99 protein-coding genes, 2 tRNA genes, 1 pseudogene and 1 riboswitch (2 of these 103 running past the window's edge) are annotated in these 115,343 nt (G+C 61.4%); of the genes and pseudogenes, 34 read left to right on the top strand and 68 right to left on the bottom strand.

The annotated features are described in order from the left end of the window. Positions 1-525, bottom strand: partial view of a dermonecrotic toxin domain-containing protein gene (locus HX839_RS02355; RefSeq protein ID WP_177066691.1) — the 5' portion only. The gene continues 4,620 nt to the left of window position 1, outside the view; the window shows 525 of its 5,145 coding nt (coding positions 1-525); it begins with the start codon at positions 523-525; the stop codon falls past the left edge of the window. A 284-nt stretch (positions 526-809) separates the two neighbouring features. Here HX839_RS02355 and HX839_RS02360 point away from each other — a divergent pair, with 284 nt between their 5' ends. After that, positions 810-6,725: an NEL-type E3 ubiquitin ligase domain-containing protein gene (locus HX839_RS02360; RefSeq protein WP_177066692.1), complete on the top strand. Its 5,916-nt coding sequence runs from the start codon at positions 810-812 to the stop codon at positions 6,723-6,725. A gap of 5 nt (positions 6,726-6,730) precedes the next feature. Here HX839_RS02360 and HX839_RS02365 read toward each other — a convergent pair whose 3' ends face one another. Together HX839_RS02365 and HX839_RS02370 are read right to left on the bottom strand one after the other, a co-directional pair. After that, positions 6,731-7,039: a chaperone modulator CbpM gene (locus tag HX839_RS02365; protein ID WP_003217397.1), complete on the bottom strand. Its 309-nt coding sequence runs from the start codon at positions 7,037-7,039 to the stop codon at positions 6,731-6,733. A 2-nt stretch (positions 7,040-7,041) separates the two neighbouring features. Next, positions 7,042-7,989: a DnaJ C-terminal domain-containing protein gene (locus tag HX839_RS02370; protein ID WP_003217399.1), complete on the bottom strand. Its 948-nt coding sequence runs from the start codon at positions 7,987-7,989 to the stop codon at positions 7,042-7,044. Between the two features lie 288 nt (positions 7,990-8,277). On the opposite strand from HX839_RS02370, the gene HX839_RS02375 reads away from it, so the two are divergent. Next, a complete protein-coding gene (locus HX839_RS02375) occupies positions 8,278-9,546 on the top strand; it encodes an Hsp70 family protein (protein ID WP_087693124.1) in 1,269 nt (422 codons plus the stop codon). Positions 9,547-9,680: 134 nt separating this feature from the next. Here HX839_RS02375 and HX839_RS02380 read toward each other — a convergent pair whose 3' ends face one another. The 3 genes from HX839_RS02380 to HX839_RS02390 all read right to left on the bottom strand — a co-directional run bounded on the left by HX839_RS02380 (position 9,681) and on the right by HX839_RS02390 (position 12,053). Next, a complete protein-coding gene (locus HX839_RS02380) occupies positions 9,681-10,694 on the bottom strand; it encodes an AI-2E family transporter (RefSeq protein ID WP_003217402.1) in 1,014 nt (337 codons plus the stop codon). Positions 10,695-10,880: 186 nt separating this feature from the next. Beyond that, entirely contained in the window at positions 10,881-11,195 is a 315-nt protein-coding gene (locus tag HX839_RS02385; protein WP_003217404.1) for a PsiF family protein, read from the bottom strand. Positions 11,196-11,258: 63 nt separating this feature from the next. Beyond that, positions 11,259-12,053 (bottom strand): helix-turn-helix transcriptional regulator, encoded by a 795-nt coding sequence (locus tag HX839_RS02390; RefSeq protein ID WP_003217407.1) that lies wholly within the window; start codon positions 12,051-12,053, stop codon positions 11,259-11,261. Between the two features lie 97 nt (positions 12,054-12,150). Here HX839_RS02390 and HX839_RS02395 point away from each other — a divergent pair, with 97 nt between their 5' ends. Further along, positions 12,151-13,047: a DMT family transporter gene (locus tag HX839_RS02395; protein ID WP_087693122.1), complete on the top strand. Its 897-nt coding sequence runs from the start codon at positions 12,151-12,153 to the stop codon at positions 13,045-13,047. Here HX839_RS02395 and HX839_RS02400 read toward each other — a convergent pair. Together HX839_RS02400 and HX839_RS02405 are read right to left on the bottom strand one after the other, a co-directional pair. Beyond that, a complete protein-coding gene (locus HX839_RS02400) occupies positions 13,040-13,345 on the bottom strand; it encodes a multidrug efflux SMR transporter (RefSeq protein WP_003217412.1) in 306 nt (101 codons plus the stop codon). The two genes, HX839_RS02395 and HX839_RS02400, sit on opposite strands and share 8 nt — an antisense overlap. A 1-nt stretch (position 13,346) precedes the next feature. Further along, positions 13,347-13,988, bottom strand: coding sequence for an FMN-dependent NADH-azoreductase (locus HX839_RS02405; RefSeq protein ID WP_087693121.1), 642 nt, complete (start codon positions 13,986-13,988; stop codon positions 13,347-13,349). A gap of 124 nt (positions 13,989-14,112) precedes the next feature. Between HX839_RS02405 and HX839_RS02410 the strand changes: the two genes are divergently transcribed. Together HX839_RS02410 and HX839_RS02415 are read left to right on the top strand one after the other, a co-directional pair. Continuing rightward, positions 14,113-15,024, top strand: a complete 912-nt coding sequence (locus HX839_RS02410) for a LysR substrate-binding domain-containing protein (protein WP_085984661.1) — start codon at positions 14,113-14,115, stop codon at positions 15,022-15,024. A gap of 98 nt (positions 15,025-15,122) precedes the next feature. After that, positions 15,123-15,653, top strand: coding sequence for a bacterioferritin (locus HX839_RS02415; RefSeq protein WP_003217418.1), 531 nt, complete (start codon positions 15,123-15,125; stop codon positions 15,651-15,653). Between the two features lie 137 nt (positions 15,654-15,790). On the opposite strand, the gene HX839_RS02420 is transcribed toward HX839_RS02415, so the two are convergent. Further along, the gene (locus tag HX839_RS02420) at positions 15,791-17,860 is read right to left on the bottom strand and encodes an AsmA family protein (protein WP_003217419.1); all 2,070 of its coding nucleotides are present in this window, start codon (positions 17,858-17,860) and stop codon (positions 15,791-15,793) included. 368 nt (positions 17,861-18,228) lie between these two features. Between HX839_RS02420 and HX839_RS02425 the strand changes: the two genes are divergently transcribed. Together HX839_RS02425 and HX839_RS02430 are read left to right on the top strand one after the other, a co-directional pair. Beyond that, entirely contained in the window at positions 18,229-18,678 is a 450-nt protein-coding gene (locus HX839_RS02425) for a hypothetical protein (protein ID WP_003217421.1), read from the top strand. Between the two features lie 151 nt (positions 18,679-18,829). Continuing rightward, positions 18,830-19,462: a TetR family transcriptional regulator gene (locus HX839_RS02430; RefSeq protein ID WP_003217423.1), complete on the top strand. Its 633-nt coding sequence runs from the start codon at positions 18,830-18,832 to the stop codon at positions 19,460-19,462. Between the two features lies 1 nt (position 19,463). On the opposite strand, the gene HX839_RS02435 is transcribed toward HX839_RS02430, so the two are convergent. Then, positions 19,464-19,952 carry a C40 family peptidase gene (locus HX839_RS02435; RefSeq protein ID WP_177066693.1) on the bottom strand — a complete coding sequence of 163 codons (489 nt, stop codon included), beginning with the start codon at positions 19,950-19,952 and terminating at the stop codon, positions 19,464-19,466. Positions 19,953-20,289: 337 nt separating this feature from the next. Here HX839_RS02435 and ureE point away from each other — a divergent pair, with 337 nt between their 5' ends. From ureE to HX839_RS02460, 5 genes are all read left to right on the top strand, one after another. Beyond that, positions 20,290-20,790, top strand: a complete 501-nt coding sequence (gene ureE / locus HX839_RS02440; protein WP_008439076.1) for an urease accessory protein UreE — start codon at positions 20,290-20,292, stop codon at positions 20,788-20,790. Then, the gene (locus HX839_RS02445) at positions 20,787-21,461 is read left to right on the top strand and encodes an urease accessory protein UreF (protein ID WP_003217429.1); all 675 of its coding nucleotides are present in this window, start codon (positions 20,787-20,789) and stop codon (positions 21,459-21,461) included. Before ureE ends, HX839_RS02445 begins: the two co-directional genes overlap by 4 nt. Positions 21,462-21,484: 23 nt before the next feature. Continuing rightward, positions 21,485-22,099, top strand: coding sequence for an urease accessory protein UreG (ureG, locus tag HX839_RS02450; protein ID WP_003217431.1), 615 nt, complete (start codon positions 21,485-21,487; stop codon positions 22,097-22,099). Positions 22,100-22,123: 24 nt separating this feature from the next. Then, positions 22,124-22,696, top strand: a complete 573-nt coding sequence (locus tag HX839_RS02455; protein WP_177066694.1) for a HupE/UreJ family protein — start codon at positions 22,124-22,126, stop codon at positions 22,694-22,696. A 182-nt stretch (positions 22,697-22,878) separates the two neighbouring features. Then, positions 22,879-24,009, top strand: a complete 1,131-nt coding sequence (locus HX839_RS02460; RefSeq protein WP_008439078.1) for an AGE family epimerase/isomerase — start codon at positions 22,879-22,881, stop codon at positions 24,007-24,009. On the opposite strand, the gene HX839_RS02465 is transcribed toward HX839_RS02460, so the two are convergent. From HX839_RS02465 to HX839_RS02505, 9 genes are all read right to left on the bottom strand, one after another. Beyond that, positions 23,981-24,886, bottom strand: a complete 906-nt coding sequence (locus HX839_RS02465) for a cation diffusion facilitator family transporter (RefSeq protein WP_102367988.1) — start codon at positions 24,884-24,886, stop codon at positions 23,981-23,983. The two genes, HX839_RS02460 and HX839_RS02465, sit on opposite strands and share 29 nt — an antisense overlap. A gap of 159 nt (positions 24,887-25,045) precedes the next feature. Next, the gene (locus HX839_RS02470; RefSeq protein WP_003217437.1) at positions 25,046-25,813 is read right to left on the bottom strand and encodes an SDR family oxidoreductase; all 768 of its coding nucleotides are present in this window, start codon (positions 25,811-25,813) and stop codon (positions 25,046-25,048) included. A gap of 805 nt (positions 25,814-26,618) precedes the next feature. Beyond that, positions 26,619-27,335, bottom strand: coding sequence for an ABC transporter ATP-binding protein (locus tag HX839_RS02475; protein WP_003217439.1), 717 nt, complete (start codon positions 27,333-27,335; stop codon positions 26,619-26,621). After that, the gene (locus HX839_RS02480; protein WP_003217442.1) at positions 27,332-28,207 is read right to left on the bottom strand and encodes an ABC transporter ATP-binding protein; all 876 of its coding nucleotides are present in this window, start codon (positions 28,205-28,207) and stop codon (positions 27,332-27,334) included. Before HX839_RS02480 ends, HX839_RS02475 begins: the two co-directional genes overlap by 4 nt. Beyond that, a complete protein-coding gene (gene livM / locus HX839_RS02485) occupies positions 28,204-29,481 on the bottom strand; it encodes a high-affinity branched-chain amino acid ABC transporter permease LivM (protein ID WP_003217445.1) in 1,278 nt (425 codons plus the stop codon). The genes HX839_RS02480 and livM overlap by 4 nt, the downstream gene beginning before the upstream one ends. A gap of 2 nt (positions 29,482-29,483) precedes the next feature. Next, positions 29,484-30,398, bottom strand: a complete 915-nt coding sequence (locus HX839_RS02490; protein ID WP_003217447.1) for a branched-chain amino acid ABC transporter permease — start codon at positions 30,396-30,398, stop codon at positions 29,484-29,486. Positions 30,399-30,651: 253 nt separating this feature from the next. Next, a complete protein-coding gene (locus tag HX839_RS02495; protein ID WP_003217449.1) occupies positions 30,652-31,788 on the bottom strand; it encodes a branched-chain amino acid ABC transporter substrate-binding protein in 1,137 nt (378 codons plus the stop codon). A gap of 376 nt (positions 31,789-32,164) precedes the next feature. Further along, positions 32,165-33,448: an FAD-binding oxidoreductase gene (locus HX839_RS02500; RefSeq protein WP_087692468.1), complete on the bottom strand. Its 1,284-nt coding sequence runs from the start codon at positions 33,446-33,448 to the stop codon at positions 32,165-32,167. 170 nt (positions 33,449-33,618) lie between these two features. Continuing rightward, positions 33,619-35,109: an aldehyde dehydrogenase family protein gene (locus HX839_RS02505; RefSeq protein ID WP_008439082.1), complete on the bottom strand. Its 1,491-nt coding sequence runs from the start codon at positions 35,107-35,109 to the stop codon at positions 33,619-33,621. Positions 35,110-35,263: 154 nt separating this feature from the next. On the opposite strand from HX839_RS02505, the gene HX839_RS02510 reads away from it, so the two are divergent. The 3 genes from HX839_RS02510 to nadE all read left to right on the top strand — a co-directional run bounded on the left by HX839_RS02510 (position 35,264) and on the right by nadE (position 38,431). Continuing rightward, the gene (locus HX839_RS02510) at positions 35,264-36,160 is read left to right on the top strand and encodes a LysR family transcriptional regulator (RefSeq protein ID WP_003217454.1); all 897 of its coding nucleotides are present in this window, start codon (positions 35,264-35,266) and stop codon (positions 36,158-36,160) included. A 225-nt stretch (positions 36,161-36,385) separates the two neighbouring features. Then, a complete protein-coding gene (pncB, locus tag HX839_RS02515) occupies positions 36,386-37,600 on the top strand; it encodes a nicotinate phosphoribosyltransferase (RefSeq protein ID WP_003217456.1) in 1,215 nt (404 codons plus the stop codon). 3 nt (positions 37,601-37,603) lie between these two features. Next, positions 37,604-38,431 (top strand): ammonia-dependent NAD(+) synthetase, encoded by an 828-nt coding sequence (gene nadE, locus HX839_RS02520; protein WP_003217462.1) that lies wholly within the window; start codon positions 37,604-37,606, stop codon positions 38,429-38,431. Between the two features lie 288 nt (positions 38,432-38,719). Here the strand turns inward: nadE and azu are convergent, their stop codons facing one another. Beyond that, positions 38,720-39,166, bottom strand: a complete 447-nt coding sequence (gene azu, locus HX839_RS02525; protein ID WP_008439083.1) for an azurin — start codon at positions 39,164-39,166, stop codon at positions 38,720-38,722. Positions 39,167-39,503: 337 nt separating this feature from the next. On the opposite strand from azu, the gene HX839_RS02530 reads away from it, so the two are divergent. Both HX839_RS02530 and HX839_RS02535 read left to right on the top strand, forming a co-directional pair. Further along, on the top strand, positions 39,504-40,091 hold the full coding sequence (locus HX839_RS02530; RefSeq protein WP_003217468.1) for a TIGR00730 family Rossman fold protein: 588 nt from the start codon (positions 39,504-39,506) through the stop codon (positions 40,089-40,091). Between the two features lie 68 nt (positions 40,092-40,159). Next, positions 40,160-40,339 carry a hypothetical protein gene (locus tag HX839_RS02535; protein WP_003217470.1) on the top strand — a complete coding sequence of 60 codons (180 nt, stop codon included), beginning with the start codon at positions 40,160-40,162 and terminating at the stop codon, positions 40,337-40,339. Positions 40,340-40,409: 70 nt separating this feature from the next. Here the strand turns inward: HX839_RS02535 and HX839_RS02540 are convergent, their stop codons facing one another. From HX839_RS02540 to rnr, 13 genes are all read right to left on the bottom strand, one after another. Continuing rightward, entirely contained in the window at positions 40,410-41,300 is an 891-nt protein-coding gene (locus HX839_RS02540; RefSeq protein WP_003217471.1) for a transglutaminase family protein, read from the bottom strand. Continuing rightward, positions 41,300-43,786 (bottom strand): circularly permuted type 2 ATP-grasp protein, encoded by a 2,487-nt coding sequence (locus tag HX839_RS02545; RefSeq protein ID WP_177036427.1) that lies wholly within the window; start codon positions 43,784-43,786, stop codon positions 41,300-41,302. Before HX839_RS02545 ends, HX839_RS02540 begins: the two co-directional genes overlap by 1 nt. A 175-nt stretch (positions 43,787-43,961) precedes the next feature. Then, complete coding sequence (locus HX839_RS02550) at positions 43,962-47,252, bottom strand: DUF2126 domain-containing protein (RefSeq protein WP_003217475.1); 3,291 nt, start codon at positions 47,250-47,252, stop codon at positions 43,962-43,964. A 187-nt stretch (positions 47,253-47,439) separates the two neighbouring features. Next, entirely contained in the window at positions 47,440-47,889 is a 450-nt protein-coding gene (locus HX839_RS02555; RefSeq protein ID WP_134325642.1) for a hypothetical protein, read from the bottom strand. Then, positions 47,886-48,806, bottom strand: coding sequence for an NAD synthetase (locus HX839_RS02560; protein ID WP_177066695.1), 921 nt, complete (start codon positions 48,804-48,806; stop codon positions 47,886-47,888). The genes HX839_RS02555 and HX839_RS02560 overlap by 4 nt, the downstream gene beginning before the upstream one ends. A 222-nt stretch (positions 48,807-49,028) precedes the next feature. After that, the gene (locus HX839_RS02565) at positions 49,029-51,332 is read right to left on the bottom strand and encodes a YgiQ family radical SAM protein (RefSeq protein ID WP_008439091.1); all 2,304 of its coding nucleotides are present in this window, start codon (positions 51,330-51,332) and stop codon (positions 49,029-49,031) included. 99 nt (positions 51,333-51,431) lie between these two features. After that, complete coding sequence (gene dnaB, locus HX839_RS02570; RefSeq protein ID WP_003217484.1) at positions 51,432-52,826, bottom strand: replicative DNA helicase; 1,395 nt, start codon at positions 52,824-52,826, stop codon at positions 51,432-51,434. Positions 52,827-52,946: 120 nt separating this feature from the next. After that, positions 52,947-53,393 carry a 50S ribosomal protein L9 gene (rplI, locus tag HX839_RS02575; protein WP_003171376.1) on the bottom strand — a complete coding sequence of 149 codons (447 nt, stop codon included), beginning with the start codon at positions 53,391-53,393 and terminating at the stop codon, positions 52,947-52,949. 18 nt (positions 53,394-53,411) lie between these two features. After that, entirely contained in the window at positions 53,412-54,299 is an 888-nt protein-coding gene (locus HX839_RS02580; protein WP_003217488.1) for a hypothetical protein, read from the bottom strand. A 36-nt stretch (positions 54,300-54,335) separates the two neighbouring features. After that, on the bottom strand, positions 54,336-54,566 hold the full coding sequence (gene rpsR, locus HX839_RS02585) for a 30S ribosomal protein S18 (RefSeq protein ID WP_002551829.1): 231 nt from the start codon (positions 54,564-54,566) through the stop codon (positions 54,336-54,338). A 28-nt stretch (positions 54,567-54,594) separates the two neighbouring features. Further along, positions 54,595-55,017 carry a 30S ribosomal protein S6 gene (rpsF, locus tag HX839_RS02590; protein ID WP_003217491.1) on the bottom strand — a complete coding sequence of 141 codons (423 nt, stop codon included), beginning with the start codon at positions 55,015-55,017 and terminating at the stop codon, positions 54,595-54,597. 307 nt (positions 55,018-55,324) lie between these two features. Further along, positions 55,325-56,080 (bottom strand): 23S rRNA (guanosine(2251)-2'-O)-methyltransferase RlmB, encoded by a 756-nt coding sequence (rlmB, locus tag HX839_RS02595; protein ID WP_003217493.1) that lies wholly within the window; start codon positions 56,078-56,080, stop codon positions 55,325-55,327. Beyond that, positions 56,077-58,710 carry a ribonuclease R gene (rnr, locus tag HX839_RS02600; RefSeq protein WP_008439093.1) on the bottom strand — a complete coding sequence of 878 codons (2,634 nt, stop codon included), beginning with the start codon at positions 58,708-58,710 and terminating at the stop codon, positions 56,077-56,079. Before rnr ends, rlmB begins: the two co-directional genes overlap by 4 nt. A gap of 224 nt (positions 58,711-58,934) precedes the next feature. On the opposite strand from rnr, the gene HX839_RS02605 reads away from it, so the two are divergent. From HX839_RS02605 to HX839_RS02620, 4 genes are all read left to right on the top strand, one after another. Next, positions 58,935-59,021 (top strand) — tRNA-Leu (locus HX839_RS02605). A gap of 173 nt (positions 59,022-59,194) precedes the next feature. After that, positions 59,195-59,281: transfer RNA gene (locus HX839_RS02610), tRNA-Leu, on the top strand. A gap of 145 nt (positions 59,282-59,426) precedes the next feature. Beyond that, positions 59,427-60,452 carry an extracellular solute-binding protein gene (locus HX839_RS02615; RefSeq protein ID WP_008439094.1) on the top strand — a complete coding sequence of 342 codons (1,026 nt, stop codon included), beginning with the start codon at positions 59,427-59,429 and terminating at the stop codon, positions 60,450-60,452. Next, positions 60,452-62,017, top strand: a complete 1,566-nt coding sequence (locus tag HX839_RS02620; RefSeq protein WP_003217500.1) for an iron ABC transporter permease — start codon at positions 60,452-60,454, stop codon at positions 62,015-62,017. The genes HX839_RS02615 and HX839_RS02620 overlap by 1 nt, the downstream gene beginning before the upstream one ends. A gap of 108 nt (positions 62,018-62,125) precedes the next feature. Here HX839_RS02620 and HX839_RS02625 read toward each other — a convergent pair whose 3' ends face one another. The 12 genes from HX839_RS02625 to HX839_RS02680 form a co-directional block, all read right to left on the bottom strand. Then, positions 62,126-64,060, bottom strand: coding sequence for a methyl-accepting chemotaxis protein (locus tag HX839_RS02625; protein WP_008439098.1), 1,935 nt, complete (start codon positions 64,058-64,060; stop codon positions 62,126-62,128). Positions 64,061-64,199: 139 nt separating this feature from the next. Next, complete coding sequence (locus HX839_RS02630) at positions 64,200-65,489, bottom strand: adenylosuccinate synthase (protein WP_003217505.1); 1,290 nt, start codon at positions 65,487-65,489, stop codon at positions 64,200-64,202. 54 nt (positions 65,490-65,543) lie between these two features. After that, positions 65,544-66,731, bottom strand: a complete 1,188-nt coding sequence (locus HX839_RS02635; protein ID WP_003217507.1) for an ATP phosphoribosyltransferase regulatory subunit — start codon at positions 66,729-66,731, stop codon at positions 65,544-65,546. A gap of 301 nt (positions 66,732-67,032) precedes the next feature. Beyond that, positions 67,033-67,899, bottom strand: coding sequence for a protease modulator HflC (gene hflC, locus HX839_RS02640; RefSeq protein ID WP_003217510.1), 867 nt, complete (start codon positions 67,897-67,899; stop codon positions 67,033-67,035). Further along, positions 67,899-69,074, bottom strand: a complete 1,176-nt coding sequence (hflK, locus tag HX839_RS02645; RefSeq protein WP_087692480.1) for an FtsH protease activity modulator HflK — start codon at positions 69,072-69,074, stop codon at positions 67,899-67,901. The genes hflC and hflK overlap by 1 nt, the downstream gene beginning before the upstream one ends. A 96-nt stretch (positions 69,075-69,170) precedes the next feature. Continuing rightward, positions 69,171-70,472 (bottom strand): ribosome rescue GTPase HflX, encoded by a 1,302-nt coding sequence (gene hflX / locus HX839_RS02650; RefSeq protein WP_003217514.1) that lies wholly within the window; start codon positions 70,470-70,472, stop codon positions 69,171-69,173. A gap of 12 nt (positions 70,473-70,484) precedes the next feature. Beyond that, positions 70,485-70,748 (bottom strand): RNA chaperone Hfq, encoded by a 264-nt coding sequence (hfq, locus tag HX839_RS02655; RefSeq protein ID WP_003217515.1) that lies wholly within the window; start codon positions 70,746-70,748, stop codon positions 70,485-70,487. A 93-nt stretch (positions 70,749-70,841) separates the two neighbouring features. After that, on the bottom strand, positions 70,842-71,813 hold the full coding sequence (gene miaA, locus HX839_RS02660; protein WP_003217518.1) for a tRNA (adenosine(37)-N6)-dimethylallyltransferase MiaA: 972 nt from the start codon (positions 71,811-71,813) through the stop codon (positions 70,842-70,844). After that, a complete protein-coding gene (gene mutL / locus HX839_RS02665; protein WP_177066727.1) occupies positions 71,813-73,711 on the bottom strand; it encodes a DNA mismatch repair endonuclease MutL in 1,899 nt (632 codons plus the stop codon). The genes miaA and mutL overlap by 1 nt, the downstream gene beginning before the upstream one ends. Positions 73,712-73,725: 14 nt before the next feature. Continuing rightward, the gene (locus HX839_RS02670; RefSeq protein WP_202948682.1) at positions 73,726-75,159 is read right to left on the bottom strand and encodes an N-acetylmuramoyl-L-alanine amidase; all 1,434 of its coding nucleotides are present in this window, start codon (positions 75,157-75,159) and stop codon (positions 73,726-73,728) included. A gap of 3 nt (positions 75,160-75,162) precedes the next feature. Beyond that, complete coding sequence (gene tsaE / locus HX839_RS02675; protein ID WP_177066696.1) at positions 75,163-75,633, bottom strand: tRNA (adenosine(37)-N6)-threonylcarbamoyltransferase complex ATPase subunit type 1 TsaE; 471 nt, start codon at positions 75,631-75,633, stop codon at positions 75,163-75,165. Beyond that, positions 75,621-76,481, bottom strand: coding sequence for an NAD(P)H-hydrate dehydratase (locus tag HX839_RS02680; protein WP_177066697.1), 861 nt, complete (start codon positions 76,479-76,481; stop codon positions 75,621-75,623). Before HX839_RS02680 ends, tsaE begins: the two co-directional genes overlap by 13 nt. A gap of 62 nt (positions 76,482-76,543) precedes the next feature. Here HX839_RS02680 and queG point away from each other — a divergent pair, with 62 nt between their 5' ends. Continuing rightward, positions 76,544-77,626: a tRNA epoxyqueuosine(34) reductase QueG gene (gene queG / locus HX839_RS02685; protein WP_003217527.1), complete on the top strand. Its 1,083-nt coding sequence runs from the start codon at positions 76,544-76,546 to the stop codon at positions 77,624-77,626. Here the strand turns inward: queG and HX839_RS02690 are convergent. Next, positions 77,605-78,222 (bottom strand): trimeric intracellular cation channel family protein, encoded by a 618-nt coding sequence (locus tag HX839_RS02690; RefSeq protein ID WP_172834585.1) that lies wholly within the window; start codon positions 78,220-78,222, stop codon positions 77,605-77,607. The two genes, queG and HX839_RS02690, sit on opposite strands and share 22 nt — an antisense overlap. A gap of 198 nt (positions 78,223-78,420) precedes the next feature. Then, entirely contained in the window at positions 78,421-78,963 is a 543-nt protein-coding gene (gene orn, locus HX839_RS02695) for an oligoribonuclease (RefSeq protein ID WP_003217529.1), read from the bottom strand. Positions 78,964-79,069: 106 nt separating this feature from the next. Between orn and rsgA the strand changes: the two genes are divergently transcribed. After that, positions 79,070-80,101 (top strand): small ribosomal subunit biogenesis GTPase RsgA, encoded by a 1,032-nt coding sequence (rsgA, locus tag HX839_RS02700; protein WP_003217530.1) that lies wholly within the window; start codon positions 79,070-79,072, stop codon positions 80,099-80,101. A gap of 2 nt (positions 80,102-80,103) precedes the next feature. Here the strand turns inward: rsgA and HX839_RS31790 are convergent. The 3 genes and pseudogenes from HX839_RS31790 to motA all read right to left on the bottom strand — a co-directional run. Beyond that, a pseudogene (locus tag HX839_RS31790) lies at positions 80,104-80,235 on the bottom strand (outer membrane lipoprotein carrier protein LolA); the annotation flags it as partial. 20 nt (positions 80,236-80,255) lie between these two features. After that, positions 80,256-81,278, bottom strand: coding sequence for a flagellar motor protein MotB (gene motB, locus HX839_RS02705; protein ID WP_087692483.1), 1,023 nt, complete (start codon positions 81,276-81,278; stop codon positions 80,256-80,258). A 3-nt stretch (positions 81,279-81,281) separates the two neighbouring features. Then, on the bottom strand, positions 81,282-82,133 hold the full coding sequence (gene motA / locus HX839_RS02710; protein ID WP_003217532.1) for a flagellar motor stator protein MotA: 852 nt from the start codon (positions 82,131-82,133) through the stop codon (positions 81,282-81,284). Positions 82,134-82,299: 166 nt separating this feature from the next. Between motA and HX839_RS02715 the strand changes: the two genes are divergently transcribed. From HX839_RS02715 to asd, 3 genes are read left to right on the top strand one after another with little or no spacing between them, the layout of a single operon-like run. Continuing rightward, positions 82,300-83,835: an HDOD domain-containing protein gene (locus HX839_RS02715; RefSeq protein WP_003217533.1), complete on the top strand. Its 1,536-nt coding sequence runs from the start codon at positions 82,300-82,302 to the stop codon at positions 83,833-83,835. Positions 83,836-83,893: 58 nt separating this feature from the next. Continuing rightward, positions 83,894-84,709 carry a rhodanese-like domain-containing protein gene (locus HX839_RS02720; protein ID WP_102367974.1) on the top strand — a complete coding sequence of 272 codons (816 nt, stop codon included), beginning with the start codon at positions 83,894-83,896 and terminating at the stop codon, positions 84,707-84,709. A 16-nt stretch (positions 84,710-84,725) separates the two neighbouring features. Continuing rightward, entirely contained in the window at positions 84,726-85,586 is an 861-nt protein-coding gene (gene asd / locus HX839_RS02725; RefSeq protein WP_003217535.1) for an archaetidylserine decarboxylase, read from the top strand. Between the two features lie 120 nt (positions 85,587-85,706). Here the strand turns inward: asd and serB are convergent, their stop codons facing one another. Further along, positions 85,707-86,921: a phosphoserine phosphatase SerB gene (gene serB, locus HX839_RS02730; protein ID WP_003217536.1), complete on the bottom strand. Its 1,215-nt coding sequence runs from the start codon at positions 86,919-86,921 to the stop codon at positions 85,707-85,709. A gap of 134 nt (positions 86,922-87,055) precedes the next feature. On the opposite strand from serB, the gene HX839_RS02735 reads away from it, so the two are divergent. Continuing rightward, positions 87,056-88,588 carry an AhpA/YtjB family protein gene (locus tag HX839_RS02735; RefSeq protein WP_008439111.1) on the top strand — a complete coding sequence of 511 codons (1,533 nt, stop codon included), beginning with the start codon at positions 87,056-87,058 and terminating at the stop codon, positions 88,586-88,588. A gap of 187 nt (positions 88,589-88,775) precedes the next feature. On the opposite strand, the gene HX839_RS02740 is transcribed toward HX839_RS02735, so the two are convergent. From HX839_RS02740 to HX839_RS02790, 11 genes are all read right to left on the bottom strand, one after another. After that, complete coding sequence (locus tag HX839_RS02740) at positions 88,776-89,483, bottom strand: membrane integrity-associated transporter subunit PqiC (RefSeq protein WP_003217538.1); 708 nt, start codon at positions 89,481-89,483, stop codon at positions 88,776-88,778. A 177-nt stretch (positions 89,484-89,660) separates the two neighbouring features. Further along, positions 89,661-91,925: a DNA topoisomerase IV subunit A gene (gene parC / locus HX839_RS02745; RefSeq protein WP_003217539.1), complete on the bottom strand. Its 2,265-nt coding sequence runs from the start codon at positions 91,923-91,925 to the stop codon at positions 89,661-89,663. 10 nt (positions 91,926-91,935) lie between these two features. After that, a complete protein-coding gene (locus HX839_RS02750) occupies positions 91,936-92,457 on the bottom strand; it encodes a TIGR02281 family clan AA aspartic protease (protein WP_008439113.1) in 522 nt (173 codons plus the stop codon). Beyond that, entirely contained in the window at positions 92,454-93,458 is a 1,005-nt protein-coding gene (locus HX839_RS02755) for an esterase-like activity of phytase family protein (RefSeq protein WP_177066698.1), read from the bottom strand. The genes HX839_RS02750 and HX839_RS02755 overlap by 4 nt, the downstream gene beginning before the upstream one ends. Next, a complete protein-coding gene (parE, locus tag HX839_RS02760; protein ID WP_003209518.1) occupies positions 93,458-95,362 on the bottom strand; it encodes a DNA topoisomerase IV subunit B in 1,905 nt (634 codons plus the stop codon). Before parE ends, HX839_RS02755 begins: the two co-directional genes overlap by 1 nt. A 44-nt stretch (positions 95,363-95,406) precedes the next feature. Continuing rightward, entirely contained in the window at positions 95,407-96,015 is a 609-nt protein-coding gene (locus HX839_RS02765; protein WP_003209516.1) for a YqiA/YcfP family alpha/beta fold hydrolase, read from the bottom strand. 95 nt (positions 96,016-96,110) lie between these two features. After that, positions 96,111-96,515, bottom strand: coding sequence for a hypothetical protein (locus HX839_RS02770; protein ID WP_003209514.1), 405 nt, complete (start codon positions 96,513-96,515; stop codon positions 96,111-96,113). A gap of 15 nt (positions 96,516-96,530) precedes the next feature. Next, the gene (locus tag HX839_RS02775) at positions 96,531-97,007 is read right to left on the bottom strand and encodes an ImmA/IrrE family metallo-endopeptidase (RefSeq protein ID WP_023659359.1); all 477 of its coding nucleotides are present in this window, start codon (positions 97,005-97,007) and stop codon (positions 96,531-96,533) included. Between the two features lie 164 nt (positions 97,008-97,171). After that, the gene (cpdA, locus tag HX839_RS02780; protein WP_177066728.1) at positions 97,172-97,987 is read right to left on the bottom strand and encodes a 3',5'-cyclic-AMP phosphodiesterase; all 816 of its coding nucleotides are present in this window, start codon (positions 97,985-97,987) and stop codon (positions 97,172-97,174) included. Positions 97,988-98,086: 99 nt separating this feature from the next. Further along, complete coding sequence (locus HX839_RS02785) at positions 98,087-98,536, bottom strand: DUF1249 domain-containing protein (protein ID WP_003209507.1); 450 nt, start codon at positions 98,534-98,536, stop codon at positions 98,087-98,089. Then, positions 98,527-99,144 carry an NUDIX domain-containing protein gene (locus HX839_RS02790; protein WP_003209505.1) on the bottom strand — a complete coding sequence of 206 codons (618 nt, stop codon included), beginning with the start codon at positions 99,142-99,144 and terminating at the stop codon, positions 98,527-98,529. The genes HX839_RS02785 and HX839_RS02790 overlap by 10 nt, the downstream gene beginning before the upstream one ends. Before the next feature lie 211 nt (positions 99,145-99,355). Here HX839_RS02790 and HX839_RS02795 point away from each other — a divergent pair, with 211 nt between their 5' ends. Beyond that, positions 99,356-100,102, top strand: coding sequence for an RsiV family protein (locus HX839_RS02795; protein WP_003209503.1), 747 nt, complete (start codon positions 99,356-99,358; stop codon positions 100,100-100,102). Here HX839_RS02795 and cytX read toward each other — a convergent pair. Both cytX and thiC read right to left on the bottom strand, forming a co-directional pair. After that, on the bottom strand, positions 100,071-101,360 hold the full coding sequence (gene cytX, locus HX839_RS02800) for a putative hydroxymethylpyrimidine transporter CytX (RefSeq protein ID WP_087692489.1): 1,290 nt from the start codon (positions 101,358-101,360) through the stop codon (positions 100,071-100,073). The two genes, HX839_RS02795 and cytX, sit on opposite strands and share 32 nt — an antisense overlap. Positions 101,361-101,549: 189 nt before the next feature. Next, positions 101,550-103,454, bottom strand: coding sequence for a phosphomethylpyrimidine synthase ThiC (gene thiC / locus HX839_RS02805; protein WP_008439122.1), 1,905 nt, complete (start codon positions 103,452-103,454; stop codon positions 101,550-101,552). Positions 103,455-103,599: 145 nt separating this feature from the next. Further along, positions 103,600-103,705, bottom strand: a riboswitch (TPP riboswitch). A gap of 196 nt (positions 103,706-103,901) precedes the next feature. On the opposite strand from thiC, the gene HX839_RS02810 reads away from it, so the two are divergent. Further along, complete coding sequence (locus HX839_RS02810) at positions 103,902-105,341, top strand: TolC family outer membrane protein (protein WP_008439123.1); 1,440 nt, start codon at positions 103,902-103,904, stop codon at positions 105,339-105,341. Positions 105,342-105,463: 122 nt separating this feature from the next. Here HX839_RS02810 and waaA read toward each other — a convergent pair whose 3' ends face one another. Both waaA and HX839_RS02820 read right to left on the bottom strand, forming a co-directional pair. Further along, positions 105,464-106,741 carry a lipid IV(A) 3-deoxy-D-manno-octulosonic acid transferase gene (waaA, locus tag HX839_RS02815; RefSeq protein WP_102367970.1) on the bottom strand — a complete coding sequence of 426 codons (1,278 nt, stop codon included), beginning with the start codon at positions 106,739-106,741 and terminating at the stop codon, positions 105,464-105,466. Between the two features lie 23 nt (positions 106,742-106,764). After that, on the bottom strand, positions 106,765-107,655 hold the full coding sequence (locus HX839_RS02820; RefSeq protein WP_008439125.1) for a LysR family transcriptional regulator: 891 nt from the start codon (positions 107,653-107,655) through the stop codon (positions 106,765-106,767). Positions 107,656-107,758: 103 nt separating this feature from the next. On the opposite strand from HX839_RS02820, the gene HX839_RS02825 reads away from it, so the two are divergent. From HX839_RS02825 to HX839_RS02840, 4 genes are all read left to right on the top strand, one after another. Next, positions 107,759-108,094, top strand: coding sequence for a multidrug efflux SMR transporter (locus HX839_RS02825; RefSeq protein ID WP_003209492.1), 336 nt, complete (start codon positions 107,759-107,761; stop codon positions 108,092-108,094). A 153-nt stretch (positions 108,095-108,247) separates the two neighbouring features. After that, entirely contained in the window at positions 108,248-109,423 is a 1,176-nt protein-coding gene (locus tag HX839_RS02830; protein ID WP_008439128.1) for an FAD-binding oxidoreductase, read from the top strand. Continuing rightward, on the top strand, positions 109,420-110,232 hold the full coding sequence (locus tag HX839_RS02835) for an aldo/keto reductase (RefSeq protein WP_003209490.1): 813 nt from the start codon (positions 109,420-109,422) through the stop codon (positions 110,230-110,232). Before HX839_RS02830 ends, HX839_RS02835 begins: the two co-directional genes overlap by 4 nt. Positions 110,233-110,273: 41 nt before the next feature. Beyond that, the gene (locus HX839_RS02840; RefSeq protein WP_003209488.1) at positions 110,274-111,242 is read left to right on the top strand and encodes a hypothetical protein; all 969 of its coding nucleotides are present in this window, start codon (positions 110,274-110,276) and stop codon (positions 111,240-111,242) included. Positions 111,243-111,375: 133 nt separating this feature from the next. On the opposite strand, the gene hldE is transcribed toward HX839_RS02840, so the two are convergent. Both hldE and msbA read right to left on the bottom strand, forming a co-directional pair. Further along, positions 111,376-112,797: a bifunctional D-glycero-beta-D-manno-heptose-7-phosphate kinase/D-glycero-beta-D-manno-heptose 1-phosphate adenylyltransferase HldE gene (hldE, locus tag HX839_RS02845; protein ID WP_003209486.1), complete on the bottom strand. Its 1,422-nt coding sequence runs from the start codon at positions 112,795-112,797 to the stop codon at positions 111,376-111,378. A 154-nt stretch (positions 112,798-112,951) separates the two neighbouring features. Beyond that, positions 112,952-114,757 carry a lipid A export permease/ATP-binding protein MsbA gene (gene msbA / locus HX839_RS02850; protein WP_003209481.1) on the bottom strand — a complete coding sequence of 602 codons (1,806 nt, stop codon included), beginning with the start codon at positions 114,755-114,757 and terminating at the stop codon, positions 112,952-112,954. Positions 114,758-114,916: 159 nt separating this feature from the next. Between msbA and HX839_RS02855 the strand changes: the two genes are divergently transcribed. After that, positions 114,917-115,343 carry the 5' portion of an O-antigen ligase family protein gene (locus tag HX839_RS02855; RefSeq protein ID WP_177020759.1) on the top strand. It continues 1,451 nt past the right edge of the window, so only the first 427 of its 1,878 coding nucleotides appear in the window; the start codon lies at positions 114,917-114,919; its stop codon lies off the right edge, out of view.

Below are 115,343 nucleotides of genomic sequence, written 5' to 3' on the forward strand. Positions count from 1 at the left end.
CGTCAGGGTCGTGGTATGGCGCTCGAAACGGCCATCGGCGCCGGGAGCGGTGATAAAGCCTGAAGCACTGTCGAAGAACCCGGCGCGGGTCTCGCGCGCTTCAAAATTGTTCAAGGCCGCTTGCAACAGGGACAAAGTCTTGGTCCGGTAGCCTGTCGCTAGTCCTTCGACCGGTACATAGAGGCGCAGATGCACCTGGTTGACGTCCAGCTCAAACCCGGCGGCCTTCAACGCGGCTTCAAGCAATGGCCGGGCGAAGGCGTTGACCTCTTGCACCTTGCCGGTCGCTTGCTCCAGTGCAGTGTGAGACTTGATGCTCGCCTCCAACAGGTTTTGCAGCGCAGCCTTCTGTGCCGGGGTGGTGGCCGCATACCAGGCGGGGATCTCTGGCTTGGCCTGCGTGATGGCTGCACGCAGGGCAGGAGATGCGCTGACCAGGCTTTCGGGGATGGCGGCTTTGATCTGTGCATAGTGACGCCCTTCGCCGCCCGGCAGGAGCGAGGTGGAGGCTTGAGGTGCTGGCATAAACGAGTACCGATAGGGAAATTAAGGCAATGACCTTAATCAGTCGCCCCCGGCACTCGGCGGTAGCTATTTGAACGGATTGCCCCCCATGGACGAACACTCAAAAAGCGCTGGCAGGCTTGATGCACACGGGGGGATTTCCATGGGGTAATTAAGTCGTCGATCCATAGGTAATCCGGGGCCGATGCGTTAACTATTGCGTGCTATCCAGCGGCTTTTCGACTTATTAATCCACAGCGGTTTTCAGTAGCCTTTTTCCTTTGCTTACCCAAAGGAATGCCCCCATGCAGGATGCCCCCTCCGTTACTCCCCTCTCATCTTCCGACGACAACAGTGCGTTCATTCGCCAGGCCATTCCGGACTGGCTGGTACAGGCGCCGGCCCACCGCATAGAAGCGTTGAAACAGGCCAGGCTCGAACAGGCGCAGTGGATGGACAGCTTGTCGCCGCTGCAGCGAAGAACCTTGAAGGCGTTCAATGAAACCAGTTTCAAATCCCAACACGCGGTGGATAAACACCTGGCCAACGTCCAGGCACTCAAGCCCTTCGCCATAGGCCTGCTCAACGGCGCGCTGAAAGAACAATTCAACCTCACCGTGGATGTCGAAGGCACCTCTCTTCGTTTGTATGAGCCGCTGAGGCTCGGCACCCTGGGGATCAAGGCCGGCGAATACAAAGTACTGGAGGTGTCGCTGGTGCAGGCTGCCCTGCATAACTTTGAAGCCAGTGAAGGTGAAGACGGCGCATTCGATCCTGCCTCCGGGTTCACCCAATACCCGGACCGGGAAGGCGCCTCTCCCAGGATCAGCCCGGCGCTGACCGTACCCGCCTTTATCAGGCTGTGCCGTACGCTGGACGTGGGTGCCCGCTACCAGGCGCACCTCAAGGAAACATTACTGCCCACCGACGAGACGGCCGCCACCCGGTTGCGCGACGCCGTGATCACCAGCCAGAAGGATGCCCTCAGGGCTGCGGCGTACCTGGCGCTGCTCAAGCAGGACATTCTCCCGGATGACTTCACCATGGTGCTCAAGGTGGTCGACGGCGAACGCAACCCGACGCTGGGCGGCAAGCCGGTGTGGTTCAGTTGCCTGAGCGTGATGGACCGCGCGCTCATGGGGAGCGTGGTGTTTACACCGGTGGAAAAATATCGCTATGCCACCGACTTCATCGTCTACCTGCCCCACGATCCGGAGCACCCGCTCAAGCGCTACAACAGCCTTGATGCGCTGAAAACCGAACTGAACCGCCAGTGGGTGGCGCGCGATAAAGCGCCAAGCGAATCCGGCAATAACAACCGCCCGACGCCCACGAGCTACCAGCATTTTTTCAGCCAGTTTCTCAATGAGCATGACAAGCCGGCGTTCTTCAACCGGTTTACCGAACCCGCTGCGGACTCCACCGCCGCCGTCGACGCAGTAGCGCGTTCGCCGGTGACCCAGACAATGCTGCAACTGGCCTTCCCGGTATTGACTACGACGGTCATGCCCCAGTCGCTTCCGCCCCCGAAAGCCGGCTGCAGGGTGGTGAAGACGGGCGCTCCCGACCTGTACCTGATGGTGGTCTCAAGACAGGGCCTGTGGGCTGACAACGTCGACCTGTGGGCCAACCTGTTTGAGCATGGCCGCGACAAGGCCCTCGGCGATGCGCGCGACCAGGCAGTGCCCACCGCCGATGTCGACGCCCGGGTGCGCGGGCAAAAAATCGCCCGTTGGCTGGAGGCCGGCGCTACCGTGCTCGGCCTGGGACTGGCGTTCGTCCCGGTGCTCGGCGAAATCATGCTGGCCGCCATGGCGGGCCAATTGCTCTACGAAACCTTCGAAGGTGTGATCGACTGGGGCGAAGGCGACCGGGACACGGCCAAGGCTCACTGGTTCGACGTCGCGCAAAACCTGGCCGCCATGGCGCTGCTGGCCGGCGCGGGGAAAGGCCTGCAAAAACTCGCGGCACCGCCTACACCCGCGTTGGTACAAGGGCTCAAGCCGGTGCGTTTGCCAGGTGGCGAGCTACGGCTGTGGAAGCCGGACCTTACGCCTTATCGCAGCCCCGTCGTATTGCCCAAGGACGCCACGTTTGATGACCTGGGCTTGCACAGCCACGACCAGCAGCCGCTGCTGCCCCTCGACGATCACCTGTATGCCGTCAAACCCGAGCCCGACGGCGACACCTATCGCATACAACACCCCACACGCTCCGACGCTTATGCCCCGCAGGTGGCGCATAACGGCGCAGGTGCCTGGCTGCATGAAGGCGAAGAACCGCTGACCTGGGACGGCCCGGCGCTGATGCGCCGCCTGGGTTATCGCACACGGGGCTTGAGCGACGCACAACTGGAACAGGCACGCATGGCCAGTGGCACTCGCGCCGATCAACTGCGCCAACTGCATGTGGACCTGCAACCGCCGCCCGCCCTGTTGAGTGACAGCCTGGCGCGCTTTGGCATCCATCAGCGGATCGAGACCTTTATCGAGAAGATGGGCAGTGACGACCCGCTGGATTATGCGCTGGCCGACCCGGCGATCACCGAGCGCGTGGTGGCGCACCGAGGCTTGACCTATCCGGCGGTCCTCGACCCGACTCCCCGGGTGCTGGACGAACAGACGATGCTGTGGCGCCGGGAAGTTGCCCAGGCCGCCCGGGACAGTCGGACCTCGCTGTTCGACGCGGATTATCGCGCCCATAACCTGACCCGCTCGCCCCCGGTACAGCAGCTCATGGACAGGTTTTCCGGCCTGCCGGCGGAGGTTGCCAGGCAGTTGCTGGAAACCGCCACGGACGCGGATTTAACCACGCTGAGTGGCCATCAGCAGTTGTCACCAAGGCTCACCGCCCTGGCGCGCGAAAGCCAGCAGCAAGTGCGCATGGCACGGGCCTATGAAGGCTTGTTCCTCGACACCCTGCAGAGCCCGGACAGCCTGCGCTTGGCCCTGCATACCCTGCCCAGCTTGCCGGGTTGGGACCCGAGCCTGCGGGTGGAAATCCGCTTGGGCAGCGAACAGGGGCCACTGATCGACGCCGTCGGTCCAGAGGCCGACGCACCGCCGCTGATGCTGGCGATGGGTGAAGACGGAGCGTTCGGCGCCACCGACCTGTATGGCGCCGTTCTGGCACGCCTTGAACAGGGCCAGCGTCGAGCACTAGGCGAAGCCGCACGGGACGCCGGCACCCTGAAGCAGCGGGTGCGACAAACGCCATTGGCCCGGGACGAGCTGCGCTCGGTACTGCTGGAATACCCGATGCTGCGCAAACCCTTGGCAGGAGACCTGCGCCTGCGGGGCGGCTCCCCGCTGCACAAACTCACTCAATTGCGCAGCACCCATACGCGGGTGCGCAAGCTGTATCCGGGGTTCAGCGACGAGCAGGCCACAGCCTTCATCGAGACCCTCGGGAGCGATGCGCGCACTGAGTTGACGCGCCGGGAAGACCAATACGCCGCCCTCAAACGCGCACTCAAGGACTGGGTGAAACGCAGTGCCCGAGAAGATACGAGCCGGCGTCCATTTGAGGTAAACCCGGGACGCCGGGAGCAGTCAGTGGCCGATGCGTTGAGAGACTGCTGGCGCCGACAGACCGTGGACCGTGCCGGGGCCTACACCGGGCGCCGACTGGAAATCAGCGCCCAGGTGAACCTGCCCAAACTCAACGCCGATTTTGCCCATGTCGAGGAGTTGGTTCTCGACTACGTGAGCTTCAGCGACGGCCCCGGGCAGTTCCTTGGCAACTTCCCCAATCTGAAACGTTTGACCCTCAAACAAGTCGGCGGTATCGGACGCCATACGCTGACCGAACTGCCCGAAGCAATCACGGCCATAAAGGCGCTGACGCACCTGGACCTGTCGAAAAATGCCATCCGCCTGAGCGAAATCAGCGCCGGCCAACTGGCCGGCCTGAGCCGCCTGGAAGAACTGTGCCTGAACGATAACCCCTTGGGCACCCTGCCGGATTTCAGCCCGCTGCTACGACTGCGCAAGCTGGAGCTGCGTGACACCCGGATCAATCAGTGGCCCACAGGCCTGCTGGAACTGCCGGAGCTGAGAGAAGTCGACCTGTCCGGCAATCACCTGAGCGCGGTGCCCGACAGCCTGCTCAACCCAGCCCCCGAAAACGTGGAAGCCAGCATCCGTCTCAACCGCATGACCCGCCTGCGTGACAACCCATTCACCCCGCAAGCCAATCAGCAGATGCGGGCGTACATCGCTCGCCTGGCACAAACTCGCCCGGGCTGGCGCAACGGCGGCCAGCCTGGCGCCTTCGAAGTACCCTTGAGCCACACCGACGAAATGCGGCGGATAAGGGACCTGTTTCCCGGCTACAGCGAGGAGGAAAACGAGCAATTCGTATTGCACGCAGGCGACGGGGCGCCGGCCGAACTGACGCGCCTGGAAGGCGAGTGGCAAACCTTGAGCACCCAACTGAACGCCTGGGCCACACAACGGTTCCTGGTGGCTGCCGACAGCGAAAACCTGCGTGCAGGGGATGCAAACCATCGCCAGCAATTCGCTCGAGACCTCAAGGCGTGCTGGCGGCGCATGACTCCCAAAGTGCTGGCCCAAGATGGTTCTCCCGCCGGCTACACCCTTGAAGCACTCGGCTTGAGAGTCGGCGACTTGCCTGCGCTGGAAGCAGATTTCAGCCACGTTGGGTCAATCAAGCTTCAGGACATGCAATCCGTATACGGCCTGGATGAGTTTCTCGGCCACTTCAGTCACACCCGTTGGCTCGACCTGTCGTACGGAGAGTTGCGTTCAATCCCGCCCAGCGTTGCCCGGATGACTCGGCTTACCCGCCTGGACCTCAGGAGCAACCAACTTTCCCTGAGCGAGGCCGACGTGGATCTGCTGGAGGGGCTCACTTCACTCAAGATCATCAATCTGAGCCGCAACGCCCTGGCGCGTACCCCCAACTTCGCAACCCTGCCGAACCTGCGTAGGGTGAATTTGAAAAACACCGGGATCACCGAGTGGCCGCAGGGCTTGGGGCCACATCAGGCGTTGGACATCGTTAACCTGGCGCAGAACCGCATCACGCAGTTGCCCGAGTCCCTGGTCAACCCGCTGCCCGAGGAGGCCGAGGCATTCATCTACGTCAACAACGTCACCTTTATCGACGGCAACCCGCTGAGCACCGAAGCCCGCAGGCAGTTGGTCGAGTATTGGAGCAATGCAACCTTGCTCCACCGCGAGGCAGCAGCGGGCCGGCAGCCCGGCGCGATGCGTTATCGGGCGCCACAGCCCGCTACAGTCGAGGTTCACGCGCCTCAAGAACAGATCGCGGACGACACACCGGAGCCGGCATACCAGCATTGGATGGATGGTCTGTCACCCGAGGAAATCGACGTACGACGCAGCCTGTGGGAGTCGATTGCCGAGAAACCCGGTTCGCAGATCTTCCTCGACATCCTCGACAACCTCAAAGAATCGGCGGAGTACCGCAGCCGCTATACCGACCTGCAATCGCGCCTGTGGCAATTGCTCTATGCGGCCCGGGACGATGGCTTGCGTGAAGAGCTGTTCAACCTGGCGGGTGACCCGCGCTGCGGCGATCGGTCGGCCCTGGTGTTCAGTGACATGGAGACCAAGGTGCTGACGTGGCAAGCCACGCGCTATGCCGCCGATGGCGAGGCGGGACCGGCACTCTACACGTTGGCCAAAGGTCTTTTTCGCCTGGACGAGGTGGAAAAATTAGCCAGCGCAGACATTCGGGTTCGAGAAGGCATGATTCGCACGTCGACCATGACCCCTGAACAAAAAGTCGCCGCCCTGGAAAAACTGGAAGATATTGAAATTCGCCTGGCCTATCGCATGGGCCTGGCCCGCCGCCTCGGCCTGCCCGGTCAGCCCAACGATGCCCGCTACCTCGCAACGGGACAGGTAGCGCCGGATATCCTGAATAATGCCGCCATCACAATCGAAAAACTGGACAACTCCAAGAAGCTCGTACAGTCGCTGTTAGGCCGCGAATTCTGGCAGGCCTTTATTCGCAACCATTATGACGATGAGTTCAGCGTCCTGAGGGAGCCCCATGACGTGCGCTTGAATGCGTTATCCGAGGAACACGATGCGGGCGCCCTCAGTGATGAGGCATACGCAACCCAGGCTGAAAATGTGCAACTGCAACTGGCCGTGGACGAGGGGCAGCTGGTTCGCTCGCTGACCCTGCGCGACTGGGTGCCGTGCAAGGCGCGCTGCAGCATCACCTGATGGATTCAGGGCGTTTGTACCAACCGCCCCAGCCGTTGCTTGAGCATCTGGTTCTCGGCTCGCAGTTGCTGGACTTCCTCCAGCAGGTCGAGCGCCAGGGCGACGCCTTCCCATTCCAGCTCCAGGTCCTTTTGCAGCGCCGAGGCGCGCTTGGCCAAGGCCAGTTCGTAATCGGTGAAGCGCCAGGACTCGGGACTGGTCCCCACCGGTTCAACGATGCCGTGCTCGACGATTTCGATCACGTAGGCCACCGACAGGTCGGTGGCCTCACAGAATTCTGCCATGTTCACTTGAACCAAACGGGGACTGCTCATCGTTAGCTACTCCATGATTCTCTTGGATCGAAGGCGGCTTTTTGTGCCAGTTCCTGCCACAACGCCTTGACCTCGTCGTCGGTGTTTTTCGGCATCACCGCCTTGAGTTGCACAAACAGATAACCGCGCTGCCCGGCCTTGTTCAACAAGCCATGGCCCTTGGCGCGCATGCGCTGGCCGTTCTGGCTGCCGGCCGGCACCTTGAGGTTGATTTTGCCGGTGAGGGTCGGCACCGCCACTTCCGTGCCCAGCGCCAGCTCCCACGGGGCCAGTGGCAGGGTGATGATCAGGTTCTCACCTTCCACATCGAATTTAGGGTGTGGCGCGAACTTGATGATCAAGTACAGATCACCATTGGCACCACCGCCAATCCCCGGCGCGCCCTGGCCCTTGAGGCGGATGCGCTCGCCGTCGGCCACACCGGCCGGGATCTTCACGTTCAGGCTCTTGGTGGTGTTGCTGACGTGCTGGCCGGCCGCGTTGTATTGCGGCACCTGGAAGTTGACCTGCTTGGACTCGTTGGACAGGGTCTCTTCGAGGAAGACCGGCAGTTCCATTTCCACATCTTGCCCTCGACGCCCGGCACTGCGGCCCTGGGCACCACCAAAACCATTGCCGCGCGAACCGAAGATCGAGCTGAAGAAGTCCGAGAAGTCGCCGGTGTCCTGGCCACCGCCGCCATAGCCACCACGGCTCTGCCAACCTGGCGGGCCCTGGAACGGCTGGCCATGCTGGCCGTATTTGCGCAGATCGTCGTATTCGGCGCGTTTGTCGGCGCTTTTCAGCGCTTCATAGGCTTCGGACGCGTCCTTGAACTTGGCTTCGGCGTCCTTTTCCTTGCTCACGTCCGGGTGATATTTGCGCGCCAGCTTGCGATAGGCGGCCTTGATCGTTTTGTCGTCGGCAGTCGGCTCGACGCCGAGAATCTTGTAATAGTCTTTGAAGTCCATCGGGAGTATCACCGTCCGTTATCGATATCGCACTGCCAGCGTCACAGCATGCGCCTGTTTGCGGCGTCTGGATTGACCGATCTCAATCTTGTGACCGAAGGGTGCGTCAGAAGTTTATCGGCGCTGCGGGCAGAATCCTGCAGCCACCAACCGTATGGGGAGGATTTGGGGGCAAACACCGGGCTTTCAAGGTAACAAGTGCGTTGTATTTAGCGGATAGTCGGCCTACGCATCTGCACGCGGGTGGCATACACTGCGCGGCCGTTTTTCAACCGGAACCCGATTGACATGAAAAACCCATCCCCAGCCCGTGCCTGCGGTATCGACTTCGGCACGTCCAACTCCACCGTCGGCTGGATTCGTCCCGGCATGGAAACGCTTATCGCGCTGGAGGACGACAAGATCACGCTGCCGTCGGTGGTGTTCTTCAACTTCGAAGAGCGCCGCCCGGTGTACGGTCGCCTGGCCCTGCACGAGTACCTGGAAAACTACGAAGGCCGGCTGATGCGCTCGCTCAAGAGCCTGCTGGGTTCCAAGCTGATCAAGCACGACACCAGTGTATTGGGCACGGCCATGCCGTTCACCGACCTGCTGGCGCTGTTTATCGGCCAACTCAAGAGCCGCGCCGAGACCACCGCCGGGCGTGAGTTCGAAGAAGTGGTGCTGGGCCGTCCGGTATTTTTCGTCGACGACGACCCGATGGCCGACCAGGAAGCCGAGAACACCCTGGTGGACGTGGCCCGCAAGATCGGCTTCAAGGACATCTCGTTCCAGTACGAACCGATTGCCGCGGCCTTCGACTACGAGTCCACCATCGAGAAAGAAGAGCTGGTGCTGATTGTCGACATCGGCGGGGGTACCTCCGACTTCTCCCTGGTGCGCCTGTCGCCCGAGCGCCGCCAGATCGACAACCGCCACGACGACATCCTCGCCACCGGCGGTGTGCACATCGGCGGTACCGACTTCGACAAGCAGCTCTCGCTGGCCGGCATGATGCCGCTGTTCGGCTACGGCAGCCGCATGAAGAGCGGCGCCTATATGCCCACCAGCCATCACATGAACCTGGCGACCTGGCACACCATCAACTCGGTGTACTCGCAGAAATCCAAGCTGGCGCTGGGCAGCATGCGCTACGACATCGAGGACACGGGTGGCATCGACCGCCTGTTCAACCTGATCGAGCAGCGCGCCGGGCACTGGTTGGCGATGGAAGTGGAAGAAACCAAGATCCAGTTGACCCGGCAGGACAGCCGCCATGTGTTGCTGGACCGGGTCGAGCCGGGGTTGAGCGTGGAATTGAGCCGGGCGCTGTTCGAGTCGGCCATCGATGGCTTGCTGGAGCGGGTGCGCAATGCGGTGACGCAACTGCTCAACGACGCCTCGGTGGACGTGGCCCAGGTGGACACGGTGTTCTTTACCGGGGGTTCCAGCGGGATTCCGGCGCTGCGCCACAGCATCTCGGCGATGCTGCCGAATGCGCAGCATGTGGAAGGGAACATCTTTGGCAGTATTGGCAGTGGTCTGGCGATTGAGGCCAGCAAGCGCTACGGCTACTGAGTTTTAGCTGAAACCGTGGCGCGCCCTTCGCGAGCAAGCCCGCTCCCACATTCGGCTGCATTCCAAAGTTGGAACTCGGTCAAATGTGGGAGCGGGCTTGCTCGCGAAGGGGCCAGTCCAGGCAACATCAATGCCTAAACCATCCCCGCCAGCTTCAACTCACTCTTCAAGTACGCATAATAAATCGGCCCCGCCACCACCCCCGGCAGGCCGAAGGCGGCTTCGAACACCAGCATCGCCAACAACAATTCCCACGACTTGGCACTGATCTGCCCACCGACAATCCGCGCGTTGAGGAAGTACTCGACCTTGTGGATCACGATCAGGTAGCCCAACGCCGCCACCGCCACCCAGATCGACAGCGACAAGGCCACGATGGTGATCAGGGTGTTGGACATCAGGTTGCCGATCACCGGCAGCAGGCCCAGCAGGAACGTCAGCACGATCAGGGTCTTGGTCAACGGCAGGTGGATCCCGCACAGCGGCAGCACCACCGCGAGGAAGATCGCGGTGAACGCGGTGTTCAGCGCGGCGATCTTGATCTGCGCGAAAACGATGTTGCGAAAGGCCTGGACCAGCAGGTGCAGGCGATCAAACAGCGCGGCCGCCAGGGGTTTGCGCTTGGTCAGGTCCGGCACCCGTTGCAGGGCGATGATCGCCCCCAGCACCATGCCGATCAACAAGGTCACGAACATGTGCGCGGCGTCTTTGCCCACCAGTTGCAGTTCGCTGAGGTGTTTGCTCAGCCATTCGCCGATGGCCACGCGGAACTCGGCGGCGCTGGCCGGCAGGTAGGCGTCGAGGAACGGCGGCAACTGGCCGCGGGCACGGTCGACCACGCCCATGAACTTATCGAGGGAAGCCCCGGGGTTTTCCGCTTCGTGCAGCAGGAAGCTGATGGCCCCGGCAAAGATCAGGGTCAGGATGCTGACGATCAAGGTCCCCAGCAAGGCTACCGCCAACCAGCGCGCACGCCGGCCTTCGATCAACCGCTGCAACTGCGGGGTGAGCATGTTGACCAGCTCGTACACCAGCAGCCCGGCCAGCAGGCTCGGCAGCAACTTCAATGGCAAAACCAGCAGCAGCCCGCCAAAAATCAGCACGCAACTGACCAACAACAACACGTGACGCTGAGAAAACGTTGGCATACAGCCTCAAAACGAACGGCGTTAAAGGATGGGCAGTCTGCCAGCGTTGGGTGAATCAAGCGAGAAGTCTAAACGCGGTCCAATGTGGGAGCTGGCTTGCCTGCGATGGCGGTGGGTCAGCCAACAAAGGCATCGACTGCCAGGTCGCAATCTTAGGCAAGCCAGCGCCCACAGAGTTCTGCATCATTATTTCTTCAGGCAGGTGCTCATAAAGGTTTTACGCGCATCGCCGGTCAGCGCCTGGGTTTTCGCGGTGGCGTTGCAATCTTTCATCTTCTGTTGCTGTGGGGTCAGGGTCTTGGCGTCGTTGGCCGCCGGGGCCGCCTTGAGGCAGTTGCTCATGAACGCCTTGCGATCATCACCGGTCTTGCCACTGGTCTTGGCTTCGGCGTTGCAGGTGGTCATTTTTTGTTGCTGAGCCGTCTGTGCGGCAGTCGCGGCAAAGCCTTGGGAACACAGCAGCAGGCCCATCATCAACAGCGGAATACGCAGCATCTTCATGGAGTTTTCTCCCTGTTACCGTGCCGAGGGGCACGGCCTCCCCAGCAGTGTAGTCAAACCCTGTTACACCTTCCTGCCGCGTATATGGGTCCGGCGATACTGCTCCGGCGTGCAGCCGGCCTGGCGCTGGAACATCGCGATAAACGCCGAGGCCGTGCTGTAGCCCAGGTCAAACGCAACTTCCTGGACGCTGCGCGCGCTGTCCAGCGCTTCGATCGACGCCAGGAACCGCAGGCGTTGGCGCCATTCGCCGAAGCTCATCCCCAGCTCACGCACAAATTGCCGCGCCAGGGTGCGCTCACTGACATGCACCTGCTGCGCCCACTGGGCCAGCGCGCGGTTATCGCCAGGGTCGGCCTGCATGCCCTCCAGCACACTGAGCAACCCGGGATGGCTGGCATACGGCAGGAAACAATCGTGCACCGGCGCCTGCCTGAGCTGGTCTACCAGCACCTGGGCCAGGCGCACGTCGGCTTCGTTCTCGGGAATGTTGACATCACGCTCGGCGAAATCACTGAGGATCGCCTTGAGGATATCGCTGATGGTCAGGGTGCACGGCTGCGCCGGCAATTGCTCGCACAAGGCGGGCGCCAGATATACGGAGCGGTAGACGATCGCCTGGGCGTTGTAGGAACTGTGCTGGGTGTTGGGTGGGATCCATACCGCATATTGCGGCGGCGACATAAAGCGACTGCCGGCCACTTCAAAGCGCATCACGCCACGGGCCGAGTAGTCCAGGGAACCCCAGGCATGCTGGTGCGCACTGGCATGGGTGTCAGCCTCGAATTCCGAATAACGGAAATACACCGGGGCCGGCAACTGGTCAAAATCGGGAAGGTTGATGTACTTCTTGAGCATGTTGTCTGGATACAAAGGTCGGATGGCTGGATCGAAGTATAGGCTTCGATCCAGACAAAGGATAATCACCGCTCATAGACGCAACTGGTTCTTTTCGATGCAATACGCTTATCCGTTACTGGCCATTTTTATCTGGGCCGGCAATACCGTGGTCAACAAACTCGCGGTGGGGACGATTTTCCCTGCCGAGATCGGTTTTTACCGCTGGCTGCTGGCCGGCCTGCTGTTTACCCCGTTCATGCTCAAACCCGTCATCGCCAACTGGCCGCTGATTCGTCCCAACCTGGGCAAGATCTTCATCCTCGGCGTGCTGGGCATGGCGGTGTACCAGAGCCTGGCGTATTACGCCGCGAACCTGACCTCGGCCACCAACATGGGCATTATCCTCTCGCTGATGCCACTGATGGCTCTCACCGCCGCAATCATCAGCCTTGGCCAGCGCCTGACCTTCGGCGCCCTGACCGGTGCCGTGCTGTCGTTTGCCGGCGTGGTAGTGGTGGTTTCCGCCGGTAGTCTCAGCGCCCTGCTGCAACACGGGCTGAATATGGGTGACGCGATGATGCTGGTGGCCACCCTCGCCTACGCGGTCTACAGCACCCTGCTGAAAAAATGGCAGCTGCGCTTGCCGCCACTGGTGTTGCTGTACCTGCAGGTGCTGGTGGCGGTGGTGGTGTTGTTTCCGCTGTTCCTGCTCTCCGACAAGGCCGGCCTTGGCTGGTCGAATATCCCGCTGGTGCTGTACGCCTGCCTGCTGGCCTCGATGCTCGCGCCGCTGGCCTGGATGCATTCGGTGAAGACCCTCGGCCCAAGCCGCACCACGCTGTTTTTCAACCTGCTGCCGCTGATCACCGCGTTGATTGCCGCAGTGGTGTTGAAAGAGCAGCTGGCGATGTATCACCTGGTGGGCGGCTTGCTGACCCTGGGCGGGGTGATTTTGTCGGAGCGCTGGACGACGCCGGTTCGCAGCAATGTCAGCGCGCAGGAAGCTACTTGAGCCCCACCACTCCGGCGACGATCAAGCCCACCGACACCAGCTTGATCAGCGTCAGGCTCTCCCCCAGCAACGCGAACCCGAGAAACACAGTGCCCAGTGAGCCAATGGCGGTCCAGATCGGGTAGGCCACGCTCACCGGCAACTCACGCATGGCCAGGGTCAGGAAGTAGATCCCGCCCACGGCCGCGACGACGGTGACCAGCGACGGCCACAGCCGGGTGAAGCCGTCGGCGTACTTCATGCCCATGGCGAAGGTCACCTCAAAGCCGGCGGCGATCAGCAGGAACAGCCACGACACTTCAGAAGCTCCCGGCCAGGTCGCGCAGTTGCCCCTCGACTGCATCGCAGGAACGGCGGAAAACGCTCGGATCGGACTCTTCGCCTTCTGCGGCGATCACCGTGACGTCTTCAATGCCGATGAACCCCAACGCGGTCCGCAGGTGCGGATCGGCGTGGTTCATCGCCTCGTTTTCCCCGCCCGGGCCAAAGCCGCTGCCGCCGCGACTGGTGATGATCAAGGCCTTTTTGCCCAACAATAACGGCTGGTACTGGGCGATGCCCTGGCTGTCCTGGGTGATGTCCACGGTATGGCCCATGCGCACGATCTGGTCGATCCAGGCCTTGAGGCCGCTGGGAATCCCGAAGTTGTACATCGGTACGGAAATCACCAGCAGTTCGTGCTCGACGAGCTCGGCTACCAGCTCATTGCTCAGTTGCAAATCGGCGTGCATGGACAACGGCATCGCCTGCGGCTCCGGGTGGAAGCTGGCGGCAATGAACGCTTCGCTGACGTGGGGGATAGACGCCCGGCCCACTTCGCGGCGGGTCAGCTGCGCGTCGGGATTGGCGGTGTGCCAGGCGGCCAGGAACACCTCGGCAAGGCGCCGGGAGTGGGAACGTTCGCCGCGGGGGCTGGAATGGATCGCAAGCATTTTTTTCATCTGTAGGCCTTCACACGCTAGACTCAGGCAACCTGAATGGCTGCCCCTGTTGCGCATAAATCTAGAGCCGAGCGGCCACCCTCACAAATGAGCAATAGTTGTTTTGGATGAACTGAATTCATCCATGGAGCCACACATGTTTGCTTCGCTGCCCCTGACCGCCCTGCGCGCCTTTGAATCGGCCTCGCGCCTGTTGAGCTTCAAGGCCGCCGCCCAGGAGTTGTCGGTAACGCCGACGGCGGTGTCCCATCAGATTCGCTCCCTGGAAACCTGGCTCGGCGTACCGCTGTTCGAGCGCCTGCCGCGCCAGGTGCGCCTGACGGAACGCGGCGAGCGCCTGTTCCACAGCCTGCACGGCGCCTTGCTGGACGTCGCGCAAAGCGTCGACACCCTGCGCCCGCAACGCAGCGCCGGCAATCTCACGCTCTCCACTACGCCGGCGTTTGCCGCTCTGTGGCTGGTGCCGCGACTCGGGCGCTTCTATGCCGCCCATCCGGATATCAGCCTGCGCCTGGACACCAACTGCGCCGTGGTCGATTTACAGCAGGATGCCAGCGTCGACCTGGTGATCCGCTACAGCATCGACGACTACACGAACCTCTACGGTTTGTGCCTGTTCGACGAATGTTTCGCCGTGTATGGCTCCCCCGAACAAGTCGCCCTGGCGCGCGAGCGCACCCCGACCCTGATCAGCGTGCGCTGGCACAACTCCAGGCTGTACGCCCTGGGCTGGCAGGCATGGTGCGAAAAGGCCGGGGAAGATTGGTTGCAATCCGCTTCGCCGCTGCGCGAATACGACGAAGAACACTACGCCCTGCAAGCGGCCATCGCCGGCCAGGGCCTGGTGCTGGCGAGCAATATCCTGGTCTCGGAAAGCGTCGCCAGCGGGTTGCTGGTGCCTTACCGGCCACAGGTCCGCGTCAACGGCGCCGGCTACAGCGCCCTGTGCGTACCGGGACGGGAACGGCACCCGCCGGTCCGGGCGTTTTTTGAGTGGTTGCAGGAGGAAGCGCGGCTGTCGGGGCACGCTCTGTAAAATCCGATAAAACTTTTTGCGTTGCCTGGGACTCACAACTTGGAGCGATCACGCCGGCAGAGCGTGGCGCAAAACCGGATTAGTACCAGGAGAATGAGATGACTGACTCACATTTGTCTGACGTAGCCACTTTACGTGACCGCGCCCGCAAGAACGTCGAAAACGGTGCCGTGACCGAAGGTTATGACGCCGACCGCCAGGAAATCCTGCGTCTGCTCAACGAATCGCTGGCCACCGAGCTGGTGTGCGTGCTGCGCTACAAGCGCCACTACTTCATGGCCAATGGCGTCAAGGCGCATGTCGCCGCCGAGGAGTTCCTCGAGCACGCCACCCAGGAAGCCGAACACGCCGACAAGTTGGCCGAGCGTATCGTGCAGTTGGGTGGCGAGCCGGAGTTCAACCCCGACTTGCTGTCGAAGAATTCCCACGCGCAGTACGTGGCCGGCAATACGCTGAAGGAGATGGTCTACGAAGACCTGGTGGCCGAGCGCATCGCGGTAGACAGCTATCGCGAAATCATCCAGTACATCGGTGACAAAGACCCGACCACTCGCCGGATCTTCGAAGACATCCTGGCCCAGGAAGAAGAACACGCCGACGACATGGCGGATATTCTGAAGGACCTGTAACTAACACAGCTAACACCGCAAAACCCATGTGGGAGCGGGCTTGCTCGCGAAGGCGGTGGGTCAGTTGGAACATTCTTGACTGATCCACCGCCTTCGCGAGCAAGCCCGCTCCCACATTTGGTTCACGGTTTTGTCAGCTAGCCTTTCACCGTCTTCGGTGCCTTGCCTTCCTTCATCTGTTGCAGCAGCGGCGCACACTGGTTCGGCTCATCGCCGCTCGGTGCCACCAGCGCCAGCAAGCCCGCCGCCGGGCCGGCAATCACACCCAAGGCAACCATGCCCGCACCACGCAGCATCAGCGGCACCGCCTTCACGCCAGCATTCGGTTTGATAAACGGCCCGTTGACGTACAACGGCGAGCGCAGGGAAAACAGGCGGAAGCCTTTGGACTCCGGGGTAATGGTCAGGTCAAGCTGCTCGCTGGCCATGTTCGCGGTGCCATCGATGTAGATGATCGCGTTCTCGGTATCGAACACAAACAGGCGAGTCGTCGCCAGGCCCGACTTGATGCCGAAGTCTGCGGCCGCACAGTTGATCTTCACTTCCTTGTCGCCAAACAGGCGGCCGACCACGTAGTTGCCGACGTTGAGCCCGGCGATTTCCATCAGTCCGCGGCTGATGGCGCCGTCGTTGATCAACATCTTCAGATCGCCATTCGACGTGCCAAGCAATGCCGCGACGGAGTTGCCGCGCCCGGAAATGTCCGCGTCGCCGTTGAGCTCACCGAAGCTGGTTTTCATCGGCTCGAAGGTCGGGAACAACTGCTTGAGCTTGAAGTTGCGCGCGGTGAGTCTGGCCTGGCCTTCCATCGGCGTGGTGCGCCCGTTGAGACGAATCTGCGCGTCGAGCTTGCCACCGGCCACGCCGAAACGCAGGGGCTCCAGGCTCAACTGCCCGTCGTTCAGCACCAGGTGAGTGTAGAGATCGGTGAACGGCAATTCGGCACTGTGGACGATGCGTTTGCCGGTGAATTCGACGTCGGCATCCATGTCGCGCCAGCGCTCGGTGCGGAACTCTTCCACTGGCAGCACCTTGGTCGCCGGCTGCTTGCTTTCGCCGCCACGGGCTTTTTGCTTGGCGTTGGAGTCGGCGCCGATCAGCGGCGCCAGGTCGGTCATCAACAGCTGGTTGGAGACCAGCGCCCCGGTGAGCTTGGGCCGCGGCTGGCTGGCGACGTAGCCGAGGTTGCCGTGGATGTCGCTGTTGCCGATCTTGCCGTTGAAGTTTTCATACTGGAACGACGCGCCACTGGCCTCATGCAGCTTGGCGATCAGGTGGCCGTCGGTGGAATAGGCCGGCGAATCCGGCAAGGTCACGCCGGTCAGCGGGTACAGGTTGCCCAGGCTGCTGCCGGAGAGTTTGAGGCGCAGGTCGAGGGCGCCGAGGTTCATCGGGTCGGTCAGGGTGCCGGCCAGCGCGATGCTGGTGTCGCCGATCCTGGCCTGGGCTTGCAGCGGGAACGGCTTGGCCGCGTCCTGCAAGGCCAGCAGGCCACCGATCTTGCCGGTGCCATCGAGTTTCTGGCCGTGGTATTGGCCCTTGACCTTGAGGCCGAACGCGTAATCCTGCGGCGCCGAGCCTTTTTCCAGGGCTTTCCTGGCGTCGGCATCGCCGACGATCTCGCCGAAGGGGATCGGCTTGCCGAGCAGGTCGATCACGACGTCGAGCTGGGTCTTGAGAGTCTGGTCGTCGAGGGTCACATGGCCTTTGTCGAAGCCGATGGCGCCGATGTCCACCACCCAGTTGGACGGTTCGGCATTCGGGTCCTTGGGGTCGAACTTGAAGGTCCAGTTGGCGCGGCCATCGGCCAGGCGCTGCAACTGCGCACTCGGTTCGGTGAGGTCGATACGCGGGATCACCACGCGCTGGGCCAGCAACGCCAGGGGCGAGATACGCAACTCCACGCGCTTGAGGGTGACCATCTGCGGGGCTTTCGACCAGTCGGGATTGCCCAGGGTCAGGTCTTCGGCAATCACATGGGGCCACGGAATCCAGGCGCGCCAGCCGCCCTCATCGGGCTCGCGCTGCCACACCACTGCCAGGTTGCCATTGATGGCAAACGGTCGATGCAGCTCTTCGGAGACCTTGGCGTTGAGGGGCGGCTTGATCCGGTTCCAGTCAAAGAACACCAGGACCAACACCACAATGGCGATTAACAAAACGAAGCTGGCGCAGCTCCAGGCGAGAATTTTACGAGTGCGCGTCATTGCACAGGACTCCAGGTTACGACTGAGCGGGCGCTTTGCGGCGCGCGTTTTGACTACAGCTTATATGGCTACGACTGACAAACGGCGCGGGGGTTTAACCCCATTGATGAATTCCTCATAAAAACCGCCTTTCCTGACCAACCAGACAGTTTCAATCATCAACGACGCACCGTTGTTACCCACGTTCGTGTCGAAAATACCCACCTCGGTGCAAAAGCGCGGGCTTGAGACCTGCGAGATAGAGCCTTCGCAGGGAACAATCAATTCTGTTGATTATTACCATTGTGTTTATGAACTTTTATATCGACTTATCAAGAGTAGCATTAGCCCTGTACCCAATTTATCGCCCTCCCAAGGAGCAACCCATCATGAAACGCCAAATACTCGCAAGCTTTGCACTTTCCCTCCTGGCCACCAGCGCATTTGCCCTGCCAGCTGCTGAACAGGCAACCCCACAAGTGAAAGCCGACGCTTCCCACTTCAGCCAAACCCTGGCTCGCAGCGGCGCTTCGGACAAGAACAACACCGACTACAACGGCAGCATCACTGAAAACGGTTCTGAACAAGCCAACAAACGTGCTTACACCGAAGGCGTTGCTGAAGGTGGCCGTGACCGTCTGGAACAGAAAGGTCTGGTTGAAGGTGGCGCTGATCGCCTGATGGAACGCAACGCTGTTGCCGAAGGTGGTCGTGATCGTCTGGAACAGAAAGGCCTGGTTGAAGATGGTTCGAGCCGCGCCAACAAACGCGCTTATGCTGACGGCGTAGTGGAAGGCGGTGCTGACCGTCTGGCAGAACTGCATCAAGCACAGAGCTAAGCCCGTGCTGGCCCTGGAAAAAAGCCCGATCAGCCGATCGGGCTTTGACTTTGTGTGAACCGCAACGCCCTTCTCCCTTTTGAAGTTCGACGCTGGCAAAGCTGATTTGCTAGAGTGCGTCGCTGTCCTTGTCCACAAAGCCCGCCTGCCAATGCTGCCCCGCGCCGAACAGAAGCAACAGACCCGACTCGCCCTGATGGACGCAGCCCGCCATCTGATGGAGTGTGGCCGTGGGTTCGGCAGCCTCAGCCTGCGTGAAGTGGCCAAGACCGCCGGCATCGTGCCCACCGGTTTCTACCGTCACTTTGCCGATATGGATCAGCTGGGCCTGGTATTGGTCAGCGAAGTCGGCCAGACCTTTCGCGCGACGATTCGCCTGGTGCGCCACAACGAATTCGTGATGGGCGGCATCATTGATGCCTCGGTACGGATTTTCCTGGATGTGGTCGCCGCCAACCGTTCGCAATTCCTGTTCCTGGCCCGCGAGCAATACGGTGGCAGCCTCGCCGTTCGCCAAGCCATTGGTGCCCTGCGTGAAGACATCGCCAGCGACCTCGCCGCCGACCTGACCCTGATGCCCAAGCTCCAGCACCTGGATGCCGACGGCCTGCACGTGATGGCCGACCTGATCGTCAAGAGCGTGTTCGCCACCCTGCCCGACATTATCGACCCGCCCGCCGAAGCGCTGCCTGCGCACCTCACGCCACAAGCCAAGATCACCCAGCAGCTGCGTTTCATCTTTATCGGCCTCAAGCATTGGCAAGGCCTGGGCAGCACCGAATAACTCAGCGCACGGTGTGAAAACGCTTGGCGGTGGTGTAGTTCCGGTTCCAATAGCTGTTGGCCAGTGAGTCGATGCGCACGCTTTTGCCCGTGCGCGGCGAGTGGATGAACTTGCCCTCTCCTATATAGAGACCAACGTGGCTGACCTGGCCGTGCCCATTGCCCCTGAAAAACACCGCATCACCCGGTTGCAACGCATTGCGCTTGACCGTGGCCGCGGTTGAGCGGTGCATCGCCGAGGTGGTGCGAGGCAGATGAATGTTGGCTTCGGTCTTGAACAGGTACACCAGGAAGCTGCTGCAATCGAAGCCCTGCTTCACCGAAGCGCCGCCCAATTTATAGGGCGTGCCCAACAGCTCGTGGGCGCGGTCGATCACGTTGTCGATAGTAGGTGGCGGCGCGAATGCCGGGGCACGCTGAAGGTTGGCCGAAGCAGATGAAATGGCGAGCGACAAACTGACAATGAGTAAACAGAAAAATGACTTGTACATGGTGGAAACCGCTGAAGATTAAATACGGAGCGGAATCCTAATGAAACAGCGCGTAACGCAACGCACGGCAAATCCTGCAAGTGCGTAGGAAAAGTCCCAAGCAATCAAAACTCATAAAAGATGAAAGAAATTTCATGCACCAAGCAATGGAATTCAACGCCGAGCGCCCGGATCCGGTGCTATAAATCCAACCACGCACCAAAATGAGACATTTTGGAATAATTTCCTGCGCCATCAGGTGGCACAAGTCGCCTGCCTACAGGGAATTCCTACTCCCCGCGTGGTTGGCAAGACCCTTGCTCTAGCTTGCTTATCGCTCATAGCTGGAAGCTTTCTGATGCTGGTGATCCACCGCCGAATCGCCCCCCAACCCGTCTGGGCCGCAGAGTTGCTGCTGAATTTCGAAGCCCGCAGCAAAAGCCGCCTGCGCTGTTTCAGTGCCGACGGAGAAGACGTCGGCCTGTTTCTGGAGCGCGGCCAACCGCCGCTGCACGATGGCGAATTCCTACAGGCTGAAGACGGACGTGTCGTACGCGTGTGCGCCCGGCCTGAACAACTGCTGCACGTCACCTGCGGCAATGCCTTTGAACTGACCCGCGCCGCCTATCACCTGGGCAACCGCCACGTGGCGCTGCAAGTGGGTGACGGTTGGCTGCGCCTGCTCGATGACTACGTACTCAAGGCCATGCTCGATCAGTTGGGCGCGACGACCGAGACCATCGAGGCCCCCTTCCAGCCGGAACACGGCGCCTATGGCGGCGGCCACCACCACTCCCGCCATGGCGACGAAGACTTCAACTACCCGCCCAAGCTGCACCAGTTCGGCGTACGCCTATGAACCCAGCCTGGGCGCTGTTGCGTCTGGCCAGTCCGCAGCTGCCGATTGGTGGCTACAGCTATTCCCAGGGCCTGGAAATGGCCGTGGAGCAAGCCCGCGTGACCGACCCGGCAAGTGCCGGGCGCTGGATCAGCGATCAACTGTTGCTCAACCTGGCGCGCTTCGAAGCGCCGCTGCTGCTCGCCCACTGCCAGGCCGCCGCCGAACAGGACTGGCCACGCCTCGCGCAGTTGTGCGAGGAACACCGCGCCAGCCGTGAAACCCGCGAGCTTTATCAGGAAAGCCGGCAGATGGGCTATTCCCTGCACCAGCTATTGAACGGTTTACCGGAGCTGGATGACGCCGCCCGAGAGTTCCTGGCACAGCGCTCCGAACCGCACCTGGCCCTGGGCTGGGCCCTGGCCGCCCGCGCCTGGCAGATCAGCCCGGATGACGCCCTGGCCGCCTGGCTGTGGAGTTGGCTGGAAAACCAATTGGCGGTGCTGATGAAGACGCTGCCTCTGGGCCAACAAGCCGCCCAGCGCCTGACCAGCGAACTGCTGCCGCTGCTGCAACAAGCCCAGCAGGACGCCAGCCAGCTTGACCCCAATCACTACGGCAGCGCCGCGTTTGGCCTGTCCCTGGCGTGCATGGCCCATGAGCGCCAGTACAGCCGCCTGTTCCGTTCCTAGGGCACTTTATCTTGGAGAATCACATGAACACCCAACCCCTGCGCGTCGGCATCGGCGGCCCGGTCGGCTCCGGCAAGACCGCCCTGACCCTGGCCCTGTGCCTGGCCCTGCGTGATCGCTACAACCTGGCAGTGGTCACCAACGATATCTACACCCGCGAAGACGCCGACTTCCTGGTGCGCAACCAGGCCCTGGCGCCCGAGCGCATCATCGGTGTGGAAACCGGCGGCTGCCCCCACACCGCGATTCGCGAAGACGCCTCGATCAACCTCGAAGCGGTCGACCAACTCAACCGTCGCTTTCCCGGCCTGGACCTGATCCTGGTGGAATCCGGCGGCGACAACCTGTCGGCCACCTTCAGCCCGGAACTGTCGGACCTGACCATCTACGTGATCGATGTGTCGGCCGGCGACAAGCTGCCGCGCAAAGGCGGGCCGGGAATCTGCAAATCCGACCTGCTGGTGATCAACAAGATCGACCTGGCGCCGCTGGTAGGCGCATCCCTGGAGCTGATGAACAGCGATACCCAGCGCATGCGCGGCGGTAAACCTTTCGTCTTCAGCAATCAGAAAACCGGCGTCGGCCTGGAAGAAATCGTCGCCTTCATCGAACGCCAGGGCTTGCTGACCGCAGCCTGATCAACCCCCACAAGGAGCCTGTCCATGCGCCTCAATATACTTCTCGCTGCCGCAGCCTTGCTGCTCACTCCCGCCCTCGCCTTCGCCCACCCCGGCCATGGCGACAACGGCCTGGTGGCCGGTATCAGCCACCCGCTGGGCGGCATCGACCACTTGCTGGCAATGGTCGCCGTGGGCCTGTGGGCCGCTCAACAAAAAGGCTCGGCGCGCTGGGCGCTGCCGTGCACGTTTGTCGGCACCATGCTGATCGGCGGGATGCTGGGCTTTGAAGGGCTGGAACTGCCGGCGCTGGAAAGCGGGATTGCCGCGTCGGTGCTGGCGCTGGGCCTGGCGGTAGCGCTGGCGGTGCGGCCGCCGTTGTTCGTGGCGGTGGCGGCGACGGCGCTGTTTGCACTGTTCCATGGCGTGGCCCATGGTTTGGAGCTGCCGGACATGTCCAGCCCGTGGGCGTATGCCATAGGGTTTGTGGGTGCGACGGCGGTTTTGCATGCTGCCGGTTATGCCGTGGTGCGTTTCCTGCCGGCGGCGGCTGCGCCGTTGGTGCGGGTGGCGGGTGCGGCTTCGGCGGCGACTGGGGTTTGGTTGCTCGCTGCCTGATTTTCGGTGCTCCTGAGGGCCTCTTCGCGAGCAAGCCCGCTCCCACAGTCGACTGCATTCCAACAATGGAACTCGATCGAATGTGGGAGCGGGCTTGCTCGCGAAGGCGGCAGTAAAGACAACACCGATCCCAAGCCTGATACCATGTCGCGCAAACACCCCTGCCGTGACGACGCCAGCCGATGCCCATCGCTCCAAGCTCCGCCCTCAAGCCTCAATTGACCGCCGTGTTGACGCACTTCCACGACCTGATCGTGCCGCTCTGGCAAGGCCCGGGCTGGAATGCCGACCTGGCGCTGCCCTATGAGGCCCTGGACGCCGATCATCGGCCTTTGCCCCCGCAACGCTATCGCGCCATGGCCTGCGCACGGCAGTTGTACCTGTTTGCCAGCCTGATCGGTGAACCCGGCGCAGCCTTTGCCGAGGAGCGCGCCGCCGCGTTGTTCCGTTCCCTGCAACGGCACTTCCACGACGCCGAGCACGGCGGCTGGTTCTACAGCATCGACGCCCACGGCAAGCCGCTGGATAAGCGCAAGGACCTCTACACCCACGCCTTCATCATCTTCGCCTGCGCCCACTATTGGGCCAAGGTACGTGAATCGCTGGTGGAATCGGTACTCGACGCCGCCTTGGAAGTGGTCGCCGAACGCTTCGCCACCGGCGACGGCCTGTACGAAGCGGTGCTGGAACGTAACTGGTCATCCCTCAAGTCTGGCCCTCTGCAAAACCCGCTGATGCACCTTGCCGAAGGTTTCCTCGCCACGTTGGCCGTGCGGGAGGACGCCGTCACCCAAGACGCGTTGCTGGACCTGGCCAACGCCATGCAGAAGCGCTTCATCGACCGCCAACACGGGGTGATGATGGAAAAACCGCTGGGTGCTGTGGATAACTGGTTTGAACCGGGGCATCAGTTCGAATGGTTCTTCCTGCTGGAATCTTCGGATTTGCTGCGGGGCACACCGTTGCACACATCGCTGAACAAAGCGTTCACCTATGCCGAGCAAAAGGGTGTGGATAACCTAACCGGTGCGGTCAGCGGCATGCTCGCCCTGGACGGCAGCGTGCGCGACGGCACCCAGCGCATCTGGGCCCAGGCCGAATACCTGCGGGCGCTGACCTTGCGGCCCGACAGTGAAGCCGTGCTGCAACGCCAATTGCTGGCGCTGCAACAACGCTTCCTGCACGACAAAGGCTGGAATGAGTGCCTGGATGCCAAGGGGCACGTGAGCCGGCGGGACATGCCGTCGACCACGCCTTACCACTTGGCGACGTGCTACCTGGGCCTTACGCAATCCATTTGCGGTCCCCGGTAAAACTGATCGTCAGCCAGCGGGCCGCGTCGGGCTTGCCCAACCCTGTGGATATTTCTTCGCGCAGCCCGTCCAGGGTGGCGACGTTATCCACCGGGTAATCCGCCGGCAACACCACATGAATCTCGATAAACCGCGCCCGCCCGTGCTTCTGCACGTAGGACACGTAATCATCGAAACCATGCCTGGCCTGGGCCGCCTCCATCACTTCGCGCACTTTGCCGTCCAACTGGTCCGGCACAATCCCCAACACGTCGCGTAGCGCCGGGCGCAGGATCTTGAAGGCCGGCGCCAGCATGCTCAACGCCAGCAGGATCAGGATCAACGGGTCCACATATACCGCCCACTGCCCATAGCCCTGGGACTTGAGCAACAGCGCCGCCAGGAAGCTCACCAGCAGCCCCACCGACAGCATCGCGTCCACCAACCAACTGATGTTGTCGAACTGGATCAGCGACGACTTGAGCGTGCGATTGCGGTAACGCACGTAGAAGAAATAGGCGAACTCGACGACGGTAAACACCGCCGCATAGATGATCACCAGACCCAACTCGATATCGCGCCCGCCATTGATAATGCCGAACACGCCGTTGAGAAACGCGTAGATGGCGATCAACAGCAGGAAACTGCCCTCGATCAGCAGCACCATGGGTTCCAGGTGCCAGTAGCCGAACTGGAAACGTTCGTTGCTTTTCTTGGCGATCAGCTTGGCCGTGATCAGCATCAGCACCTTGATGGCGGTGGCGATCAGCGAGAAAAAGCCGTCGAATAAAATCGATTGGGCGCCCGACACCACCCCCGTGACAATCCCGGCGATCGCCACGGCGAACATCAGGATGGTCGATTGTTTGAGCAGCGACTGCTCACCTCGGTTACTCACATATCCTCCTGTCAAAACCTTTGAACCGCACAGCGCGGCGGGGTTTTCAGGGGTGGAGTGTACCTTATGTCCTGTTTTGGCCGATTTGCCGCATTTTCCAGGCTGACAAAAACCCTGTGGCGAGGGAGCAAGCTCCCTCGCCACAACAGCTCGACGAACTTAGGCCTTGGCGCCACGCTCAATCGCAAACCCGGCCCAGGTCTGGCTCACTGGCATCAGCTCCAGGCGGTTGATGTTCACGTGTGCCGGGGTGTTAAGCACCCAGAAGATCGTATCCGCAATGTCCTGCGGCTGGATCGGCTCGGCACCGGCATAAGTCGCGTCATAACGCGCCTGGTCACCGGCAAAGCGCACCAGCGAGAACTCACTCTCACACAGGCCCGGCTCGATGTTGGTCACGCGCACGCCGGTGCCCTGCAGGTCGCAACGCAGGTTCAGCGAGAACTGTTTGACGAAGGCCTTGGTGCCGCCATACACGTGGCTGCCCGGGTACGGGTAGCTGCCGGCAATGGAACCGAGGTTGATGATGCCGGCGCCACGGCCGTGGGCGATCAAGCGCGGCAACAGCAGGCTGGTGGTGGTCAGCAGGCCCTTGATGTTGGTGTCGACCATGGTTTCCCAATCGTCGAGGCTGCACTTCGGCGCAGGGTCGGTGCCCACCGCCAGGCCGGCGTTGTTGATCAGCCCGCGCAGCGTGGCAAAGGACGGCGGCAGGTTGGCGATTGCCTCTTCCATGGCCTTGCGGTCACGCACGTCCACCACCAGGCCGAGCACTTCGGTCTGCTTGGAAAGCTCGGCGCACAGGGCGTTCAAGCGCTCTGCGCGGCGGCCGGTGAGCACCAGTTTCCAGCCGGCTTCGGCAAAACGGCGGGCACAGGCTTCGCCAAAACCGGAGGTCGCGCCAGTAATAAACAGCGTATTGGACATGGTGTTCTCCTTGCGGGGCTACGAGGTAAAAAATCAGCCAGCAGAATGCCCGGCTGCCGGGCTCGCGGCAACTGATACACGCTGTGGACACAGGTGAATGCCGCTCATGCTGTACGAAATTCAACCAATCGCCCGAAAGCCATACAGGCCATGGCGTGCAGCCATGTGCGCGCACCTTATCCACAGCCCCGTCCACAGTCTTTGGGGGCAAGTACAAAAGCTGAAAGCCGCGCTACACAAGGCTTTCAGCGCGATTCAAAAAGTTTTTTGCTTGACCTTGCGCAGCCCGTATGTAGCCCGGTTCAAAACGGTGCAACCAGGACGATGGCTCCAGGCCAGTCATTCCGGCCTCTGCGGCACTCTTTCCAGAGTTTAGTCACAGACTTATCCACAGGCCGGAGTGACATATTTCGGTCATATACCTGTGTCTTTAAACAGGTTGACAAACCCCTCGGGTGGTCACGAAAAACTCACTGATCAATAAACAACCACCACGCTGCAAGCCTCGAAAACAAAGGCCTCCAGCCAGCTACTCCCACGTTACCCACAGCCGGTTCCACAGTGCTTGGGGACAAGTCAAAACTGTGACAAAACAGGGATTTGCGGCGGCTATATGTCGCGCTTTGGCAGGTGCCCGGATTTGTTGTCCACAATTTCAGGAAAGCACTGTGGATGATCGTTCCCACGCTGATCGTTCCCACGCTCTGCGTGGGAATGCAGGCCGGGACGCTCCGCGTCCCAAAGCGTGGCGCAGAGCGTCACAAGAGGCGTTCCCACGCGGAGCGTGGGAACGATCAGAGTTACATCAGTGCCCGCCGAGGTAGGCGTTACGCACCTCCTCATTCACCAGCAGCTCCTTGCCGGTGCCGGTAAGGCGAATCTCGCCGTTGACCATCACGTACGCCCGGTCCGACAAGCGCAACGCATGGTTGGCGTTCTGCTCCACCAGGAAGATGGTCATGCCGGTAGACGCCAGCTCCCGCAGCGTGGAAAAGATCTGCTTCACCACGATCGGCGCCAGCCCCAGGCTCGGCTCGTCCAGCAGCAACAGCTTGGGCCGGCTCATCAGTGCGCGGGCGATGGCAAGCATCTGCTGTTCACCACCGGACATGGTCATCGCCCGCTGGTTGCGCCGCTCCTTGAGCCGCGGGAACAGCTCGAACATGCGCTGCATGTCTTCGGTGGCGAACTTGTCGCCAATCGGGATGGTGCCCATCAGCAGGTTTTCCTCGACGGTCATGTCGGGGAACACCCGCCGCCCTTCCGGCGACTGCGCAATGCCGTTGGAGGCGATGTAGTGGGACGACTTGTGGGTAATGTCGACGCCGCGGTAGATGATCTGCCCGGACTCGGCCCGTGGCTGGCCAAAGATCGACATCAGCAGCGTGGATTTACCCGCGCCGTTGGAGCCGATCAGGCTCACGGTTTCGCCTTCGTTGATGTGCAGCGAAACTTTCTTCAGGGCCTGGATCGGGCCGTAGAACACGTCCAGGTCTTTCAGTTCGAGGATTGGCTCACTCATACCAGTTCCTCTTCGTCAGCGCCCAGATAAGCCGCGATCACCTTCGGATCATTGCGGATCGCTTCCGGCCCGCCCTCGGCAATCACGTTGCCGTGGTCCAGCACCACGATGTGGTCGGAAATACTCATCACCATGCCCATGTCGTGTTCGATCAGCACCACCGTCAGGTCGTGCTCGTCCCGCAGCAGGCGAATCATCGCGCTGAGGGCTTCGGTTTCCTGGGGGTTGAGGCCGGCGGCCGGTTCGTCGAGGCAAATAATCTGCGGCCGGGTGCACATGGCACGGGCGATTTCCAGGCGGCGCTGCTGGCCGTAGGACAGCTCGCCGGCCAGGCGGTTGGCGCAGTCCACCAGGTCCACCACTTCCAGCCAGTAGAACGCATGGTCGAGGGCGTCGCTTTCAGCCTTGCGGTAGCCCTTGGTATTGAGGATGCCCGCGAGCATGTTGCGGTTGACCCACATGTGCTGGGCCACCAGCAGGTTCTCCACCACCGACATTTCCTTGAACAGGCGAATGTTCTGGAAGGTGCGCGCCAAACCCGCCCGGTTCACCAGGTGAGTGCCGCCGAACATCTTGTAGAACACCCGGCTGACGAAGCTTTTCGGCGAGACAAAGTCGGTGGCCTTGAAGCGCTCGCCCAGCAGTTGGATCACGTTGGTCTGCTTGCCGCGCACATTGAGTTCGATCTTGCCGCCGGAGGCTTTGTAGAAACCGGTCAGGCAGTTGAACACGGTGGTCTTGCCGGCACCGTTGGGACCGATCAGGGCGAAGATCGAGTTGCGCTTGACCTTGAGACTTACGTCGCTCAAGGCCTTGATGCCACCAAAGTGCATCATCAGGTGTTCCACGGAAAGAACGACTTCCTTGCTCATGGCGCCACTCCTTTACGCGGGACAACACCGGTACGGCTGATACGAATCAGGCCTCGTGGTCGCCAGATCATCATCACCACCATCAACACGCCGAAGAGCAGCACGCGGTACTCGGAGAAGCTGCGCAGCAGCTCCGGCGCCACCGTCAGCACGAACGCGGCAATCACCACGCCGACGGTCGAGCCCATGCCGCCCAATACGACGATGGCGAGGATCAGCGCCGACTCGAAGAAGGTGAACGACGACGGGTTGACGAAGCCCTGGTAGCTGGCGAAAAACACCCCGGCCAGACCGGCAGTGGACGCGCCGATGGTGAACGCCGAGAGCTTCACCAGCACGTGGTTGAGGCCCATGGAACGGCAGGCGATTTCGTCTTCGCGCAAGGCTTCCCACGCGCGGCCCACCGGCATGCGGGTCAGGCGGTGCTTGATGTACAGCACCAGCAGCACCACCAGGAACAGCACGATGTAGATGAACAGGAATTTGATGTTGGGGTTGTAGTCGATGCCGAAGAACTCGTGGAACGGCACCCCGCCATCCTTCGCCTTGCGCACGAACTCCAGGCCGAAAAACGTTGGCGACGGCACCGGCATGCCGTTCGGGCCACCGGTAAACGACAGCCAGTTATTCAGCACCAGGCGGATGATTTCACCGAAGCCCAGGGTCACGATCGCCAGGTAATCGCCGTGCATTCGCAGCACCGGAAACCCGAGTATGCACCCCGCCAGCGCCGCACAAATCGCCGCCAGCGGCAGCACCGACCAGAAGCCCAGGCCGAGGTACTGGTAACCCAGCGCCAGGCCATAGGCGCCGATGGCGTAGAACGCCACGTAACCCAGGTCGAGCAGCCCGGCCAGGCCGACCACGATGTTCAGGCCAAGGCCCAGCAACACGTAGATCAACCCGAGGATCACCACGGTCAGCAGGTATTTGTTGGCAAAGAACGGGAACACGATGGCAATCACGATCAACGCCGGGATGATCCAGCGCAGGCGCGACTTGTAGTCCGGCTTGAGTACATGCACACCGGAGCCGGTGCTTTCAAACCCTTGCAGAATCCGCAGGCCCCTTGGGGTTTGCAGGAACAGGCTCATGGCGAACCGGCCAACCATCACGATGGCCACCAGGATGCCGACACGCGCCGGTTGCAGGTTGAAGCTGTAGCCGTCGAGGACCACGCCGACGATCGGACCGAACACGATCAGCGAAATCAGCCCGGCGAGTACCGCATCGACGACACTTTTCTTGATATCGATAGAGTAGGCAGCAGACATAGTTATACCTTCGCCACGAGTGGGCGACCGAGCAGGCCCTGGGGACGGAAAATCAGGATCACCACCAGCAGGGAGAAACTGAACACGTCTTTGTAGTCAGAGTTGATCAGCCCCGAGAACAGCGACTCGGAAATACCCAGGATGATCCCACCGAGCATGGCCCCAGGCAGGGAACCGATGCCGCCGAGTACCGCCGCGGTAAATGCCTTGATGCCGATGATGAAGCCGGCGTAGAAGTCGAACGTGCCGTAGTTCAGGGTGATCAGCACACCGGCCAAGGCGGCCATGGCGGCACCAATCACGAATACGTAGGAGATGACCCGGTCGGTGTTGATGCCAAGGATCGACGCCATCTTGCGGTCTTGCTGGGTTGCGCGGCACATGCGGCCGAGCTTGGTGTACTTGATGATGTAGGTCAGCAGGCCCATGCCGACAAACGCGGCCACCAGGATGAACACCTTGGTGTAGGTCAACTGCACGAAGCCGGTGCCGATATCGACTCTCCAGGCGCCGGCCAGCAGCGTCGGGATGCCTTGTTGCTTGGCGCCCTGGGCGATCTGCGCGTAGTTCTGCAGGATCAGCGAAATACCGATGGCGCTGATCAGCGGTGCCAGTCGGGTGGAGTTGCGCAGCGGTTTGTAGGCGACACGCTCGATGACCCAGCCGTAGACGCCGGTGACGACGACGGTGAAGATCAGGGTGCCAAGGATGAGCAGCGGGAAGGATTCGATGCCGAAGTAAGCCAGCAGTGCCAGACTGATCGCCGCGAGGTAAGCGGAAATCATATAAACCTCGCCATGGGCGAAGTTGATCATGCCAATGATGCCATAGACCATTGTGTAGCCGATGGCGATCAAGCCATAGACAGACCCGAGGGTCAGCCCATTGACCAGTTGCTGCAGGAAAATACCATCCATAACGCAATCTCACGCAGTGAGAGCCTGCACACCTGTGGGTGTGCGGATCTTCTAGGAGGAAAAGACAGACACAAAAGGGGCTGGCAACCAAGTCCCCGTGTGGGAGCTGGCGTGTGTGGGCGCCGGGCTTGCCCGCGATAGCGACACCTCGGAATGTCAGTCAACCCGAGGTGACGCTATCGCAGGCAAGCCAGCTCCCACAAAAGCCCGGTTCCCACAGGGTCAAGTGGCGTCTGACCCATCGCGCTAACTATTACTTCTGCTTTTCCAGCTGGTGATACTTGCCGTCCTTGTCCCACTGGTAAACCACATAGTCGGAGATTTTCAGGTCGCCCTTGGCGTCCCAGTTCTTCTCGCCCATGACGGTTTTGACCGGGTGGGATTTCAGCCATTTGGCTGCGTCTTCGCCCTTGTCGGACTTGGCGCCATTGAAACCGGCGGCCAGGGCCTGGATCGAGGCGTAGGCGTACAGGGTGTAGCCTTCAGGCTCGGTGCCATTTTTGCGGAACTCTTCCACCACGGTCTTGCTGTCTGGCAGCAGGCGTGGGTCGGCGCCGAAGGTCATGTACACGCCATCCACATACTGTGCACCACCGGCGGTGGCCACCAGTTCGTCGGTCACCACGCCGTCATCGGACATGAACTTGACGTCTTTCAGGCCGGCTTCACGAATCTGCCGAACCAGTGGGCCGGCTTCCGGGTGCAGGCCGCCGAAGTACACGACGTCAGCACCGGTGGAGCGGATCTTGGTGACCAAGGCGCTGAAATCTTTCTCGCCACGGGTCAGGCCTTCTTCCAGCACCGGCTTCACACCGCGCTTGGTCAACTGCGCCGCAGTGGCGTCGGCCAGGCCTTTGCCGTAGGTGTCCTTGTCGTTGATAACGGCAACTTTCTTGCCCTTGAGCACGTCGACGATGTAGTCGCCGGCCACGATGCCTTGCTGATCGTCACGACCACACATGCGGAACACGGCCGACAGGCCACGCTCGGTAACCTGCGGGTTGGTGGAGCCCGGGGTGATCATGATCACGCCCGCATCGGCATACACCTCGGAGGCTGGGATAGTGTTCGACGAGCAGAAGTGCCCGACCACGCCAATCACTTTGTCCTGGTCAACCAGGCGGTTGGCCACGGCCACGGCCTGCTTGGGTTCGCAGGCGTCATCGCCGGCCACCAGCTTGATCTGCTCGCCGTTGATGCCGCCGGCCTTGTTGATGACATCGGCTGCCGCCTGGGCACCTTTCATGTACTGCTCACCAAATGCCGCGTTGGCGCCGGTCATCGGCCCCGCTACGCCAATCTTCACATCAGCTTGAGCAAACGCAGAAACACCCAGCGCCGCAGCAACGGCGAGGGCTAGAAAACCTTTCTTGTAAAACGTCTGGGACATGAGTGGTGCTCCGAGGTTTTTGTTGAATTGGCACTGCAGCTTCACTTCAAAAACTTTCGGAGAAAGCCCAGAGCAAGCGTCGTGCCATTACGTTTTTATTATTCAAAAAGACACGGTGTCATTGTTATTGCAGGTTTTTGGGCGCCTTTTGATTGGACGTGCAACCGTCTATCTCAACCAGGTGCAACCATTGGACCCATAAAGTGCAACCCGACCAATCAAGCACTGCAACCCGGCCACTAAACGGCCACCCTTAAACATGTAACAGCGTGCGTAACGGAAGTGCACATTTACAGTGCGTTACTGCTACGACTCGCACCAATACAGATTAGTAGCCGGCTAAGAAAATGCAGGCTTCTGAGGGGTATTTCGTTGATCAGATCACGATCCGCAGGCATTGGCCCGCGTGATACAGCGAGAATCCCGCCTCGTACAAACAGCTGCGCAGGCCCACACCGGCCAACGGCTGCATCGGCGCAAAGGGGATCGGCAGTGCCTGTGGATCCTGGTGACACAGATAATCCGCGAAGGCTTTGCCCACGACACTGCCGGTCGTCACCCCGCGCCCGTTGTAACCGGTGACCGCCACCAGCCCGGGCGCCGGCTCGAACAAGCGCATCAAGTGGTCCGGGGTGAACGCGATGCAGCCGGTCCAGGTGCACTCCCACTGCACCGGTTTGAGGTACGGGAAGTAGTGCTGTTGCACCCGATCGGCCCAGGCCTTGAGGAACCACGCGGGTTTCTGGTTGCCGTTGCCCAGGCTGCCGAGCAGCAGGCGGCCTTCGGCGTCGCGGCGGATGCTGCTGAGTACCTGGCGAGTGTCCCAGGAGCCTTGCCCGCCGGGCAGGATTTGTTGGGCGGCGTCGTCGGTCAGAGGGGCCGATGCCACCTGATAGTAATAACCGGGGAAAAAGTTGCGGCGCAGCTCGGTCCACTCGCCTTCGGTGTAGGCGTTCGAAGCGATCACCACCTGTTCGGCCTGCACCGAGCCTTGGGCAGTCTGCACAGACCAGTGCTGGCCCTGGCGTTCCAGTTGGGTGACTGGGGAGTGATCGAACAACTGCCCGCCGAGCCCGACGGCGGCATTGGCCAAACCACTGGTGTAGGCCATCGGGTTCAAGGTGCCGGCCCGCCGGTCGAGCAAGGCGGCGGCGATCTTTTTGGTACCGGTGGCTTGTTCGCATGCAGCGCCGGTCAACAGCTCCACCGGTGCGCCACGACGCTTCCACTGTTCTTCACGACTGCGCAAATCCGCCTCGCCACGGGCGTTGTGCGCCATGTGCAAGGTGCCCTCGCGACGCAGTTGGCAGTCGATGTTGTATTTGTCGATCAGGCTGAACACCAGGGACGGTGCCGCGCCGAGCATGCGGTTGAGCTGGCTGCCCACCGCGGTACCAAAACCGGCTTCGATCTCGTCCGGGGGAATCCACATCCCTGCATTGACCAGCCCTACGTTGCGCCCCGAACCACCGTGGCCGGTGCGATGGGCCTCGAGTACGGCGACACTTTTTCCTTGTTCCAGCAAGTGAATGGCTGCCGACAAACCGGTGATGCCGGCGCCGATCACGCACACATCCACTTTTACCTCGCCCTTGAGCGCGGCACGATCCGGCCGGCCAGGAGTGAGTTGTTCCCACAAGCATGCTTCGCGTAATGCCATTGCCAGACTCCGATGAGACCTAACAAACCACTTTTCCGAATTGTAAATACGGTCAAATGTGGGAGCGGGCTTGCTCGCGAAAGCGGTGGATCAGATAAGCATTCGTTGACTGACACACCGCTTTCGCGAGCAAGCCCGCTCCCACATTGACCTCACTCCGACTTGAGGTATCAGTCGAAGGTAATACCCTGGGCCAGCGGCAGTTCCAGCGAGTAGTTCACGGTGTTGGTCTGGCGACGCATGTACCCGCGCCATGCATCCGAGCCCGACTCACGCCCGCCACCGGTCTCTTTCTCACCGCCAAACGCGCCACCAATCTCCGCGCCGCTCGGGCCGATGTTGACGTTGGCAATCCCGCAGTCACTGCCCACCGCCGACATGAACTGCTCGGCCTCGCGCACGTCAGTGGTAAAGATGCACGAAGACAGGCCTTGTGGCACCGCATTGTTCAGGCGCAGCGCTTCAGCGAAATCGGTATAGCCGACCACATACAGAATCGGCGCGAACGTCTCGGTGCACACCACATCACTCTGCTCCGGCATTTCCACGATGGCCGGCGACACGTAGTAAGCGTTGGGGAACGTGTCTTCCAACTGACGCTTGCCGCCAAACACCCGGCCGCCTTCGCTCAAGGCTTGCTCCAGGGCATCCTGCATGTTTTCGAAGCTGTGCTTGTCGATCAGCGGGCCGATCAGGTTGCCTTCCAGCGGATGGCCGATGCGCACTTTGGAATACGCAGCCTTGAGGCGGGTGACGATTTCCTCTTTTACCGACTCATGGGCGATCAGCCGACGCAGGCTGGTGCAGCGCTGGCCGGCGGTACCGACGGCGCTGAACAGGATGGCGCGCACGGCCATGTCCAGGTCGGCGCTTGGGCCGAGGATCATCGCGTTGTTGCCGCCCAGTTCGAGAATGCTGCGGGCAAAACGTGCAGCGACTTTCGGCGCTACTTCGCGGCCCATGCGGGTGCTGCCGGTGGCGCTGATCAGCGCAACACGCGGGTCATCCACGAGTGCGGAGCCGGCATCGCGGCCACCGATGATCACCTGGCTGAGGTACGGCGGCGCATCGCTGAAGTTCTTCAGTACGCGCTCGAACAGTGCCTGGCAGGCCAGGGCGGTAAGCGGGGTTTTTTCCGACGGTTTCCAGATCACTGCGTTGCCGCACACCAGCGCCAGCGCGGTGTTCCACGCCCATACGGCGACCGGGAAGTTGAAGGCGCTGATCACGCCAACCACGCCCAGCGGGTGCCAGGTTTCACGCATGTGGTGGCCCGGACGCTCGGAGGCGATGGTCAAGCCGTACAACTGGCGCGACAGGCCGACGGCGAAGTCGCAGATGTCGATCATTTCCTGCACTTCACCCAAACCTTCCTGGGTGATCTTGCCGGCTTCCCACGACACCAGCTCGCCGAGGTCGGCCTTGTACTCGCGCAACACGTCGCCGAACTGGCGCACCAGCTCACCACGACGCGGGGCCGGCACCTTGCGCCAGGCCTCGAATGCATGCTCGGCGCGACTGACCTGCTGCTCCACCTCGGCGGCGCCTTCCCAGTGCACACTGGCAATCCGGCTGCCATCAATGGGCGAATGCACGGGTTGTTTACCCGACTGGTACAGCGCCGGGTTTACCCCCAGACGATCAAGCAATGCGGCAACCATGGGTCACTCCTTCAATCTACAAACAGAAATTTGCGCCGCCAGCGGTCGCGGCGATCCAGACCTTATTTGTAGCTGGCCCAAGACTTGCCAACAAACGACGATTAGGCGAGATATCATTCCGTTTATTCATGCTAAGAACAAAAAGAGGCGTGCCGTGCTGAATAAAAGACATTTGCCCTCGATCACCGCCCTGCAGTGCTTCGAAGCGGTCACCCGCCACCTGAGTTTTACCCGCGCCGCCGAAGAGCTGAACCTCACCCAGAGCGCTGTCAGCAAACAGGTCGCGCAGCTGGAAGAACTGTTGCAGCACCTGCTGTTTCGCCGGGTGCGCCGCCGCTTGCAGATGACCCCGGCGGGCGATCTGTACCTGGTGGAAGTGCGCAAGATCCTCACCCAGGTGGAGATGTCCACCCATTACCTGCGCTCCTACGGCGGCGAGACTGAAGTGCTGCGGGTGTCCACGCCCTACACCTTCGGCGCCCGCTGGCTGGTGCCGCGCCTCAAGGGCTGGCGACTGCGCCATCCGCAGATTCACCTGGACCTGTGCAACGAACAGGAGCCCGACGAGCTGCTGCAAGGCAAGGCCGACCTGGCCTTCTACTTTGGCCAGGGCTCACGGCCCGGCACCGAGAGCCTCAAGCTGTTCAGCGAAGAACTGGTGCCCGTGTGCTCACCCGACAGCCTGCCCGCCCAAGCATTTACCGATCCCACGCAACTGAGCGAACTGGTGTTGCTGCAAAACGCCTCGCGCCCGCAAGGCTGGCATGACTGGTTCGCCGCCCAGGGTCATCACACCGAGCACAGCTACCATGGGCCGCGCTTCGAGACCTTTTATATGTGCATTCGCGCCGCACAGGTTGGCTGCGGTGTGGCGCTGCTGCCCAGGTTTCTGGTGGAAGAAGAGCTCGCCGAAGGCAAGCTGGTGATCCCCTGGCAGCATGCGATGCCGAGCCAGGATGCGTACTACCTGGCCTACCCCGAGCACTCGGCGGAAGTGCCCAAGGTGCGGGATTTTGTGAAGTGGATGATGGAGCAGGTTGAGTCTGATTGAGGCGCGTTGCCTGCAATACCGCCTTCGCGAGCAAGCCCGCTCCCACATTTGGAACGCATTTCAAATGTGGGAGCGGGCTTGCTCGCGAAGGCGTCAGGGGCCACACAACAATGCCCAGCTGAAAAAACACTGGCAAAACAGCACAGGTCTATGCGCCACTAGCGCCATTCCTTAATTGTGCGTAAAGGTCGGCGCCCATCGTCGACCCGTCTGGAGATTCCCGTTATGAGCGAGAGTGTGTTTGCCGATCGCATCGTGCAGAACCTGCTCGACACCGACTTCTACAAGCTGACCATGATGCAGGCGGTGCTGCACAACTACCCGAACGTGGAAGTTGAATGGGAGTTTCGTTGCCGCAACAGTGAAGACCTGCGCCCGTACCTGGCGGAGATCCGCTACCAGATCGAGCGCCTCGCCGAGCTGAGCCTGAGCCCCGACCAACTGGGCTTCCTGGAACGCATCAGCTTCATGAAGCCGGATTTCCTGCGTTTCCTCGGGCTGTTTCGCTTCAACCTGCGCTACGTGCACACCGGTATCGAAAACGGTGAGCTGTTTATCCGCCTGCGCGGGCCATGGCTGCACGTGATCCTGTTTGAAGTGCCGATGCTGGCCATCGTCAGCGAAGTGCGTAACCGCTATCGCTACCAGAGCGTGATCCTCGAACAGGCCCGCGAGCAGCTGTATCGCAAGTTCGACTGGCTGACGGCCAACGCCAGCGTCGAAGAACTGTCCGAACTGCAGGTCGCGGATTTCGGCACGCGTCGACGCTTCTCCTACCGCGTGCAGGAAGAAGTGGTGAACGTGCTCAAGCACGACTTCCCCGGGCGTTTTGTCGGCACCAGCAACGTGCACCTGGCCCGCGAGCTGAACATGAAGCCGCTGGGCACCATGGCCCACGAATGGATCATGGCCCACCAGCAACTCGGCCCGCGCCTGATCGACAGCCAGATCGCCGCCCTCGACTGCTGGGTGCGCGAGTACCGTGGCCTGCTGGGCATCGCCCTGACCGATTGCATCACCACCGATGCGTTTCTCAGCGATTTCGACCTGTACTTCGCCAAGCTCTTCGACGGCCTGCGCCACGACTCCGGTGACCCGGTGCAATGGGCCGAAAAGGCGATCGCCCACTATCACAAGCTGGGGATCGAGCCCATGAGCAAGACCCTGGTGTTCTCCGACAGCCTGTCGCTGCCCAAGGCGCTGGAGATTTTCCGCGCGCTGCGTGGTCGGATCAATGTGAGCTTCGGCATCGGCACCAACCTGACCTGTGATATTCCAGGTGTGGAACCGATGAGCATCGTGCTTAAAATGACTGCCTGTAATGGCCAGCCCGTCGCGAAGATTTCCGATGAAGCGGGCAAGACCCACTGCACCGATCCGAACTTTGTCGCCTATTTGCGCCACGTTTTCAAAGTACCTGCCCTACCCAGCAAGGAGTGAATCATGCAAGCCGTACAGCGCGAGATTGCTGAACAGCTCAAGGTCCAACCACCGTTCAAGGACCAGGCCGCCCTTGAGGCGGAGGTCGCCCGGCGCGTTACCTTTATCCAGGATTGCCTGCTCAATTCAGGCCTCAAGACGTTGGTGCTGGGCATCAGCGGCGGCGTCGACTCCCTGACCGCCGGCCTGCTGGCCCAGCGTGCAATGCAAGAGTTGCGGGCTGCCAAGGGTGACGATGCGTACCGCTTTATCGCGGTGCGCCTGCCCTACGAAACCCAGTTCGACGAACACGACGCCCAGGCGTCCGTGGACTTTATCGAGCCCGACGAGCGCCACACAGTGAACATCGGCCCGGCGGTGAAATCCCTGGCCAACGAAGTGGCGGCGTTTGAAGGCAAGGCCGCAGTCTCCCGGGACTTCGTGCTGGGCAACACCAAGGCGCGCATGCGCATGGTGGCGCAGTACACCATCGCCGGCGCGGCCGGTGGCTTGGTGATCGGTACCGACCATGCGGCGGAAGCCGTGATGGGCTTTTTCACCAAGTTCGGTGACGGTGCCTGCGACCTGGCACCGCTGAGCGGGCTGGTGAAGAACCAGGTGCGCGCGATTGCCCGGCACTTTGGTGCTCCGGAATCGCTGGTAGAGAAGATCCCGACGGCCGACCTGGAAGACCTGTCGCCGGGCAAGCCGGACGAGGCGTCCCATGGCGTGACCTATGCCGAGATCGACGCGTTCCTGCACGGCGAGCCGGTGCGCGAGGAAGCCTTCAAGATCATCTGCGACACCTATCGCAAGACCGAGCACAAGCGAGTAATGCCGTTTGCACCCTGATCTGACGTAGCGGCTCATTCTGGCAAAAGGGCTTGTTGTGGTGACGGAGCTTGCTGTGGTGAAACAGAGCTTGCTGTGGTGAAAGAGCTTGCTGTGGCGAGGGAGCTTGCTCCCGCTGGGGCGCGAAGCGGCCCCTGAAACCTGCTTACTGCTTTTTCTGATGCTACGCGGTGAGCTTATTGGGGCTGCTCCGCAGCCCAGCGGGAGCAAGCTCCCTCGCCACAAGAGCAGCCTGCCTACAGGCAAAAAAAGCGCCCCGAAGGGCGCTTTTTTTTGCCTGAAGATTGCTTACTTCAGGGTCACAGTGCCTTTCATCATCGAGATGTGGCCTGGGAACGAGCAGAAGAACGCGTAGTCAGTGCCTGCCGCCAGCTTCGACACATCGAAGGTCACCGAGTCTTTCTCGCCTGCACCGATGATCTTGGTGTGGGCGATGATGCGGGTGTCACCGTCTTTCAGGTAGTTCTTGTCGATGCCGGCAGCCATGCCGTCGCTGGCGATGCCAGGCATGTCGGCGGCGGAACTCAGCACCCAGTTATGGCCCATGACGTTTTTCGGCAAGCTGCCGGAGTGGGTCAACTCAACGGTGAACGTCTTGCAGCTCTTGTCGATTTCGATGGCCTTGGTGTTGAAGGACATCTGGTCAGTGGAGTCGACAGTGACCTTGCACTCTGCAGCAAGCAACTGGCCGCTAGCCAGAGTCAGCAGGGAAACAGCAACGAGTTTGGCAAACATGTGAATCTCCAGGGCAGGGTTTAAAAAACGCATATTGCGACAAGGGTGCCTGAGTCAGGCAGGACTTCATATGATCTGTATCAACAGATTGTATACAACTTTAGGCTATCAGACTCATCGACACAATCTACCGGCCAAAGTGCGGGTGCCGGCCTATGATCGGTCCATCCCCCTTCCGGAGTCCCAGCCATGCACCTCAATAGCCTGTTCCGCAGCCTGCTTGCCGCCTATGCCTGTGGTGCCAGCGGCACCTGCGAAACACCTCAACGCGAGGTTTAATCCTTTGAGAGACGCAAGCCAGCCTTTACTCTTTAGCCACAACTGAGTGGAGTCAGGTATGTCCTTGAAGTCTGTCTGTGTGTTTTGCGGTGCCAGCAGCGGCACCAACCCGGCCTACCGTGAAGCAGCCGTGGCCCTCGGGCGCGCGCTGGCGGAGCGCAAGCTGACCCTGGTGTACGGCGGCGGCGCCGTGGGCCTGATGGGTATCGTCGCCGATGCGGCGCTGGAAGCCGGCGGCGAGGTGATCGGAATTATTCCCGAAAGCCTGAAAAACCTCGAAATCGGCCACAAAGGCCTGACCCGCCTGGAGGTGGTCGACGGCATGCACGCCCGCAAGGCACGCATGGCCGAGCTGAGCGACGCCTTTATTGCGCTGCCGGGCGGCCTGGGCACCCTGGAAGAACTGTTCGAAGTCTGGACCTGGGGCCAGCTCGGCTACCACGGCAAACCGCTGGGTTTGCTCGAAGTGAATGGTTTTTACCGCAAGTTGACCGATTTTCTTGATCATATCGTCGGCGAAGGTTTCGTCCGTGCACCGCATCGTGCCATGCTGCAAATGAGCGAATCGCCGGCTGAGCTGCTTGACGTACTGGATGCCTGGCAACCGCTGGTCCTGCCCAAATGGGTAGACCAAAAACCCGATTAACCCTTGGGACGCGATTAAAGGCAGAATACGCGCCGCTCAACCTCACCTTCGACCCCAGAGGATCGCCCATGGCAAAACCTAATTACTCCTTCGCCAAACGTCAGAGAGACTTGGCCAAAGAGCAGAAGAAAGAGGAAAAGCTGCAGCGCAAGAAAATTGCAGCCGACGAAGAAGCCGGTGCACTGAACCCGGATGCTGAAGGTACAGTGGCTACAGACGAAACCGAAGCACCGAAAGACGCTGAATAGGTGATCGTTCCCACGCTCCGCGTGGGAATGCATCCTGGGGCGCTCCGCGTCCCGATTTGAGATATGTGCATTACTCCAGCGGCATCACCGTCACCCGCACTTCCGGGTCATGGCTCCCTCCCCCCAGAATCACCCCCCGCAACGGCGAAACATCGGAAAAGTCCCGGCCCCAGGCCAGGGTGATGTGTTCCAGTGCCGGCTGCACATTGTTGGTCGGGTCAAAATCCACCCAACCCGACACCGGGCAAAACACCGACACCCACGCGTGGGACGCATCCGCGCCGATCAACCGTGGTTGGCCGGGCGGTGGCTGGGTCAGCAGGTAACCACTGATATACCGCGCCGCCAGGCCCCGGGAACGCAGGCACGCGAGCATCAGGTGGGCAAAATCCTGGCACACGCCGCGCCGGCGCTCCAGCACTTCCACCAACGGCGTGGCGACCTGGGTGGCTTCGGCATCGAAAGTAAATTCGCTGAAGATCTTCTGCATCAGCGCCTGCACACCCAACAGCAACGGACGACCGGCCGGGAAACAGTCTTCGGAGAACTCGACGAAGCTTTTCTTCAAATGCACATAGGGCGATTCGAACCGATAGCGGCACGCCTCGATCACTTCGGCCGACAGCGGCTGGCTGCTGTAGGTCAGGCCGTTGCGGGTCTGGTCCCAGGCCGGCGACAGGCTGAAATCCAGCAGCGGCCGCGCCAACACCTCCACTGTCAGCCCGGCGTTCACCAGCAGTTCATCATGGGGCCGCTCGAATGCCAGCCGGGTGATCGGGTTGCCGAACACATCCAGTTCATCCCGGCGCGAGGTCGGTTCTGGGCTGATCTCCAGTTGCTGCGAGCTGCAGCGCTGCCAGGCGCAAGGCCGCGGCCACAGGTGCGCCAGCTGCTGGGCCAGGGACACCGGGCTGTCGTAGTGGTAATGGGTATCGTGGAAAATCTGGTAGCGGGCACTCATCACACAGACACCGTTTGCTGGCTGACATCGTCCACATGGGCAAAATGGCGCAAGGCCAGGCGGTCGGAGACTTGCCCACTTTCATCGGCCACCGCTTGCAGCAGGTCGGCCAGGCCATCCAGCGCGGCACGCACACTGGACTCGCCGAACAGCGGGTTCTCCAGGCAGCCCAGGTCAAAGCGCGCCAGGCGCTCCACCAACGGCGCCAGCCCGGTTTCCCGGGGCACGCCGAAATCGTCATTCAAGCGGCGCAAGGTGCGGCTCACCAGTTTCAGCTGGAACAGCACTGCGTGGGGGTTTTGCTCATCCAGCAGCAACAGGTCCAGCACCGGAATCAGCTGCGGTACCGCGAGGTAGCGCGAACGATAGGTGATGCTGCTGTTGCCCAGCTCCAGCAACCACTCCAGCCCGGCCTGATCGAACACCGCCACGCCGCGCAGGAACGCCGCCAGGCTGCTGCTGAGAAACTGCAGGCGCTCGATGCGCCGGCCCATCATCAGGAAGCGCCAGCCTTCGTCGCGGGTCATGTCGTCAAGGGCAAAGCCCGACAGCGCGGCCAGGGACATCACCAGGCGGTTGAGGAAATCCAGCAGTTCGCCGAAGTCCGGCTCTTCGCTTTCCAGTTCCAGGGCTTCGCGCTGCAACTCCACCAGCGCCTGCCAGTTTTCCCGGGACAGCTTGCCGCGCACCTGGGACGCCGCCCACTGCAAGCGCTGCAAGTTGGCCCGCAGGCTCGACGGCCAGTCGTCACCGAGCAACGCCGCCTGAAGCCGCTCAGGCAACTCGCCCTCCTCCGGCAACAGTCGCAGGTTCTCACCCAGTTCAACCGCCGCCTGCAGCGCCAGCGGGTCGTCTCCGTCGACATAGCGGGCGAGGACGATCCGCAACCAGCGCGCACTGTCATCACAGCGCTCGCAATAACGGCCAAACCAGAACAGGTTTTCCACCACCCGCGACGGCAGGTACGGATCACGCCGCACCAGGTCATGGGCGCCGATGGCCCGTTGGGCGCGCCATTGCTCGGTGCCATGGGCACGTTCGCCGAGCACCCAGGTGTCCTTGCTCGCACCGCCGCGCTGCATCGACACCACTTCGGCATCGGCATCGGCGGCCACACGGGTCAGGCCACCGGGCAGTACCCGATAACCGTCGGCGCTGGCTACGGCGTACACACGCATGCCGATGGCGCGGTGCTGAAGGTGATCGTCAACGGTGTGCCAGACCGGCGCCTGGGACAACTGCGCAAGTTCCTGGGCGACATAGGCGTAAGGCCGCGCGCGCATGCGTTCAGCCAGGGCCTCGCGTTGTTCGTCGTTCAAGTCGCGGCCAAATACCGGGGTAAAGCTTTGCGACGGAAACGCCGGCTTGATCAGCAGCTCCGGCAGTTTCTCCAGGGCTTCGGCCAGCACCGGCGGCTCACCGCACCACCAGGTGGCGATGGACGGCAGGATCAGCTCTTCGCCAAACAGGAATTGATTGATCTTCGGCAGAAATCCCAACAGGCCAGGGGATTCCAGCACGCCACTGCCCAGGGCGTTGGCCACCAGCACATTGCCCTGGCGCACGGCATCCAGCAGGCCGGGCACGCCGAGGGCCGAGTCGGTGCGCAGTTCCAGCGGGTCGCAGAAATCGTCGTCCAGGCGGCGCATGATCGCGTGCACCCGGCGCAGGCCGCTGAGGGTCTTGAGGTACACCGTGGCGTCGCGCACGGTCAGGTCGCCGCCTTCCACCAGCGGGTAGCCAAGCTGGCGGGCGAGGTACAGATGCTCGAAATAGCTTTCGTTGAAACGGCCCGGGGTCAGCAGCACGATCAGCGGTGGCTGGTCGTCGCTCGGCGCCTGGCGGGCCAGGGTTTCCTGCAAGGTGCGGAAGAACCCGGTGAGGTGCTGCACCTGCAAGTCGCGGTAAAGGTCCGGGAAGGCGCGGGACACGATGGTGCGGTTTTCCAAAGCATAACCGGCGCCGGACGGGGCCTGGGTCCGGTCGGCGGTGACCCACCAGCGGCCATCCGGCGTACGCGCCAGGTCCACGGCGTACAGGTGCAGGAACGCGCCGTCGGGCGGTTGGATGCCCTGGCACGGCCACAGGAAATTGTTATGGCCGAACACCAGTTCTGCCGGCAGCAAGCCTTCGGCGATCAGGCGTTGCGGGCCGTAGAGGTCGGCCAGTACTGCATTCAGCAGGCGCGCACGCTGGGCGATGCCGGCGGCAAGTTGCTTCCATTCATCGGCGGCCAGCACGTGGGGCAGCAGGTCCAGCTCCCAGGGACGATCGGCGCCCTTGGGGTCGGCGTAGACGTTGTAGGTCACGCCGTTTTCCTGGATCTGCCGAGTCAGCAAGGCTTGGCGCTGGGCCAGTTGCGCCGGGGTGCTGCGTTGCAAGTGATCGAGCAGCCGCTGCCAATGGGCGCGAACCGCGCCGCTGTCGTCCAGCAGTTCGTGATAAGTGCCCGCGGTCAGCGGGTAACGGTCGAGCAAGTCGGGCATGGAACGCTCGGCAGAGGCAAGGGAAGTCGAATTAACTCACAAACCACGCGATCCAACTGTGGGAGCGGGCTTGTGTGGGAGCGGGCTTGCTCGCGAAAGCGGAGTGTCAGTCACTTAATGTGTTTCTGATACACCGTATTCGCGAGCAAGCCCGCTCCCACATTTTGAATCGCATTTAGTCATTCTTATTGGGGAAGCGCCGCAAATCCAGGGTCATCGGCAATTCATCATTGATCACCACACTCGGCACCGGCAATTTCCCGGGGCTGTGTCCCAAGCGGAAAAACCGCGCCATCCGCCGGCTTTCAGCTTCATTGGCATTCACCGGCAGGCTGTCGTAATTGCGCCCGCCCGGGTGGGCGACATGGTACTGGCAACCGCCCAGCGAGCGCTGCATCCATGTGTCCAAAAGATCGAACACCAGTGGCGCATGCACCGGGATGGTCGGCTGCAAACAGTTGGCCGGTTGCCAGGCGCGATAACGCACGCCAGCCACAAACTCGCCGACACGCCCGGTGGGTTGCAGCGGCACCGGGATGCCATTGCAGGTCAGCAGGTAACGCTGGGGCGGCAGGCCACTCAACTTGACCTGCAGGCGCTCCAGGGACGAATCCACGTAACGCACCGTACCGCCCACCGCACCCTCTTCGCCCAGCACATGCCAGGGCTCAAGGGCCTGGCGCAATTCCAGTTCGATGCCGCTGACGGCGTAGTCACCGACCTTGGGAAAGCGGAACTCCAGGTGCGCGGCAAACCATTCGGCCCGCAGCGGATAACCGGCAGCGTTCAACTCGACGATCACGTCGGCAAAATCCTGCTCGATAAAGTGCGGCAGCAGGAAGCGGTCATGCAGCTCTGTGCCCCAGCGCGCCAGCTTCGGCGGCGCATAGGGTTCACGCCAGAACCGCGCGACCAGTGCCCGCAGCAGCAATTGTTGGGTCAGGCTCATGCGGGCGTGGGGCGGCATTTCAAAGGCACGCAATTCCAGCAGGCCCAGGCGGCCGGTGGCACCGTCCGGCGAGTAGAGCTTGTCGATGCAGAACTCGGCGCGGTGGGTATTGCCAGTGACGTCGATCAGCAGGTTGCGCAGCAGGCGGTCCACCAACCATGGCGGGCATTCTTCGCCCGCTTCGGGCATCTGCGCGAAGGCGATTTCCAGCTCATACAGCGCATCGTTGCGCGCTTCGTCGACCCGTGGTGCCTGGGAAGTCGGGCCGATGAACAGGCCGGAAAACAGGTAGGACAATGACGGATGGTTATGCCAATAGCTGATCAGGCTGCGCAGCAGATCGGGACGCCGCAGGAACGGCGAATCCTTGGGCGTAGCGCCACCGAGCACAAAGTGGTTACCGCCGCCGGTGCCGGTGTGGCGCCCGTCGATCATGAATTTTTCTGTGGTGAGGCGGGTTTGCCGGGCTTCTTCGTAGAGAAACTCGGTGCGTTCCACCAACTCGTCCCAGGTGGCGGACGGCTGCACGTTGACCTCGATCACACCCGGATCCGGCGTCACCCGGAAGTTGCTCAGGCGTGGGTCGCTCGGCGGCTCATAGCCTTCCAGCAGCACCGGGCAATGCAGTTCTTCGGCGGTGGCTTCGATGGCGGCCACCAGTTCCAGGTAATCCTCGACCCGTTCCAGCGGCGGCATGAACAGGTACAAGCGGCCGTCCCGTGCCTCGGCGCACAGGGCGGTGCGGGTCAGCCAGTCGGCAGACTCGTCGATCTTCGGGATACGGTCTTGGCTGGCAGCTGCCTCGCCATGGCTTTGCAGTTGCGAGGTGGTCGGCAGGTCTGCCAGGTCCTGATTGGGATCGGTGGGGTGCACGAACGGATAGTCCGCCGCCGTTACCCACGGTTGCGAGGCCAGTGGCAGGCGATAACCCAACGGTGAATCGCCCGGCACCAGGCGGCAATGGTTGTCCCGCAGGTACCAGCGCCCGCTCTGCCAGCGGTCATTGGCCGCCGTGCGTGCCAGCGGCAGCACCTGGCCGATGACTTTATCCAGGCCCTGGCTGAAGACCTTGCGCAGGCGTTCGCGCTCAAGCTTGTCCTCCAGGCGCGGATCTTCGGCGCTGACGTTTTGCGGCAAGGCGCCTTCGCGCCACAGGTAATAGAAATTGTCTTCGTAGGCCGGGAATACAAACTGCGCGGGCAGCTTCAAGCGCTCGGCGACACTGGCCAGGAACCGCCCGGCCATCACGCCATCGGCACCGTAGCTTTGCTGCTCATCGGCGATCAGCGCGCTGTTGTGCCAGATCGGCACGCCGTCGCGGCGCCAGTAGCAGTTGAGGGACCAGCGCGGCAGTTGCTCGCCGGGGTACCACTTGCCCTGGCCGAAATGCACCAGGCCCTTGGGTGCGTAGTGCTTGCGCATGCGCTGGAACAGCTCGGCGGACAGCCGGCGTTTGTCCGGGCCCAGGGCGGCGGTGTTCCATTCGGCGCCGTCGGGGTCGTCGATGGAAACGAAGGTGGGTTCGCCGCCCATGGTCAGGCGTACGTCGTCCTTGTGCAGGTCACCGTCGATCTGCCGGCCCAGGGCCTGGATCGCCAGCCACTGCTCTTCGGTGTAGGGCTTGGTAACCCTGGGCGCTTCCCAAATCCGTTCCACGGACATCTCGTGGGTAAATTCGCACTCGCAGGGTTCCACCAGGCCGCTGATGGGCGCCGCGGAAGAAGGATCAGGACTACAGGCCAACGGGATATGACCTTCACCGGCGAACAAACCGGAGGTGGCATCGAGGCCGATCCAGCCGGCGCCGGGCAAATACACTTCGCACCAGGCGTGCAGGTCGGTGAAATCCACCTCGGTGCCGGATGGGCCGTCGAGGGCTTTGACGTCGGCAGTCAGCTGGATCAGATAGCCCGACACAAATCGCGCCGCCAAACCGAGATTACGCAGCAGTTGCACCAGCAACCACGCCGAATCCCGGCAGGAACCGGAGGCGTTTTCCAGGGTGAATTCCGGAGTTTGTACCCCCGGCTCCATGCGGATCAGGTAGCCGATATCGGCGGCCAGGCGCTGATTCAGGCCCACCAGGAAATCCACTGCCGGCAACGGCGTGCGGTCGATACCCGCCAGATACGCGGCGAATCGCGGGGTCAGCGGCAATGTTTCGAGGTACGGCGCCAGCTCGCGCTGCTCATCGGCGGCGTAGCTGAACGGGATTTTTTCGGCGTAGGGTTCCAGGAAGAAATCGAACGGATTGAATACCGCCATCTCCGCGACCAGGTCGACTTCGATGCGCAGCTCGTCAGTTTTTTCCGGGAACACCAGACGCGCCAGGTAATTGCCCTGGGGATCTTGCTGCCAATTGATGAAGTGCTGTTCCGGCAGCACCTTCAGCGCGTAGGAAAGAATCCGCGTGCGGCTATGGGCCGCCGGACGCAGACGAACAATCTGTGGGCCGAGTTCGACCGCGCGGTCGTAGCGGTAATGCGTAACGTGGTGCAACGCGACATGAATCGACACGGCGGCCTCCTGCGAGCCAGGGCATGGAAACAAAGCGCGCAAGACTTATGCCAGAGCAGTGGTCATTGCGCTTTATCGTGGGACCCGGTGCAGTACAGCACCAAAACGGCGCGATGGCTGCCGTCGTGGTGCGAGGGTTGCACATATTTGTGGCGGGAGTGTGAGGGTGGGTGGTGAATCTACCCAGTCAACGGGCTTTGTGCCTGGCGATCACGGCTTCACGCAGGTGGCGCACTTCGACCAGCTTCTGGCGCATTTCGCGGTGGCGCTTGCTGTTAAGCACCAGCAGCGCCAGCAACGGCAACAGCACGCTCATGCCATAAATAAATGGATGCGGTCGGTACTCGATCGTTGGCAGCACACACACAAGACAAAGCCCCAGCAACACCACCAGCGGCCACACCCATTGCGGGCGTCCGCGGGCGATCATGAAGTTGCAGTGCACGATGACCAACGTCAGAGCGATTCCGCCGAGAAAGGAGTACTTGGCGTTATCCGCCAGGGGAAGGTCCCGGAAATAGCTGTCAAAAAACAAAGGCACCGCGAAGACCAGGGAAAATACCGCCGCAAATATCGCCCCCATGAAAACCGGAAAGTACCGGGATAGAAAGGCACGAATGCTCGGTGCTTGGTTCATTGCTCAATCTCCTCGTATAGACCTACGGCAATGGTTCGGACATTCCCGGAGAGCGCACTGCCCGTGAAGCCAATCGAGGCGCCCAACGCATCCTGTATTTGCGTGACCGTTGCGTGCTTGACCTGTGTGGGCGTGAAGCGCTTGGGCAGCTCACCTGACAACTGACGCAACTTGAGCATCTTCGAGCTCAAGCGAGGGTCGTTAATGCTCAGCAACTCCTTGGTCAGTTTGGCGCGCTCTTGTCGATTCAAGCCTTTCAGTACCTCCCGAACACTTTTGCCGGTGGTCGCCCTATTCAGCCGGACCAGCTTGAGGGTGGTGAGTGACGATGCACCGACTCCGACCAACGATGCGGCGTCCAACGCGATCATCGTGTATTGATACCATTCCTCGCCGTCGAGCTCGTCGTTGCGCGACGGATTTCTTATTTCGTTGACGGTCCGGTAGCCACCGGCAAAACACTGAACGGTACTGGCTGCCGCAGCGGTGTAGCCGAGGGCTGCGACCACCGTACTGGCACCCGCCGAAAACGGTATCGCGACAGAGCCGCTGAGCACCACTACCCAGCCGATGACTGCACCGGCACACGACAGCGTGGTGTTGATCGCTTCACCCACCAGCCGCGATTCACGGGGATTGTCTTGCACCTGCTGGGCGAACTGCGCCGGCGCTATGTACCGCTGCGCTTCCCGCAGGATCACGCGTTTGGGCGCAATGCTGCAGATGGGTTGGAATTCGCGCAGGGTGACGATGTTGAAGTCGGCATCGATATACACCACACCCGCCCCCACGATGCCGGGGTCGGCGTCGATGGCGGCAAACAGGCGTGGCAGGTTGATCTGGCTTTCGATGCGCTGGCGGGCCATGAACTGGGAGCGGTTGGAGTCCATGCCGATGCCAAGCAGGGGGCTGCTCATGGGGGTGTTCTTCCTTGAAATGGGTGGTGTCTGAACTGGCGCTTTCGCGAGCAAGCCCGCTCCCACATTCGACCGCATTCTCATGCTGAAACCCGGTCACATGTGGGAGCTGGCTTGCCTGCGATGGCGCTCGAATGGGCGCCACCTTAACAAACAGGCTACCCACCCGCTAGAAAGCAAAACGCCAGCACGAGGCTGGCGTTTTTGCGTTTCAGGCAGCGATCAACGCGGCACCACCGGCTTGCGGGCTGGCTTCTTGCCTTTGCCCTTGGCGGCGTCGGTGCGCTCCTTGGCGGCCTGCTTGTTGCGCGCCATGGCCGCGGCCTTGGCTTGCTCACGCTTGTCCCACGGGTTGCTGCCGTCACTGCCACGGGGCGGCAAGCCGGTATGCTGGGTGAGGATCCTGGTGGTGGTTTCCTTCGCAACCTTGTGGCTGCCAGCCGGCGTCGAGTTTTTGCGACGGGCGCTCTGGTAGCTGTCGGTGGACGGTTGGTGCAACGGGATCAGTTGCTCCTTGCCCGGCCCGATCAGGTCGGCACGGCCCATGCGAGTCAATGCTTCACGCAGCATCGGCCAGCCCTTCGGGTCGTGGTAGCGCAGGAAGGCCTTGTGCAGGCGGCGCTGTTCTTCGCTCTTGACGATGGTCACCGCGTCGCTCTTGTAGGTAACCTTGCGCAGCGGGTTCTTGCCCGAGTGGTACATCGCCGTGGCGGTGGCCATTGGCGACGGGTAGAACGCCTGCACCTGGTCGGCGCGGAAGCCGTTGCCCTTGAGCCACAGGGCCAGGTTCATCATGTCTTCATCGGTGGTGCCCGGGTGGGCGGCGATGAAGTAAGGAATCAGGTACTGCTCCTTGCCCGCTTCCTTGGTGTACTTCTCGAACATGCGCTTGAACTTGTCATAGCTGCCGATGCCCGGTTTCATCATCTGGTTGAGCGGACCTTCCTCGGTGTGTTCCGGGGCGATCTTCAGGTAACCACCGACGTGGTGGGTCACCAGCTCCTTCACGTACTCCGGCGACTCGACCGCGAGGTCGTAGCGCAGGCCGGAAGCGATCAGGATCTTCTTCACGCCCGGCAACGCACGGGCGCTGCGGTACAGCTGGATCAACGACGAGTGGTCGGTGTTCAGATTCGGGCAGATGCCCGGGAACACGCAGGATGGCTTGCGGCACGCGGATTCGATCTCCGGGCTCTTGCAGGCGATGCGGTACATGTTCGCGGTCGGGCCGCCGAGGTCGGAAATGACGCCGGTGAAGCCTGGCACCTTGTCGCGGATCTCTTCGATTTCGCGAATGATCGACTCTTCGGAACGGTTCTGGATGATCCGGCCTTCGTGCTCGGTGATCGAGCAGAAGGTGCAGCCGCCGAAGCAGCCACGCATGATGTTCACCGAGAAGCGGATCATGTCGTAGGCCGGGATCTTTTCCTTGCCGTACGCCGGGTGTGGAACACGGGCGTAAGGCATGCCGAACACGTAGTCCATTTCTTCGGTAGTCATGGGAATGGGCGGCGGGTTGAACCACACATCCACTTCGCCGTGCTTCTGTACCAGCGCGCGGGCGTTGCCCGGGTTGGTTTCCAGGTGGAGCACGCGGTTGGCGTGGGCATACAGCACCGAGTCGCCACGGACTTTTTCCACGGACGGCAGACGGATCACGGTCTTGTCACGGGTCATGCGCGGGCTGGCCAGGATCTGTACCACCTTGGCCTCTTCCGGATCTTCCACCGGGCCCTTTTCCTGCTCGATGGCGCAGGCCTGGGTGTCCTGGGTGTTCACGTACGGGTTGATGATCTTGTCGATCTTGCCCGGACGGTCGATACGGGTGGAGTCCACCTCGTACCAGCCTTCGGGCGTGTCACGGCGAATGAACGCAGTGCCGCGCACGTCGGTGATGTCTTCGATCTTGTGGCCCCACGACAGGCGCTGGGCGACTTCGACGATGGCCCGCTCGGCGTTGCCGTACAGCAGGATATCGGCGCAGGCGTCGATCAGGATCGAGTTGCGTACACGGTCCTGCCAGTAGTCGTAGTGGGCGATGCGGCGCAGGGAGGCTTCGATGCCGCCGAGCACGATCGGCACGTGCTTGTAGGCTTCCTTGCAGCGCTGGCTGTAGACCAGGCTCGCGCGGTCCGGACGTTTGCCGGCCATGCCGCCTGGGGTGTAGGCGTCATCGGAGCGGATTTTCTTGTCGGCGGTGTAGCGGTTGATCATCGAGTCCATGTTGCCGGCCGCGACGCCGAAGAACAGGTTCGGCTCGCCGAGCTTCATGAAGTCGTCTTTGGACTGCCAGTTGGGCTGGGCAATGATCCCGACGCGAAAGCCCTGGGACTCCAGCAGCCGGCCGATGATTGCCATGCCGAACGACGGATGGTCCACGTACGCGTCACCGGTGACGATGATGATGTCGCATGAATCCCAGCCAAGCTGATCCATCTCCTCCCTGCTCATCGGCAGGAATGGCGCAGGACCGAAACATTCGGCCCAGTACTTGGGATAGTCAAATAACGGCTTGGCTGTTTGCATGACGGTGACCGGTGTTGAGATGAAAAATCGCGGGCGCGGAATATAGCACAAAATTTGACCAATTCCGACCTTTGCAGTCGGAATTGGCGGGCAGCGCTTTTACTCGTCTTCGAAGTTATAGCTGCCCGGCGCCAGGTTCTCGAAGCGGGTGTATTTACCGATGAAGGCCAGGCGCGTGGTGCCGATTGGCCCGTTACGCTGTTTACCGATAATGATTTCAGCGATGCCTTTATGCTCGGTCTCCGGGTGATACACCTCGTCCCGGTATACGAACATGATCACGTCAGCATCCTGCTCGATCGCTCCGGATTCCCGCAAGTCGGAGTTGATCGGGCGTTTGTTCGGACGCTGCTCAAGAGATCGGTTGAGCTGCGACAGGGCAACCACCGGGCAGTTGAATTCCTTGGCCAGGGCTTTCAACGAGCGGGAAATCTCGGAAATCTCGTTGGTCCGGCTGTCACCGCTGGAGCCCGGGATCTGCATCAACTGCAGGTAGTCGATCATGATCAGGGCAATATCGCCGTGCTCACGCACCAGGCGTCGGGTACGCGCGCGCATTTCCGACGGGCTGATGCCCGCGGTGTCATCGATAAACAGCTTGCGATCGTTGAGCAGGTTGACCGCCGAGGTCAGCCGCGGCCAGTCGTCGTCTTCCAGGCGGCCGGCACGCACCTTGGTCTGGTCGATGCGGCCCAGGGACGACAACATACGCATGATCAGCGATTCGCCTGGCATCTCCAGGGAGTAAACCAGTACGGCCTTGTCGCTGCGCAACACGGCGTTTTCCACCAGGTTCATGGCGAAGGTGGTTTTACCCATGGACGGACGGCCGGCGACGATGATCAAGTCGGCTGGCTGCAGGCCACTGGTCATGCCGTCGAGGTCGGTGTAGCCGGTGGACAGGCCGGTGATGGCGTTGTCGGTGTTGAACAAGGTGTCGATACGGTCGATGGCCTTGGTCAGCAAGTCGTTGACGCTGACCGGGCCGCCGGTTTTAGGCCGGGCCTCGGCGATCTGGAAGATCTGCCGTTCGGCTTCGTCGAGAATCTCTTCGGCGGTGCGGCCTTCCGGGTTGAACGCGCTGTCGGCGATCTCGGTGGCGATGCCGATCAACTGGCGCAACGTGGCCCGCGCACGGACGATCTGTGCATAGGCCTTGATGTTGGCAACCGATGGCGTGTTTTTCGCCAGCTCGCCCAGGTAACCCAGGCCGCCCACCTGGGACGTCTGGCCTTCCTTGTCCAATTGCTCGGCCAGGGTCACCACGTCGATCGGTGAGTTCTGGTCGGCCAGCTTGGCAATGGCGCGGAAGATCAGGCGGTGGTCATGACGGTAGAAATCGCCGTCCGAGACTTGATCCAGCACGCGTTCCCAGGCGTTGTTGTCCAGCATCAAGCCACCGAGCACGGCCTGTTCGGCCTCGATGGAATGCGGCGGCACCTTCAGGGCAGCGGTTTGCAGGTCATATTGCTCAGGAGCGGAGATATCGTTCATGGCCACTTGGAATAGTTGGAGAATCTGGGGCTACAGAAAAACAAAAGGCACGACCTGTGAACAGGATCGTGCCCGATGTTAACTGCCTGGCACGCGAGGTGCCAGTCAGTTAGGTGTTGCTTAAGCTGCTACCACAACAACGCGTACGGTTGCTTCGACTTCAGCGTGCAGGTGCACGGCTACATCGAATTCGCCAACGTTGCGGATGGTGCCGTTCGGCAGACGAACTTCGCTCTTCTGCACTTCAACGCCGGAGGCGGTCAGTGCATCAGCGATGTCGTGGGTGCCGATCGAACCGAACAGCTTGCCTTCGTCACCGGCGGTGGCAGTGATAGTCACTTCCAGCTCAGCCAGTTGGGCAGCGCGAGTTTCGGCCGAAGCTTTTTTGTCTGCTGCTGCTTTTTCCAGCTCGGCACGACGCTCTTCAAACGCAGCCAGGTTGGCAGCGGTTGCAGCGGTGGCTTTGCCGTATGGCAGCAGGTAGTTACGACCGTAGCCGGCCTTAACGTTCACTTTGTCGCCCAGGTTGCCCAGGTTGGCGACTTTTTCCAGAAGGATCAGTTGCATGTGAAAATCCTCTAACTTTTAACCTTCACCGTTCGCGTTATCGGCGTCTTTCGGCGCCAGACGACCGCGAAAATCAATCAGGCCGTCGACAATGGCCAAGACCACGAGTAACGGATAGATCAGCTGCATGAACAGCAACAGCGTCACGTACAACCCCACCAGCCAGAATCTGCCCAGTCGCTTTTGCGCCACCAGCCCATGAATCAGGGACAGGCCGGCGAATACCAGCGGTACGCTGCACAACGGCACCAACAGCGCCAGGCCAAAAGTCGGCCCGACCACCATGAACGCCAGCAGCAACATCGCCGGTCCAGCGGGGATTCTGATACTGCGAAACTCGCGACCAAAACCACCCGGGTTATACAACAACGCCTGCCAGTAACGCCCAAGAATCAGGCTCAGCAAGCTGACAATCTGCAACAGTGCCGCTATCAGGCCGGTAAGCATCGGTGCAACCACTGACGCAAAGCGCGCTCGCTCCTCTACCGATAACTGCTGGTAGAGATCCCCGAGGGCCAGCGGCAGGATCTTGATGATCTCCTGCGCCAGCGCCTCGATTTGCGGGCGGAAAGCCGCGCCAAGCGCCAGTGAATACACCAACCCCAATGCCACGCTGACCAGCAGCGTACGGACCCAGGACTCACTTGCGCGCAAAACCAACGCAAGGGTCGATGAACCGAGCAGTACCAGAAGTACCCGTGGATCATCGAATTTCAACCACCAGACCAAGGCCGGCAGTATTCCCAGGGCAAGAACGCCAAGGGCGTCCTTCAAACCGCGCCGCAGAAGCACAAGGCAACCCGCGGCAGCACCCAACCAATACAACAACGGCAATGCTGCACATCCAGCCACTACCAGAGTGGCCTGCACACGACCGCGCATGATGAACTCAGCTAAGGCGCGCATGCATTCAATCCCTTACTACTTGTCGACTGCCCGGTCTCAGCGGCCGTGGCTGTCGGTGTAGGCCAGCAGGGCCAGGAAGCGGGCGCGCTTGATAGCGGTGGCCAGCTGACGCTGATAACGAGCTTTGGTACCGGTGATGCGGCTTGGAACAATTTTGCCGGTCTCGGATACGTAGGCTTTCAGAGTGTTGAGATCTTTGTAATCGATCTCCTTCACGTCTTCAGCGGTGAAGCGGCAGAATTTACGACGACGGAAGAAACGTGCCATTTGATAGGCTCCTTAAAAGGTCCGTGGATTACTCGTCAGCGTTATCGCTGTTGTCGCTGTCATCACTATCAGCGCTTTCAGCGCCTTCGTGCTCAGGACGGTCGCGACGCTCACGGCGCTCACTGCGGTTTTCTTCAGCCTTGAGCATCTCGGATTGGCCGGTAACGGCTTCTTCGCGACGGATGACCAGGTTACGGATCACTGCATCGTTGTAGCGGAAGTTGTCTTCCAGCTCGGCCAGGGCCTTGCCAGTGCACTCAACGTTCAGCATCACGTAGTGAGCCTTGTGAACATTGTTGATTGCGTAGGCCAGTTGACGACGGCCCCAATCTTCCAGACGGTGGATTTTGCCGCCGTCTTCTTCGATCAGCTTGGTGTAACGCTCTACCATGCCGCCGACTTGCTCGCTTTGATCCGGGTGGACCAAAAAGATGATTTCGTAATGACGCATGAATGCTCCTTACGGGTTGTAGCCTGCCGCTCAAAAACGGTCAGACAAGGAGTGAATGACACTTATGGATCTTGCCGAAGGGAGGCACATGCGTGCCTGCCATGAAGGCAAGGGGCGCAATTGTAGAGAAGGGGGAGAAAGGGTGCAAGGTGATTGGTGATTATTTGAACAGCCCCCATACACCACAAAAACAAATGTGGGAGGGGGCTTGCTCCCGAAAGCGATGTGCCAGTCACCAAATGCACTGACTGATACACCGTATTCGGGAGCAAGCCCCCTCCCACATTTTGACCTGCGCCAGACTTGGTTATTTCTTGGCTTTAGCCTTGGCGCCGCGCTGGCGCTGGGCTTCGAACAGGCAGACGCCCGTTGCGACTGAAACGTTGAGGCTGCTGACGCTACCGGCCATCGGCAGGTGCACCAGGTAATCGCAATGCTCGCGGGTCAGGCGGCGCATGCCCTTGCCTTCGGCACCCATGATCAGGATGGTCGGGCCGGTGAGGTCCTGGTCATAAATGCTGACCTCGGCCTCCCCCGCCGTACCCACGACCCACAGACCGCGCTGCTGGAGTTTCTCCAGGGTGCGCGCCAGGTTGGTCACGGCCACCAGCGGAATCACTTCCGCCGCACCGCAGGCGACTTTACGCACTACAGGCGTCAAGGTTGCCGACTTGTCTTTAGGCACGATCACCGCCAACGCACCGGCAGCATCCGCCGAACGCAGGCAGGCGCCGAGGTTGTGCGGATCGGTCACGCCGTCGAGCACCAGCAACAGCGGTGCGCCTTCGGTGCGGTCGAGCAGCTCGTCGAGCATCGCTTCGCCCCAGACCTGGCTTGGACTGACGTCGGCTACCACGCCCTGGTGAACGCCTTCGACCCAGACGTCCATCTCGCGCCGCTCGGCCTGGCCGATGGCAACTTTGTTCTGATTGGCCAGTTCGACCAGCGCTTGAACACGCGGCTCACTGCGGCCTTCTGCCAACCACACCTGCTTGACGCGTTTCGGGTGGTGACGCAGCAATGCTTCTACGGCGTGTACGCCGTAGATTTTTTCCAGACTCATGACTTGGCCTTAGGTTTGCGCGACCCGCCGCTTTTCGCGGGGGCCGAACCCGCTTTTGGCGGGCCTTTACGGTGTTTACTCGGCTTGCTCGACGGCTTTTCCGCCTCGCGGGACTTTCCCCCAGACGCCGCTTTACCACCGCTTTTGGCTTCGTTGAGCAACTGCTGCTTCAACTCGCGGCTCTTGCGCAGCTCGGCGTTTTTCGCCGCGGCATCGCTAGGGCGGTAGGCTTCGGGGGCCTTGTCCTTGGCAGACGAACGACGCGCAGGCTTGGCTGGCGCAGGCTCGGCGACCGCTGCTTTCGCAGGAGCGCCTTTGCCTTTGCTGGCCGGGGCTGCAGTTTCGCCGCCACGTTTTTTACGGCCAGTCGGTTCAGCCGGCTTGTCAGGCATACCGAAATCGATCTTGCGCTCGTCGAGGTCGACGCGCATGACCTGCACTTCCACGGTATCGCCCAGACGGAAGCTGCGACCGGTGCGCTCGCCCGCCAGGCGGTGATGCACAGGGTCGAAGTGGTAGTAGTCGCCCGGCAAGGCGGTGACATGCACCAGGCCCTCGACGTAGATGTCGGTCAGCTCGACGAACAAACCAAAACCGGTCACGGCAGTGATCACGCCCGGGAACGACTCGCCCACGCGGTCTTTCATGAACTCGCACTTGAGCCAGTTCACTACGTCGCGGGTGGCTTCGTCGGCACGGCGCTCGCTCATGGAGCACTGCTCGCCCAACTGTTCCAGGGCCGCTTCGTCGTACGGATAGATCCGTGCCTTCGGAATGGTCATGGCACCAGCACGCTTGACGTGCGGGGTGTTCTGCTTGGAATGGATCACGCTGCGGATCGCCCGGTGCGTGAGCAAGTCCGGGTAACGACGAATCGGCGAGGTGAAGTGGGTGTACGCTTCGTAATTCAGGCCGAAGTGGCCCTGGTTATCGGCGCTGTACACCGCCTGGCTCAGGGAGCGCAGCATGACGGTCTGGATCACGTGGTAATCCGGACGGTCCTTGATGCTCGCGAGCAGAGCCTGGTAGTCCTTCGGCGTCGGGCCGTCCTTGCCTTTGTGCAGGGACAGGCCGAGCTCACCGAGGAACGCGCGCAGCTTCTCCAGACGCTCCGGCGGCGGGCCGTCGTGCACCCGGTACAACGCAGGAATCTCGTGCTTTTTGAGGAATTCTGCGGTGGCCACGTTGGCCGCCAGCATGCACTCCTCGATCAGCTTGTGAGCATCGTTGCGCGTGGTCGGGGTGATCGCGGCGATCTTGCGCTCGGAACCGAAGACAATCCGGGTTTCCTGAGTTTCAAAGTCGATCGCGCCACGCACGTGACGAGCGCCCAACAGCACCTTGTACAGCGCGTAGAGCTGCTTGAGATGCGGCACGACATGCCCGTACTCACCGCGCAGGGCCTTGGCTTCGCTGGTTTTCGGCTGTTCCAGGATGGTGCTGACCTTGTTGTAGGTCAGGCGCGCCTGGGAGTGAATCACCGCTTCGTAGAACTGGTAGTCGGTCATTTCGCCGGTTTTCGAGATGGTCATCTCGCACACCATGGCCAAACGGTCGACTTTCGGGTTCAGGGAGCACAGGCCGTTGGACAGCTGCTCAGGCAGCATCGGGATGACGCGCTCGGGGAAGTACACCGAGTTGCCGCGCACCTGGGCTTCGTTGTCCAGGGCCGAACCGATCTTCACGTAGCTGGACACGTCGGCAATCGCGACGAACAACTTCCAGCCGCCGGAGAACAGGCGCAGTTTGCCAGGCTTGGCTTCGCAGTAGACCGCATCGTCGAAGTCGCGGGCATCTTCGCCGTCAATGGTGACGAACGGCAGATGACGCAGGTCGATGCGCTTCTCTTTGTCTTTTTCTTCGACTTCCGGCTTGAGCTTGGCGGCTTCTTTGAGCACAGCCTCAGGCCAGACGTGAGGGATATCGTAGGTGCGCAGCGCAACATCGATCTCCATGCCCGGCGCCATGTAGTTGCCGACCACTTCAACGATATCGCCCTGTGGCTGGAAGCGCGCAGTGGGCCAGTGGGTGATTTTCACCTCGACGAACTGGCCCACTTTGGCGGCGCCGTTGCGCCCCGGAGTGATCAGCACTTCCTGCTGGACCTTGGGGTTATCCGGCACCACGAAACCGATGCCGCCTTCTTCGAAGTAACGGCCGACGATGGACTCGTGGGCACGGGACACCACTTCGACGATCACGCCTTCACGGCGACCGCGACGGTCGAGGCCGGAAACGCGGGCCAGGGCACGGTCGCCATCGAACACCAGGCGCATTTGCGCCGGGCTCATGAACAGGTCGTCGCTGCCATCGTCCGGGATCAGGAAGCCGAAACCGTCACGGTGGCCGGCGATGCGGCCGAGGATCAGGTCGAGCTTGTCCACCGGCGCGTAGGTGCCGCGGCGGGTGTAGATCAACTGGGCATCGCGCTCCATGGCGCGCAGGCGACGACGCAGGGCCTCGAGTTGGTCTTCGGTGGTCAGACCGAACTCTTCAACCAGCTGCTCGCGGCTAGCAGGCGAACCCCGATCGGCGAGGTGCGCCAGGATCAGTTCGCGGCTAGGAATAGGGTTTTCATATTTTTCCGCTTCACGAGCGGCCTCGGGATCGAGGGACTGCCAATCGGCCATTAGAGAGTTTTCACCTTGTCTATATGCGGGTTAGTTTGGCATACGCGTATTGAAACGGGAAATTTCAGGTGTCAACAAGCCCGTAAAAGCACTTTGTAGCCCTTGGAATGCACCTTGCGCGACCGTCGGCGAAATATTCCAGACTTTTTTCATGGCAGGGCTTTACAGCTCAAAATAGCCTCCGTATAGTGCGCGCCATCGACGACGGCAACGTTGTTGATGCTGCCCAGGTGGTGAAATTGGTAGACACGCCAGCTTCAGGTGCTGGTGATCGCAAGGTCGTGGAAGTTCGAGTCTTCTCCTGGGCACCAATTTCAAACTCAAGGTTATGCCTTGAGTCTCCAAAAACCCGCGAAAGCGGGTTTTTGCGTTTCAGGCCTTTGATTTTTAAAGAGAATCTTGATTTATATTTTTGAATCAGGGGTTTACAGATCAAAAAGCCCTCCGTATAGTTCGCTCCATCAACAGCGCAAGCGTTGATAATGCCCAGGTGGTGAAATTGGTAGACACGCCAGCTTCAGGTGCTGGTGATCGCAAGGTCGTGGAAGTTCGAGTCTTCTCCTGGGCACCAAATTCAGATCAAACCCGCGAAAGCGGGTTTTTTCGTTTCCGGGGTTTGAAAACCTGACCGGTGATTTCCCCCCTCGTCCGCACTTGAGAAGTTTTATCGTTTATCCTTGTAAGGATTTGTTGCACTCAAGTGAGGAAAACCCCGGATGATGATCCGCGATACCCGTCTCAAGACATCCCTTCTGCGTGGCCTGACCATCACTCTGCTCGGCCTGACCCTGCTCTCGCCCGCCGCCTATTCTGCCGATAAGGTTGCACTGACCTTGTACAACGGCCAACACAAGGAGGTCGGCGATGAACTTGCCAAGGCCTTCGAAGCCAAGACCGGCATCCACGTCAATGTGCGCAAGGGCAGCAGCAACCAGCTGGCCAGCCAGGTCGTCGAAGAAGGTGACCGCTCCCCTGCCGACGTGATCTACACCGAAGAATCGCCGCCGCTGAATAAACTCGGCGAGCAAGGCCTGCTGGCAACCATCGACGCCAGCACCCTCGACGTCCTGCCGAAGGAATACGTGGCCGCCAACGGCGCCTGGATGGGCGTGACCGCACGCACCCGCGTCGTGGCCTTCAACCCGAAACTGATCGCCGAGAAAGACCTGCCCAAGTCGGTACTGGATTTCGCCGGGCCCGAGTGGCAAGGCAAGGTCGGTTTCGTGCCCACCAGCGGCGCGTTCCAGGAACAAGCCGTAGCGATCATCAAGCTGCACGGTCGCGAAGCGGCTGAAGAGTGGCTGACCGGCCTGCGCGCTTTCGGCAAGGTCTACAGCAACAACATGGTTGCGCTCAAGGCCGTGGAAAATGGCGAAGTCGCCACTGTCTTGGTGAACAACTACTACTGGTTCGCCCTGAAGAAAGAAAAAACCAACCTGGATTCGCAGCTGCACTACTTCACCAACGGCGATGCCGGTGGCCTGATCACCGTGTCTGCCGCGGCTGCACTGAAATCCAGCAAGCATCCAAAGGAAGCCCAGCAACTGCTGGCATTCATGGCCAGCGAAGAAGGCCAGCGGGTGATCACCAACACTTCCGCCGAATACCCGCTGCGCAAGGGCATGGAATCCAACCGCGGCCTCAAGCCTTTCAGCGAGCTGCAACCGCCGAAAGTCACCCCTGCCGACCTGGGCAACGCCGAAGAAGCCCTGGAACTGGAACGTGACGTTGGCTTGAACTGATGAACCCATCGCTCCCCGCCCCCGCCTTGCGCGGGGGTTTTACGCCGAGACGCAAACGCCCTTCGATCTGGTTGCTGCTACCAGTCCTGCTGCTGGTAGGCCTGAGCCTGTTGCCGCTGGCGTATGTCGGCCTCAAGGCCTGGCAGGCAGGATGGGCCGAAGCGGTGCATTTGCTGTGGCGGCCCTATGTATTCGGGTTGCTGCGCAACACCCTGGCGCTGATGGTCGGCGTCACCGTGGCCTGCGGCGTGATCGGCTTGTCCCTGGCCTGGCTGCTGGAACGCAGCAACCTGCCGGGGCGGCGGATCTGGGGAGTGATCCTGTGCCTGCCGTTCGCGGTGCCGGCGTTTGTCAGCAGCTTTACCTGGGTTTCGTTAAGCGCCAACTTTGAAGGGTTGGGCGGAGCGATCCTGGTGATGACCCTGTCCAAATACCCACTGGTGTTTCTGCCGGTGGCGGCAACCCTGCGCAATCTTGATCCATCCCTGGAAGAATCGGCCCGCACCCTCGGACTGAATCGCTGGGGCGTATTCTTTCGCATCACCTTGCCACTGCTGTGGCCGTCGCTGCTGGCCGGGGCACTGTTGATTGCCCTGCATATGCTGGTGGAGTTCGGCGCGCTGTCGATCATCGGCTTGCAGACGTTTACCACCGCGATCTACCAGCAATTCGAGCTGGAGTTCAGCAACGCCAATGCGGCGATGCTCTCGGCGGTGCTGCTGGTGATGTGCCTGACGCTGCTCTGGCTGGAGCTGCGGGTGCGCGGCAAGGGCCGACACGTGCGTACCGGCCAGGGCGCGGCGCGGCATGCCGAACAGGTTCGACTCGGCAAATGGGCGGCGCTGGGGCAGCTGTATTGCCTGCTCCTGGCGATCATCGGCAGCGGCATTCCACTGGGCATGCTCGGTTACTGGCTGGCAGTGGGCAGTTCGGCGGCATTTCCGATAGCCGAGATCAGCGAGGCGCTGCTTTCTTCGTTGGCGCTGTCCCTGGGCGGCGCCGCGCTTTGCCTGTTGTTTGCCGTGCCCGTGGGCTTGCTGGTGGTGCGCTACAAGGGCCAGCTCGCACTGTGGGCCGAGCGTCTGCCGTACCTGCTGCACGCCCTGCCCGGCCTGGTGATTGCGCTGACACTGGTGTATTTCGCCCTGCATTACGTGCCGGCGCTGTATCAGACGTCGGCGCTGTTGCTGATCGCTTATGCGCTGCTGTTTTTGCCCCTGGCCCAGGCGCCGATCCGCACGGCGCTGAACAAGGCAGCACCACAGCTGGAAGAGGCGGCGAGAACGCTGGGCGCGTCGTCGTTCAGTGCGTTTTGCCGGGTGACGCTGCCGATTATTTTCCCGGCATTGGGGGCGGCGTTTGCGCTGGTATTCCTGGATGCAATGAAGGAATTGACGGCGACGTTGCTGCTTAGCCCTACCGGGCTGAACACCTTGGCAACTGCCGTGTGGGCGCACACCTCGAATGTGGAATTCGCGGCAGCGGCGCCCTATGCGGCATTGTTGATTTTGGTGTCGGGACTGCCGGTGTATCTGCTTACGACGCGGATGTACCTGAGCCGCTGAAATAGCTTTCGCGAGCAAGCCCGCTCCCACATTTGCTCGCATTCCAGAAGTGGAACTCGGTCGAATGTGGGAGCGGGCTTGCTCGCGAAAGGGCCGCACCAGGCGACATCAAGCCCGGAACTGCCCCAGGCTCGCCTTCAACTGCGCCGCCAGCCCATCCAGCACCTTGCCACTGGCGGTGGTCTCTACCACCGCCTGAGCGGCCCGCTCTGCCTGGGCATGGATGATTTCCACCCGCCCACGCACCGCATGCGCACCCTGCGCCTGATGCTCAGCCGCCCGCGTCGCCAGGCCAATCGCTGCATGCACCTGCTCCACCGAGGCCTGCACCGACTGCTGCAGGCGCACGCTGTCGCGTAATACCAGCAAACCTTCGCTGGCCTGGCGCCCGGCCTTGCCGATGGTTTCCACAGCCTCACGGGCGCCTTGCTGCAAGGCCACGATGTGGGCCTGGATGTCGCCGGTAGAACTCTGGGTTTTACTGGCCAGGGCGCGAACCTCGTCCGCCACCACCGCAAAGCCGCGCCCGGTCTCACCGGCTCGCGCCGCCTCAATAGCCGCGTTGAGCGCCAGCAGGTTGGTTTGCTCGGCAATCCCGTGGATCACCGTTAACACCACCTCGATCTGCTCGCTCTGCTGCGCCAGCCGCTCGATCACCTTGGAACCGGCCTGCACCTGCCCCGCCAACGCCTCGATCAAGCTGCCGACTTCGGCTGAAGTGCGGGAATTTTCATCAGTCGCCTGGCGAATATCCACCACCTGCTGCAAGGCCGCCTGCATCGCATGGCTTTCCGCCTGGGCCTCATCCGCCATTTGCGACAGCGCCCGCAGGCTTTCGGCAACCTCATCACGCTGCAAGCCGGCGGCCGCATCGGCACCCGCATTGCGCAGGGTCATCGCGCCGATTTCCACACCGGTACGCTGGGCCACATCACCGGCTTCACGCACGATCGGCTGCAACTTATCCACAAAGCGATTGACCGCCGAGGCCATGTCGCCGATTTCGTCCCGGCTGTTGATCTGCACACGCTTGGTCAGGTCGCCCTCGCCTGCCGCCAGATCGTCCATCGCTGCAATCAGCAGCTTCAGGCGATTGACCACCCGACGGCCGAGCACTACAGCAATCAACAGCAATACACCAAAACCTACCACCGCCAGGCCCATGCCGATGCGCCAGCGCAAGGTGCCCGCCGCCTCTTGCACGGCGCTGGTGGTATTGGCGGTCATCTGGGTGGCGGTGGCTTGCGCCGACTGCAAACGCGCGCCCATGGCCGCCGCGCTGTCAGCCGCGGCACCCTTGAGGCTGTCGCCCACCAACTGGTCACCGCTGGCAATCAGTGCAGCAAAACGCTTGTCCAGCGCGGCCAGGTCAGCCTCGACCGAGGCAGTCGAAACCCCCATGCGGACCTTGCCGATCTCTACGCCATTGGGGCTGATGGACGCTTCGACGTAGAACACCGAGGGATCATTCTTCGCCGCATCCAGCACTTTATCCAGGGCACGTTCGCCCTTGCCCTTTTCCAGCAGCGCCTGGTTGATCGGGTTTTCACGATTGAGGTAACGGGTCAGGTGCTCACCAGCCGCGTCGTCATACACCACAAACAACACGTTGGGATTGCGCTGGGCTCTGCGGGCAAACTCAGACAGCGTCGGCACGTCGCTGTCCCACATGGCGCGCGGCGCCACCGAGGCGAGCAGTTGCGCCATGTCATTGGCAGAGTCCTGCAGGTCTTTTTCCAGGGTCGCACGCAGTTGCTTCTGCTCTTCCTGCAGGCGCGTGGAAAGCCCCGCCGTCAGACGCTGGCGCGTGCTGGAAGACAGACTGTCCAGGCTGGATGTCACTTCCTTGCCGGCTTGCGCCAACTCGCCGGACAGTTTCTGGCTGTCGACGCCCAGGCGATTGCCCAAATCAGCTTCCAATGCAGTGACGGTGCTTCGCGTCAGGGCGACGGCCACCAGTACCTGCACCAAAAGAGCGATACCTAGGGTAACGAACACCGGCCGCAACAGCCGGCTTTGTAACAATGAGAGAACGGCAGACACTGGGAATCCCTCCACCACGGGTGCCATTAATTTGATAGCACCGCGAAAGAAAGAACCATAGCAAGGGTCGTGCCGTTTACCAGGCGGAAACGACAAAGGGCTCCCGAAGGAGCCCTTTGCTTTTTACATCAACAGCTTATTAAGCGAACGGGTGACGCAGAACGATGGTCTCGTTGCGGTCCGGGCCCGTCGAAATAATGTCGATCGGCGCACCGATCAGCTCTTCAACGCGCTTGATGTAAGCGCGGGCGTTGGCTGGCAGTTCTTCCAGGGTTTTGGCGCCCACGGTCGATTCGGTCCAGCCTGGCACTTCTTCGTACACAGGCTGCAGGCCTACGTAGCTGTCCGCGTCAGTCGGGGCAACGTCCTTGCCTTCCGCATCCTTGTAGCCGATGCAGATGTTGATGGTTTCCAGGCCGTCGAGTACGTCCAGCTTGGTCAGGCAGATGCCCGAGATGCTGTTCACATCGATAGCGCGACGCAGGATAACGGCGTCGAACCAGCCACAACGACGGGCACGGCCGGTCGTCGCGCCGAACTCGTGGCCTTGTTTGGCCAGGTGCGCGCCGACGTCGTCGAACAGTTCAGTCGGGAATGGACCCGAACCTACACGCGTGGTGTATGCCTTGGTGATGCCGAGGATGTAGTCCAGGAACATCGGGCCAACGCCCGAACCCGTCGCAACGCCGCCAGCGGTGGTGTTGGAGCTGGTGACGTACGGATAGGTGCCGTGGTCGATGTCCAGCAACGAGCCCTGGGCGCCTTCGAACATGATGTCTTTGCCGGCGCGACGCAGGTCGTGCAGCTCGGCAGTCACGTCCAGCATCAGCGGCTTGAGCAGCTCGGCGTATTCCTTGCACTCGGCCAGGGTCTTTTCAAACTCGATGGCCGGCTCTTTGTAGTAACCCACCAGCATGAAGTTGTGGTAATCCACCAGTTCACGCAGCTTGTCTTCAAAGCGCGGCATGTTGAGCAGGTCGCCCACACGCAGGCCACGACGTGCAACCTTGTCTTCGTAGGCCGGGCCGATGCCGCGACCGGTCGTGCCGATCTTCAGCTCGCCACGGGCCTTTTCACGGGCCTGGTCCAGCGCAACGTGGAAGGACAGGATCAGCGGGCAGGAAGGGCTGATACGCAGGCGCTCGCGCACTGGCACGCCTTTCTCTTCCAGCTTGGTGATCTCGCGCAACAGGGCGTCAGGTGCAACCACCACGCCGTTGCCGATCAGGCACTGCACGCCTTCGCGCAGTACACCCGACGGGATCAGGTGCAAGACGGTTTTTTCGCCATCGATGACCAGGGTGTGGCCAGCGTTGTGGCCACCTTGGTAGCGCACTACGGCGGCAGCATGTTCGGTCAGCAGATCAACGATCTTGCCTTTGCCCTCATCACCCCATTGGGTGCCCAGGACTACGACATTCTTACCCATAACACTTGTCCTCATTCGCGCAAACTTGGTGCCGGCAGTGGCCGGCAGGAAAACTCAAGAAGCCAGTGGCGATACTTGCCAAAGCCCGTTCTGCTGAATCAATTGCCGGTCGCAGTCCGCTTCACGGGCGGCGGCCAATGGCTGCCCAGGCAAGGCCTGGACCACACGCTGACCCTCACTGCGCAACTGGCAAACCTGCTGCCAGAGTGCTGCGTCCGTACTGTCGGGCATCCAGATACCGCCAGACGGCAGTTCGACCTCAGCACGCCCCAGGGTCACCAGGGTCTTCAAATCGGTGGAAAAACCGGTCGCCGGACGAGCGCGACCGAAGTCGGCGCCGATATCGTCGTAACGACCGCCCTGGGCGATGGCCTGGCCAACACCCGGGACAAACACCGCGAACACCACACCGGTGTGGTAGTGGTAGCCGCGCAACTCACCCAAATCAAAATACAGCGGCAACTGCGGGAAGCGCGCAGACAACTGCTCGGCAATCGCCAGCACATCGTCCAGGGCCGCCAATACATCAGCCGGCGCATTCGCCAGGCGATCACGGGCGGCGGTCAGTACTTCACGGCCGCCACACAGATCCACCAGCGCACGCAGCATGCCGGCCAGGTCGGCAGGCACGCCCGCCGTCAGGGCAATCACTTCATCGATGGCCTTGCGCTGCAAGGCATCGAACAACTGTTGTTCCACTTCACCCGACAAGCCGGCCGCACGGGCCAGGCCGCGGTAGATACCGACATGCCCAAGGTCCATGTGCACATCCGGCACATCGGCCAGCTGCAACATGGCCAGCATCAGGCTGATGACTTCCACGTCGCTGCTCGGGCTGGCATCACCGTACAACTCGGCGCCCAACTGGATCGGGCTGCGGGACGACGACAACGCACGCGGTTGCGCATGCAGCACGCTGCCGGCGTAGCACAGGCGGCTTGGCCCTTCGCGACGCAGGGTGTGCGCATCAATGCGCGCTACTTGCGGCGTGATGTCGGCACGAAAGCCCATTTGCCGGCCCGATTGCGGGTCGATGACCTTGAAGGTGCGCAGATCCAGGTCCTGGCCCGCGCCGGTCAGCAGGGATTCCAGGTACTCGATATGCGGAGTCACGACAAACTCGTAACCCCAGCTCTGGAACAGATCCAACACCTGGCGGCGCGCGATTTCAATGCGCGCAGCTTCTGGTGGCAGTACTTCTTCGATGCCATCTGGCAGCAGCCAGCGGTCTACCGTTGCCATTACGCCATTCCCCTATGATCCGGGCGGCCAGCCCTCGGGCGAGCCTTGAGTGAAGCAGAAAATACCCGGCCCCTGCATAAACCACGCGCAAGAGCGACGTGACGAACGACCAACAATCGGCCTCGTCGGGCACTTTCCTCGAAAAACCTGTGGCGCCTGCGGAGCAAAACCACAATCAAACATGCAGACGCAAAAAAGCCGGGAATTTCCCGGCTGCCGCATCATACACCCGTTTTCTGAAAGGATCACCCCGCCCGGCATTTTAGCCGCCCGACGGAGCGATTCTCAGACTACATGCGGGTTACTTGGACTTTTCCAGGTAGCGGAAGAAATCGCTACTTGGGTCCAGCACCATGACGTCGGTTTTGTTCGCAAAGCTTTCACGGTAGGCGCGCAGGCTACGGTAGAACGCGTAGAACTCCTGGTCCTGGCCATAGGCCTTGGCGTAGATCGAAGCGGCTTGAGCATCACCATCACCACGGGCCTCTTCAGACTCGCGATAGGCTTCAGCCAACAGTACGCGACGCTGACGGTCGGCATCCGCGCGGATCCCTTCTGCCAGTTCGTTACCCTTGGCGCGGTGCTCACGAGCCTCGCGCTCACGCTCGGTGCTCATACGCTCGAACACGCTGCGGTTCACTTCCTTCGGAAGGTCGATGGCCTTGACCCGAACATCGATCACCTCGATGCCCAGCTCTTTTTCCGCCATCGCATTCAACGAACGCGTGATGTCCGCCATCAGCGCGTCACGTTCACCGGATACCACCTCGTGCAGGGTGCGCTTACCAAACTGGTCACGCAGGCCCGATTCCAGACGGCGCGACAAACGCTCGTCGGCAATCTGCTTGAGGCCGGAGGTCGCGGTGTAGAAGCGCTCGGCATCCTTGACGCGCCACTTGGCGTAGGCGTCAACCATCACAGCTTTCTTTTCCAGGGTCAGGAAGCGTTGTGTCGGTGCATCCAGGGTCATCAGGCGGCCGTCGAACTTGCGCACCTGGTTGACGTAGGGGACTTTCACATGCAGGCCCGGCTGGACATCCGCCTGGACCACGCGACCGAATTGCAGCAACACCGCGCGCTCGGTCTGAGACACGATATAGAAGCAGTTCCAGGCAGCGATGACCACGACGACGCCCACAATCAGGGCGGTCAGCGATTTATTGCTCATCAACGACTCTCCCTGGTACGTGTTTGCTGTTGCAGCAGGTCAGCGGCCGCACGGGCGCTCGCTTCGTTGGCAGCAGCATTGGAACCGGTAGCCGGTGCGCTGGTGCTGCTACGACCACCTTCGATCATCTTGTCCAGCGGCAGGTACAGCAGATTGTTCTGCCCGCCCTTGCTGCCGGTCACGAGAACCTTGCTGGTGTTGCTGAAGACTTCCTGCATGGTGTCCAGGTACAGACGCTCACGGGTGACTTCCGGTGCCTTGCGGTACTCGGCCACCAGCTTGGTGAAACGATCTGCCTCACCCTTGGCGCGGGAGACCACTTCGTCGCGGTAACCGTTGGCATCCTCAAGGATGCGCTGGGCCTGGCCACGGGCTTCCGGCACCACGCCGTTGGCGTAGGTTTCAGCCTGGTTGCGCGAACGCTGCTCGTCTTCACGGGCACGGATCACGTCATCGAAGGCTTCCTGCACTTCACGCGGTGCCGCTGCGCTCTGTACGTTGACCTGGGTCACGGTGATACCGGTGCGGTACGTGTCGAGGAACCGTTGCAGGCGCTCCTTGATTTCGCTGGCCATCAATTCACGGCCTTCAGTCAGCACCTGGTCCATTGCGGTGGAACCCACCACGTGGCGCAGGGCGCTTTCGGTCGCATGTTGCAGGCTGATCTCCGGCTGGTCGACGTTCAGCACGAAGTCCTGCAGGTTGCTGATCTTGTACTGCACGGTCAGCGGCACTTCGACGATGTTCTCGTCTTCGGTCAGCATCTGGCCCTGCTTGGTGTAGGCACGCTCACGCGTGACGTTTTCCATGTACTTCTTGTCGATCGGCGGGAAGTAGATGTTCAGGCCAGGGCCGACAGTCTCGTAGTACTTGCCGAAGCGCAGCACCACGGCTTGCTCCTGCTCGTCCACCACATAGACGGCGCTGTACAGCCAGACGGCCGCCAGCACGACGAGGCCGATGCCGAGCAGGCCGTAACCACCGCCCTTGCTCGTACGACCGCCTTCGTCACCACCACGTTTTTTTCCACCACCGAACAACCCATTCAGGCTTTCCTGCAGCTTTCGGAAGGCCTCGTCGAGATCTGGTGGCCCCTTGCGGTCGCCATTATTGCGGCGTTTACCACCCCAAGGATCCTGATTATTCGAGTTGCCACCCGGCTCATTCCAAGCCATAGCGCTCTCCATCTGATAAAGCAAAGACGCACCCACGGCGCGCCGACCAATGCTACAGAATGCCTGTCACAGCGGCACAACCGCTTTCTCAGGCTTTTATTGCAAAGTGTGTTGTTCGATGAACTCTGTCGGCACAACGCCTTCACGGCTGACCAGCCGATTCAGCTCCGAGCGCGGCAATCGAACGGCCAGCAAGCTGACACCTTCTTCGTCGTGTTCTTCTTTCTGTACCGCGCCCAGCTCGAAAAACTGTGCACGCAGTCGAGCAAAACGCTGCGGCAAGCGCAAGGTGCCGACGAACAAATCGCTGCCCAACAGCTCGGCAATGGCTTGTTCAAGCAATTCCAGGCCACTGCCATCACGCGCCGACAGCCAGACCCGCTGGGGCTTGCCGTTTTCGTCGCGCTGGATTTGTGGCTCAACGCCTTCAAGCAAATCGAGTTTGTTATAGACCTCGAGGATCGGCAAGTCCTGGGCACCAATCTCGCCCAGCACCACCATGACCTGTTCAATCTGCAACATGCGATCCGGTTCGGCCGCATCGATCACGTGCAACAGCAGGTCGGAATTGCTCGACTCTTCGAGCGTAGACCGAAATGCCTCGACCAGCTTGTGGGGCAAGTGACGAATGAAACCCACGGTATCGGCCAGGACAATCGGCCCCAGGTCGTCCAGTTCCAGACGGCGCAAGGTCGGGTCGAGGGTCGCGAACAGTTGGTCGGCCGCGTACACGTCCGATTTCGTCACGTTGTTGAAGAGTGTGGATTTGCCGGCGTTGGTATAGCCCACCAGGGAAACGGTCGGGATATCCGCACGCATACGGCCACGTCGCGATTGTTCGCGCTGGCTGCGCACCTTCTCCAGGCGGCCCTTGATCTGTCGCAGGCGCACCCGCAGCAGACGCCGGTCGGTTTCCAGCTGGGTTTCACCCGGGCCGCGCATGCCGATGCCGCCACCCTGGCGCTCAAGGTGAGTCCAGCCACGCACCAGCCGGGTGCTCATGTGGTCAAGCTGGGCCAGTTCTACCTGGAGCTTGCCTTCATGGGTACGGGCGCGTTGAGCGAAAATATCGAGAATCAGACCCGTGCGGTCGATCACGCGACACTCGAAAACTCGTTCGAGGTTACGTTCCTGACTGGGCGTGAGGATGTGATTGAAAATCACCAGATCGGCCTTTTCGGCGTGGACCAGGTCGCGCAGTTCCTCGACCTTGCCGCTGCCGATCAGGAATTTGGCGGTTGGCCGATGACGCGGCACGTTAAAAAACGCGACGGTCTCGGCGCCGGCCGAATTTGCCAACTCCTGAAACTCCTGCGGATCTTCGCGCGCCTCAGGGTCCTGTCCATCCAAGTGAACGAGGATTACTCGCTCACCACCACCGTGGCGCTCAAAGAACAAAGGAGACTCCTATCAGGCGTTACCTGGTGCAGGCTCGGCGTCACCCTGTTCTTCGGTTGCGCTAGGCAGACGAATTGGACGAACCGGCACTACGGTCGAGATAGCGTGCTTGTAAACCATTTGGCTTACGGTGTTTTTCAGCAGGATCACGAACTGGTCGAACGACTCGATCGTACCTTGCAGCTTGATACCGTTGACCAGATAGATGGAAACCCCAACTTTCTCTTTACGTAAAGTATTCAAGTAAGGGTCTTGTAGCGAATGCCCTTTTGACATGTGCCGCACTCCTTTAAGGATCAATAATAAAAATCGGAAAATAGATAGCTCATGGCCGTCACACCCCCAAGGATAGACGGCAATTGCAAGGACTCAGCTCAATATGGAGACCGTTCCCAAGTATTTCAAGGCGCGTGACAGATTGTCGCTGTCCAGGCTGTCCAGCCAGTGCAAATCGCTCCAACTGCGCAACCAGGTGAACTGACGCTTCGCCAATTGGCGCGTGGCAATGATGCCGCGCTCCTGCATTTCGGCTGACGTCAGCTTGCCATCCAGATGATCCCAGACTTGGCGGTAGCCTACAGCACGTATCGAAGGCAGCCCTGGATGCAGGTCACCTCTTGAACGCAGTGCTACGACCTCCTCCACAAACCCCTGTTCCAACATAATTGTGAATCTTTGTGCAATTCGTTCATGCAGCACCTGGCGATCCGTCGGAGCGATGGCCAGATTCGCCACAGTATAGGGCAATTGTGAGTGTCCCGAGGCGCCTGCTTCAGCACTTTGCGCAGTTTGTTTCAGCCTGTGTTCAGTCATGGTCTGGCCACTGACCCGCCAGACTTCCAACGCTCGCGTCAGGCGCTGGGGGTCATTGGGATGAATTCGCGCGGCGGAAACCGGATCCACAATGGCCAACTGATCGTGCAAGGCCTGCCAGCCAAGGCGCGCAGCCTCTTCTTCAAGTTCGGCGCGCACCTGTGGATCAGCTGGCGGCATATCAGCCAGACCTTCCTGCAAGGCCTTGTAGTAGAGCATCGTGCCGCCAACCAACAGCGGAATCTTGCCCCGCGCGGTGATATCGGCCATGGCGGCCAGCGCATCGATGCGAAAATCCGCCGCCGAATAGCTCTCGCTGGGATCAATAATGTCGATCAACCGGTGCGGATACTGGGCCAGCAGCTCTTTTGAAGGTTTGGCAGTGCCGATGTCCATGTCCCGGTAAACCAGTGCAGAGTCGACACTGATCAACTCGCACGGCAAGACCTTGGTCAGCTCGATGGCCAGGTCGGTCTTGCCGGCGGCCGTGGGGCCCATCAGGAAGATTGCGGGGGGCAAGGCACTCATCAACGGCCGCGCAAGAACAGTTTGTCGAGGTCGTCCAGGCCCATCTGGGTCCAGGTCGGGCGGCCATGGTTGCACTGGCCGCTGCGCTCGGTGTTTTCCATGTCCCGCAGCAGGCCGTTCATTTCCGGCAAGGCCAGCCGGCGGTTGGCGCGGATGGCGCCGTGACAGGCCATGGTGCCGAGCAGTTCATTGATGTGGGCCTGGATCCGGTCACTGGTGCCGTATTCCATTAGGTCCGCCAGTACGTCGGCCACCAGCCGGTTGGCCTCTGCCTGCTTGAGCAAAGCCGGAATCTGGCGGATAGCCAGGGTTTCCGGCCCCAGGCGTTGCAGCTCAAAGCCCAGCTTCTGGAACACGCTGACGTGCTCTTCGGCGCAATCCGCTTCCCGCTGGCTGACCGCCAGGGATTCCGGCACCAGCAGCGGCTGACCGCTCAGGCCTTCGCTGGCCATGGCGATCTTCAGGCGCTCGTACATGATCCGCTCGTGGGCGGCGTGCATGTCCACCAACACCAGGCCATGGGCGTTTTCCGCAAGAATATAGATACCCTTGAGCTGTGCCAGCGCGTAACCCAACGGCGGTACGTCGCCCTGGCCTTCCGGCAACGAGGCAGCGCCTGGCTCGGCGCCGGGCAGCGGCGCGAAAAACTCGCGATAGGCCGCCTGGGCCTCGGCCACCGGCACCGCCGATTGCGGACGCGGGGTGTACTGGTATTGATAACCGGCGCCGGCGCCTGAGCCTGGTGCGGTATAGCTCGGCTGGGCTTGCGGCGATTGCAGCAGGTTGGCCGCCAGGCTCATTTCGCCCTGAGGCCCGAACTCGCCGGCTTCCGGCCCTGAAGGACGGACAACAGCCGTGACAATCGGCGCCGCCAGGTGATCATCCGGCCGCACATCGCCCAAGGCGCGGTGCAGGGTGCCGTAAAGAAAGTCGTGGACCATGCGACCGTCACGGAAGCGCACTTCGTGCTTGGTCGGGTGCACGTTGACGTCGACCACCGACGGGGCGACCTCGAAAAACAGCACAAACGTCGGATGCCGCCCGTTGAACAGCACGTCGCGATACGCCTGGCGCACCGCGTGGGCCACCAGCTTGTCGCGCACCGCCCGGCCATTCACGAAGAAATACTGCATGTCCGCCTGGCTACGGGAGAAAGTCGGCAAACCCACCCAACCCCACAGTCGCAGGCCATTGCGTTCGATCTCGATCGGCAGCGCCTGCTCCAGGAACCCCGCGCCGCAGATGGCCGAGACACGCCGCGCACGGGCCGCATCATCATGGGCCTCGTGCAGGCTGAGGATGGTCTTGCCGTTGTGGCGCAGGTGGAAAGCCACATCAAACCGCGCCAGGGCCAGGCGCTTGATGACTTCCTGCAGGTGATCGAATTCGGTTTTTTCGGCCTTGAGGAATTTACGCCGGGCCGGGGTGTTGAAGAACAGGTCGCGCACTTCCACCGAGGTGCCCACCGGATGTGCCGCCGGCTGGACCCGGGGCGCCATGTCGCGGCCTTCGGTTTCAACCTGCCAGGCCTGATCGGCGTCGCGGGTGCGGGACGTCAGGGTCAGGCGAGCCACCGAGCTGATGGAAGCCAGGGCCTCACCACGAAACCCGAGGCTCATCACCCGTTCCAGGTCTTCCAGGTCGCGAATCTTGCTGGTGGCGTGACGGGCCAGGGCCAGCGGCAGGTCATCGGAGGAAATCCCGCTGCCGTCGTCGCGCACTCGCAGCAGCTTGACGCCGCCTTGCTCAACATCGACATCAATGCGCCTGGCGCCGGAGTCGATACTGTTTTCCAGCAACTCCTTGATCACCGACGCTGGCCGCTCGACCACCTCACCCGCCGCGATCTGGTTGGCGAGACGCGGGCTTAGCAGCTCGATGCGCGAGGTATTGCTCAAGACTGTTTCGCTCATTATTGCGCCGCCAGTTCAGTGCCCGGGATGGTCAACACCTGGCCGACCTTCAATTCATCGGTCTTGAGGTTGTTGGCACTGCGCAAGGTTGCCGCTGACACCTGGAAGCGCACCGCCAGCATCGCCAGGGTGTCACCCGGCTGCACGCGATGGTCACGCGGGCCCTGGGCGATTTTCCCGGAGTCACGCAGCCAGGCTATATAAGTGCCCGGCGGCGGATTCTGCTGGAAGAACTGGCGAACACCGGCGCTGATGGAGCGCGCCAACGCCTGCTGGTGGCTGGCCGAGGCCAGTTTCGAGGCTTCGTTGGAGTTGGAGATAAACCCGGTTTCCACCAGGATCGACGGAATATCCGGCGACTTGAGCACCATGAACCCGGCCTGTTCCACGCGCTGTTTGTGCAGCGAGGTGACGCGACCAATGTTGCTCAGGACTTTCTGCCCCACGTTCAGGCTGGAGGTCAGCGAGGCGGTCATCGACAGATCGAGCAATACGCCAGCGAGCATCTTGTCCTTGTCGTCGAGGGATACGTTGCCAGCCCCGCCGATCAAGTCGGAACGGTTTTCACTGTCCGCCAGCCAGCGGGCGGTCTCGGACGTAGCGCCGCGATCAGACAGGGCAAACACCGAGGCACCAAACGCCGCGGCCGAAGGTGCGGCGTCGGCGTGGATCGAGACGAACAGGTCGGCGCCCTTCTTGCGGGCGATTTCGGTACGGCCACGCAGCGGAATAAAGTAGTCGCCGGTACGGGTCAGCTCGGCGCGGTAGCCTTTCATGCCATTGATCTGGCGCTGCAGTTCGCGGGCGATGGCCAGTACTACGTCTTTTTCATGCTGGCCGCGCGAGCCCGAGGCTCCCGGGTCTTCGCCGCCGTGACCGGCATCGATAACCACAATAATGTCACGCTTGCCCGCAGGAGCCGGTGGCAACGGCGGCAATTTGACCTGGGGTTGCGACTGGTTGACCGGCACCGCAGGTATCGTCGCGACGCTTGGAGTTGGCGCAGGCGGCGGCGCGGCATCGGCGGCGTTGTCGAACAGGTCGACCACCAGCCGGTTGCCATACTGCGCGTTGGGCGCCAGCACGAAGCTTTTCGGGGTCACGGCCTTTTTCAGGTCGATGACCACCCGCAGGTCGGTCGGCGTACGCTGGGCCGAGCGCATCGCGGTAATCGGGGTATTGGCCATGGCGACCTTCAACGGCGCGGCCAGGGTCGCACCGTTGATATCAATCACCAGGCGATCAGGCGCCGTGAGGGTGAAGACGCTGTGCTGAACCGGGCCAGACAGGTCGAATACCAGTCGCGTGTTATCCGGTGCCCGCCACAGGCGAACACTTTTCACCTGTGAGGCCGCCAGTGCATTGAAAGTCATTGCCGCAAGCAACACCCCTACGACAGTAACCAACGCGCGAAAGCGCATACCTAACCCCATCAATTATTTGAATTCCAATGCCAAGGCGGCGCACCACGACTCGCCGCGCGCGCTCTGGGACAACAACTTCAGCTGACGTCCTTGCTTATGCGGGGTAATGGTAATGGTCAGGTCCGGCTTTGGCAAAAAGCCTGTGCCTTTATCTGGCCACTCGATCACGCACAAGGCGTCCTCATCGAAGTAATCACGAATGCCCATGTATTCCAGTTCTTCCGGGTCCACCAGGCGATACAGGTCGAAGTGGAACGCTCGTACGTCACCGATTTCGTAGGGTTCTACCAAGGTGAACGTAGGGCTTTTCACAGCACCCGCGTGCCCCAACCCGCGAATGATGCCCCGGGACAAGGTGGTTTTTCCGGCGCCGAGATCGCCTTCCAGAAAGATCAGCCCTGAGCCTTGAGTGACCCGGGCAATACGGTTGCCCAAGGCGACCATGGCGTCTTCATCAGGCAGGAAAAGAACTACTTCAGACACGGCGATTGCTCCTCCAGCAACTGACGAATGGCAGGAATCAGGTCACTGGCGGCCAGCCCGCGACCGTAGGTACCCTGGCGATCTCCGGCAGTGGCATGCAGCCAGACCGCCAGGCAGGCGGCATCAAATGCCGGCATGCCTTGCGCCAGCAAAGCACCGACCAGGCCGGCCAACACATCGCCAAGGCCAGCGGTTGCCATTGCAGGATGGCCCTGCTCGCAGCGGGCAACCCGACCGTCCGGGCTGGCGATCAAGCTGCCGGCGCCCTTGAGGATCGCCACCGCATTGAATTTCTGACTCAAGGCGCGCGCCACGTTAAGGCGGTCGGCCTGAACCTCGGCTGTCGAAATACCCATCAAGCGGGCCGCTTCGCCAGGATGCGGAGTGATCACGCAATTGGCCGGCAGGCTGACGCTGCCCGCCGCCAGCAGGTTCAAGGCATCGGCGTCCCAGACTTGCGGCTGCCTGGCATTGGCCGCTACCGACAGCAGGCTTTTGCCCCAGGAGGCCTCGCCCAGGCCCGGGCCGATGACGATCACGGAAATCTTTTCCAGCAGGCCCATCAATTGATTGGCCGAGTGCACGCCCACCGTCATCACTTCCGGCAACCGCGCCAGCGCCGCACCGACGTGCTCGCTACGGGTCGCCAGGGAAACCATGCCGGCACCACTGCGCAGGGCACTTTCAGCACTGAGCAAGGCGGCGCCGCCAAAACCGCGGTCGCCGCCGATCAGCAATACATGGCCGAACTGGCCTTTATGGGCGTCCGGGGAACGCGCAGCGAGTTGCGGCAATTGGCCGGGCAACAGGTGCTGAACGTCGGGTATTTCGTGTTTTGTCTGCGGCATGCGTCTTCAAGCTCCGATGTCTGGCAGAATTATACGCATCTAACCTGCGGTTTCTCTTGTTCATGCCTGCTATTACCTACGACCTGCCCGCCCTCGCCCAATCGATCAAAGACTGGGGCCGCGAGCTGGGCTTTCAACAAGTGGGCATCAGCGGCCTCGACCTCGCCGAGCATGAACAGCACCTGCAACGCTGGCTCGACGCCGGCTACCACGGCGAAATGGACTACATGGGCGCCCACGGCAGCAAGCGCTCACACCCGGAGGAGCTGGTACCCGGCACCTTGCGCGTGGTCTCACTGCGCATGGACTACTTGCCGGGCGACACCCAAATGGCCCAACTGCTGGCCAAACCCGAAAAAGCCTACATCTCCCGCTACGCCCTGGGCCGCGACTACCACAAGCTGATCCGCAAGCGCGTGCAGCAACTGGCCGACCGCATCCAGGCGCAAATCGGCCCGTTCGGCTTCCGCGCCTTTGTCGACAGCGCCCCCGTGCTGGAAAAAGCCATCGCCGAGCAGGCCGGGCTGGGCTGGATCGGCAAGAACACCCTGGTACTCAATCGCAAGGCGGGCAGTTACTTCTTCCTGAGCGAGCTGTTTGTCGACCTGCCGTTGCCGGTCGACCCACCCCACGCCACCGAACATTGTGGCCGCTGCACCGCCTGCCTGGATATCTGCCCTACCAATGCCTTCGTCGGGCCCTACGTGCTGGACGCCCGGCGCTGCATTTCCTACCTGACCATCGAGCTGAAAAGCGCGATCCCCGAAGAACTGCGCCCACTGATCGGCAATCGGGTATTCGGCTGCGATGACTGTCAGATCGTTTGCCCGTGGAATCGTTTCGCGCGGCCTACCGACGAAGGCGATTTCAAGCCACGGCACAACCTGGATAACGCAGAGCTCGCCGAGTTGTTTATGTGGGACGAGGACAAATTCCTCAGCAGCACCGAAGGTTCTCCCCTGCGCCGCGCCGGCTATGAGCGCTGGCTGCGCAACCTGGCGGTGGGCCTGGGCAATGCGCCATCAAGCATTCCGGTGCTGGAAGCGCTGAAGGCGCGTCGGGAATACCCCTCGGAACTGGTGCGCGAACATGTGGAATGGGCGCTGAACCAGCACGCCGAACGTCAGTGCACGTCGTCGTTGTAGACGAACTTGGGCATTTCCCAGTGAAAACGGATCGCCAGCAGGCGCAATAGAAAGCCGCTGAACAGCGTCAGCAGGATCGATTGCTCACTTGGCAGCTCAAGGTAGATGCACAGCATGTAGAACCAGGCGGCCAGGAACGACACGCTGGCGTACAGCTCGCGGCGGAAGATCAACGGAATGTCGTTGCAGAAGATATCCCGCAGGATGCCGCCGAATACCCCGGTGATCACACCGCTGACTGACGCCACCAGCATGCCGTGGCCCATTTCCAGGGCGGTCATGCTGCCGATCAGGGTGAAGGCCACCAGGCCCACGGCGTCCAGCGCGAGGAACAGCGAGCGCAGGTGGCGCATCAATGGAGCGATGAAGATGGTCACCAGGGCCGCGACGGAGGTCAGCACCAGGTACTCCGGGTGTTTGACCCAGGTCAGCGGGTAGTGGCCGAGCAACACGTCACGCACCGAACCGCCGCCCAGCGCCGTCACGCAGGCGATCAGCACCACACCGAACCAGTCCATCCCGCGCCGCCCGGCGGACAAGGCACCCGTCATGGCTTCGGCGGTGATGGCGATGAGGTAGAGCATCAGCAGCATGATGGCGATCCTTGCAAAGTTGTGGCGAGGGGGCTTGTCCCCCGTTGGGGTGCGAAGCAGCCCCTTTTAAAGGCAATAGAGTTTTCAGGTAGATCGGGATGTCAGATTTTAGGGCCGCTTCGCAGCCCAACGGGGGACAAGCCCCCTCGCCACAGACAAGCCCCTCGCCACAAAAGCCCGCTGGGCTCAGGTATTACCGCTTTAGAACTTGATGAAATGCTTGCGGTAATGCTGCAGCTCGGCAATCGACTCGCGAATATCGTCCAGCGCCAGGTGGGTGCTGCCCTTGTGGAAGCTGTCTTTGACTTCCGGCGCCCAGCGCGCGGCCAGCTCCTTCAAAGTCGACACGTCCAGGTTGCGGTAGTGGAAGTAGCTTTCCAGCGCCTTCATGTGGGTATAGAGAAAGCGGCGGTCCTGGCAAATGCTGTTGCCGCAGATCGGCGACTTGCCCTTGGGCACCCACTTTTCCAGGAAGGCGATGGTTTCGGCTTCAGCCTCAGCCATGCTCACGCGGCTGTCGCGCACACGCTGGGTCAGGCCCGAGTTGCCGTGGGTGCGGGTGTTCCACTCGTCCATGGTGGCCAGCACCGCGTCGCTGTGGTGAATGGCGATCACCGGACCTTCGGCCAAGGTGTTGAGGTTGCTGTCGGTGACAATGGTCGCCATCTCGATGATGACGTCGGTGTCAGGGTTCAGACCGGTCATTTCCAGATCGATCCAAATCAGGTTCTGTGGGTTTTGCATGTCGTGGTTCCTTGGCACCTTGGCGTAGCTGCGCAGTTTAGCAGGCAGGGCGTGCTAGACTCGCGACCGTTTCACCTAACCTTTGCATTATCGACACGGAACACCAATGGCCAAACGCCAGCTCAACCGTCGCCAAAACTGGCGCATCGAAAAGATTCAGGGCGAACGCGCTGCCCGCGCCGCCAAACGTGAATCCTCCGCCGTGGAAGCGCTTGAGGGCGGCGACCTGGGCCCCGAGCAAACGGGCCTGGTGATCGCGCACTTCGGTGTGCAGGTCGAAGTCGAGGCCACCGAAGGCGATCACGCCGGCCAGGTGTTCCGTTGCCACCTGCGCGCCAACCTGCCTGCGCTGGTGACCGGCGACAAGGTGGTATGGCGTGCCGGCAACCAGGGCATCGGCGTGATCGTCGCCCAGTTGCCGCGCACCACCGAACTGCGTCGTCCCGACAGCCGTGGCCAGCTCAAGCCGGTAGCGGCCAACGTCGACATGATCGTCATTGTCTTCGCGCCACTGCCCGAGCCCCATGCCAACCTGATTGACCGCTACCTGGTAGCGGCCGAACACGCCGGCATTCGCCCGCTGTTGCTGCTGAACAAATTCGACCTGATCGACGAGCAGAACGCCCCGGCGCTCAACGCGCTGCTGGCGGTGTACCGCACCCTCGGCTACCCGGTGCTGGAAGTCTCGGCGCATCACGGCAATGGCATGGAACAGTTACAGACTGAACTGGACGGGCGCATCAGCGTGTTCGTCGGCCAGTCGGGTGTGGGCAAGTCGTCCCTGGTCAACAGCCTGTTGCCGGAAGTCGAAACCCGTGTTGGCCCGCTGTCGGAGCTGTCCGGCCAGGGCACCCACACCACCACCACCGCGCGATTGTTCCACTTTCCGGGCGGCGGCGAGCTGATCGACTCCCCCGGCATCCGTGAATTCGGCCTGGGCCATGTGAGCCGTGCCGATGTTGAAGCGGGCTTTATCGAGTTCAACGACTTGATCGGCACCTGCCGTTTCCGTGACTGCAAACATGACCGCGAGCCGGGTTGCGCCCTGCTCAAGGCACTGGAAGACGGCCGCGTGCAGCAGCAGCGAATGAACAGCTATCGCTCGATCATCGCCAGCTTGCCCGAGACCAGCTATTAACATGTAGGAGCGAGCTTGCTCGCGAAAAGCTTGAGGGCGCCGCGTGCATTCAGAGAGCACGCGTCATCGTTAACGTCCATCGCGAGCAAGCTCGCTCCTACAGGATGTAGCAGGTACAAAAAGGCCGCGATCATCGCGGCCTTTTTGTACCTGCTTACGAGCCAGTGGCTGGCTGAGTCGGATCCTTCACACCGCCATCGTCAAACAGGTTCAGCTTCTGCCGCAGCTCATGGGCTGGCAGCGGCTCCTGCTCGGGCGGCAGTGCGTTCGGGTCTGCCGGCACTTCGCCCGGCGCGCCTTCACCCTGGGTCGGCGCCGGTGGCGTCGCAGGCGGGTCACCTTCAATTGCACGCTGGGCCTTTTTGGTCAGCACGACGATATCGATGCGTCGGTTGATCGGATTGAACGGATCCTTGGGATCAAACAGCTGCGAGGAAGCAAACCCCACCACCCGTGCCACTTGCGGGTCCGGATAGCTGCCAGCAACCAGTGCACGACGCGCGGCATTGGCCCGGTTGGCCGAGAGCTCCCAGTTGCCGAAGTCGCCCTGCCCTGCATATGGCTTGGCGTCGGTGTGGCCGCTGATGCTGATCTTGTTCGGCACCGCCTTGATGGTGTCGGCCATGGCCAGCAGGATGTCTTCAAAGTACGGCTTCAAGCGTGCACTGCCGGAATCGAACATCGGCCGGTTGGCGGCGTCCGTGATCTGGATGCGCAAGCCATCCGGGGTGATCTCGAAGGAAATCTGGTCCTTGAACTTCAGCAGTTGCGGGTTTTCCTCAACCTTGGTTTGCAGTTCCTGCAGCAGCAATTCCAGGCGTTCCTGCTCGACCTGTTCGGCCATGCTCTCGACGGTGTCGCGCTCGATCGGGATCTTTTCCTGCGGCGAGTCGGTCTTGATTTCCGGGTTGATGGTGCGCTCGGGCGCCAGTTGCGGCGAACCACCGAGGTCGATCACAAAAGGCGTGCCGCTCTCGGAGAAACCGATGGGGTCCTTGAAGTAACCGGCGATGGCGATCTTCTGTTCCGGCGTGGCGGTGGACATCAGCCACAGCACCAGGAAGAACGCCATCATCGCCGTCGCAAAGTCGGCGAAGGCGATTTTCCAGGCGCCGCCATGGTGCCCCGCAGCGAAGCGCTTGACGCGCTTGATGATGATCGGCTGGTTGTTTTCCATGGCTTAGCGACCGCGAACCGCTTGTTCCAGCTCAGCGAAGCTTGGACGGTGCTTCGGATACAGAACCTTGCGCCCGAACTCCACTGCCAACGATGGCGGCATGCCGGAAGCCGAAGCCACCAGGCAGGCCTTGATGGCTTCGTACAGATTCACTTCTTCCTTGGCATCGTGGGCCAGGGACGTGGCCAGCGGGCCGAAGAAACCGTAGGCCGCGAGAATACCGAAGAAGGTACCTACCAGTGCCGCACCGACGTGCATGCCGATGGCTTTCTGGTCGCCTTCACCGAGGGAGGCCATGGTCACCACGATCCCGAGCACCGCGGCAACAATACCGAAACCGGGCATGCCGTCGGCGATGCCGGTCACGGCGTGGGATGGGTGCTCCAGCTCTTCCTTGAGGCTGAACAGTTCCATGTCGAACAGGCCTTCCAGCTCATGGGGCGCCATGTTGCCGGACGACATGATGCGCAGGTAATCACAGATATAGGCGGTCATGCGCTCGTCTTTGAGCACGGCCGGGTACTTGGCGAAAATCGGGCTCGCCGCGGCGTCCTCGATGTCGCCTTCGATGGCCATCATGCCTTCGCGGCGGCTCTTGTTGAGGATCTCGTAGATCAGCCCCAGCACTTCCAGGTAGAAGGTGTGGGAGAAGCGCGAGCTGAACATGCCCAGCGACTTCTTGATCACGTGCATCGTCATGTAGCCGGGGTTGGCCTGCAGGAATGCGCCGAACGCCGCACCGCCGATAATCAGCACTTCGAAAGGCTGGATCAGCGCCGCAATCTTGCCGTGGGAAAGGACGTATCCGCCGAGCACGCTCGCGATGACGACGATGATGCCGATAATTTTAGCCATAGGGGATGAGTACTTGCGCCGTCGGGTTCAGGGTCATATTCGCAAGAGTTGAAAACTCTTGTTCTACTTATCGGCAAATCTGCGCCAGACTATAGCCCGTTATGGCGAAAAACCAGTTCGGCCCGTCCCGGGCGTGTTGACCGCAAGTGATGATCGCGCCCCAATCATGGCAAATGAAACGACAGTCCCAACTCAAAAACCCGCCACCCTCGCCGCTTGGATAAAGCGCCTGGACGATGTGCTGTTGCCTGTTCCACAGGCGAGCCACGACCGGGTTTGCAAGGCCATCGGCGACAACCGCAGTTCGTTGCGGGATATTGCAGAGCTGATGCAGAACAGCCCGGCGCTGGTGCTGAGCGTGATGCGCGAGGCCAATAACCAGGCCCACGGCAGCCTCGCGGAGCCGGCAGAAAACCTCGAAGTGGCGATCAATCGCCTCGGCCTCAAGCGCACCGAGGAGCTGCTGCGGCGCCTGCCTTCCGTGCCGCTGAATGAAATCCCCGTGGCCCTGCGCCAGCTGCAGATGATCAGCCAGCACGCTTCGCAACAAGCCAGCGGCCTGTTCGCCAGCCGCCTGGCGCGGTTGTGGCAAGACATTCACTGGGGCAGCCTGCTGTTCCTTTCGCCGCTGTGGCCGATGGCGATTGCCTATCCCAAGCTGCTGGAAGAATGGGAGCTGCGGGTGATTCACAAGGGCGAATCGGCCCGCACAGTCGAACAGGAGCTGTTCGGCGTACGCCTGCTGGACCTGTGCCTGGGGCTGACCAACACCTGGCGCCTGCCGATCTGGGTATCCCAGGGTTATACGTTACTGCTGACGGAACAACGCTTGCTGGTCAAGGCGCTGAGCATTGCCCGTGAAGACGAGCCGTTGCGCCAACAGCAGTTGCTGGATGCCGACCCGAACCTGCGTCGCTGGCTGAACCAGCCGGCCAACACTGTGCTGTTGGCCAACGGCCTGGCGCTGGCGGCGCAGGAGTCCTGGACCTGCCCGCACACCCAGCGCTGGCAATACCTCACTGCGCTTTACCTGCAGCAACCGTTGGCCGAAGTGCAGCAACAGTCCCACCAACACGCGGCGATCAGCGCCCGCAGCACCCTGATGCGCGACCTGTGGCACCCGGCGCTGTCGTTGATCTGGCCATGGGATGTGCAGCGCGTTCACCACGGCTTGCTGCCGGCACCGCCACCCACCGCCGAGTCCCTGGCGATCTGGCGCAAGCGCTGCACCGAATTGCTCGTAGAGCCCAGCCGCTTTGCCAATGCCATGCACCTGACCACCTGCGCCAAGGAAGCCCTCGTGGCCTGCGGCATGCAACGGGTGATGCTGCTGATGGCGGACAAAACCTTGAGCACGCTACGTGTGCATCAAGTCGACGGCCTGCCGAAGGACGCCGACCACATGAGCCTCGACGTGGCGCAAAGCACCCTGCTGCAACGCCTGCTGGCCAAGTCCGCCCAGGTGCGCCTCAACCCCGACAACCACGCCCAGTTCTCGGCACTGCTGCCGCCGGAACTGCGCCGCCTGTTCAAGGGCGAACACCTGCTGCTGCGCTCCCTGAGCTGCAATGGCCGGGTGGTGATGCTGATGGTGGCCGACCAGGGCGGCGGGCCGTTCTCGGAAACCACCGTGCAGGCCTTCGGCAAAACCGCCCAATGCATCGAAAAGGCCCTGCACAGCTTTACCAACCGCAGTGCCTGACGCTTGCGCTACAATCGCCCTCCCTTAGCGCCCAATTTTTATGCCCAGGAGACCTCACATGCCTGACTTCTCTGGCTTGCCGCTGGTCATCGAGGCCAGTGACCTGCTCGGTCGCCTCGATGCCGAACACCTGATCCTGGTGGACCTCACCAGCGCTGCGCGTTACGCCGAAGGGCATATCCCCGGCGCACGTTTCGTTGATCCAAAACGCACTCAACTGGGCCAGCCACCAGCGCCGGGCCTGCTGCCGGGCAAGGCTGATCTGGAAAAGCTGTTCGGCGAACTGGGCCACACTCCGGATGCCACTTACGTGGTGTACGACGACGAAGGCGGTGGCTGGGCCGGGCGATTCATCTGGATGCTCGACGTCATCGGCCACAAGAAATACCACTACCTCGACGGCGGCCTGCTGGCGTGGCTGGAAGAAAAACACCCAGTGTCCACCGAGGTACCGGCCAGCGCCGGCGGCCCGGTCAGCCTGACGTTGCATGAAGAACCCACCGCCACCCGCGAATACCTGCAAAGCCGTCTCGGCGCTGCCGACCTGGGCATCTGGGACGCCCGTGGCCCGCTGGAATACTCCGGCGAGAAAGTCCTCGCGGCCAAGGGTGGACACATCCCGGGCGCGGTGAACTTCGAATGGACCGCCGGCATGGACAAGGCACGCCAACTGCGCATCCGCCGCGACATGCCGCAGATCCTCGAAGACCTCGGGCTGACCCGCGACAAAGAAATCATCACCCACTGCCAGACTCACCACCGTTCTGGCTTCACCTACCTGGTGGCCAAGGCGCTCGGTTATCCGCGAGTCAAAGGTTATGCCGGTTCCTGGGGCGAATGGGGCAACCACCCCGACACCCCCGTTGAGATTTAAGGTTTAAGGACAGTTAATGAAAAAGCAGTTGTTCATCCTCAGCCAGTACTTGCTGCCCCACCACCTGCTGTCGCGTCTGGCCGGTTGCATTGCCGAATGCCGCGTGCGCTGGTTCAAGAATGCGTTCACCAGCTGGTTTGCCAAGCGTTATCAAGTGGACATGTCCCAGGCCCTGGTTGAAGACGTGACCGCTTACGAGCACTTCAACGCCTTCTTCACCCGCGCACTGAAAGACGGTGCACGGCCGCTGGATCAAACCCCAGGTGCGGTGTTGAGCCCGGCCGATGGCGCGGTCAGCCAGTTGGGCCCGATTGAACATGGCCGGGTGTTCCAGGCCAAGGGCCACAGCTTCAGCGTGCTGGAATTGCTGGGCGGCGATGCGGCGGTGGCTGCGCCGTTCATGGGCGGCGATTTCGCCACTGTTTACCTGTCGCCGAAGGACTACCACCGGGTGCATATGCCATTGGCCGGCACCCTGCGGGAAATGGTTTATATCCCTGGCCGAATCTTCTCGGTAAACCAGACCACCGCCGAAAATGTGCCGGAACTGTTTGCGCGTAACGAGCGTGTTGCCTGCATCTTCGACACCGAACGCGGCCCGATGGCCGTGGTGCTGGTTGGCGCGATGATCGTGGCATCGATTGAAACGGTTTGGGCAGGATTGGTAACGCCGCCAAAACGCGAGCTGAAAACCTTCCGTTATGACGAAGCTGCCCGTGGGCCGATCCACCTGGAAAAAGGTGCGGAACTGGGGCGCTTCAAGCTGGGTTCGACGGCAATCGTGCTGTTTGGGCCGGACCAGGTTCAATGGTCGGAAGCACTGCAGGCGGGGACGCCGGTGCAGATGGGCCAGGGCATGGGTTTGCCGAAAGCCTGACCTAGCGATCATTCCCACGCTCCGCGTGGGAATGCATCCCGGGACGCTCCGCGTCCCAACCTCAAAATCGGACGCGGAGCGTCCAGGGCGGCGTTCCCACGCAGAGCGTGGGAACGATCTTCAGAGCTGACCGTCGCGATCGCGGAACCCCAACAGGTACAACACGCCATCCAGCCCTAAAGTCGAAATCGCCTGCTTGGCCGATTGCTTGACCAGCGGCTTGGCCCGGAACGCCACACCCAACCCGGCAATCGCCAGCATCGGCAAGTCATTTGCCCCGTCGCCGACCGCAATGGTCTGCTCCAGACGCAACCCTTCCTTGTGTGCCAATTCCCGCAACAGGTCAGCCTTACGCTGTGCGTCGACAATCGGCTCCACGGCGACGCCCGTCACCTTGCCGTCCACCACTTCCAGCTCGTTGGCGAACACATAGTCGATACCCAGCTTGGCCTGCAATTGCTTGGCGAAGTAGGTGAAACCGCCCGACAGGATCGCGGTCTTGTAGCCCAGGCGCTTGAGTTCGGCGAACAGGGTTTCGGCGCCTTCGGTCAGTCGCAGGGAGGCACCGATGGAGTCCAGTACGCTCACATCCAGGCCCTTGAGCAGCGCCAGGCGCTCCTTGAAGCTGGCTCGGAAATCCAGCTCACCAGCCATGGCACGCTCGGTAATTTCCGAAACCTGCTCGCCTACACCGGCAGCCTTGGCCAATTCGTCGATGACTTCGGCTTCGATCAGCGTCGAATCCATGTCGAACACCGCCAGGCGGCGATTACGGCGGAACAGCGAGTCTTCCTGGAAGGCGATATCGACATTCAGCTCCTGGGCAACGCTCAGGAATTCGGCACGCAGGGCCTGGGGATCTGCCGGCTCACCGCGTACGGAGAACTCGATGCAGCCCTTGCCCTTGTCTGCTGGCGTGTCCAACGGCATACGACCCGACAGACGGTCAATGTGGTCGATATTCAAACCGTACTGAGCCGTGATCGAACTGACACGCTGCAATTGCTCGGCCGTCACCTTGCGGGTCAACAGGGTCACGATGTGGCGTTTTTTGCCCTGGCCGGCCACCCAGCTCTGGTAATCCTCTTCGGACACCGGGGTGAAACGCACCTGCTGATCCAGCTTATACGCCGTAAACAGGATGTCCTTGAGCACGGACGAGGCTTGCTCGGTGCTGGGAATTTCCACCAGGATGCCGAACGACAGCGTGTCGTGAATCACTGCCTGGCCGATGTCGAGAATGTTCACACCACCCTGGGCCAGAACACCGGTAATGGCTGCGGTGAGACCCGGACGGTCCTCACCTGTGATGTTAATCAGGACAATTTCGCGCAAAGCGCACCCCCGAGCTGGAAAAAAACCGCATTCTACCCACTTTCAGTGACCATCGGGCACAGCCAGCGCTTTGCCGGTCTTGGGCCTGTCGCTATACTGCGCGTCAACTTCACGGACTAAAGAGCCGAGCTTAAGTGAACCGGCCCACGCCAGTAAAAACCGATAACTTCTTCCTGCTGATCTTCCGGGCACTGCGCCACCGCCGTGTACCGATCGCATTACGCATCGCCAGCCATAACGTGATCCTGGTCGCCCTGGCCCTGGTCATCTACGCCTGCGTGATGGGTTTGCAGTTCAAGCAGGCCATGCACGAGCAAGCCGACGCTTTGGGCGAGAGCCTGACCACCCAGACCGCCACCTCGGCGACTGAGTTGTTGGTGTCCAACGACATCCTCAGCCTCAACGTGCTGCTCAACAACCTGACCAAGAACCCGCTGGTTGCCCACGCCGCTATCTATAGCGTGGACAACCGGATCATGGCCGAAGCCGGGCAACGCCCGAAAAACGGCCTGCTGGGTGAAGCCGAAGGCCTGTACCAGAGCAATATCACGTTTCAGGACGTGAAGGCCGGCCAACTGCGCATCAGCCTGGACATGCAACAGTTCCAGCAGCCGATGACCATCAGCCTGCAAAGCATGGGTATCTTGAGTGCGATCCTGCTGGCACTGTCCCTGGCCTTGAGCCTGCGCCTGGGCCGGCATATCTCCACGCCACTGATGCAACTGCGCATCTGGCTGCGGGATATCGATGAACACACCCCGGCCACCGACCGCCAGGACGAAATCGGCGACCTCGCCCGCCAACTGCACACCAGCTTCGCGCCGGAGCCCGTAGTGCCCGAGGTTGAACCCGAGCCCGAGTTCGACGACACCGACTACGAAGACGACGAGCCCGAGTTTGAAGTGCGCAACCTGCGGGACCCGAGCTTCGACGAGTCTGCGCCGGTAGCGGCCCAAAAGCCGGCGACCCGTCATGTGATCAAGGCAGAAGAAGACGAACTGGACGAAGAAGACCCGTTCGCCGATCTTCGCGATACTTCAGTGCCAACCGCTCCTGCTGTGCAGCCTGCTCCGGTGCGCAGCACCCAGCCCCAGCACAGCGCCGTATTGGCCGTGCAACTGGGCGCACAGGATCAACTGCGTCGCTTGCCGCGGGCACGCCTGACCGAGTTGCTGGAACGTTATCGTGACTGCCTCGACCAGGCGGCCTCGCTGTATCAGAGCGAACTGCACACCCTGAACGACGGCAGCACCTTGATGCTGTTCCACAGCGAAGACAGCGGCGAAGACTACCTGACCAACGCCATCTGCTGCGGTGAACTGCTGCGGGCCCTGGGCCATGCGCTGCAAATCGAAGTGGCCGACAGCGGCATCACCCTGCAACTGCAATTGGGCCTGACGGTGGGCGACGATCTGTATGGCATGAGCCAGATCGATCTGCTCCTGACCGAGATTGCCCAGGATGCGCTGGCCTTGTCGCAACACAGCCGCAACCTGCTGCTGGTGGAACGCAAGATCAGTGACGACGTGCTGATTCGCCAGCGTGCGCGGATCCGCCCGATTGCCAGCCCTGAAGGTGCGTGCTGTGTGGAGCGGTTGATGGAGCCTTACCCGTCGATGCTTGAGCGCCAGCTGGCGCGGATGCATGAGACGCGGGCGAAGAACTAAAGAACAACGCAAATCAATGTGGGAGCGGGCTTGCTCGCGAAAGCGGCCTGTCAGTCAGCCTATGTATCGACTGATCCGCCGCCTTCGCGAGCAAGCCCGCTCCCACATTAGATCTGCGTACCGCTCAAATCCCGCACAAACAAAAGGCCCGCTCATCAGCGGGCCTTTTTGTTGGTCTGTATTCAGGTCAGAACCTGAACACTTCCATATCGGTGCGAATCGGCACGGCCATCGGCATCTTCGGCTTCTCCGGTGCCGCAGCCTTGGGCTGCGCCGGGGCTTGTTTGCGTGGCGCTTCTGCCACCGCTGGCTGATTGGCCAATGGCTTGAGGGCCACCGACAGCTGGTCAGCCAAACGTTGCAGCAACACACCCTGGGCCTGGACCTGGGACGCGGTGCTGCCGCTGTGCTCTTCCTGCAAGTGCACGATGCGGTTATCCCGCACCTGGCCACGACGGTCGATCAAGCGCCATTGCGCGTCGAGGATAGCGGGCTGCGAAACGCCCGAGTCCAGTCGCGTAATGGTCAGCAGCACCTGTACGTCCGGGGCAAAACCCAACGGCGCCGGCGCCAATACCACACGCTGGCTGTCCAGGTGGCCAGCCACCTGGCGCAACATCAACTGATTGATGTCGGACGAAAGGCTACCGGCCCAGCGGCCATCGGTGGAACCTTGCAGGCTGCCGTCGTTCTGACGTTGCAGCAGGGTTTCACGTTGCAGATAGTCGGCCACTACAACAGGGCCAAGCAATACAGCCATGCCGGCACTTTGTGCAGGCTGAGCCGGACTTCCACTGTCCAGCTGATACAGCGACACCGGTTGGTGTGTGCTGCAACCCGCCAGGCCCAAAAGGCCAGCGAGCAACAAAAATAAAGGAAGGCGCGGAGCAGTCATCATCCCATCCAGGTGGCTGCCACAAGGCGAACCACAATGTAATACTCAAAAATAACCTGTACGCGCTCAGCCACGCCGGCGCTGGAAAGGCCATATCATCCGTGAATATGCGCCATGACTCCAGCGCGAAAGCGTCGATCTACGGGTTAAATCGTAGATCGGGCGCTCTATATCGCCTTAAACGGGCGTTTCCACCAGTAAAGCGTCCACTCGCTGGAAGCCGCGCGGCAGTTTATTGCCACGACGACCCCGCTCACCCTTGTAGTGCTCGAGGTCGTCAGGGCGCAGTGACAACGTGCGCTTGCCGGCCTGCAACACCAGGGTCGAGCCTTCCGGGATCACGGCGATGTCGGTCACGTACTCTTCGCGACTGGCCACCCGCTCCCCGGGAATACCAATGATCTTGTTGCCCTTGCCTTTGCCCAACTGCGGCAAATCGCTGATCTTGAACACCAGCAGGCGCCCTTCGGTCGTCACCGACGCCAGCCAGTTGCCTTCACGGTCTTCCACCGGACGCGGCAGGATCACCTTGGCGTTGTTCGGCAGGCTCAACAACGCCTTGCCCGCCTTGTTCTTGGCCTGCAGGTCTTCACCCTTGACCACGAACCCATAGCCCGCATCGGAAGCGATGACGTACAACGAGTCATCGTCCGGCAGCAGCACGCACTCAAAATTCGCACCCGGCGGCGGTGTCAGGCGCCCGGTCAACGGCTCGCCCTGCCCCCGCGCCGATGGCAAGGTGTGCGCCGGCACCGAGTAACTGCGACCGGTGGAGTCGATAAACACCGCAAACTGGTTGGAACGCCCCGCCGCCGCGGTTTTGAAACCGTCGCCAGCCTTATAAGACAGACCGGTGGCGTCAATATCATGCCCTTTGGCTGAGCGAACCCAACCCTTTTCCGACAGAACGACGGTAATTTTCTCGTTGGGCAGCAACTCGGTTTCGGTCAGGGCCTTGGCTTCGGCGCGCTCGACAATCGGCGAGCGGCGGTCGTCGCCATAGGTTTCGGCGTCCTTGATCAGCTCGGTGCGCACCAGCTTCTTCAGCTTGGCCTCGCTGCCCAGCAGGGCCTGGAGCTTGGCTTGTTCCTTGAGCAGCGCGTCCTGTTCGTCCCGCAGCTTCATCTCTTCCAGTCGCGCCAACTGACGCAGACGGGTGTCGAGGATGTAGTCGGCCTGGATTTCGCTGAGTTCGAAGCGCGCGATCAGCTCGGCCTTCGGGTGCTCGGCGGTACGGATGATATGGATCACTTCATCCAGGTTGAGGTAAGCGATCAGCAAGCCGTCCAACAGGTGCAGGCGGCGTTCGACCTTGTCCAGGCGGAATTGCAGGCGGCGACGCACGGTCTGCACCCGGAATTCCAGCCATTCCACCAGCAAAGCCCGCAGGTTCTTCAACTGCGGCTTGCCGTCCAGGCCAATGATGTTGATGTTGACCCGATAGCTGGACTCCAGCTCAGTGCTGGCGAACAGATGCTGCATCAGCACTTCATGGTCGACCCGGCTGTTGGTCGGGATGATCACGATGCGGCACGGGTTTTCGTGGTCGGACTCGTCACGCAGGTCGGCGACTTGCGGCAGCTTCGACGGCTTGGCCTGCATCAGCGCGGCAATCTGCTCCAGCACCTTGGCGCCGGACACCTGGTGCGGCAGCGCGGTGACGATGATGTCGCCGTCTTCGATGTGGTACACGGCGCGCATGCGCACCGAGCCTTTACCGGTCTGGTAGATTTTCAGCAGGTCGGCGCGAGGCGTGATGATTTCTGCTTCGGTCGGGTAATCCGGGCCCTGGATATGCTCGCAGAGCTGTTCGACCGTAGCCTTCGGCTCATCCAGCAGGCGCACGCAGGCGCTGGCCACTTCCCGCAGGTTGTGGGGCGGTACGTCAGTGGCCATGCCCACGGCGATACCCGTGGTGCCATTGAGCAGGATATTCGGCAAACGTGCCGGCAACACCAGCGGCTCGTCGAGGGTGCCGTCAAAGTTCGGGCCCCAGTTGGCCGTGCCCTGGCCCAGTTCGCTGAGCAGCACTTCCGAATACCGCGACAGACGCGCTTCGGTGTAACGCATGGCGGCGAAGGACTTCGGATCATCCGGCGCACCCCAGTTACCCTGGCCGTCCACCAACGTGTAGCGGTAGCTGAACGGCTGGGCCATCAGCACCATGGCTTCGTAGCACGCCGAGTCGCCGTGAGGGTGGAATTTACCGAGCACGTCACCGACGGTACGCGCCGACTTCTTGTGCTTGGAGTCAGCGTCCAGGCCCAACTCACTCATCGCATAGATAATGCGCCGCTGTACGGGCTTCAGGCCGTCGCCGATATGCGGCAAGGCACGGTCCATGATCACGTACATGGAGTAGTTGAGGTAGGCATTTTCGGTGAAGTCAGCCAGCGACCGGCGTTCAACGCCATCTAAGCTGTCTGCAAGGATGTCACTCATGCGGGCCTCATCATTGTTTGGTCTGGCGCAGCAGCAAAGTGCCGCTGCGCTGGGTAAATTCAAGTTGTTTCAATGCACTCATGCCCAGCAATACCTGTTCATCGCCCAAACCCGGTACCACGATGGCGCGCACGTCCCGAAGGACGATATCGCCCAGTTGCAGGCGGCCCAACTCGGTCCGAAAGCCCTGGGTTCGCCCGTTGGCCGTACTCACGCCAACCGGCATGCCGCGTTCAAGCCCGAGACGGTCGGCCAATTCAGCCGGAACCGCCACGTCGGTGGCCCCGGTGTCGAGCATGAACTGCACCGGCTTGCCGTTGATCTGGCCAGTGGCGACAAAATGCCCTTGGCCGTTGCCCAGCAGTTTTACTTCGATATAACCCTCGTGCTGCTCCGAGGTCACCACGGCATTGGGGTTTTCCTGTCGCGCTTCCCACTGCCCAAAAAATCGTGTCGCCAAAAACAGGCCGGCGCCCCACGCGACGAACATCAACACACGCCCGGCGCGCTTGCCGGGTGGTTGCGCACTCATGGCTTGGCGCTCCAGCCACCCGCAGGGGCGGCGAAACGATAGACCACCGGCCGCTTTTCGCCATCGGCGCGGGCACCGAAGTTATTGTCGATGCCGATCCAGGCACCGTCAGCGTCCACCACCAAGGCTTCGGCCAATCCATAGGCCTGGGCATAACGCCGATTCGGCGTCAGCGCTTCATCGGCAAACGACCAGCACAACTCCACCTGGGCCGTGACCGCATCCCGGCGACACACCTGAAACGCATTGCGCTCCAGGGTAAACAGCTTGCCATTGAACAGCGCCAGGTCGGAAAAGTCCTTGGACACCGCCTTGGCGCCCGGAAACTGCGCCGGCTGCATCTCCTGGCCGGCCTCGCTCAGCAATACACAAGGGCCTTCACAATCCCAGAGGGTTTGCGGGCGCTTGATGGAAATCAGCCCGCGCCGCTCGCGTTCGGCCGCAAGCCAGATTTGATTGCCTTCCGGGTTCACCACGATGCCTTCAAACAACGCGTTGAAGTGCAGCAACATGCCACTGGCCCGAGCTTCGCGAACCATGCCCGGGGCGATCTTCAGCCACTCCGTTTCACCGTGTTCTGAGGAGAAAGGCACCCTGAGAACCGCCGCGTGGGCTTCGCTGACAATGTAACGGTTACCCGCCGCATCGCAGCTGATGCCTTCAAAATCCAGATCACCACCACGAATCAACGCAGCTGCCCTGGTGCGTGAGCGCAGGCCAAAGGGCAAACCCGACGCCGGCACCGGCGGCACATCAATCCCGTATGTCTCTGCTTTCCAGACGTCACCGGCGGTATCGAGCCGGTAGATCTGGTCGTCATCGCGATCGGAGACTGTCCACAATTCGCTACCGCATGAGGCCAGGCCCGACAGGTTTCCGCCGCGCATGCCTTCCACCGGGTGTTCCGACAACAGCTTCAGCTCAGCCACAGGCGCCGCGACCACCGAGGTGGTCGCCAACCCGCTCAACAACAGTATCGCCAGGGCGAAACCGCTGCGCATCAGCCCAGAACCTCGGCCAGGTTGCCCTTGGACTCCAGCCAGTTCTTGCGGTCCGGCGCGCGTTTCTTCGCCAGCAACATGTCCATCATTTCCGAGGTAGCGGCGAAATCTTCCAGGGTCAACTGCACCAGGCGCCGGGTGTTCGGGTCCATGGTGGTTTCCCGCAGCTGCGGCGGGTTCATCTCACCCAGGCCCTTGAATCGGGTGACCTGCGGCTTGCCGCGTTTCTTCTCGGCCACCAGGCGATCGAGGATGCCATCGCGCTCGGCTTCGTCCAGGGCGTAGAAAATCTCCTTGCCCAAGTCGATGCGGTACAAAGGCGGCATGGCGACATAGACGTGACCCGCATCCACCAACGGGCGGAAATGCTGGACGAACAGTGCACAGAGCAAGGTCGCAATGTGCAAGCCGTCGGAGTCGGCGTCGGCGAGGATGCAGATCTTGCCGTAGCGCAGCTGACTCATGTCCGCCGCGCCCGGGTCGACACCGATGGCCACGGCGATGTTGTGCACTTCCTGGCTGGCCAGCACTTCGCTGCCATCGACTTCCCAGGTGTTGAGAATCTTGCCCCGCAGCGGCAGGATCGCCTGGAATTCCTTGTCCCGCGCTTGCTTGGCGGAACCGCCGGCGGAGTCACCTTCCACCAGGAACAGTTCGGAACGCATCGGGTCTTGCCCGGCGCAATCCGCCAGCTTGCCCGGCAGTGCCGGACCCTGGGTGATGCGCTTGCGCTCGACTTTCTTGCTGGCCTTCAGGCGACGGCCGGCGTTGTTGATCGCCAGCTCCGCCAGGGCCAGGCCCAATTCAGGGTGTTCGTTGAGCCACAGGCTGAAAGCGTCCTTGACCACACCGGAGACAAACGCCGCTGCCTCACGGGACGACAGGCGCTCCTTGGTCTGGCCGGAGAATTGCGGCTCCTGCATCTTCATCGACAGGACGAACGCGATCCGCTCCCAGACGTCTTCCGGCGCCAGCTTCACGCCGCGCGGCAGCAGGCTGCGGTATTCGCAGAATTCGCGCATGGCATCCAGCAAGCCCTGGCGCAAACCGTTGACGTGGGTACCGCCCTGGGCCGTCGGGATCAGGTTGACGTAGCTTTCCTGGACGCTGTCGCCACCTTCCGGCAGCCACAACAAGGCCCAGTCCACGGCTTCTTTATTACCCGCCAGGCTGCCGCAGAACGGCTCGTTCGGCAGGCGCTCGAATTCGCTGACAGAGTCTTCCAGGTAGGAACGCAGGCCGTCTTCGTAATGCCACTCGACCTTTTCGCCGGTGCCTTTGTCTTCAAAGCTGACCAGCAGGCCCGGGCACAGAACAGCCTTGGCCTTGAGCACATGCTTGAGGCGGCTGATGGAGAATTTGGGTGAATCGAAGTATTTCGGGTCCGGCGCGAAGTACACGCTGGTGCCGGTGTTGCGCTTGCCGACGGTGCCGATCACTTCCAGGTCGGTGGCCTTGTAGCCATCGGCGAAAGTCATCTGATACTCGTTGCCGTCGCGCTTGACCTTGACCCGTACGTGGTTCGACAGGGCGTTGACCACGGAAATACCCACACCGTGCAAGCCACCGGAGAACTGGTAGTTCTTGTTGGAGAACTTGCCGCCGGCGTGCAGCTTGGTGAGGATCAGCTCGACGCCCGACACACCCTCTTCCGGGTGAATGTCCACCGGCATGCCACGACCGTCGTCGGACACTTCCAGGGAATGGTCGGCGTGAAGGATGACTTGTACCGACTTGGCGTGCCCGGCCAAGGCTTCGTCGACGCTGTTGTCGATTACTTCCTGGGCAAGGTGGTTCGGCCGACTGGTGTCGGTGTACATGCCGGGGCGTTTGCGCACCGGGTCGAGGCCCGAGAGGACTTCGATGGCGTCGGCGTTATAAGAGCTAGCGCTGGGAGTGGCCATGGGGTCTCGTCGTGAGTCGTTCGATTAAAAAGTAACCTGCGGTTTCACAATGCGGTGAAATCGAAGGATTGGTACTGATCGGAGCCTATGCCGGCAAAACTCAACAGCGCCGGTAACTGTTGGGCGAAGCCCTGGTAACCGTGATCGCCACCGGCCTGGATGCGCAAGGCACAGGCCCGGTAATACTGCTGGGCGAGGCGATAATCCAGTGTTTCATCGCCGGTCTGCAACCACACCTGATAACGCTGGGCGTCCTGGGGCGCCGGCACTTCCAGCTCGGCCAGGGCCGCGACGTGGTCGTGGGTCAGCTCCCAGGTCTCATCGGTGTAGAGGTTCTTCTGGGTGCCCAGGTAACCGTCGAACATCCGATGAGGGCTGACTGCCGGGTTGACCAGCAAGGCGTTGAGGCCATGGCGTTCGGCAAGATGGGTTGCATAGTAGCCGCCGAGTGAGCTGCCTACCAGCAGTGGCCTTCCGAGGTCACGGATAGCCGCCTCCAACTGGGGGATCGCCTGGCGGGGGTGGTGATGCAGGGCCGGCACGCGCAGTTGGTCGGCCAGACCGAGGCTGTCCATCACGGTGATCAACTGGCTCGCCTTGTTGGAGGCTGGTGCGCTGTTGAAACCGTGGATATACAAGATCGATGCGGACATTCCGGGTCCTCTGGGGGCGGCTTTAAAGAGGGGCAGTTTACAGGGAACCCGGAAGCATGAGCAGGGCCATGGATGAATGCAGCCCGCTCAAGGCCTTAACCTGTCTTGGATTTGAGAAAATCTTTCAGTGCCGAGGCAAGCTCCTGGAAAATGGCGACGATATCGCCACCCAACCCTGCAGGCTTTTCTTCATGTTTAGCGGGCTCAGCTGCCAGCTTCATCATCAACAGAATTAAGGCTATTGGCATAATCCCCAATAGCCACAAGAGCATTGGTGTGGTTTCGAGTTTAACCCCGTGTATAAGCTTGAAGGTATATACGGCAAATGCCCCGAAAACGTATACGGCCGCCACATAGATCGTAACGAAGATGACTCCACGCTGAAGCCTGCGGGTATCGGCTTCGTCCAGTTGGCTTTTGTTAAACCGCTCCGTGTCCGGGAGAGGAGGCGCGCTGCCTTCTGAGAAATCCACATCCTGCGGAAAGTTTTGATCCTTCAATTGACTGATCTCGTTTTAGTAGCGAATTAGACCCAGGTTCATCAAACGGTAATGCATGGCGGCACCCGATACATTCAAAATGCCCGCCATCTCGTCGACATCGTATTTTTTTTCCTTGAACACCAGCCACTCAACCACTTCCTTGGGCATTAGTAGTTCCGCGGCGAAGCTGTTTGCATCGCGTTCACGGTACAAATGCGTTCCTGAACTGTAGTTTTTCGCGTTATCCCTGAAGGAATGGCCGTGCTTCAAAAACATGTGACCGAGTTCGTGAGCAATAGTAAAGCGTTGGCGAACATTCGCATCGTCGGGATTAAAGCGGATCACAGGGATATTATTCACAACGTCGAAACAGCCGCTGAGGTCATGAGCGCTCATACCGTAGTCTGGCTCGACGGATGCTCCCGCCGCACGTGCAATACGATATGGATCAACAGGCAGTTGACGGTCCCAATACTGATCGAGGACAGCTTGGGCTGTGCGAACAGGCATGAGCAAATCTCCTTCAATACTGGTTAATAAAAGACTCCACTGGAGAAAGGGGAAAATTGTACAGAAAACTGCGAGTGAACACCGATCTGGCGCACACACAGCCATATTAGACGCGAAAAAAGAAAGGCCCGACTTTCATCTAAGTCGATTTGTAAATACCCCAATCAGTAGCCGTCACTCCCGTAATCCACCTGAAACGCAAATCCCTCCACCCGCTCCACACCAGTTTCCAACCGCCCGTCGGCATGCAACCGCAGCCAGCGATACCCGGGTGCCTGCTCACTCACGCTGAAATCCTCACTCCCGGGAGCGAACTGAATACAGGTAGAAGGCGAAGCCAACAAACGCACCCCATTGCGCTCCCGGTCAATTTCCTGATGCACATGCCCCCAAAGCACCGCCCGCACCTGCGGAAACCGATCCAGCACCGCAAACAACGCCTCAGGATTGCGCAAACCGATGGGCTCCATCCAAGCGCACCCAATCGACACCGGATGATGGTGAAAACACACCAGATGATGCCGAGTCGGCGCCTCACTCAACGATTGCGCCAACAGTTGCAGTTGCTGGTCCTGCAAATACCCCGGCACCGAGCCCGGCACCGCCGAGTCCAGCAGGGTAATCCGCCAGTTACCCACATCCACCACCGGTTCCAGCAACGCACTGTTGATCGCCGCTTGCAGCATCACCTGCGGCTCATCGTGATTCCCCGGGATCCAGCGCGCCGGCGCCTGAATCTGCCGCGTCATGTCACGAAACGCCTGATACGACTCCAGCGTACCGTCCTGGGACAAATCCCCGGTGGCCAGCACCAGATCAATCTGCGGCTGCTGCACCAACACCGTGTCGATCACCCGTTGCAGGCTCTCGCGGGTATTCATGCCCAGCAGGCCGCCGTCTGCCTCGGCAAACAGGTGACTGTCGGACAACTGCACCAGCAACGCCGAAGCGTCAGGGTTCAAGGCGGATACGCTCGGCAAGGCGTTCTCCCAGGGCGTGATCACAGGAATGGACATTTGAGGCGATTATGCTGGGGCAGGACACAAAGAGGAAACCCGTGAAGCGGACGCAGTTCACATCTATCGAACGACTTCGAACTCGTGGCCCAGGGCCAGGCAGTGACTCAACCATTCACCGAGGAACACATTGAGCTGTGCTTTCTCATCGGGTTGGTGCATGAACACGTTGGGGTAAGGATAGATGCTGCGAAAGCGTCGTGCATGTTCGGCGCTGATCACTTCGGCCATGCGTGCGTCGTGGTACACCTGCACTTCCAGCTGCGGCACCGGCAGCCACGGCAGGCTGTGCTCCTGACGCACCCGCAGGGTGGTGGTGTACGGGCAGTTCACGATCACTTCCAGGGTCAGCACGCCGAGCATCTGGTCGCCGTGAGTCACGGCAATGCGCCGCGCCTCGGGGGTGTGGCGCATGTCCGGCAGCAGCCGCATCAGCCGTGCATAGTTGGCCTCGCAGGCTGCTTGCAGCCCGATCAGGTCAACCCGATATCGCTCCCGTGCCTTTACTGCCATAACCCCCTCACTTCCGCGCGATTAAGCGCAAGCCATTGCAGGGCAATAATGCTCGCTGCGTTGGAAATTTTACCGTCACGTACCGCCTGCAGGGCGTCTTCAAAGGCCCAGACAGTGACGCGGATATCTTCGGCTTCCTCTTCCAGTCCATGGACGCCACCGGCCCCGGCGCTTTCGCAACGGCCCAGGAACAAGTGGACAAATTCGGTGCTGCCACCCGGCGACGGAAAGTACTTGGTGATCGGCCAGAGTGCGGAGAAGGTAAGGCCAGCTTCCTCCTCGGCTTCGCGGTGTGCAACCTCCTCCGGTTGCTCATCCTTGTCGATCAGGCCGGCGACCATTTCGATCAGCCACGGGTTGTCGGTACGCCCCATGGCGCCGACGCGAAACTGCTCGATCAGCACCACTTCATCGCGCTGCGGGTCGTAGGGCAGTACACACACGGCGTCATGACGCACAAAGACTTCGCGATTGAGTTCACGGCTCATGCCGCCATCAAACTTCTCGTGCCGCAGTTTCAGCCGATCCAGTTTGTAGAAGCCCTTGTAGGCATTGTCGCGCTGAACAATCTCGACCTTGCTCGGCGTCGATTTCGCTGTGTCCGTCATATCAACCCTCGTTTATTGCCTTGCGGTGTCGAGGCGGCCTCGACATCGCGCCATCCTAACGCGCTCGTGCCCCTTGATGCAGCCCCTTTCCGGTTGCCGGGATAGACGGCGGGCGTCAAACTCACTCTAATCAGCTTAGTGGCGAACTGACTGCCTTGTCGGGAGTCGAAGCTCCACATTTTCACCTTTCCTCGATTTATGAAGGACACACATGTCGCTTTTAAAAATCGCCTCCGTGGCCTGTATCGCCTTGACCCTGGGTGCTTGCCAGAGCCTGTTCCAGCCGAGCTACCTGAAGCCGCTGGACACCACCGCCGACGCCTCCGAGCAGATCAAACCCGGCTGCAGCAGTCCGGATTGCCCGCTGGTAAACATCGACACCGTGCACTTCCCGTCCGAGCCGCAACTGGACCAGATCATCGAACAGCGCCTGCTGCAGATGGCCCGCACTTCACCTGGCCAGGCCATGCCCGCCACCCTGAACGCCTACCGCGACAAGTTCTTGCGTGAGTCCCCGGACCGCAACAGCATGTACTTGCAGGCCAAGGTACGTGAGCAGCATGACGGACTGGTGATCATCGAAGTGTCCAGCTACCTGGACACCGGCACCGCCCACGGTGAGCCGGGCCGCGGCTTCATCAACTATTCACGCCTGCTGCACAAAGAGCTGAGCCTGACCGACATGCTGTTGCCGGGCCAGGAAGATGCATTCTGGAAGACCGCGAAAGTCGCCCACAACAACTGGCTGATCAATTCGCAGATGGACCGTGACCCGGAGTTCGTGAAGAACTGGCCGTTCCAGAAAACCCCGAACGTGGCGCTGACCAGCAATGGCGTGGTGCTCAAGTACAACGTGACCACCATCGCGCCGTACGCATTGGGGCTGATCGAAATGACCATCCCCTATGCGCGCCTCACCGGCGTGATCAAGCCTGAGCTGGTGCCCGCACGCCACTGAAGGCCCGGCCCAGGATGAAGTGCAACAGCCCTGCCAGCACCAGCGCCGGCAGGGTTGCACCGACATCCGGGTACAGATTCGCCAACAGGTGATAGGTGCTGATCCCTCCAAGCCACGCCAGCAGTGCCGGCCAGCGCAGGTTGGCGGCAACCCCATGGCCACGACGGCGCAGGATGAAGTGATCCACCAGCACCACGCCGAACAGCGGCGCGAACACCGAGCCGATCAGCAGCAGGAAGTTCTGGTACTGCGCCAACGGTGCAAAGCAGGCGATCAGCGTGCAGATAACGCCAATGGCCAATGCCAGGTGCTCGACTTTCAAGCGCAACAGAATCCCGCTGGACACCGCCGCCGAGTGAATATCGGCGAACGCGTTTTCTGATTCATCCAACAGGATCAGCAGCAGAGGAATCCCCAGGCCGGCTCCGGCCAATGCCAGCAGCAACGCATTCACTTCACCGCTCGGCGCAAACGCCAGGGTGTAGGCCACGCCAAGGCTCATCAGCCAGAAGTTACCGATGAAGAAACCCAGTGCCGTGCCGCCGAACACGTTTTTCGCGCGTTTGCCGAAACGTGAGTAGTCGGCAATCAGTGGCAGCCAGGACAGCGGCATGGCAATCGCGATATCGAAGCCAACGGCAAACGGCATCGAACCGTCACCAGCCTGGGCCCAGAGAGCGGCCAGGTCGGCTTTGGCGAACAGGTTCCAGGTCAGCCACAGGCAGGCGGCCAGCAGCAGCCAGATGCCCCACTTGCGCAGGATCTGCCGCACGAAGGTCAGCGGACCGCTGACGGCAAGCAAGGTCGCGAGGGCGCCGAATACCAGGGTCCAGAACAATGGGCTGGTCAGCAGGCTGCCTTCGCTGAACGCGCGGGCGCCCAACAGGCTGGCGGCGTCGCGCATCACGATGATTTCGAATGAGCCCCAGCCGATCAGCTGCAGCAGGTTCAGCAGCGCCGGCAGGCTTGCACCCTTGGTGCCGAGGCTGAGTTTCAGGGCGGCCATGGATGACAGGCCGGTATCGCTGCCGATCACGCCGACGGCGGCCAGCAACAGCACGCCGACCAAAGTGCCGAGGAAAATTGCCAGTAAGGAACCGGAGAGGCCCAGGCCCGGCGCCAACAGTGCACCGGTTTGCAGGACCATCAGGCCGATGCCCAGGGAGAACCACAGGGAAAAGAGATCGCGGGCGCCGAAGACGCGTTTGTCCAAGGGGACTGCGATGTCTGGGGAATAGGTGCTGGGTTGAATGCTCAAGGGTGTTATCTCAGAGGGACACTATTATTTGAATCAGCAAAGTCCCCTGTGGCGAGGGAGCTTGCTCCCGCTGGGCGGCGAAGCCGCCCCAAAACCTGCAACCGATGAGTGTCAGTCAAGACACCGATCCAGATTCCGGGAGCGCTGCGCAGTCCAGCGGGAGCAAGCTCCCTCGCCACAGGTTCTGATTCAGACCTTTTTGTACAGCTGGCTACCTTCCTGCTTGAACCGCTCCGCCTGCTCCGCCAGTCCCTTGGCCACGTCCACATCCACCGCTTCAATGCGCTGGTTGGCCGCGTACTCACGCACTTCCTGGGTGATCTTCATCGAGCAGAATTTCGGCCCGCACATCGAGCAGAAATGCGCGACCTTGGCCGAGTCCTTCGGCAAGGTTTCATCGTGGTAAGAACGCGCCGTGTCCGGGTCCAGGCCCAGGTTGAACTGGTCCTCCCAACGGAATTCAAAGCGCGCCTTGCTCAACGCGTTGTCACGAATCTGCGCCCCCGGATGCCCCTTGGCCAAGTCCGCCGCATGGGCCGCGATCTTGTAGGTGATGATCCCGGTCTTCACATCGTCCTTGTTCGGCAGGCCCAAATGCTCCTTCGGCGTGACGTAGCAGAGCATCGCGCAACCGAACCAGCCGATCATCGCCGCCCCGATGCCCGAGGTGATGTGGTCATAACCCGGGGCGATGTCGGTGGTCAGCGGACCGAGGGTGTAGAACGGCGCCTCGTCGCAGCACTCCAGCTGCTTGTCCATGTTCTCCTTGATCAACTGCATCGGCACGTGGCCCGGGCCTTCGATCATGGTTTGCACGTCGTGCTTCCAGGCAATCTTGGTCAACTCGCCGAGGGTTTCCAGCTCGCCGAATTGCGCGGCGTCGTTGGCGTCGGCAATCGAGCCCGGGCGCAGGCCGTCTCCCAGGGAGAAGCTGACGTCGTAGGCTTTCATGATTTCGCAGATTTCGTCGAAATGGGTGTAGGTGAAGTTCTCTTTGTGGTGCGCCAGGCACCACTTGGCCATGATCGAACCACCACGGGACACGATGCCGGTGACGCGCTTGGCGGTCAGCGGTACATAGCGCAGCAATACGCCGGCGTGGATGGTGAAGTAGTCGACGCCCTGCTCGGCCTGTTCGATCAGGGTGTCGCGGAACAGCTCCCAGGTCAGGTCTTCAGCGGCGCCGCCGACTTTTTCCAGGGCCTGGTAGATCGGCACGGTACCGATCGGCACCGGCGAGTTGCGGATGATCCACTCGCGGGTTTCATGGATGTGCTTGCCGGTGGACAGGTCCATCACCGTGTCCGAACCCCAGCGAATGCCCCACGTCAGTTTCGCCACCTCTTCTTCGATGGACGAACCCAGGGCGCTGTTGCCGATGTTGCCGTTGATCTTCACCAGGAAGTTACGGCCGATGATCATCGGTTCCAGTTCGGTGTGGTTGATGTTGGCCGGGATGATCGCGCGGCCACGGGCGATTTCTTCGCGGACAAATTCCGGAGTGATGATTTTCGGCACGCTGGCGCCGAAGCTGTGGCCGGCGTGCTGCTGGTCCAGCAGGCCGGCGGCGCGGGCCTCTTCCAGCTTCATGTTTTCGCGAATGGCGACGTATTCCATCTCGGCGGTGATGATGCCTTTGCGGGCGTAGTGCATCTGGGTGACGTTGGCCCCGGCCTTGGCACGGCGCGGGTTTTTCACGTGGGCAAAACGCAGCGCGGTCAGCTCGGCATCGCTCAGGCGCTGTTGGCCGAAGTGCGAGCTCAAGCCCGACAGGCGCTCAGTGTCGCCACGGGATTCGATCCACGGCGAGCGCACATCGCCCAGGCCTTTGCGCACGTCGATGATCACGTTCGGGTCGGTGTAGGGGCCTGAGGTGTCGTAGACCACTACGGGCGCATTGATTTCGCCGCCGAAGTCGGTGGGGGTCACGTCGAGACTGACTTCGCGCATCGGCACGCGGATATCCGGACGGGTGCCCTGAACGTAGATTTTTTGCGAGCGGGTAAACGGCTGCACGGAACCGGAGTCGACCTTGGCCGATTCACTCAAGTGCACGGTGTTTTTTGATTTTTGGCTTTTTAATTCGATGCTCATCACGGGCTCTCCAACTATCCAGGCGGTGGATTTTTGTCGGAGTGAACCTGTGACGGATGGACGCACTGTGACAGTGCTGTGCTTGGCGCACGGGCTGTTCGATTGTCGAACAACATCCCGGACGAAGCACAAGAGGACTCGCCGGGTGACGAGAAATCTTGTTCCCTACGCAGGCGCTAACCTGATCAGGTTCAACGGGATCCGGTATTTACCGATCTCAGCCTTCCAACAAGGCACCCCGACAAGAACGCGGCCAGTCTAGACCATGGAGCAGGCAAATTGCCAACGGCGGTGCATTCATCGTGATGAATGGCGTAATTACAGGATTGTTGTGCCGTGATAGCGCCACTACACTCGGTGACTGCCTGAGGTCTTGACGCCAGGAATGGGCCGCCTTAGCCTTGGGCTCCAAATTATCGCTGTAATATTTATTCTAGGGATCGCCTCATGCTGCGCAAACTTTCACTGGCTCTTGCCGTGTCTTGTGCGACCAACGGACTGGTCTGGGCAGCTGAAGCGCCCCTGACGACCAAAACCGACCTGGTCAGCGTCTACCAGGAAGCGGTGGACAACAACGCCGACCTGGCCGCCGCCCGCGCCCAATACGGCGCGCAGAAAGAAGTGGTGCCCCAGGCCCGCGCCGGGTTGCTGCCGAACCTGTCGGCCGGTGCCGACATCAACAATGTGCGCACCCAGCTGGACCAGCCCGCCGCCACGGTCAACCGCGACGCCCATTCCTGGCGCGCGACCTTGAGCCAGCCGCTGTTCCGCGCTGATCGCTGGTTCCAGCTGCAAGCCGCTGAAGCCGTCAACGAGCAGGCCGCGCTGCAACTCTCGGCCACCGAACAGAACCTGATCCTGCAAAGCGCCGAAAACTACTTCGCCGTGCTGCGAGCCCAGGACAACCTGGCGTCCACCAAGGCCGAAGAAGCCGCGTTCAAGCGCCAGCTGGACCAGTCCAACGAACGCTTTGACGTCGGCCTGTCGGACAAGACCGACGTGCTGCAATCCCAGGCCAGCTACGACACCGCACGGGCCAACCGGATCCTGGCCCAGCGCCAGGTGGACGACGCCTTCGAAGCGCTGATCACCCTGACCAACCGCCAGTACAACTCGATCCAGGGCATCGTCCACACGCTGCCGGTGCTGCCGCCGTCGCCGAACGACGCCAAGGCCTGGGTCGAAACCGCCGGCCGCCAGAACCTGAACCTGCTGGCCAGCAACTATGCCGTCACCGCCGCCGAAGAAACCCTCAAGCAACGCAAGGCCGGCCACGCGCCGACGCTGGATGCCGTGGCGCAATATGAAAAAGGTGACAACGACGCCCTGGGCTTCAGCAACCCGAGCGCCTTTGGCCAGCCGTATCACGGTGACGTGTCGCAACGCACCGTAGGCTTGCAGTTGAGCATCCCGCTGTACAGCGGCGGCCTGACCAGCTCGCAAGTGCGCGAATCCTATTCCCGCCTGGGGCAGACCGAGCAGCAGCGCGAAGGCCTGCGTCGCCAGGTGGTGGAAAACACCCGCAACCTGCACCGCGCGGTGAACACCGATGTGGAGCAGGTACAGGCGCGCCGCCAGTCGATCATCTCCAACCAGAGCGCGGTGGAAGCCACGGAAATCGGTTACCAGGTGGGCACGCGCAATATCGTCGATGTGCTGGACGCCCAGCGCCAGCTGTACACCTCGGTGCGCAACTACAACAACAGCCGCTACGACTACATCCTCGACAACCTGCGCTTGAAGCAGGCGGCGGGCACGTTGAACCCGGGGGACTTGCAGGATCTGGCGCGTTACCTGAAGGCCGACTACAACCCGGACAAGGACTTCCTGCCGCCGGACCTGGCCAAGGCCGCCGCGGCGCAGCTGAAGGCTAACCCGGGTTACTAAGACTGCCAAATAACCCAATGTGGGAGCGGGCTTGCTCGCGAAGGCGGTGTATCAGTCGACTTATTCGCTGACTGACACTGCGCATTCGCGAGCAAGCCCGCTCCCACATTTGATTTGTGTTGTTAGACGTTAAGCAGTCTGCCCAATCCGTCCAGCAAACGCTTCAACGCCCCCTGATTGGCGCGCATCACCGCCAGCCCCGCCTGCCCCATCTTCTGCGCGTCCTGCGGCAGCTCGAACAAACGCTGCACCGCCACCGCCAAACCCTCGGCATCGTCCACTTCCTGCAACGCGCCGGCGTCGCGCATCATTGCGCTGATTTCCAGGAAGTTGAACACGTGGGGCCCGCAGATCACCGGCTTGGCCAAGGCCGCCGGCTCCAACGGGTTATGCCCGCCCGTGGCAACCAGGCTACCGCCGACAAAAGCGCTGTCGGCCAGGGCATACAGAAACAGCAACTCGCCCATGGTGTCGCCCAGCAGCACCGAGGTTTGCGCCGTCACCGCCTCGCCGCTGGAGCGACGCACCGTGGCGAAACCCTGTTGCTGGCACAGCTCGAACATCGGGTTGAAGCGCTCCTGATGGCGCGGCACCAGGATCAGCAACGCATTGGGATAACTGGCAAGCAACTGGCGATGGGCAGCGAGCACCACTTCGTCTTCGCCTTCGTGGGTGCTGGCGGCGATCCACACCGGGCGTTCACTGGCGTGCCACTGTTCACGCAACGCGGCGGCGAGCGCCAGCAGTTGCGGGTCGATGGCCAGGTCGAACTTGATCGAGCCGGTGACTTCGACAGTCTCGGGCCGTGCACCCAGGCTGCGAAAACGCTCGGCCTCGGTTTCGGTCTGGACGGCGAACAGGCTCATTTCCGCCAGCATCGGCGCGGTCAGCCTGGCGAAACGCCCGTAGCCCTTGGCCGAGCGAGCCGACAGCCGCGCGTTGGCCAATGCCACGGGAATCCCGCGTTTGGCGCACTGGTGAATATGGTTGGGCCACAGTTCGGTCTCCATGATCACCGCCAGTTTCGGCTGCACGCGATCGAGAAAACGCTTGGCCGCACAGGGCAAATCGTACGGCAGGTAGCAGTGCTGGATGCGCGGCTCGTTGGCGAACAACGCCTGGATGCGCTCGGAACCGGTGGGCGTCATGCAGGTGACGGTGATCGGCAGCTGTGGATAACGTTCCAGCAGCCCGCGAATCATCGGCGCAGCGGCGATGCTTTCGCCCACCGACACCGCATGCACCCAAATCCCGCCGGGTTGCATCACCGGCAAGCCCCAGGAGAAGCGTTCTCCCACGCGCTTCGCGTAAGCAGGCGCTTTGCGGGCTCGCAGCCACAGACGTAAAGCTACCAACGGCAGCGCCAGGTAAAACAGACAGCTGTAGAGAGTTCTATTCATGGCGGCGGAGTTTATCGGCTTTTTCAGTCGATCGCCTGCAAGCACTCGGCAAAACGTTCGGCGAGGAAACGCGCGGCCGGGCCGAGGGGCTCGTCGCGACGCCAGACCAGCTCCACCACCAGCGCCGGCGGGGTCCATTCGCTGTTCAGTTCGACCATCTGGTTCTGATAGGCCGGATACTGCACCACATGCCGCGGCAACCAGGCCCAACCCAGGCCGCGCGCCAGCCACTCGGCCAGCACGTAGAAACTGTCAGCCCGCCACACTTGCGGGCTGGCGGCCTCGCTGCCGGGATACACGCTGGTCTGGGTCGCCATCAGCAATTGGCGAAACTGCGCCAGGCGCTGGCAATCCACGAACTGTTCCTTGGCCATGGGATGCCCGATACCGCACACGGTCACCATCTCCACACTGCCCAGCACGCGGCGCTCCAACGCTTCGGGGATCTGATCGTGATAGAACAGCAGGCCCAGATCCGCCTTGCGCTCCACCAGCTTGCGCGCGACATCGCCTTGGGCGGCGCTGGACAACTGCACTTCCAGGCTGGGAAATTTTCCCGCCAGCGCTTCGAGGCTATCGAGCACCGGCTGATAGAGCATGGCTTCATCCTGGGCCAGGCGCAGGCGCGCCTCTTCACCGCGCATCAATGACAAGGCACGGCCATTCAGGCGCTCGCACTGGCGCAAGACTTCCCGCGCCTCCTCGAGCAGTGCCGTGCCCGCCTCGGTCAAACGGGGCTGGCGGCCGCTGCTGCGATCAAACAGGGATACGCCCAGGTCCGCCTCCAACAGGGCAATCCCATTGCTGACTGCCGATTGTGCCCGACGCTGGTCCCGCGCCACCGCCGAAAATGAACGCTGCTCGGCGACGCTGACAAACAGGCGCATTTGCTCAAGACTCCACTGCACGCTCATGGCTCAACCCATCTTAAATTCGGATAGGTAATGACTTTACCGCATCTGGTAAGTCTCTAAAATGCCAACCTTATCAAGCGACCCTGTACCGAGGATTTACCCCATGAACGCCGCCTACTATTACTTGGCCATTGCCATCTGCTCGGAAGTGATCGCCACCGTTTCCATGAAAGCGATCAAGGGTTTCAGCACGCCAATCCCGTTGTTGCTGGTGATCGTCGGCTACGGCGTGGCCTTCTGGATGCTCACGCTGGTGGTGCGCACCGTGCCGGTGGGTGTCGCGTATGCAGTGTGGGCCGGGATGGGCATCGTGATGGTCAGCATCGCCGCGCTGTTTATCTACGGGCAGAAACTGGATATCCCGGCGATGCTGGGCATGGGCCTGATTGTGCTGGGCGTGGTGGTGATTCAGTTGTTCTCGAAAACGGCCGGGCACTGAGCGTTCACGCGAGATTCAATTGAGGCCGAAACTCGCAGCCTCGTTCCACTCGACAGCTCCTGCGGTGCGTCTGTCATCAGGGAGCGTTGGGGCGAAGATTCACTTCATGAGCCTGTATACTGCGCAGCCTGTCTTGAACACTGAGGTCGCTGCATGCCATCCGTTATTTCCACCGACGTTCTGATTGTCGGCGCCGGGGTTGCCGGCCTCTGGCTCAATGCGCGCCTGCGCCGCCAGGGCTTTTCCACGGTATTGGTGGAAAGCGCCACCCTCGGTGGCGGGCAAAGCGTGAAGTCCCAGGGGATCATCCACGGCGGCGCCAAATACGCACTGCACGGCGCCCTGACCGGTGCCTCCGAAGCCATCGCCGACATGCCCCGCCGCTGGCGCGAAGCCCTGGCGGGCAACGGTGAACTGGATCTCTCCGGTGTGCGCCTGCTGTCCGAAGCCCACTATTTGTGGTCGCCGGGCACCATCGCCGGCAACCTCACCAGTTTCTTCGCGAGCAAGGCCGTGCGTGGCCGCGTGGATCAAGTGAAGGGCGATGACCTGCCACCGGCCCTGCAAGATCGCCGCTTCAAGGGCAAGGTCTATCGCCTGGCCGAACTGGTGATCGACGTCCCAAGCCTTATCGAACGCCTGGCCCAACTGGCCGGCGACGGTTTGCTCGCGGGTAAACAGATCGAACCCTTGCTGGAACAAGGCACACTGGTCGGCCTGAAGGTCGATGGCCGTGAGATCCGCGCCCAGCGTATCGTCGTCAGCGCCGGCGGCGGCACCGCTGACCTGCTCGGCGCCCTGGGCCTGAGCCAGCCCGCCATGCAGCGCCGACCGCTGCACATGATCATCGCCAAGGGCCCCGGCCTGAAGCCGCTGTACGCCCACTGCCTGGGGGGCGGCACCAAGCCGCGCATCACCGTGACCACGCATCCCGCCGCCGACGGCAATTGGGTGTGGTACCTGGGCGGCGATATCGCCGAAGCCGAAGGTGTGGCCCGTACCCCGGAGCAACAGATCGCCACCGCCCAAAAAGAGCTGGGGCAGTTGCTGCCCTGGATCGACATGAGCCAGACCCAATGGGCCACCTTGCGCGTCGACCGCGCCGAACCATTGCAGTCAGGCCTGACCCGCCCGGACAACGCGTTCCTCGCCGAACAGGATCGCCTGTTGGTGGGCTGGCCGACCAAGCTGGCATTGGCACCGGATTTCGCCGATCGAGTGATCAACGCACTGGAACGTGACGGCATCAAGCCCGGAACTACCGAAAAACTGCCCGAGCTGCCGAAACCCGCCATCGCCCAACCTGCCTGGGAGCAACTGCTGCCATGACCCTGCCGACTCTGCACGACCTCCACCGCCCGCTGGGCAGCACCGGCCTGCTGGTCTCGCCGCTGGGCCTGGGCACCGTCAAGCTGGGCCGCGACCAAGGGGTGAAATACCCCAGTGGCTTCCAGATTCCCGATGACGATGCGGCGCGGATGCTGTTACGCCAGGCCCGGCAATTGGGCATCAACCTGATCGACACTGCGCCCGCCTATGGCCGCAGCGAAGAACGCCTGGGCCCGCTGTTGCGCGGCCAGCGCCAGGAATGGGTAATTGTCAGCAAGGTGGGCGAAGAGTTTGCCGAAGGCGTATCCCATCACGACTTCAGCGCAGCCCACACCCGGCTTTCGGTGGAGCGCAGCCTGAAACGACTGGAAACGGATTTTATCGACCTGGTGCTGGTGCACTCCGACGGCAACGACCTGCATATTCTCAATGATTGCGAGGTTTACCAGACCCTGGAAGACCTCAAGCGCGAGGGCAAGATCCGTGGTTTCGGCTTCTCCGGCAAAACCGTCGAGGGCGGTGTAAAGGCTCTGGAACAAGGTGATTGCGCCATGGTCACCTACAATTTGAACGAACAGGCCGAGAAAGCCGTCATTGATTATGCCGCCGCACACGGCAAGGGCATCCTGGTGAAAAAGGCACTAGCCAGTGGCCATGTCTGCCTGGAATCCGGAGTGGATCCAATTCACGCCAGTTTCATGCTGTTGTTTGCGCAAACTGGCGTTGCCAGTGCTATTGTCGGGACCATTAATCCGCTGCACCTCGCCCACAACGTGGCGACCGCTGCCAAGGTCATTCGCCAACTCTGATGCCGCCGACGCGGCCGACCCCGACGCAAGAAGGAGCCGACATGCCGCGAACGCTCATAAGAAAGAACCCCAGCAACTTCAAGACACTGCCGCTGCACGTCGAAGCAACCCCCGAAGGCTTGAGCTACCAGAGCGTCGGCATGCCGCTCAACTTCGCCCAGACCCTGCAACGGCGCAAGCCGGTGGAGGTGAAAGACACCGAGCGTTTCGTGCTGGAGCTGGCCAACCTTGGGGTCTCGGTGCGCCTGACGCTGCACTGGCAGAACCGCGATTACTGGGTGCTGGTGCGCCAGCGCCGACAAGACCGTGGCGACGTCGTGCTCAAGCTGATCTCCGGCTATGTGCCGGCCCACGAACTGAACCTGCCACTGCACACCGCCATCCAGGAAATCGCCGAGGAATGCCTGCTGGAAACCCCGGAAGGCTGGCTGGGCGGTCGTTTCAATGACACCTGGCTGCCGGCGCCCTACTCGTCGGCCCTGCACTACCGCGAAGCGTTGCCGTTCCGTCTCTCACCGCTGTCCGGGGCCGCGCGCCCGGTGCGCTGCGCCACCATGCAATTGATTGAACGGCCACGCGCCTACGTGCACCTGCCCACGGCTTCGCTGCAGTTGATTTATGACTTGCGCCTGGAAGTGCCCAAGGAGGCGAAGTCCCTGAGCCTGTTTCATGTGGACGAGCGCCTGGAGGGCGACCAATTGGTGGCCCGCCTGGACCGCCAGCGCCCGGACCTGTACCTGATGCCGCTGAAGGACGGGCAGCCGTGTGCGGAGCTGTATACCTTGAAGAAGGATCAGCTGTATCCGGCGAGTACGCGAGGGTTGTATCTGGCTGAAAGCTTTGCCCAGCAGGAAGGCTGGATCGTGCGGGATGAGCGGATCCGCTGGAAGGACTGGCTGCGCCAGCAAGGGCTGAGTGCACCGGAGAAAGAATCGAAATTGAAGCGCTTGACGGGTAAGGCGCGGCAGATCTTGCGCAAGATCGTGCCGAAGAAAAAAGCCAACCCGTAACCGGACATCAGGTCGCGGCGGTCGAATGTGGGAGCGGGCTTGCTCGCGAATGCGGTGTATCAGTCACTGCATCTGCCAGCTGACCCACCGCTTTCGCGAGCAAGCCCGCTCCCACACGAACCCGCTCCCACCATCAGTTATTGCGGATCTTCTCGACAATCGCCGTGGTCGAGCTGTTTTCCACCAACCCCAGCACTTTGACCTTGCCACCGTAGGCACTGACGATATCGGCACCCACCACCTGGTCGACGGAATAATCACCGCCCTTGACCAGCACGTCCGGCTTGACCTGGGCCAGCAGGTTTTCCGGGGTCGCCTCGGCAAAGCTGATCACCCAGTCCACCGCACCCAAACCTGCCAGCACCGCCATGCGACGGTCGACACTGTTGATCGGCCGGCCTGGCCCCTTGAGGCGGCTGACCGACGCATCATCGTTGACTGCCACGATCAAGCGATCGCCCTGGGCCCGCGCCTGCTCCAGGTAGGTCACGTGACCGGCGTGGAGGATGTCGAAGCAACCGTTGGTGAAGACAATGCTCTCGTTATGGGCACGGGCATCGTCAATCGCCAGCAACAGTTGCTCAAGGCTCAACACGCCGCGCTCCGAGCCTTCGGATCGCTGGATGGCGCGGCGCAGCTCAGGTGCACTGATGGCCGCCGTACCGAGCTTGCCGACCACGATACCTGCTGCCAGGTTGGCCAGGGCCACCGCATGGGGAAGTTCCTCGCCCGCCGCAATTGCCGCGGCCAGGGTGGAAATCACGGTATCACCGGCACCGGTCACGTCGAACACTTCACGGGCCCGCGCCGGCAGGTGCATGGCCGGGTGATCAGGACGCAGCAAGGTCATGCCGTGTTCGCCACGGGTCACCAGCAAGGCACCCAGGTCGAGGTCGGCCATGAGTTGGGCGCCCTTGGTCACCAGCTCGTGCTCATCGACACAACCGCCGACGATGGTTTCAAATTCGCTGAGGTTCGGCGTGATCAGGCTGGCGCCCCGATAAATCGAGAAGTCCTTGCCCTTGGGATCTGCCAGCACCGGAATGCCCCGGGCCTTGGCGGCCTGGATCAGTACCTGATGGTTTTTCAAGGCGCCTTTCCCGTAGTCGGACAGCACCAGCACCTTGATGCCTTCGAGCATCTCGTCGACCTGGGCGCTGAGCACCAGGGCGTCGGTGGCGAAGGGTTCTTCAAAATCGATACGCAGCAATTGCTGGTGCCGACTCATGACCCGCAGCTTGACGATGGTCGGCTGGTGGGGAATACGCTGGAACAGCGCACGCACACCCGCACCCTTCAGGCTGTTGGCCAGGCTGTCGGCAGCCTCGTCGTCGCCGGTCACACCCACGAGGGATGCCGGGGCGCCGAGGGCGGCAATATTGAGGGCAACGTTGGCAGCGCCACCTGGACGGTCTTCGATTTGCTCGACCTTGACTACCGGTACCGGTGCCTCAGGGGAAATCCGTGAGGTACCGCCATGCCAGTAACGGTCGAGCATGACATCGCCGACCACCAAGACAGGGGCTTGATCGAATCGCGGCATGGACAACTTCATGGAGCAACCCACATACAAAATGAACAGGGGCGCGATATTACCACAGGGTTGTCAAAGGCTTGTGCAATGTAGGAGCCGGCTTGCCGGCGATGCGGCCACCGCGGTTTTTCAGTGCAACCGCGGTGGCCATCGCCGACAAGCCGGCTCCTGCAGATCAGGTGATGTCGGCCGGGATCGGCGCGTCCAGGCCCATGGCATGCAGCCGGGCGTAGTAACCGTTTTGCGCCAGCAATTCGCCGTGGGTACCGCGCTCGACTATCCGTCCATCGTCCATCACCAGGATCAGGTCGGCTTTCTCGATGGTCGACAGGCGGTGAGCGATCACCAGGGTCGTGCGGCCTTGCATGACCTTGTCCAGGGCGGCCTGGATATGGCGCTCCGATTCGGTGTCCAGCGCCGAGGTGGCCTCGTCGAGGATCAGCAATGGCGCGTTCTTGAGCAAGGCCCGGGCGATTGCCAGGCGCTGGCGCTGGCCGCCGGACAGCAGCACGCCGTTTTCGCCGACCTGGGTGTCGAAGCCCTTGGGCAACTGGTCGATGAAGTCCTTGGCATAGGCATCGGCCGCTGCCGCCTCGACATCGGCCCGCGGTGCGCCAGCCAGGTCACCGTAGGCGATGTTGTTGGTCACGGTGTCGCTGAACAGGGTCACGTGCTGGGTCACCTGGGCGATGTGCCGACGCAGGTTGAGCAGGCGATAGTCTTCGATTTCCACGCCGTCGAGCAGGATCTCACCGCTCTCATGGTGGTAGAAACGCGGGATCAGGCTGGCCAGTGTCGACTTGCCGCTACCCGAACGCCCCACCAGGGCAACCATCTGCCCGGGCTCTGCGGTAAAGGTGATGTCCTTGAGCACATGGCGCTCGGTGCCCGGGTAGGTGAAGTTCAGGTTGCGCACTTCCAGGCGGCCGCTGACCTTGTCGCGCTCGATGGTGCCGCGATCGATTTCCACGTCTTCGTCCAACTGCTCGAAAATACTTTCGGCACCGGCCACGCCTTTCTGGATGGTCGAGCTGACTTCGGACAGCTGGCGGATTGGCTTGGGCAACAGGCCGGCCAACGTGATGTAGGCCACCATGTCACCCGCCGACGCATCACCGCGAAGGTACAGGACCAGGAACATCAACACTGCCATGGCGCTGTAGATCACCAGTTGCAGCGCCGGCGTATAGATCGCGCCGGTGCGGGTCATGCGCAGTTGCTTGTTGGTGTTGCTCAGGCTCGCCTTGAGGAAGCGCTTCTGCTCATACACCTCACCGCCGAAGCTGCGCACCACGCGGTAGCCTTGGATGGTTTCCGAGGCAACGTGGGTCACATCGCCCATCGCAACCTGGATCTTCTTGCTCTGCTTGCGGAATTTCTTGCTTGCGGTGCTGACCATCACGGCAATCAACGGCAGGATGGCGATCATCACCAGGGTCAGCCGCCAGTTCATGAACAGCAGCGAGGCGAACAGGAAGATCACCGTCATGCCTTCGCGAATCACCACCTTGATGGCATCGGTCGCAGCACCGGTGACCATGGTCACGTTGAAGGTGATGCGGGAGATCAGGTGCCCGGAGTTGTGATTGTCGAAATAGCGGTTCGGCAGGGTCAGCAGGTTGTTGAACAACTGCACCCGCAGGTCGTGGACCAGGCCCAGGGAAACCTTGGCCAGCAGGTAGTTGCCCAGGAACGAACCGAGGCCCTGCCACGCGGCGATCAGGATGATCAGCAACGGCACGGCCTGCAGCAGTTGCAGGTCACGCAGGAAAGGCACCGTGGGGAACAACACCGCTTCAGGGTTGGACAGGCCATCGACAAAGTACTTGAGGATGTAGCCCAGCATCGGCTGGGTCGAAGCGAAAATCAGAAAGCCGACGATACTCAACGCGAACAAGCCGGCATAGGGCTTAACGTAGCTGAGCAGGCGGAAGTATATTTTCAAGCTCGAAGGGCTTGCGCTCGGACTGGAGTCGGTCATATCACGCGGCGGTTTTGAAAAAGGAGGCTGACTTTAGCACAGCTTCTCTGTTGTACTTGCACGCGGCACAACCGCAGCCCCGTTGGATCCAACGGACGACATTATATAGCCACTACTTTAGTATGGTCGGCTTTCTTTATTCTGGAACGGCTTTTCTGTATGCACTCCAAGCGCCTTACCTATGGCTCAAATCGCGTTTTCGACTTCCTCTGTTTGTGGATTCTGCCCATCGGCTTGTTGTTGCTCCTGAGTTCGCTGTTCTTCGTCACCAATCGAAACGTGCTGCACAGGTTCTACTACCTGCTGTTCGCAGCGCCGACACTGTTGCTGCTGTGCCTGCGCCCGACGGAATTCAAGCAGGTATTGCGCGAGCCCCTGGCGATTGCCTTCCTGGTTTTCTCGGGCTGGGCGCTCACCAGCCTGCTCTGGAGCCCTGAGGCCACGACAGACTCCGACCTGTTCAAGCGGCCACCGAATACCTTCACGTTGTTTGTCGGCTTAGGACTGTTGCTGCATTACCGCAGCGAACTGTTCAAGCCGATCTTCTTCTGTGCCGCGCTGATTGCGCTGATATCGAGCGCCTGCA

This window comes from Pseudomonas sp. I8001, assembly GCF_013385345.1.
Classification (GTDB): Bacteria; Pseudomonadota; Gammaproteobacteria; order Pseudomonadales; family Pseudomonadaceae; genus Aquipseudomonas.

Bases quoted from the DNA above. Each gene is read 5' to 3' on its own strand.
- miaA (WP_003217518.1), bottom strand. From the start codon at position 71,813: ATGAGTGCCTTGCCCCCCGCAATCTTCCTGATGGGCCCCACGGCCGCC.
- ureG (WP_003217431.1), top strand. From the start codon at position 21,485: ATGAACACCCAACCCCTGCGCGTCGGCATCGGCGGCCCGGTCGGCTCC.
- HX839_RS02370 (WP_003217399.1), bottom strand. From the start codon at position 7,989: ATGGACTTCAAAGACTATTACAAGATTCTCGGCGTCGAGCCGACTGCC.
- HX839_RS02390 (WP_003217407.1), bottom strand. From the start codon at position 12,053: ATGCTCAAGAAGTACATCAACCTTCCCGATTTTGACCAGTTGCCGGCC.
- HX839_RS02720 (WP_102367974.1), top strand. From the start codon at position 83,894: ATGCCTGACTTCTCTGGCTTGCCGCTGGTCATCGAGGCCAGTGACCTG.
- HX839_RS02480 (WP_003217442.1), bottom strand. From the start codon at position 28,207: ATGAGCAAGGAAGTCGTTCTTTCCGTGGAACACCTGATGATGCACTTT.
- HX839_RS02715 (WP_003217533.1), top strand. From the start codon at position 82,300: ATGGCAAATGAAACGACAGTCCCAACTCAAAAACCCGCCACCCTCGCC.
- orn (WP_003217529.1), bottom strand. From the start codon at position 78,963: ATGCAAAACCCACAGAACCTGATTTGGATCGATCTGGAAATGACCGGT.
- HX839_RS02500 (WP_087692468.1), bottom strand. From the start codon at position 33,448: ATGGCATTACGCGAAGCATGCTTGTGGGAACAACTCACTCCTGGCCGG.
- motB (WP_087692483.1), bottom strand. From the start codon at position 81,278: ATGGAAAACAACCAGCCGATCATCATCAAGCGCGTCAAGCGCTTCGCT.
- HX839_RS02415 (WP_003217418.1), top strand. From the start codon at position 15,123: ATGACTGACTCACATTTGTCTGACGTAGCCACTTTACGTGACCGCGCC.
- azu (WP_008439083.1), bottom strand. From the start codon at position 39,166: ATGTTTGCCAAACTCGTTGCTGTTTCCCTGCTGACTCTGGCTAGCGGC.
- HX839_RS02820 (WP_008439125.1), bottom strand. From the start codon at position 107,655: ATGAGCGTGCAGTGGAGTCTTGAGCAAATGCGCCTGTTTGTCAGCGTC.
- HX839_RS02470 (WP_003217437.1), bottom strand. From the start codon at position 25,813: ATGTCCAATACGCTGTTTATTACTGGCGCGACCTCCGGTTTTGGCGAA.
- HX839_RS02785 (WP_003209507.1), bottom strand. From the start codon at position 98,536: ATGGCAGTAAAGGCACGGGAGCGATATCGGGTTGACCTGATCGGGCTG.
- HX839_RS02835 (WP_003209490.1), top strand. From the start codon at position 109,420: ATGACCCTGCCGACTCTGCACGACCTCCACCGCCCGCTGGGCAGCACC.
- parE (WP_003209518.1), bottom strand. From the start codon at position 95,362: ATGGCCACTCCCAGCGCTAGCTCTTATAACGCCGACGCCATCGAAGTC.
- HX839_RS02555 (WP_134325642.1), bottom strand. From the start codon at position 47,889: ATGAACCAAGCACCGAGCATTCGTGCCTTTCTATCCCGGTACTTTCCG.
- HX839_RS02795 (WP_003209503.1), top strand. From the start codon at position 99,356: ATGTCGCTTTTAAAAATCGCCTCCGTGGCCTGTATCGCCTTGACCCTG.
- hflK (WP_087692480.1), bottom strand. From the start codon at position 69,074: ATGGCTTGGAATGAGCCGGGTGGCAACTCGAATAATCAGGATCCTTGG.
- HX839_RS02825 (WP_003209492.1), top strand. From the start codon at position 107,759: ATGAACGCCGCCTACTATTACTTGGCCATTGCCATCTGCTCGGAAGTG.
- HX839_RS02495 (WP_003217449.1), bottom strand. From the start codon at position 31,788: ATGTCCCAGACGTTTTACAAGAAAGGTTTTCTAGCCCTCGCCGTTGCT.
- dnaB (WP_003217484.1), bottom strand. From the start codon at position 52,826: ATGAACGATATCTCCGCTCCTGAGCAATATGACCTGCAAACCGCTGCC.
- HX839_RS02505 (WP_008439082.1), bottom strand. From the start codon at position 35,109: ATGGTTGCCGCATTGCTTGATCGTCTGGGGGTAAACCCGGCGCTGTAC.
- hfq (WP_003217515.1), bottom strand. From the start codon at position 70,748: ATGTCAAAAGGGCATTCGCTACAAGACCCTTACTTGAATACTTTACGT.
- HX839_RS02405 (WP_087693121.1), bottom strand. From the start codon at position 13,988: ATGAAAAAAATGCTTGCGATCCATTCCAGCCCCCGCGGCGAACGTTCC.
- rnr (WP_008439093.1), bottom strand. From the start codon at position 58,710: ATGGCCGATTGGCAGTCCCTCGATCCCGAGGCCGCTCGTGAAGCGGAA.
- rpsF (WP_003217491.1), bottom strand. From the start codon at position 55,017: ATGCGTCATTACGAAATCATCTTTTTGGTCCACCCGGATCAAAGCGAG.
- HX839_RS02560 (WP_177066695.1), bottom strand. From the start codon at position 48,806: ATGAGCAGCCCCCTGCTTGGCATCGGCATGGACTCCAACCGCTCCCAG.
- parC (WP_003217539.1), bottom strand. From the start codon at position 91,925: ATGAGTGACATCCTTGCAGACAGCTTAGATGGCGTTGAACGCCGGTCG.
- motA (WP_003217532.1), bottom strand. From the start codon at position 82,133: ATGGCTAAAATTATCGGCATCATCGTCGTCATCGCGAGCGTGCTCGGC.
- HX839_RS02380 (WP_003217402.1), bottom strand. From the start codon at position 10,694: ATGCCAACGTTTTCTCAGCGTCACGTGTTGTTGTTGGTCAGTTGCGTG.
- waaA (WP_102367970.1), bottom strand. From the start codon at position 106,741: ATGAATAGAACTCTCTACAGCTGTCTGTTTTACCTGGCGCTGCCGTTG.
- HX839_RS02775 (WP_023659359.1), bottom strand. From the start codon at position 97,007: ATGCCTGTTCGCACAGCCCAAGCTGTCCTCGATCAGTATTGGGACCGT.
- rpsR (WP_002551829.1), bottom strand. From the start codon at position 54,566: ATGGCACGTTTCTTCCGTCGTCGTAAATTCTGCCGCTTCACCGCTGAA.
- HX839_RS02475 (WP_003217439.1), bottom strand. From the start codon at position 27,335: ATGAGTGAGCCAATCCTCGAACTGAAAGACCTGGACGTGTTCTACGGC.
- HX839_RS02445 (WP_003217429.1), top strand. From the start codon at position 20,787: ATGAACCCAGCCTGGGCGCTGTTGCGTCTGGCCAGTCCGCAGCTGCCG.
- HX839_RS02430 (WP_003217423.1), top strand. From the start codon at position 18,830: ATGCTGCCCCGCGCCGAACAGAAGCAACAGACCCGACTCGCCCTGATG.
- HX839_RS02635 (WP_003217507.1), bottom strand. From the start codon at position 66,731: ATGGCAACGGTAGACCGCTGGCTGCTGCCAGATGGCATCGAAGAAGTA.
- HX839_RS02810 (WP_008439123.1), top strand. From the start codon at position 103,902: ATGCTGCGCAAACTTTCACTGGCTCTTGCCGTGTCTTGTGCGACCAAC.
- HX839_RS02615 (WP_008439094.1), top strand. From the start codon at position 59,427: ATGATGATCCGCGATACCCGTCTCAAGACATCCCTTCTGCGTGGCCTG.
- rplI (WP_003171376.1), bottom strand. From the start codon at position 53,393: ATGCAACTGATCCTTCTGGAAAAAGTCGCCAACCTGGGCAACCTGGGC.
- HX839_RS02375 (WP_087693124.1), top strand. From the start codon at position 8,278: ATGAAAAACCCATCCCCAGCCCGTGCCTGCGGTATCGACTTCGGCACG.
- HX839_RS02540 (WP_003217471.1), bottom strand. From the start codon at position 41,300: ATGAGTGCCCGCTACCAGATTTTCCACGATACCCATTACCACTACGAC.
- HX839_RS02630 (WP_003217505.1), bottom strand. From the start codon at position 65,489: ATGGGTAAGAATGTCGTAGTCCTGGGCACCCAATGGGGTGATGAGGGC.
- pncB (WP_003217456.1), top strand. From the start codon at position 36,386: ATGAGCGAGAGTGTGTTTGCCGATCGCATCGTGCAGAACCTGCTCGAC.
- HX839_RS02830 (WP_008439128.1), top strand. From the start codon at position 108,248: ATGCCATCCGTTATTTCCACCGACGTTCTGATTGTCGGCGCCGGGGTT.
- HX839_RS02455 (WP_177066694.1), top strand. From the start codon at position 22,124: ATGCGCCTCAATATACTTCTCGCTGCCGCAGCCTTGCTGCTCACTCCC.
- HX839_RS02620 (WP_003217500.1), top strand. From the start codon at position 60,452: ATGAACCCATCGCTCCCCGCCCCCGCCTTGCGCGGGGGTTTTACGCCG.
- HX839_RS02765 (WP_003209516.1), bottom strand. From the start codon at position 96,015: ATGTCCGCATCGATCTTGTATATCCACGGTTTCAACAGCGCACCAGCC.
- rlmB (WP_003217493.1), bottom strand. From the start codon at position 56,080: ATGAGTCTGGAAAAAATCTACGGCGTACACGCCGTAGAAGCATTGCTG.
- HX839_RS02410 (WP_085984661.1), top strand. From the start codon at position 14,113: ATGGAGCCACACATGTTTGCTTCGCTGCCCCTGACCGCCCTGCGCGCC.
- HX839_RS02530 (WP_003217468.1), top strand. From the start codon at position 39,504: ATGTCCTTGAAGTCTGTCTGTGTGTTTTGCGGTGCCAGCAGCGGCACC.
- HX839_RS02740 (WP_003217538.1), bottom strand. From the start codon at position 89,483: ATGACTGCTCCGCGCCTTCCTTTATTTTTGTTGCTCGCTGGCCTTTTG.
- HX839_RS02565 (WP_008439091.1), bottom strand. From the start codon at position 51,332: ATGCAAACAGCCAAGCCGTTATTTGACTATCCCAAGTACTGGGCCGAA.
- ureE (WP_008439076.1), top strand. From the start codon at position 20,290: ATGCTGGTGATCCACCGCCGAATCGCCCCCCAACCCGTCTGGGCCGCA.
- HX839_RS02545 (WP_177036427.1), bottom strand. From the start codon at position 43,786: ATGCCCGACTTGCTCGACCGTTACCCGCTGACCGCGGGCACTTATCAC.
- HX839_RS02435 (WP_177066693.1), bottom strand. From the start codon at position 19,952: ATGTACAAGTCATTTTTCTGTTTACTCATTGTCAGTTTGTCGCTCGCC.
- HX839_RS02790 (WP_003209505.1), bottom strand. From the start codon at position 99,144: ATGACGGACACAGCGAAATCGACGCCGAGCAAGGTCGAGATTGTTCAG.
- hflC (WP_003217510.1), bottom strand. From the start codon at position 67,899: ATGAGCAATAAATCGCTGACCGCCCTGATTGTGGGCGTCGTCGTGGTC.
- HX839_RS02680 (WP_177066697.1), bottom strand. From the start codon at position 76,481: ATGCCGCAGACAAAACACGAAATACCCGACGTTCAGCACCTGTTGCCC.
- asd (WP_003217535.1), top strand. From the start codon at position 84,726: ATGAAAAAGCAGTTGTTCATCCTCAGCCAGTACTTGCTGCCCCACCAC.
- thiC (WP_008439122.1), bottom strand. From the start codon at position 103,454: ATGAGCATCGAATTAAAAAGCCAAAAATCAAAAAACACCGTGCACTTG.
- HX839_RS02755 (WP_177066698.1), bottom strand. From the start codon at position 93,458: ATGCGCAGCGGTTTCGCCCTGGCGATACTGTTGTTGAGCGGGTTGGCG.
- HX839_RS02670 (WP_202948682.1), bottom strand. From the start codon at position 75,159: ATGGGGTTAGGTATGCGCTTTCGCGCGTTGGTTACTGTCGTAGGGGTG.
- rsgA (WP_003217530.1), top strand. From the start codon at position 79,070: ATGGCCAAACGCCAGCTCAACCGTCGCCAAAACTGGCGCATCGAAAAG.
- HX839_RS02385 (WP_003217404.1), bottom strand. From the start codon at position 11,195: ATGAAGATGCTGCGTATTCCGCTGTTGATGATGGGCCTGCTGCTGTGT.
- HX839_RS02420 (WP_003217419.1), bottom strand. From the start codon at position 17,860: ATGACGCGCACTCGTAAAATTCTCGCCTGGAGCTGCGCCAGCTTCGTT.
- HX839_RS02580 (WP_003217488.1), bottom strand. From the start codon at position 54,299: ATGCGCGCCTTAGCTGAGTTCATCATGCGCGGTCGTGTGCAGGCCACT.
- HX839_RS02360 (WP_177066692.1), top strand. From the start codon at position 810: ATGCAGGATGCCCCCTCCGTTACTCCCCTCTCATCTTCCGACGACAAC.
- msbA (WP_003209481.1), bottom strand. From the start codon at position 114,757: ATGACCGACTCCAGTCCGAGCGCAAGCCCTTCGAGCTTGAAAATATAC.
- HX839_RS02490 (WP_003217447.1), bottom strand. From the start codon at position 30,398: ATGGATGGTATTTTCCTGCAGCAACTGGTCAATGGGCTGACCCTCGGG.
- HX839_RS02840 (WP_003209488.1), top strand. From the start codon at position 110,274: ATGCCGCGAACGCTCATAAGAAAGAACCCCAGCAACTTCAAGACACTG.
- HX839_RS02460 (WP_008439078.1), top strand. From the start codon at position 22,879: ATGCCCATCGCTCCAAGCTCCGCCCTCAAGCCTCAATTGACCGCCGTG.
- HX839_RS02395 (WP_087693122.1), top strand. From the start codon at position 12,151: ATGCAATACGCTTATCCGTTACTGGCCATTTTTATCTGGGCCGGCAAT.
- queG (WP_003217527.1), top strand. From the start codon at position 76,544: ATGCCTGCTATTACCTACGACCTGCCCGCCCTCGCCCAATCGATCAAA.
- hldE (WP_003209486.1), bottom strand. From the start codon at position 112,797: ATGAAGTTGTCCATGCCGCGATTCGATCAAGCCCCTGTCTTGGTGGTC.
- HX839_RS02535 (WP_003217470.1), top strand. From the start codon at position 40,160: ATGGCAAAACCTAATTACTCCTTCGCCAAACGTCAGAGAGACTTGGCC.
- HX839_RS02425 (WP_003217421.1), top strand. From the start codon at position 18,229: ATGAAACGCCAAATACTCGCAAGCTTTGCACTTTCCCTCCTGGCCACC.
- livM (WP_003217445.1), bottom strand. From the start codon at position 29,481: ATGTCTGCTGCCTACTCTATCGATATCAAGAAAAGTGTCGTCGATGCG.
- HX839_RS02750 (WP_008439113.1), bottom strand. From the start codon at position 92,457: ATGAGTGCGCAACCACCCGGCAAGCGCGCCGGGCGTGTGTTGATGTTC.
- nadE (WP_003217462.1), top strand. From the start codon at position 37,604: ATGCAAGCCGTACAGCGCGAGATTGCTGAACAGCTCAAGGTCCAACCA.
- HX839_RS02365 (WP_003217397.1), bottom strand. From the start codon at position 7,039: ATGAGCAGTCCCCGTTTGGTTCAAGTGAACATGGCAGAATTCTGTGAG.